This is a genomic window from Paenibacillus sp. HJGM_3 (assembly GCF_045062745.1).
GTDB lineage: Bacteria > Bacillota > Bacilli > Paenibacillales > NBRC-103111 > Paenibacillus_AA.
Genome location: NZ_JBJGED010000010.1, coordinates 115,344 through 215,218, shown reverse-complemented (window position 1 = coordinate 215,218; position 99,875 = coordinate 115,344). Strand labels below are relative to the sequence as shown.

The window sequence follows — 99,875 nt, the reverse complement described above, 5'->3', positions numbered from 1 at the left end:
ACCGCTCCCGCGGCGAGGTGCTCGCCGCGCACCGATTCGGCGGCGAGATGCTCCGCCGACACCGCTTCCGCGGCGAGGTGCTCGCCGCGCACCGATTCGGCGGCGAGATGTCCCGCCGACACCGCTCCCGCGGCGAGATGCACGCCGCGCACCGATTCGGCGGCGAGATGTCCCGCCGACACCGCTCCCGCGGCGAGGTGCTCGCCGCCCACCGATTCGGCGGCGAGATGCTCCGCCGACACCGCTCCCGCGGCGAGGTGCTCGCCGTGCACCGATTCGGCGGCGAGATGTCCCGCCGACACCGCTCCCGCGGCGAGGTGCTCCCGGCGTACCGCTTGGGGCGTGAGATGCGCAGCGGATACCGCTCCCGCGGCGAGGTGCTCCCGGCGCACCGCTTCGGGAGCGAGATGCTCCTCCGCCACTACTCCCTCCGCCAGGTGCTCGCTTCCCACCGCTCCCTTGACCAGGTGCCACGCCTCGACCGAGCCGGCCGCGAGCTTCGCGCCCGTCACCGCGCCGTCCGACAGATGCTCCGTACGAATAGCGGCGGCCTGCACCTTGCTCGCGCCCACACTATGATCGGCCAACCGGCTGGACGTCACGGCACCTTCCACCAGGTGGTTCTCTCCGATGATTCCCGTCGCCAGCTGCTCGGCCTGTACGGCACCCGGACCGATATGGCGGTTCAAGACGACGTCTTCGCCCAGCGCGTCGGATTGAACCGACTGTTCGCTCAGGTGTTCGGGGTGAATCGCACCGGCGGCCAATTGCGCCGAACCGATCGCACCGGGGACCAGCTTGCTGGAGCTGATCGAGCCTTCCGCCAGCTTGCTGCTCGTGACGGCGAGATCGGTCATCTTATCCGTCGAGATCGATTCCGGCGCGATCTTGGCCGTCGTCACCGCATGATCCATCAGGTGATGCGTGTAGACGCTGTTCTGTACCAAATGATTGCGGGTAACCGAGCCCAAGGCCAATTTGTTCCAAGAGACCGACTGGTCCTGCAAATGGTCGGTCGCAACCGCATTCTTCTGCAAATGCTCCGCACTGACAGCCTGCGGGGACAAATGCTTCGTGCCCACCGAGTTCTTCGCCAGCTTCGCCGACACGATCGCCCCGTCGGCGATGTGACCGGCTTCCACGGAGGTGCCCGCCAGCTTGTCGGAGGTGACGGCCCCGCTCGCGAGCTTCGGCGCCGTCACCGCGCCTTCGCCGATTTTGTCGGCGGTGACGCTGTCCTTCGCCAGCTTGCCGCGGGTTACCGCGCCGTTGTCCAGCTGCGCCGTCCCGACTAGTCCATCCGTCAAATGTTCGCGCAAAATAGACTGCGGCGCGAGCTTCGCCGACGTGATGGCCTGATTTTGCAAATTGCCCGACGAGATGGTGTTGTCGGTCAAGTGCTTGGCTAAGATCGACTGATCCGCGATTTTGTCCCACGTCACGCTTGCCTGAGCGAGATGAATATTTTTGATCGCTTCTTTCTGCATTTTCTGCGACGTAATGCTGTGGTCCCCCAGTTTTTCCGTAGTGACCGCCAGATTTTGAATCGAGTCGGTAATGACGGACTGGGGCGCCAGCTTTGCGGTCGTGATTGCATCGTCCTGCAAATGCCGGGTCGTGACGATGCCTTCGGCCAGATGGTTCGCCCGGATCGACTGGGGCTGCAAATGCTGGGGACCGATCGACTCCCCCGCCAGTTTGTCGGAGGTGACGCTCTGGGACTTGAGATGATGCGTCGAGATCGATTCCTCGGCAATGTGTTGATCCTGCACGCTCCACACCGAGAGATGGGTGCCGTCTACCGCATTAGGTGCAATATGATGGTTCACGATAGCCGAGGGCTGTATGTGAGTCGAAGTCACACTCTCCTCGCCCAGCTTGTCGCTCGTAATCGCCCCATCGCGGATTTTCTCGCTCAGGATCGCACCGTCAGCGATTTTGGCCGAGTTTACGGACCCGTTCGCGAGCGCATTCGGCCCGATGGCCCCGCTCTTGATCTTCTCGGAGACAATGGCTTGGTCTTGAATCAGCTCAGTCGTGATCGATTGGGGATGCAGATGCTTCGACTCGATGGAGCCTTCGGCAATCTTCATCGCGTCGATCGTCTTATCGGCCAGCTTCTCGGATGTGATGCTGTGATCCACCAGCTTGTCGCCGGTAATCGATTTGTTCTTCAGCTTGCGGCCGGAGATGGCGCCTTGCACGATATGCCGCTCCTCGATCGACGCCGGAGCGATCTTGGGCGCGGTGACGCTGTTGTCCGCCAGCTTCGTGTTATCGATCGCGTAGTCGGCGAACGCTTCCTTTCCCAGGCTGTTCGGCTTGATCTTCGTACCGTCGATGGACCGGTTGGCGATCTTCTCGTTCGTCACCGCCTCATCCACGATATCGTCCGTATAGACAACGGCCACGTTCTCGTGCTGGGCCCGTTCGAAGAGCAGCAGGACCGGAGAGATTTCATCGGAATCGACGAATACGGGAGGCTCCGTCTCTTGGTCGGAGGGTTCCGGTTCGGCCGGTTCGCGTTCGATTTCTTCCGTGAGCAGTTCATAGCTTTCGGCCGGCGGTTCCGGCATAGGCAATTCCTGTATGGGCTCCGCCACCGCGGGCAGGTGATTGATTGAAGCCGTCTCCGCTCTGGGCGGAGGAGCTTGTATCCCAATTTCCGCTTCCTTCTTTTCTACCTCCGCCGCTCGGTTTCTTCGAATAGTCCCATAATTTTCTTCATCCAGGAAACTCAGCTCGTTCAATCGCGGATTGAAGATCTGCGTTCCGGCATTTCGTTTACGCTTCGGTTCGCCGGGTTTCTTTTTCACTGCGGTACTCCTTTCCACATCTTTGGTGCTCCCCTGTTGCGGGGGTCAGGTACATAGGTAGTCATTTGTAACATATGCAAACACCCAGGCCTATGTCACAGCATTTAGCCGGCGGTACAACTCGGCCAGCCTCTCGGCGGTATGGGCCCATGTAAAATGCTCCAGCACCCGTTCCCGTCCCTGTTCGCCCATCTGCCGGGCGTAGGCCGGATCGTCCAGCAGCTCGCCGATGCGTTCGGGCAACTCTCTCCCGAGCCGGGTCAGCGGCACGAGCAGTCCGGTTCGGGTGTGCTCGATCACCTCGCGCATGCCGCCGGCTCCGGAGGCGATAACCGGGACGCCGGACGCCATCGCCTCGACGTTGACCAGTCCGAATGCTTCCCGCTCGGAGGAAGGCACGACAGCGATATCGGCCAGCCGAAACCATTCGGCGATTTGATCGTGCGCGACGTAAGGAACGAATCGTACCCGGTCCTTGAGCGGTTTGGCCAATCGCCTCAGCCGGGCGACATAAGGGGTCGTCGCGTTTTTGCCGTAATAGGCGCCTCCCACGAGCAGCAGGCGCGCTTCGGGGTGCCGCCTCAGTATGGCCGGCATCGCCTTCAGCAGATGATGCACGCCCTTGATCGGAATGAACCGGCCCACGAACAGGAGGACGCGGCAGTCCTTCCACCCGAGCGCCTCCAGATTCTGCTCCCGCTCCGCTTCATACCCTTCGGTCCACCGCGGAGAAAATCCGGTCGGGTCGACCCCGAGGTGATTCACGACAAGCTTGCCGGCCAACCGTCGGTCGATTCTTAACAACACATCCCGCAAATAATGGCTGTTCACCACAATTGCGTCCACCTCGCGCAGGCATCGGAGCAGCCGCTTCCGCGCGATGTGGTGTCTGGATAGGAAAGTCGTGGAGTGCAGCGAGAGGATAACGGGCAGCCCCCGCAGCTTCCGCTTCAGGAATTGTGCGTAGCCCGGCCGGTTCTCCACCTGGATAAGCGCCGGATTCATCGTTTTCAACCGATTGAGCACATGCCGTATATAGCCCTTACGGGGAATGCTGTTGTAGACAATCCCTTCCGTAACCGGCGGCGAAGTCCGCTCGGACAAGCGGGCTTGCATCTGGCCGAATAGCTGCATCTGCAGTCCGTGCGATTGCCACAGCTCCCGGCTCACATTCCGGGTCACCAGCTCCACCGAGCTGGACCGACCCGAATCGAGGGCGTAGGTCCCCGGCGTCACGATTGCGACCGGCCGTTGTACGGCAGCATCCGCATTAAAGGTTGCATCGGTTTCATGAGTATGGCTTAAGCTCGTCATGTGGCACCTCCATCTTTCTTCCCAAATGCATCATCCTCCCCGCGACTGCGGCCCGCGTCAAGGCCGGATCGTCACCCGGGTCCCGATCGGCACGAACCGCGACAGCTCGAGCACGTCCTCGTTGTACATGCGGATGCAGCCGTGAGAGACATAATGGCCGATCGAGGCCGGGTTGTTCGTCCCGTGTATGCCGTAATGCGGCTTGGACAGCCCCATCCAGAGCACTCCGAACGGTCCTCCCGGGTTGGGCGCTTTATTCACGATTGTGTAATCGCCGGTCGGCGTAGGCGTCACCATGCGCCCGATGCCGACGGGGAACGTACGGACGACCCGGTCTCCGTCCAAGAGATGAAGCTGGCGCTCCGACACATCGATGATAATGCGATAGGCAGGCATTTCGATTCTCCTTGTTTTCGTTTGCCATAGTTTATGTAGCGGCAACTCGAAAAGGGACACCATTTGGGAAGGTGCCCCTTGTATTTTGATCCTGCTGTCTGATTGTCCCGCTCATGGACAAAATGGATGCTTTCCCCCCAACACCCGTCCATGCCTTACGAAAGTCCCTTACATACAGTAGTGGTGGAGGTGAGCGAGCCTTTGGACAACCGCTATATTGGCATCCTTTTGAACGATTCCGTGTACTGGCGCATCCCGTCCGGCCGCACCCGGCACGAGTCCCTTCCGTGTTATGAACGGGCCGGGCGGCAGCACGGAGTGAGGCCCTGTTACATTCGCTTGCACGACATCGTACCTGGGCAAACGACCGTACTCGCTTTCGTGAAATCCGGACGAGAGTACGTCCGACGCAGGATTCCGGTACCCGCCGTCATTCACAATCGAGGCCTCTTCTTCAATTCCGATGCGAAACGCCGCATAGAACGACTCGTTCGGAGCGGCAAACAAATCTTCAACCACTGGAACCGTTACGGCAAAAAAACGATCCACGGGCTGCTGCAGCTGGATCCGACGATTCGCGAGCATTTGCCGGAGACGTTGGAAGCCACCACGGCGAATCTCATGGAGATGATGCAGCGCTACGATGCGTTGATCGTGAAGCCGAACAACAGCAGCATCGGTCTCGGCATTATGAAGCTGAAGCGCGTCCGTGACCGCTGGGAGCTCGATTACGCCCCTACGTTCAAGAGCCGCGTCCGCAAGAAGACTTCCTTCCGCTCCAAGCTCCCCTCCGTTCTGCTGAGACGCATTCGTAAGTCCGCTTATTTGGTGCAGCAATGCTGGCCGCTCGCCACATACCGGGGCCGGCCTTTCGATATGCGGGTGTCCGTACAGCGCGGCGAGACGGGCGATTGGCGCATCTCCGGCGTCGCGGTCAAGGTCGCGAGGTCCCAAGTGTTCCTGACGAACCTGGCCCAAGGCGGCCACGTTCATCCACTCGAGACCGTTCTGCGGGACTATCCCTACCTGGACCCCGTTCATACGCGCCAACGCGTGGAAGAGCTGTCGCTCCAGGTCGCGAACCACTTAAGCAGCCATTTGCCGCACCTGGCCGATATCGGTCTGGATGTAGGCATTGACGCTGCCGGCCGGCCCTTATTCATCGAATGCAACGGACGCGATTTGCGCATCAGTTTTCGTGAAGGCCGTCAGTTCGAGGAGTTCCAACGCACATACAGCAACCCGATCGGTTACGGCAAATTTTTGATGGACCATCCGCCGCAGCCGTTTCATGAACAAACGATCCTCCCGAGCCCATAGGCTTGTGAAGGATCGTTTTTTTTTGCTCTATTGTTGCTCTATAAAGGCTAATGGTTAAAGAAGGGCCGCCAGCCCAAAAAGGCCGATGCTGATTCCGAATACGATCCCTAACGCCTTCCACTTGCTAGTCTCCGTGGTCCGGAAATAGAAGGAGGCGTTCTCTCGGCACAAGTAGGCCAGCAGCAGCGCGTTCCATACCATACGGATCCCATACTTGACATAGTTCGTGCTCCGAAACTCGCCGGAAGCGCCGAATTGATCGGCGAGGCTGGAGATGGATAAAAACGCGTTTGCGTTCCGCGTCACCGCATAGGCGATGTAAAACAATGCCAGCCACCAGCCCCACTTGGCGCCGATCCACATGCCTACCGCCGCCGCAAGCGCAGATCCGGACAATAAGAGGAGCGCCCCTTGCATCAACACCGCGGAAACCCCCAGCACCTCGGACAAGTCTTCCAGCTTGCTGAAGGCGATCAGCTGCAGGACGATGCCGAGCCCCCCTCCGATCGCCAAAATGACGGCAAGAAAGCTTATCCCGGCCGGCCGGTCGTACGAGCTCTCCGCAATTTCCTCTTGAAGCGATTTTCTGAACAATTCCGACACATCGATCTCTCCTTCGCATGAATAGGGAAAGTATACCATTTAATCCTACTTGCAACCATATGAGTAAAATACTAGTTTATCCGATTCTCCAGAACCATTCCATTGCTAAAATGGTGCCGCCGTGGTTCTTTTATTGCGCCTTTTAGTATGCCATGATAGCAAAGGGGGGCGATAAACGATGTATCACGATTTCGAGCCGGTCAAGAACCGGCCGGTCTATATTCAAGTGATGGATTACGTCAAGCGGTTGATTACGGAGGGCGCGCTGCTCGCGCACCAGAAGCTCCCGTCCACACGCGAGCTGAGCACGCTCCTCCGGGTAAGCCGCAACTCTGTAATCGAGGCGTACACGCGTCTCGAGGAGGACGGCTTCCTCTATGTCGCGAACAACCAAGGCAGCTTCGTGGCCGCTTCCTCCGTGCCCGCGGAGCCTCCCGTTTGTCAGCTGGAGTGGAAGCCGCGTTTGAATGAACGAGCCTCTCTGGCGGAGGAGCTGGATCTGATGAAGCATGGGATCCGCGCGGGTAAGGGGACGATCTCCTTCACGAGCATCGCTCCCGACGAGAAGCTGTTCGATCTGGACCCCGTCAAGCGCGCTTTCCTGGACCGCATGGCCGTGGAAGGCAACGTGCTGCTGAACTACGGGTACGCCAAAGGCTACAAACCGCTAATCGATTATTTGCTGCAATATATGAGCCACAAGGGAGTCGATCTGCACGGCAAAGATTTGCTCGTCACAAGCGGCTTCACCGAAGGGCTCGACATCGTCCTGTCCGCCCTGAGCCGTTCGAACGGGGCCATCCTCTGTGAGAATCCGACTCACAATACGGCGATCAAAAACTTCAAGCTGCATGGCTTCGCTATTACCGGAATCGGTATGGAGCCGGACGGCGTCCATCTCGGGGAGCTGGAGCGGGCATTGCGCGAGCGGACGTACGATTGCGCCTACTTCGTGCCTTCGTACCACAATCCGACCGGGATCGTCATGTCCCCGGAGAAGCGTATGGCGCTCATGCGGCTGATGGCCCGCTACCAGGTGCCTGTCATCGAAGACGGCTTCAATGAAGAGCTGCGCTATTCCGGCTCGCATGTGGCTCCCCTGATCGCCACGGCCGGCCGGGGCAACGGCGTCATCTATGTCGGCAGCTTCTCCAAGGTGCTGTTCCCCGGGCTACGCGTAGGCTGGGTACTGGCGGACCGCGAGCTGATCGGCTATCTGGAGAGCCTGAAGCGGGCGCGTACCATCCATACGTCCACGATCGACCAGGCGATTTTGTACCAATATTTGTATAACGGCAATCTCGACAAATATGTGCGCAAAGCAAGAGCGGTCTACAAGCGGAAATACGAATGGACCTTGGAATGCTGCCGTACGTACCTCCCCTATGCGCAAGTGTCCGGCGACGGCGGGCTTCATCTGTTTCTCACGTTCGAGGAATCGTTTCGCACGAGAGAGTTATTGGCTGCTTGCTCGCGCAAGGGCGTCATATTCACCCCGGGGGACATCTTCTATACGGACGGCAAAGGCGGCAATACGCTGCGGCTCGGATTCTCCCGCGTGTCGGACGAAGATATCGCCAAGGGAATCCGGATCATCGGCGAACAGGCCGAACTATTACGAAGCTAGCGAGGTGCAACTATGAAAATCGGCGTCATTATGGGCGGTCTCTCCTCCGAGCACGAGGTGTCCTTACAGACGGGCCGCGTTATGCTGGCTCATCTGGACCCGGAGCAATACGTCGCCACCCCTATTGTAGTTACGAAGTGCGGAGAGCTGGCCGATCAGGTACGCGGGATCGATATGGCGTTATTGGCGCTGCATGGCGCCTATGGGGAGGATGGGACGGTGCAAGGGACATTGGAATCGATGGGCATTCCTTATACAGGGAGCGGCGTGCTCGCCAGCAGCATGTGCATGAATAAAGACATCACGAAGCGGATGCTTCGTTCCGTAGGTGTCGCTACTCCCGACTGGCTTCTCTGGAATGGCATGGAGGATTACTCCGCCGAAGCGGTGGAGCGATTGGGGTATCCCGTCGTCGTCAAGCCGAACTCGGGCGGGTCCAGCATCGGGATTCGAATGGTCGGCTCTACGGAAGAGCTGCTTGCGGCGGTTCAATCGGCTTTGGAATGGGATGATTCGGTCTTGATCGAACGTTGCGTCCGCGGAGAAGAAATGACGTGCTCGATCCTGGACGGCGAGCTGCTGCCGACGATCGGCATACGGCCCGTCCATTCCGATTGGTTCGATTACAAAGCCAAATATGAGGACGGCGAAGCCGAGGAACGTGTGATCGAGCTGCCGGCGGTAGTGGAAGCGAGGGTCCGGAATGCGGCCTTGACCAGCTATAGGGCCATGAAGTGCGAGGTATACGCACGCGTCGATATGATGCTCGTGGACGGCCATCCTTACGTGCTCGAAGTGAACACGCTGCCCGGCATGACGAACACGAGCTTGTTCCCCAAGAGCGCGCTCGCGGCGGGGATCGCGTTCCCCGAGCTGCTCGACCGCATTATTCAGAGCTCCTATCAGGCACGTACATCGATACCCGGGAGGATACCGCAATGATGGCTCAGGCTGAACTGAAACTGCAAGCGAAAGACTGGATCGCCCCTCACGTACTGGAGCTCCCTCCTTCCGGCATCCGCGCTTACTTTGATTTGGGGGCCATGAGCCCCGACACGATCTCGCTCGGGCTCGGGGAACCGGATTTCGTCACACCGGAGCGCGTGCGCGCCGCCTGTGTGCGCGCGCTGAACGAGGGGCAGACTTCCTACACGCCCAATGCGGGTTTGCTGGAGTTAAGGGAAGAGATTGCCGCGTACATGAGGAGCCGCTTCCAGCTTCCCTATGAGCCGAGCCGCGAGATTATGGTCACGGTGGGCAGCAGCGAAGCGGTCGACCTCGCGCTCCGTACGCTTCTCGCCCCGGGGGACGAAGTGCTCATGCCGGCGCCGGGCTATGTCGCCTATGCGCCGATCGCCGAGCTGTGCGGCGGCCAGGTGGTCGAGGTCGAGACGACTGCCGGGCATGGCTTCAAGCTGACGGCCGAAGCGCTGGAAGCGCGCATCACGCCGCGATCCAAAGTACTGCTCGTCAATTTCCCCAGCAATCCGACCGGGGCGGTGATGACGGCGGATGATTGGCGCCCGATCGCGGAGCTCGCCATCCGGCACAACCTCGTCGTCCTCTCGGATGAGATCTATGCCGAGTTGACATACGGCGGAACGCACGTCAGCCCCGCCTCTCTGCCGGGGATGAAGGAGCGCACGATTGTGATCAGCGGCTTTTCCAAAGCGTTCGCCATGACCGGCTGGCGCATCGGCTACGCCTGCGGCCACCCCGAGCTGATTGCGGCGATGCTCAAAATTCATCAGTACACGGCCATGTGCGCCCCGGTGCTCGGTCAGATCGCCGCGATCGAGTCGCTGCGGCACGGCATGGCCGACAAGGACCGGATGATCGGCTCCTACGACCGCCGCCGGCACCTGTTCGTGCAAGGGCTGCGGGAGATCGGACTGCCGTGCCATGAGCCGCAAGGCGCCTTCTATGCATTCCCCTCCATCACGGATTCCGGTCTTACCTCCGAGCAGTTCGCCATGAGGCTGCTGAAGGAAGCGCATGTGGCCGCCGTCCCCGGGCACGTGTTCGGCACCGGCGGGGAAGGCTTCCTCCGCTGCTCGTACGCCGTGTCGGAAACGAAGCTGGAGGAGGCGCTGACGCGGATCGATCAGTTCGTCCGCAAGCTCCGCAACGACTCGCCCGCCCTGTAGAATCCGACCGCGCTCAGCGCCACGACGGACATCGTCAGGAACAGCACCGTGCCGTTATAGTGGCTGAGCAGCACGCCCCCGATCCACGGACCGAGGAAGTGTCCGAGGCTGCTGAACGATTGCGCCCCGTAGTACGTTCCGCGCAGCCCTTCCGGCGCAATTCGGTCGGTGAGCAGGTTGGAGGCGGGGAAGATGAGCATTTCGCCGAACGTAAAGACGATCATAGAGGCGATGAAGTGGGGCCAACTGCCCGACAGCGCGAAGCCGGCATTGCCCAGCGCGTAACAGGCGGCTCCTAGCGTCAATATACTCATCGGCGTCATGCGGCTCGTCCAACGCGTGAACGGGAGCTGCATGGCGACGACCGTCACGGCGTTCACGGTCATCATGACAGCGAAGAGCGCCACCCCATCCGCCAGCTTGCCTTGCACGTACTGGGACAGCGTCACCGTCATCTGCGAATACCCGATCGCCGTGACGAGGCTGCCCAGCAAGTAGAAGCGAAACACCGCGTCTTGGCGGACGATCCGAAACGAGGCGATCAGCGTCGTCTCCGAGCGGGCTCCCGCTTCGATCTGGCGGATGCCGAATCGGTTCAGCAGGGCATAGAGCGCGATCGCATACAGCAGATAGAGTGCTCCCGTTATGAGGAACGGCAAGGTGCTGTCCAGCGCGGCGAAGGCGGCTCCGAGCAGCGGTCCGACCGAGACTCCGATGTTGATGGCCAGGTAGCGAAGCGACAGCACCTTGTACCGGTTCTCCTTCTCGGTCAAGTCCGTCATGAGTGCTTGGGAGACCGGCTCATAGAAGGAACGGCACAATCCGTTTAATAGACTTAAGAGGAAGTAGAAGAGCGTGCTCTTCACGAGGGCGAAGCCGAAGAACACGACCGCCCAGCCGAACAGCGCGCCGAGCAGAATGCGGCGGCGCCCGAACCGGTCGGACAGCGACCCGCCGATGAAGCCGCCGAGCGTTCCGGCGAGCGAGCCGGCGCCGATGACGAGGCCGATCAGCGTCGGGCTCATCTCGGTATGGCGGACGAGATAAATCGCCAGGAACGGCATGCTCATGGAGGAAGCTATCCTGGCCAGAATCGTTCCGAGCAACAGCGAGTTCACGATCGGATGATACGCCTGCGACCAGGCAAGGAGTTGGTTGTACAGCTTGATGGGTTTCATGATGTCCAGCTCCTTCTGAAATTTGCTGCCCCATTATACTTCACGAAATCGGTTTTGGGAAGAAATTTTATTTCACCGCTCGCACTCGAAGTAAAGAGCCAGGCTGTGATGAACGAGTAAGGTGACGGTATCCTCTTATTTCAACCCAAACAGCCCCCTAACTTCGGTTAGGGGGCTGCCTTCGTTATAATGGGTGGGGGAGTCGCACTTGTAAAAGAGTGGGAAAAAAAGTAGGACGGGCATAAACCGCGCCATACGCCCGAACCGTATAGCATGGCAGCGGTCCTCCGCGGTCACCCCAAATATGGTTGAGCGTGTACGGCGACTTCCCGGTCGGATGAACAACTCTGATTTATGATGCCGCGATTGGTGCGGATGGTAAAACAAGAGGAGGTAATCTGAGAACGATGAAGAAAGGTTCCGTGCTCATCGCAGTATTGGCCAGTACGTTCGGCATATCTACTTTGTCGGCGCCGCCGGCCTATGGGTATACCCTTCAGCAAGGCGTCAGCAGCGCGCAAGTCCTCGACCTGCAGCAGCGTCTTGGCTCGCTTGGCCTGTTCAAGGCCGGCTCCACAGGTTATTACGGCCCCGCTACTAAGAAAGCGGTCATGAGCTTCCAACGTCAAGCCGGTTTGCCCGCCAGCGGCAATGCTGACGAGAAGACCGTATCCGTCTTGAATCAAACCGTCGGCCCCGATCCGACGGTGCTCGAACAGATGGCGCGCATTATTCATTCCGAAGCCCGAGGCGAATCGTTCGAAGGAAAAGTGGCGATCGGTGCGGTTGTCCTGAATCGGGTGCAATCGGGCGCTTTCCCGGACTCGATTACGGAAGTGATCTTCCAGCCGGGACAGTTCAGCGCCATCAAGGACGGGCAATACAACCTGACGCCCGACAGCTCCGCCTACGAGGCGGCCAAGGCCGCGTTGAACGGCGCGGATCCGACTAACGGGGCGTTGTATTATTACAACCCCAAGCTGGCTACGTCCAGCTGGAGCAAGAAACGTCCGAAAATCATTCAGATCGACCAACATATATTTACGAGTTAATCGTTTCCCTCAGCTGCAGCCCTCCACCATAGTGCAATTCCAGCATGCTCAACCAACGGCTCTTGCGATCACCCCCAAGAGCCGTCTTCTATGACCGGGCCATCAAGTCCGTCTTCAAGCAGATCCCCCACCCGAAGATCGTCTCCAGACTCGCCACCTCAGCGCGGATCGTATTCGAGCCCGCATGCAGACGAACGGTCGCGGTCGCATGATTCGGCCGGATGCGGCCATCATCGGCAGGCGGATCCCACTTCCATAAACCTCGGTATACCTCTTCACCGTTCACCCATAACCGGATTTGATCACTGTACCCGAAGCTCAAGACCGACTCCCCCTGCACCGACGCGTGCACGGTACACAGAACCTGAACAGCCCTACCCGCTTCCGAGCTGTACAACCGGTTCAAGTTCAGCGTTCCGTTCTCCTCGACGAGTGCCCTCGACCAACAGTCCTCGTCCGGTAATACGGTCGATGCCGACTCCTGAATGGAATACGGCTCCGATACCCTCCATTCCGTAACGAACCCATCCTCGGCCAATCGGGATAGGTCGGGCACAGCCGGCTCGATCGGATAAGGCTCCGCGGCCTCGACGGTGAAGTTGCGAAAGTAGGCCGGCAGATGACTCCAGAGTCCGATCCGCCCGACCGGATGTCCCAACTGCAGCCGGCGGATCACGAGCTGCGGTGCAGGAGCGTCGCCGACCGTAATCGCCACTCCGTTCGGTTGCACGTCCAGCGTAAGCCTGGACCACCGGCCCGGCTCCAACGGCGCAGCCGCCTGATAGGCGGGACCGTGGTACACTTGCCAAGTGCTGGATCCATTCATGAAAGGATCGTACTGAATCTCGCCCGGCCGGCCCTTATGGTCCGGAGAGACATAGACCAGCTCGAAGGTCTCGTAATCGCGGGCGCCGAAGACAAGCCCTGCGAATCCGAGCGAACTCGGGCACGCAATATCGGCCTGCAGCCGGAAGCTGGAAAGATCGAACGTCTCTCGCAGAAACGCGGTGCAGTCGTTCAAATATAAGGCCGGTCGGCCATCCCATATGGACGGATTCGCATCCATCCCCTGTACCTCAAAAGCGCCCAGCTCGTCCCATACGCTCCACGCTCGCTTCGTCACCATAACGGCACCCCTCATCCAAAGATTGGGAAGATGACTCCATCGTATCGAACGTACGTTCCGGTGTCAAGCCCGGTCTGGGCGAGCTTGAAATTGCTCCACATCCGCTCTCCTCGGGAGCGAGGGCTGCGCTCCGAACTTCGTGACCGCGAGCGCCGCGGCCCGCACGGCGAAGCCGATCGCCTCCGTCAGGGCTGCGCCTTCTCCCCAGCGTACCGCGGTCGCGGCGTTGAAACAATCGCCGGCAGCAGTAGTGTCCACCACATCGACCTGGCAGGCCGCCTGGCGGCCGGTCCGGCCGTCCAAATCGTAATAGACGCCTTCGGCGCCGTGGGTGACGAGCACGTTCGGGGCGCCGGTCGCTTGCTTCAGCCGCTGCACCAGCTCCTCGATCGCAGTATCGGTCTGCGCGGCGCCGCTGATGAGGAGGGAGGCCTCCGATTCGTTCGGCGTCAGCACATCGACATGCCGCAGCAGCGACTCGGGCAGCGCGCCGGCCGGTGCCGGGGCGGGGTTCAGCACGACCCGCACCCCGTGCCGAGCAGCGAGCTCCGCCGCCCGCTCTACGGCCGGCAGCGGAATCTCCAGCTGCAGCAGCAGCACATCGGCCCGGCGGATGGCGTCCTCCGCCAAGTCGATCAAGGCCGGCGTCAGCCGGGCATTCGCGCCCGGGATGACGATGATGCTGTTGTCGCCCTCCCGCTGCACTTGAATGATGGCGACGCCGGTCGCCTCTCCTGCGGCGACGGAGACATGCGCCGTGTCGATGCCCTCCTGCTCGAGCTGCCGCTTCATCTGCGCGCCGAACGCATCGTCGCCCACGCAGCCGACCATCGCCACTCTCGCCCCCAGACGGGCGGCGGCGACCGCCTGGTTCGCCCCTTTCCCTCCCGGAATCATCGCGAACTGGCTCCCGAGAATCGTCTCCCCCGGGATGGGCGACCGGTCGAGCATCGCGACCAAATCCATATTGATACTCCCTACGACGACAATGCTCGCTTGCTTAACGGACATGGGAGGCACCAGCCTTTCGAATTTGCTATAAGATGTTGCTTCGCCTTCGTCCGCGTTCATTCCTGCCGGCGGCACTATTAAAAGCGAAGCCCCGCCGGATATCAATTCCGAGGGGCTTCGCTTTATTCAGAATAAATAGAAAGGATTAGAGCGTAATATTGCCGGCGCCGTGCTTGATCGAATCGGATTCCGCCGGAAGCGAGGTCCGGTTCACGCCCTCCTCGACCAGCGCGGTCATGAGCAAGTAGTTGTTCGCCCCGAAGCCTGCGTTCGACACGGAGTATTTCCCACCTATGAACCGCGACCCGATGGCCTTCAGCTTGTGCGCGCCGTTCTCCAGATGGAAGTGGGACGTGGCCGCATCCGCCGCCGTGCTCGTGACGTCGCCGAAGCTCCACGTGATCACGTTCGTAGCCGCCGTGCTCTTCAGGAACGCCTTCTCCACATTCGTGCCGCTGAAGGAAGCGCCGCCGCCGATCGTAACCGACTGGTTCGGCGTATTGGGCGCATTGTTCACATCGCCCAGCCGGTCCCAGGCTCCGGTGAACAGGAAGCAGCAGTTGACGAGCCCGCCGCCTTGCATGACGATCTCGCGCGTGCCGACCTTCACAACGCCGGTATCGCTCCCTTTGCCCTTGAACCATGTGTTGATGAGCGTAAGCTTGTTGATGCTGCCGAGTGTAACTTCCTCTACGTCGTAGAATTCGCTGTTCAGAATCGTCAGCTCGCCGTTGCTCGGCGTAAAGCCGACTTGGGTCGTGCCGGTCCGGATCGGACGAGCGAGCTCATAGCCCTTCATCATGCCGAAGGAGCAGCTGTCGATGATGTTTTTGCGTTTGCCGCGGGAAGAGCCCTTGCTGATCGTCACCATCTCCTGGGCGGTGCAGCCGCGCATCTGCAAGCCGTCCATGTTCACCCAGATGGAGCCCGAGTTCGCCATTTTGACACCCGGCTTCGTGTAGGTCACGACCGCGTGGCAATCTTCCAGCGTCAGGTCGGTAAGCCGCTTGTTCGCTACGATGCGGGAGGCGATATGCTTCTTCACCGTGATGCGCTTCGCGCTGTCGCCCCAAGTCGTGCCGCTGTTCGCGAACGACAGCAGCCCGGAGTTGCCGATGTACGTCAAATCGTGCTCATATTGGCCGTGGGTCACATAAGGACCGTATTCGTCCCCGTCGCCGTGGCAGTTCTCTACCATGCAATACGCGGCGTTCGTAAAATCGTTCAAGTGACGGGCGTTGCTCGTCTGGCAATCCTTCACGTGCCCGTACAGGACGTTGATCTGCTGCGTCAAGTACCCGGTGCCGCCCCAATCGCGCTCCTCCGGGTTCATCAGCTGGCAGCGCTCGGTCTTGTAAACCGTGTTGTAGCGGCGCATGACGACCGGCCAGAACACTTTGGTCGCATGGATGCCGATCGCGTCGCATTCCACGGCGTATTCGAACGCGACCGGGTTCGAGCCGATCTGATCCCAGTCCGGCGTAGGGCGCTGGCTCGTCCCGTTGACCGGGACCGGAATGCCGATGAAGTTCAAGTTTTGCACGCTGCAATGGACGACCGGATCGATCTTCTTGTACGTGATTTGGCGGCCTGCCGCCAAGGACCACCCAGACTTGTAGTTAAACCGGACATGGGTCGGATCGAATACTTCGGTCACCATCACGAGGTAATCGACCTCGCGCTGCGCGCTGCCGCCGCTGTTGTTCTTGATTTGCGCGTGCCACCAGCTGCCTACCTCGAACGGTACGGAGTCCGCCACCTCGAATATATCCGAGTATTCGGGAATTTCGGCCGTAAGCGTAGCCGCCTGCGAGTATCCGGTCGGAGTCCCCTGGAAGAACAGGACCGCCCCGAACGGATTGTCCAGCGTATTGAGCGCCATGCCTTCCGTCGTAATCGTGTGATGGTGGAAATCGACGACGATGTTGCTGCGATGGTACACGTGGCGCACCTTGAAGTTCAGATCCGTGTGAGCTTCGACCCGATGAATGGACGGATCGTTCACCATCGCGTCCAGGGTGGCATCCGCATTCCCCGTCGGGCCGAAGACGCCGAACCAGCGAAAATCCGCAACCCCGTTGTGCACAACCTCGAAGCGGCCGGCTGCGCCGCCCAGGCTATGTACCGTTCCGCCGTTGTCCGGCTTCGTGCTGGCTGCGTCCCAGCGCACGATCTTGCCGCCGCCGTCCCCATTCTGCGCGTAACCGCCTACGAGCACGAGCTGGCCGTTCGTCAGCTTCTGCGCCGATAAGCTCAGCAGCTCGGCGACCGACTTCACCTGCAGCACGGGATCGCCCTTGCCGTTCGCATTCCCGTCGGTCGACGCATCCGCGGCCAGCGCGATATTCGAGGCCAATGCGCTGCCCGCGAGCGCAATGCCGCCGAGACCGAGCGTCTGCAGCACCTTTCTCCGGCTAATCGCTTTGTCCTTCGGCCCGCGGCCGGCTGCTTCGTTTACGGGGGTGTTTTTCGTTTGATCCACTCCGTTCATCCTTTCTAATTTGAATTTGGTTTAATAATTGCCCGTTTTAAAGGCTGGATACATCTGTAAAACCTATTGTGATTTGATTCTGGTTTACTAAACTCATTATATTCCTGGGTTGGAAACGCTGTCAACGATTTTTGCGGCAATCTTGCCCGGCAAAATAGACACCAGGTTCAAACTAGAATAACAAAAGCCTCCGGAGTGAATCCCCGGAGGACTTGGGTGCGTCCCGTTTGGCCGTCGCAAGAACTTTGTGACATTCCCAACGGAAGTTCCGTTAGTTGAGAAAGTTCTGGCGGTAAATTGAAAGAGAGGCGCCGTCACTGTGGAGGGCACCTCGTCGGAATGCATGCTTTACGAACCAATCAAAACAACTTTTTCTGCTTCAGCCTGAAGGGGGTACGTCAACAGGAAAGGTCCGTCGGTAAATTCAACCTCCACCTGCATGCCTTCCTTCAAGTCATCCCGTGAAGCCGGGATGAGTTTCCCGTCTTGCTTCTTATAGATTTGGGCCTTATCGGAAACGCGTACGACCGCCTTATCGAGTGCGTCTTTCAGATCATTCTCCACCACAATTAGCGGGATTGTGCCCGAGCCGACAGGTTGCATATGGGGTCCATCGCTCGACACCGCGGTGTTGGGATCGACCGGTTGCTTCGTTGCGGGGGCCGGAACATAGGTCAACTTCGTAATTTTCCCTGCAATACCGAGGGTGGAGTCGCCCGGCTTGTCAATCGGACGGCCAGTAGGACCGCTCTGACCGTTCCCGTGAAACGGGGGGACCGTATGATTAGGGAGCGGCAAGGGAACGATTGCTTCACGCAAGTGGATCTGTGTGTAACTGGACGAAATATAGGTGAAAGTGGATGGCTGCGTGATCACTTCCGTATTGGGGGCATCCTTGGCAGGATCCTCCAAACGATAGCTGATGGACGCGTTCCCATCATCGGAGAATTCGATTTGTGTGATGTGAATTTTGTAGCCGCCATTCGGCTTCTCTTCACGGGTTAATGTGACCTTGTTTACGTCTTCGTTGACCTTCTCGATCTTCATCTGCACCTTTTCCCCGACCGGCACCGGTGCAGCGTAACTCGACGAAGGGGCAACCTTACCTTCTTTCGTCTGGTTGATTTGCCCTCGCCCATCCGTATTCTCGCTTGCAAAAACGGAAGAGGCAAGCAGTAAAAAGAGGGATACACCTGACATCCATCCTGCGGTTCTTATTTTCATCGACATAGAATCATCTCCTTGTGAAATCCATTTATTTTATGGTATGGCTTGAAGCGATTTGGCCACTTGAATAGCTGTTTCCGCGCTGATATTTCCCGCAACAGCGTAAGCCGTATCCTGGCTTTTCCACCGAAGCTCCACCCGGCCGGACGTATCTGTCAACTGTCCCTCCGTCCCGTGCAGCCCAATTTTTTTTGAGGTGGGGTCGACAGTCGCTTCGGCGGCGTCTTTCTTTTCGGTGATCGTGAAAGAATTGGCCTGGGACGCGTAGAGGAGAACGACTGCCTTTCCGTCCAGACCGCCTTCCGTTACACGCAGTTCCTTCAGGGTAAACCCGTCCGGCACTGCGGCCGGAATCCGCAAAGCGTTCCCCAGAGTTGCTTTGGCCCGCTCACAATCGTCCTTCAGCTGAGCGCACTGAACGGCCAGGCTGCTGACGGCCTCCGACGGGCCGGGGGCCTGCGGGGCGCCACCGATGGGCTGAGGCAGACCTGCGACTGGTGCCTGGCTGCCGGGCTGCAGAGTCTGGCCCACTACTGGAGCTTGGCTGCCAGGCGGCTGGGTCTGGCCCACTACTGGAGCTTGGCTGCCAGGCGGTTGAGTCTGGCCCGCTACCGGAGCTTGGCTGCCGGGCTGCAGAGTCTGGCCTACTACCGGAGCTTGGCTGCCGGGCTGCAGAGTCTGGCCGACTACTGGAGCTTGGCTGCCGGGTTGCGGCGCCGGACTCTCTCTCAGCGCCAGGCAACCGTTAGCCGTGAACGGTTCTGACGCCCCGTGTGGAGCGGTCATCTGTGTCGCATTCGTAGACCCGTTGTTTTGAACGTTTGGGCTCGTTGGCGGCGAATTTTCCTGCATCGTTATGATTCCCCCGCCATCCGATATCGTTGTGTATCCTGTGCCGGGATTCGTTCCATCCAACTGCCATAGCAGGAGCGCCACCACCACCGCCGCGAACGGCACGGCCGGCATCACCAAGGACAGCATCCGCAGACGCCTTTTTTTCCGAAGCCGGAGCATCGTCCGATTTTTTAGCTCGGAAGAAACCTTTACCCCGTTAAGTACGTCATCGGCAGCGGCTTTAAACCGGTTCAATTCATCCAAAGGATTCTACCTCCTCTGCCAAGTTGGATTTTAGAAGCTCCCTCGCCCGGCTTAGCCTGCTTCTTACCGTTCCTTCGGCAACCCCCAGCACTTTGGCCGCCTGCGACGTGTCCATCTCCTGATAATAGTAGAGGATAATGACTTCCCTATAGGCGGTAGGTAGCCTCATCACCTCTTCAAACAAGCGTCGATTTTGTTGGGTTTGAATAATATGATCTTCGATCACTTCGCCGAGGCCAGGCTCTTCCACTACTTTTCGGGTGATCACTCTTTTGAACCAGGCGCTGCGCAGCATGTCTTTGCAGACATTGATCGTGATTTTGATCAACCACGTCTTCTCATTGCTTTTTCCCTGAAACGAATCGAACTTTCGGAATACTTTGACAAAAACCTCCTGAAAGGCGTCCTCGGCCCGATGCTTATCTTTCAAATACAGAAAAGCGATGCGCAAAACATCGTTGCCGTAGGCTTCGATCATCCTCTCTATCTCTTGATGAATTTCAATGTTCGTGTCCTCGCTTGGTACCGAAGCAAAAAACACTGAATCACCGCCTTTCAATGGATTAGACGTAATCTCCGCCCCTTTCGCTCCCTCGATACGTGACTTTTTCGCAGATTTCTTTGCAATAAAATGACTGTCCAGGATAATTTCCGCTAGTATCGCAAATACCGTTCCTTCGCATAAAAAACTGCCCGGCATATTGTGCTGCCCGGGCAGTTTGGGTTTCATATAGAATTCTGCTGCCGTAGTATAGCATCAAACATAACGGTTTTTCTCTCGTACTCCCCGCTTTCCATTTGGATTGGATTTATGGCTCAACTGCACTCCCGCCACCTTCGCCGTAAGAATGCTCATATGGGCCGACGCTGCCAACGGGGATGTGCTTATGACCGAGGATGACACCTGGGAGCGTCTCGACCTCGAGATGGCTGAGCGTCCCAAGCTGCTTCTCCGCGAAATATCTAACTTTTTGCTGGGCGAAACGCAGATCCAGTTTCACGCTTTCTCGCACACCGGCAACAATACTCGCGATTTGTTCCGCTCTTAGTCGGAAGCTCTCGGGCGTCCACTTGTCAACTTGGCGGACGTCTCCCTTTTTCTTGTCAATGCATAGTTCCAGTACGTTACACGCTGCTATTCACGGTCCCCGAAACGTAGCCGGTGGCGACACCTCCTCGTAAGGGCGAAGGGGCAGGGGGCGACCCGCGAGAAAGGATACAATCAGCTCCCGGGCAAGCGTGGGCTGGTCCTGGTAAAGATTGTGCCCGGCTTCTTCCAAATAGACGAGCTGGGAATTTCGCAGCGCATTACGGTAATCCATAGCCGAGGACCATGACAAATAATCATCCGAGCCTTTGAGGATTAGCGCGGGAGCGTTCAGTCGCGCTAGTGCTTGCCGCGGATCCGGACTCTCCGGAGCGGTCCGGGATTGCGGAAATTGGTTCGCGTAGAAACCGAGACCGTGGATTCGCTGTCCAGACCGTTTGCCTTTCGCATGTAGAGCCGGCTCAGTTGCCGCGTACACGCGATCGAACCGCGCGTCCATCTCCTCGTCGCCCGCCAAACGATGTGCGGCTTCCGGGTTGACCTGCAGCAAGGCATATACGAGCAGCGCCCGCGGCTGCAACAAGTTTGCGTACAACTCGCGCAGCTGGGCCTCATCCAATTTCCCTGTCAAGCCTGCGTCGCTCGTATCCTTCGGGTTGATCGCGCCTGGTGACGAGAACACCGCTTTCTCCACTTGGTCAGGGTATCCGGCCATGTAGTCCGCGATAATTTCGCAACCGTAGGAATGTCCGATTAAAATCATCCGTTCCGCTCCGATTTGATGCCGGATCGCCTCCAGATCGGCAACGTCCCGAAGAATCCCGTAGTCTCTCGGATCGTTCAGCCGCGACGATCGCCCCGAGCCTACCTGATCGTAAATATAAACGTCGTATCCTTCGTCAGCGAGTCTACTGAAGAAGCGGACGTCCCCCGCCATATCCGGCGTCCCGGGTCCTCCGTGCAGGAAAACAATCGGAGAAGGCCGCTTGTCCCCTTTTGCTTCGACATGAACATAGGCAATCGATGAGCCCGTGGATAAACGCCAATATCGGACTCCGTCATCGGAAGTCGGGACCGAGGCCGGATCGTTCAGAGGCTTCAAAAACAGGAAGGATGCAGCGCCTAGAACAGCAATCCCCACCGTATACGCCGACCTGGTCCACCTCACGGAACGGCGGTGTTGCCAGCGGATCAAGAGGCCATAGAGCATGAAATAGAGAAGCGCCCCGGACAACAGAAAAACCGCCGGATCAGCGCTTACCGCGCTGACCCCAACAACAGTGACGATCCCGAAGATAAGCGCAACCGCGGAAAATGCTAAATACGTCAGCAGGTTTTTCCAGTATATCCGCCTTCCAATATTGAAAGCTTTCATTCGCAACGCTCCAAGCATATAGCCGTCAGGCCGGGCGAAAAAAGTCCACTGAGGCCATCAAGTCATGTATATTTATAAACGTTACTTCGTCCCGTTTGCCATTTCCGAGCGAACCGCCTCGATCCCCTCTTTTACCCAATCCCGATTTCCCCGAGTGACGCCTTCCGCAATGTATGCGAGATGGCCTGCCAATACGAAAAATGAAACTTTCTTCAACTTGCTTGCGATATCCACTTTTTCTCTTGATTCCATGACTTGGCGGGCAAAGTCCTCACCGCAATCTTCGAGGATATAGGTGTACTCATAATCCGGGTCGGTGATCTGAAGGTCGCCGAAATCGATGATCCCCGTCAACTTGCGATCAATTGGATCGATAAGATAATGATCCGGAGAAAGGTCTGCATGGATTAATGTCGGCGAGTAATGAAAATTACTCGGATGATTAAAATGATTTTCAAAACGGGAAACAATATACTTTTGCATCGCTAGATCAAGTTGGGGAAAAACGTTTAGTTTAATTTGCTTAAACAACTCTACGAATTCACTGCGAAGATCAACTTCCGGTACGCCCAGTTTTCTGGCTATGGCCACGGGAAATGAGCTTAACTCATCGATGAACGTTGCGATCTGCCCAGCGATCGTACTTCGCTCAGCAGCGGGGAGCGACGGGACGGAATCCTCTCCCAATATCTCACCCGGCAGTCTCCGGTAACCGACGAATGGCAGGCCATTGTATTGTTTGCCCACATAGTCAAACTTAGGAATGGCGAGCGTGATGCGTTCCGCCAGCATATGCATGATCTTGATTTCCTTCTCCAAGTCCTCCGCCCCTTCCTCATTTTTGGGAAAGCGGAATACCCACTGTTCATTAATCAGGATGGCAACACTCATCATCCCTTCTCCAAGCTTCCGGGCGCTTTGAATCGGAAATTCCGGAAAATTTACACGAATCGATTTCTCCAACCTTCTCAATTGATCCTTATCCATACCATCACCCCTGGGTCCCGTCTATTGCCTCCATGCGTTCTTCTAATCTATTCAAATATCCGGAAAGCCATCTCTTCAGAAGTTCAGATCGGTTGAACACTTTGACGGATCTGGTTGTGAATATCACCGGTACATAAACCACCGTGATAACAGATGGCTGCTTCTAATTCATATTCTAAACATTTTTCCAACGACCGCACGGCCGTCTGCATATCTGGTGTCGAATGTGAGTGAGGACCTTGAATCACCCCGTTAATACTGTAGGAAGAATCCCCCATAATTAATGTTTTATATCGTTTCAGATAGAGACTGATATGACCAGGTGTGTGACCCGGCGTATGAATCACTTGAATACCGCCGCAGAATGGCAGTTCCTGTCCATCTTTAAGAGCATGATCAACCCTTCCTCTAGGGGGATTATCCTGGAGATGGGATACAAGACTCAGCTGCTCTTCCTCGGGTAATCCGGCCAATTGCCAAGCCATGCTTTCAAGATTTAGCTTAAGAAGGGGAAGTTTCCCTTCGATATAGGGTTTATCCAGTTCGTGAGCGAACACTTCCAAATCCGCTCTTGCCTGCCGAATCATTTCATCAAGGCTGCCAATATGGTCAATATCCTGATGAGTTAGAATAATGAACTTTACCCTAGAAAAAGGTACCCCCGACTCCTCGATAGCACTGATAATCTGCTTCGACATTCCGGGGGTACCGGTGTCGATTAAGACTGCGGTCTTCTCATCCCATAGCAAAACAGGATGAATTTCATCTGAACCTCCAGGTACGTCTAGAGGCAAGCTTAACATCTTATAACCGTTTGAGCGCATGATCTCACCCCTTCTTATTGGTCCAAAACTGAGCGTTTTTGCTCAAGTCGAGTAAGTTCCAGATCGCTTCGACCACCTCGTCAGGACAATCCGTGTGGATCGTGGTATGTCCGGCATTTTGGAGTATTCGATGCTCCCCGCGCGGAACTGAATTTGCTAATTTTGTATAGACCGACTTTTTAATATTATTGAAGGGATCAATAGTCTCACGCAGGAATGATTCACTCATGATCGGAGTCATGAAGGGGTCGATCCCGAGCGCTGTAACCACCATCATCGGGATATCAGGTATGTCTCCTCCTTCACGGACTTCCTTATAGAGCTCGCTGTTCAAATTCTTCCTTTCCGTAAACGTTTTCATTAATGTTCTGAGATGATATTCAATCAGCGGTTCGCGTATAGAATCTGGCCATTCTGCAAACATCTGATCGAATAAACCACGAAAGATCCGCTTGTAAGTTAATAATGTCCGAATGAAGGCAATGCCTTGCTGAAGTAGGTAGCGTTTCTTTATTGTATGGCCAAGAAAGTCCTCGTGAGCTGGTTCTAACAGAAGCATGCCGGCCACCTCATCTGGAAAACGTTGGGCGTACCGACGTGAGTATACTCCACCCAACGAATGGCCGACGAACAGATAGGGAGCTGGTATTCCTGCGGCTTGCAACAGACTACGCAATTCATCCGTGACCTCGTGAGCACTTCGAGGCAGCTTAACCTGATCGCTCCAACCCGTTCCCGCTCGATCATAGATCACTGATGTTGTACGCTGACTAATTTTTTTGTGGATATTTAGGTAATCAAGTCCGACCATACCAGCTGCCGGTATAAATACTACTGCCGGACTTCCAGTCCCGGAACAGTCGAGTACCAAGTTTCGTCCTTCCACGTTGTAGAACCTTCCAATTGGACATCCACCGCCAAAGGACTTATCACCATGGCGTTTGTTTGTAGAAACTTTCATCCCTGTATCGAGACCTCCTATTTTTCCTCATGCTCCGGTATCGATGTTGTCCCTTTCTCATTGAATATGACGATCATACTTGCTATTTATAAAAGACTTTCTTGAGTTCATTAAGATAACCATCAAGTTCTGCAACAATATTGTCATAATCCAATTCAGTGATTTCCGAGTTTCTAATACGCTCCAGGATTTGATTTGTAAAACCAATATTCGCCCAAAAAATAAGCTGTTTGCATCTTTCAACGTCCAGCCCTTCTCTGAATTTAGATTCATCAACAATATCAAACATTGATGCATGGCATAATGATTGTTTCTCGTTTTCTCTTTTTTCCAACTCCTTATTGATTTCATCAGACTTAGTAATGGCCGTAATTTTAATAAACTCGAAAATCCAAGGATGTTTTTGCAGTAACTCAATCTGTAGAAGATAGGATTGCTGCAGTCTTAAAAAAATATCTTTTTCGTTAAAGTTCATTAAATCGAGATATTCTTTATCAATCATCTCTGTGCAGTAATCATAAAGGAATAGAAAAAGGTCCTTTTTGTTATTTACATAGTGGAACATTAACCCCTTTGAAATCCCGGACTCTTTTGCAATGACATTGGTCGAGGCATCGTCAAATCCCTTCGTGGCAAATTCCTTTAATGCTGCATTTAAAATAGCATCCCTTCTTTTGGGTTCCAGATTCGAGATTTTAGAAAGCATGATAACCACCTATTTATATTTATATTTACCTGTTAGGTCAGTATTTATTATAAGATCATTTACCTATAAGGTCAATACTTGAATACGAATTCATTATGAAAGCCCTCCGGATCCAATTACCTGGATTCAGAGGGCTTTCATAATGTCTGAAAAATCAAGAAACGTATGGGGCTGCTATAGCTCTTGTCCCGCAGCATCGACATAGCGGAATTGCGCTTGAATGCTTCCGTTGCGGGTCCACACATCCTCGGCGGCCTTCCGGAAAGCTCCGGCTCCACTTGCTTCCTCCCACTGACGAAGCTTGTCGCGAGTCGTGGTGACCGAGATTGGAAAGCCCCCGTTTTCCAAAGATTCGATGCCGGAAATGATATCGTAACGGACTTCGCTTCCCACCACGGAGATTTGAACCGTGACCATAGCGTTCAATACCCCACTTCAACCGAGGCAATCACGATATAGGCCAGATCGTTCCGGTCGGCCTTGTCGGCCAGCACGATCCCGCTCGACGTGAGCATGCCGCCGGCTACGACGTCGAACGTGACTTGGCCGTACGGCAGCTCCGCCCGAACCGCCTCGAGATCGAGCCGGTCCGCATCGGCCGGCACAGCCAGACGCACGTTCACCTTCATTCGGTTCAGATCGCCCTCAGGCAACACGGAACGGATCCCGGGCATCGAGTTATGGTGGATCGCATTCTGCACCGCACGAACGGACGCCTTCGTCACGTTCTGCCCGTGCAGGTCGATGCCCATGCCGATTTCTATAAACATTACCTTGTCCAACTTGATCGCTCCTTCTGCCTCATTCCGGTCTGGATAGAAGCATTGTATCACGAAGCGGCCTCCGGGCACTAGCGAAGGAGCCGAGCGCGGCTGCTAGCGCGAGCACGAGTGCGGCTGCGGCCAGCCACGGATTGTACCCGGCATCGGAGGAATACTCGATGAGCACTCCGCCGGCCCCTGCACCCAGTGCCAGCCCTACATGAGTGAACGACATATTCAAGCTTAGAACGAGGTTCGCCGATTCAGGAGCCTTTTGCACGAAATACGTATTCAGTGCGGGGGCGCTCGCGAACATCGAAGTCACCCACACCATGAGCAGCAGCAATCCGACCCAGAGCGAGCCCGCGGCTAACGGCAAGAGCGCGAAAGAAACGATACCGGCCGCCAGCGACCCGGTCAACATGTTGACGGTACCCCAACGGTCTACACCATACCCGCCGAATCGCGAGCCGAGCACCCCGAACAGGCCGAACCCGACCATGACGAGACTGATCTGGGAGGCATTCATTCGAAAAACGGCTTCCAAGTACGGATTGATGAACGTGAACTGCACGGAATTGCCGGTACTCCACAATAAAGACATCAGCAGCCCGAAAACGACAACCGGATTCGTCATCACTCGGAATTGCCCGGCCGCCGAGCTGGGCGCATCGCCTTCGATCGAAGGCAGGATCCGTGCGATGCCGATCAGGATGGCCAGGGCGACAAGAGCAAGCAGCAGGAAGATGACGTGCCAATCATAGCGGTTCGCGATGGAGATTCCGATCGGCACCCCGAGCACGAACGCCAGGCTGAAGCCTAGCGCCAGCAGACTCATCGCGCGTCCGATCGATTCGGCGGGCACGAGCTTGGTGACCGCGCTCATCGCAGCGACGAGGAAGACGCCGCCGCTCAGGCCGAGCAGGACCCGCGAGACCATCAACACGGAGATATTCGGGCTGAGAAAGGAAATCAAACTTCCCGCAATAAAGAAAGCGAGCGCCGCAATCAGCACCCTTTTCCGATCCATCCGGGAAGTCAGTGCGGTCAAAATCGGCGTCCCGATGGCGAACGCGAGCGAGTACGCGGTAATCAGCTGTCCGGCAAGCGCGACCGAAATATTCAGATCCGCCGCGACGGTATTCAGGATGCCGGCTACCACCAGTTCGGCTACGGCGGTTAAGAAGCCCCCTAGGGCAAGCATATAGATTTGAAATGGTTTGTACATGGTGCATCTCCCTTTCCAACGTCAACTCGCTCCGGAGAGCGTAGCCCGCATGGCTAGCACATGCGTCGGCCGTTGATTGACATTATAAGGGGGTTGCTTACATAATGTAAGGAGGCAATGTAAATGGACATAGTCACGATATTTGGATCAACTAATTATTAGTAAGTAATAGCAGGAGGGATTACGATGGAGAACGAGAACTTGCAGGAAGGGAATGCTGAAGCGAAGGTCGTAGTGAAGGCCGAAGGAAAGGCGTCGAACGATCATCATATTTGCCATGTCCTTACGATTCTGGGCGCGAAATGGGCGTTCCTGGTCATCGCTGAGCTGCAGGAAGGGCCGAAGCGGTTCAAGCAGCTGCAGCGCGACGCCGCCTTGATCAAGACGCAATCGCTGACCGACACGCTCCGGCATCTGGAGAAGAACGGCATCGTCAATCGCCGGGTTATTCCGACCGTGCCGGTCTCGGTGGAATATTCGCTAACGGAGAAGGGGCAAGACTTCAAGGCTGCCCTGATGGAGATGACCAAGTGGGCAGCCCGGTGGAACGACTTCCCGGAGCCTGAGGCGGCCTCCTTATAAAATGGGGTAGTCGATGACGACGACATTGTCCAGCAGCCCTTCCAGCAAGCTTACGAAATGCTGATGAACCGGATGCGGCCCGTAGGTGCGAAGCGATTCCCGGTCTTCGAACGTAACGCGCAGTCCTAACGTGTACCCGTGGATATTGTCCGTTTCTTCGGTTACGTTCACACCGGCCGTCACTTCCACGATTCCGGGAATACGGCCCTTGAACGACCTCAGCGTGTCCAGCAGCTCCTGCTCCTTCACAGCCGGCAGCGGGTCTTTGAACTTGAACGAGACTAGATGCTCGTATCTAGGCATAGGTGCACACTCCTATTATTTGGTTTGAGCGCCGCAAGGTTCATATACGTGCCATGAGGCTGCACACATAATCGTCTAGCCGCGCCCGCAGGAGCGAATCGGTCAAGCCGGTCACGCCGAACGGAGCCCAGCCCGGATACACCTGCGGCTCGCCGTACAGGATATTGACCAAGGCGTCGATATCCCAATAAGGGTCGTATTGGAACGACGGTCCCGCAAAGTGCTCGTAAGCTCGCAAGTAGGCGTCGGCCGTCTCGACGCCGAACAGCTCGACCAGGTTGACGCGGCAGTGGCCGACGTCGACTCCGGCCGGACCGATACATGCGCTGGGCCAATCGACGACGCCGCTGACACGGCCGTCTGTCCACAGCACATTGCCCGGGTGGTAATCCCGGTGCAGGAACCGCTCCGGAGGCTGGGGCCTCGTCCCGGCGGCATACCGCATTGCGGCGTCCCATACGTCCGGGCAGCGCGACCATGTTTGCCGGCCGATCGTGGCCGGATCTTGGTATGTATAGTAAGTCCACGGGAAGCCGTCCGTGGGCGTGCGGTGGATTCGGGCCGACATCTCCGCCAGACCGTGCACCCACGCCTCCATGTCCGCCGGCAGCAGCCATACGGAGCCGGGCTGCCGGGACATGAGCAGCGCCGGCATGCCGCACTCTGCTCCGGTCGGATCGAACGCGAGCAGCTGAGGTGCGGGCAACCCCGCTCGGTTCGCCCAGCGGAGGCTGTCGGCTTCATGATGAGGGACGTCAGGCTCCTCTTCCAGCCACTTCGCATTGTCGTATTGGCGGACCACCACTTCTTGCACGGTCCCGTTCAGCCGGAGCTTCACCGCATGGAGCGTCGACGAGGTACTGCCCTGCAGCCGCTCGGCGGAGTGGATCGCCGCATCCGGGCTCACGGACTGGCGAATCCAATTGTGAACCCGCTCCGGAAGCTCCGGCACTCGCTCCTCCTTCATCGCCCCCGTCATGCCGACTCCTCTCGACCGCCCGCCCAGCTCAGCAGCAAAGGCCGGTCTTCCTCGAAGCTGAGCGGCAGCTGCCGAAGCTCTTCCTGCGACTTCCACGCAATCTCGTAGATCAACCCGTCCGGATCTTGAATCGTCGGTCTCCCGCCCGTGATCTCGACGAGATAATACGTGACGCTGAACTCCGTATCGATACTGGCATAGCTCCCCCGCTTCTCATGCACCGGCCGCACAACCCGCACCTCGTAGCCCGTCTCCTCCAGCACTTCCCGCACGCAGCACATCTCCAGCGTCTCCCCGGGCTCCATCCCGCCGGACGGGACGGACCACCGCTTCTCCTCCTCCGGCTTGCCCTGCAGCACCATCAATAGAAGCCCGTCCTTGACACAAACGCCTGCCGCACCCTGCCATTTTGCCAATATGCTCCACTCCTCTATCGCTTCGATTCTCTCTCATTTTCCAGTTTAGTACAAAAGCAAGGAAAAAGCACCCGCTTCAGCGCGGATGCCCGGTTGTCCTCCTCTATGCTTTAAGCATGCTGCACGATGCGATAATCCGGCCTTGCCCGTTCGAAATACGGATTTTCCCCGCACACCATGAGCCCCATGCCCCAGTCAAAATGCACTTGCTCCGTCGGGAAGTCGTCCGCGCTGCGATACTGGAACAGCACATTGCGCCGAGTCCGTTCGCTGCGGTTCGCCGGTGAGCCATGAACGGTCAAATAGTTGAAGAACAGCACATCTCCCGCTTCGGCCGGACAAGCAATCCCTGAGGAAACCGGATATTGCTTCGCATCCAGATAATGCTTGCCGACATGCGGCATCGCCCCTTGCCGGTGCGACCCTGGGATGACGTGAAGACAGCCGTTGTCGACATCGGCATCGTCCAGATGGACGCTGGCCGCCAGCATCGTGTGCTTCTCGTGAGGGAAATACGGGTAATCCTGGTGCATCGGGAAGGCGGCTCCGTTTTCCGGCGGCTTGACCAGCATTTTGGAATGATGGAGCTGCACGTTCGGGCCGATCAATTGAGCCAACACGGAGGTCATGTTGGCATGCACGATGGCGCGCAAGAAAGACGCATCGTGGTAATGTACGTCGTGGAAGCCCTTCAGCACGAGCTTCTTCAGCTGCTCCGGAGGCAAATAATCGCCCTGCCAGGCGTGATTGTGGTCCTTGTTGGCGGCCGCCGCGCGAAGGATGATCCGCTCGACAGCTTCGCGCATCTCTTTGACCTCTTCGGAGTTGAAAACCCCCTTCACTAACAAATACCCTTGCTCCTTGTAGAAATCTGCATCTTGTGCTCTAATCATGTTAAGACCTCCCCTGCGAAGGAATGGATTGAATAGCTTCATTATGCGGTTAATCGGCTTGTCCGTCTTTGGCGGATCGTGCCATACTTTTGTCTTTTCGCGCCATATCGCCAAGAAAGGAGTGTTCCCGCGTATGTACCGCTGGAAAGAAAGTGAGCGTCGGCTGGGCCAGTTCGCCCTGCTGCCCCGGACTCCCGGCGCCTCATTCATCGTGCACTACTGGGGGGTGCAAGAGAACCACCGTTCTAACGCCCCGCATAAACATTCCTTCTTCGAGGCTTGCTACGTCCTGGAGGGCGAAGGGACGTACTCGGAAGGCGAGGCCCGATATGCGATCCGTACGGGTACGATGTTTATTTCCCGGCCGGGTATCGTACACCAGATCGTCAATGAGCCCGGCACACAGCTGCTCTACGTCGCATACGATCTGGACGAGGCGTTGAGCGGCGAAGGGGCCCGGGCCGCGATGCAGGCTCTGGCGGAATCGGGCGCCGTCTGCGTACCGGCGGCGGATCGGACGCCGGCCGCGCAGCTGTGGCGCTCGCTCATGCTGCCGGACGACGGCCCGGCGTTGTCCGAGTCCGCGCTGCCGGAGCTGGCCGGCGCGCTGCTCTTCGCCTTCGCCGGGCAGTTCGGCGAAGGCGCACCGGTTGCGGAGACGGGCACGGCGGCGCGTCGCCCGTCCGCCTACGCGCAGCTGCTGAAGCAAGCGAAGCTGTATGTGGCGGACAACGTCGACGACGACGAGCTGTCGCTCGCCAAGGTGGCCGCTTACCTGAACGTCTCGCCGCGGCACTTGTCTCGGCTGTTCGCCTCCGGCATCCGCGAGTCGTTCACCGGCTATGTCCGCGGGCAGCGGATCCGCCAGGCGGTCGAGCTGCTGACGCGCACCGACATGTCAATCAAGGCCATCGCCGAGGCGACCGGCTTCGGCTCCGTGCACTACTTTACCCGGACGTTCCGGGAGCTGATGAACGATTCCCCCGCACATTATCGGGACCGGTGCCGGAACGTATCGCTTCATTCAATAAAATGATTGAAACAATCATGATAATGATTTATTATTTCATTATTGGTTCTTTTCTCGAGGAGGTTATCTGGCATGAGCTTGACCTATAGTGAAATCAAACAGCAATATACGGCGCTTCGGCAAACCTACGACTACTTGCTGGAGCGGAAGGCATCGTTCCTCGCCTTCGTCCGCTCGCACTCGCTTAAGAGCATCACCGTAATCGGCTGCGGCTCCGGCTATTGCCTGAGCCGTTCCGCCGCATTCTCGCTCGGCCTCCGGTCCGGTGTCCCGGCCGTCTCGCTTGCCGGCGGCGACCTGATGCTGAACGGTGCACGCTATGCATCGCTGCTACAGGATACCCTGCTCGTCGCCCCGTCCCGTTCCGGCAGCACGAGCGAGATTGTCGAAGCCGTTAAGCGCGTTCAGGCGCAGCGCCGGGTACCGGTGCTGTCCATCGCCTGCGTCCCGGAATCGCCGCTGTCGAAGGTGGCGGACTACTCCCTGGAGCTGCCTTGGGCGTTCGACTCCAGCGTCTGCCAGACGCGCACCGTGTCGAACCTGTATGCCGCGAACTTGATCTTGTCGGCCTTCCTGAACGGCGACGACGCCCTGCTCGCCGATATCGATGCCGCGATCGCCCAAGGGGAAGCTTACATGGCGCGCGTGGAGAGCGACATCCGCCGTGTCTCGAGCTTCGCCTGGACCCAAGTCGTCGTGCTGGCGGACGGCGAGCTCCACGGCCTCGCTACGGAAGGCGCGATCGCCGTCACGGAGATCGCGAACGCTCAGGCTCACGCCCATCACTTGCTCGATGTACGTCACGGCCCAATGGTGACGATCAAGTCCGACACGCTCGTAGTGGCGGCCCTGACCAACACGGATGCGGACTATCAGCGCAAGCTGATGCAGGACATCAAGAAGCGCGGAGCGACGATCATCGCCTACACCGACCAGGACGAGAGCGGCTATGCGCAAGAAGTCGATCTGCTCGTGACGAGCGGCCGCAAGCTCGATACGGCGGTGCACGGCATTCCGTTTATATTCATCCCTCAGATCGTCGCCCTCGGGTGCGCGGAGCGGCTCGGCATCAACCCCGATTCGCCGGACGGCCTCGACGCTTGGGTTAAGCTGTAAGTAAAAGGACAGAAAAGGGCTGCATGTAGATTTTCGTCTACTTGCAGCCCCTTTTTAGTATGAAGACCCTCGGCTTCCCGCTCCAACTATTCCTCGATTTGCAGCTCCGGCATACCCGCGACCAGGTTCGACCGGAACGACTCCCAGACGGGCATGACCCGTTCCGCATCCGCTTTGCTTAGCTGAGAGAACGGTACGATTTGATAATGCCGGTAGTTCACGTACTTGTTATAAGTCGGCATAAAAGTCGGGCTAGTCATCTCAATCGTAACCGTCCCGCCCTTAATCGTCTTCACCACCTCGATCTGACCGATCCCCCCGATCAGCTCCGGCATCATATCCTGCGCCGACAAGAAGTTGCCAAGCGAGTACATGACGAACGTCCGCTTCCCGTCGGGCCGGGTCAGCCATGCGAACGGCTGGAGCACATGCGGGTGACTGCCGATGACGATATCGGCCCCCCACGCAGCCAGCTTCTCGGCCAGCGTGCGCTGGGTGTCGTTCGGGTTCGCCTGATCCTCGATCCCCCAATGCATAGAGACGACGACGACGTCCCCCAATTCGCGTGCGCGCTCGATGTCGGCCTGAATCCGCGGCTCATCGATGAGATTCACGAGATAGGGCTTATCCGCCGGTACCGGGATCCCGTTCGTTCCATACGTGTACGACAGGAAAGCGAACGAGATGTCGTGCGTCTTCAGCACCCGGATCCGATCGCGATCCTCCTTCGACGCGAACGCGCCGGTGTACGGCATGCCGAGCTGATTCCAGTAAGCGATCGCGCTCACAATGCCCTTCTCGCGCATATCCATCGCATGGTTGTTCGCCATCGTGACGAGATCGATCCCAGAATCGAGCAGGGCGTCGCCGATCTCGTGCGGGCTGTTGAATAGCGGATACGAGGAGAGGCCGAGCTCCGTCCCGCCGGTGATGCTTTCCTGATTGGCCACGACCAGGTCGGACTGCCTGAGTCGATCCCGGACGAGTGCGAACATCGGCTTGAAGTCGTAGCCGCCCTGCTCGGTCATGGCGTCCTGATACACCGTGTTGTGCAGCAGCACGTCCCCGATCGCAGCGAGTGTCGCCCTTGTGACGACGGGAGTCGGTGTTGGAGCAGGTGTCGGTGTCGGCGTAGGATGCGGTGTATCTGTAGGCGTCACGGTCGGCCCGCTCCCTGCTGACGGTAAGGGAGACGGCTGACCTGCAGGTCCTGCTGCAGGATTCCACTGACACCCCGTCAGCGCGAGCATCGCCACCATGAAGAGGAGAAGACGCCTCACGCATATGTTTCGAGTCATAAATCCAAACCTCGCAATCGATGCCATATCTGTCATTAGTTCTTTCTATTACTATGCCCGCTCAGCACTATTCGCGATGCTGTCCCGTGTTCCTGCTTTTTTCGACGAACTTTTTCATCCAACTCCCCCTGGTCTTGCAAAAGAACCCGCATCCTAGTATACTGATCCCAATTCGTTTGAAGGAGTCGAGCCGTCATGAGTGCCTTTACCGTCACGTTCGTACAACTTCATCATCACAAGAAGCGTTAGCACTTCCTGAACTCTTTTCAGGGCGGGCTAGCGCATTTCGCGTTCGGCCTCCCTGCGGCATAGGAAACGCGCAGGACTTAGGAGGTCCGGCGCGTTTCTTTTTTATTCTATGTCGAGTCGAAAGGATGAGGGATCATGTCAACCATAAGCAAGCTGCAAAATGTGAAAGGCACATTCGATTACTTCGGACAGGAGCAGGCGCTACGGCGCCGGGTGCAAAAGGAGCTGGAGACGCTCTTCGAGCTGTACGACTTCGACTCGATGGAGACGCCGATGCTGAACGAGCTTGAGCTGCTTGCGTCGAAGTACGCCGGAGGGGAAGAAATTCTAAAGGAAATGTATCAGCTGAGCGATCAGGGACAGCGCCGGCTGGGGCTGCGCTACGACTTGACCGTTCCGTTCGCGAAGGTAATGGCGCTCTACCCGGGACTGGAGCTGCCGTTCAAGCGCTATGAGATCGGCAAAGTGTTCCGCGACGGCCCCGTCAAGCGCGGACGGCTCCGGGAGTTCCTCCAATGCGACGCGGATGTCGTCGGCATCGCCGGCCCGGAGGCGGAAGCGGAGCTGATGCAGCTCGCGGTCGACGCTTTTCGGAAGCTGAATATTCCGATCGTGATCCGCTGGAACAACCGCCGGTTTATCGGCGAATTGCTGGGCCGGCTCGGCGTCCGGCAGGAAGCGGACATCGTGTCGGTGCTGCTGACGCTCGACAAGCTGGCCAAGATCGGCCTGGCCGGTGTCCGCGACGAGCTGCGTGAGAAAGGGCTCCAGGCGGACACCCTCGAGCGGCTGGAGCAGCTCGTTCTGCTGCAAGCGCCGTCTCTGGAGGAGCTCGCCGAACGCTACGGGCTGCAGGACAGTCCCGGAACCGCTGAAGCCAGAGCTCTGCAGGAGCTGCTGAACGCCGCTTCCCTTGCCGACGTCTGCCGGTTCGATCCGTTCCTCTCCCGGGGCCTCACGTTCTATACGGGCACGGTCTACGAGATTTTCGACGCAACCGGCGCCTTCGCGTCCAGCCTGGGCAGCGGCGGACGGTATGATGCCATCATCGGCCAGCTGATCGGCCGCGAGGACCTTCCGTTCCCCGCCGTAGGATTGTCCTTCGGCATGGAGTCGATCATGGCTCTGTTGAAAGAACGCCAGATGCCCGAGCCCGCGGTGCCCATCTTGATCGTTCCCATCGGAGACACGTTGCCGAAGGTCTTAGCAGCGGCCGCAGCGCTCCGGCGAAGCGGCTTGCGGGTCCGACTCGAGACACGGGGCCGCAAGCTGCGCAAGCTGCTGCCTTCGGCCGCGGCGCAAGGCATCCGTTATGTGATGCTGATCGGGGAGACGGAGACGGAGAGCAACCAAGTGCGGCTCAAGGATATGCGGCAAGCGACCGAAGACGTCCTCACATTGGAGAAGGCGGTCGAGAAGTTGACGGCGATGCGGTCAGACTGATTGCGTTGGTTGTTGAAAAGAGGACTTCCTTTCCTGACGTGGAATTCATTTAGGAAACAGGAATCCGCGAATTGGAAAGGTGGGGAACCGGATGAGCCGTATACGGGTAATGACCTATAATGTGCATGCCGGGGTGGGCTTGGACGACAAGTATGAGCTGGAGCGAATCGAGGAGGTCATACGCGATGCAGGGCCGGATGTCTTGGGCTTGCAGGAAGTGGACGTCCACTGGGGACCGCGCAGCAGCCATGAGAACATGATCGGCCGGCTCGCCGAGGCGCTTGGGATGCACGCCTTCTACGCGCCGATCTATGAGCTCCCCCCGGTGAAGACGGCTGCCCCTCCGCGACAATTCGGCGTTGCCTTGCTAAGCCGGCATCCGATCGTACAAGCCGACAATATGCCGATGACCCGCTTGTCTTCGCAGGACGCTTCGCCAACTCCAGCTCCGATGCCGGGCTTGGCCCGGGTTACGGTCGGAATCGCCGATACGCCGGTCACCGTCTACGTGGCGCACTTGGATTATCAGCTCGACCCCGCGGTACGAAGGACGCAAGTAGCGGAGCTGTTGAACGATTTCGAGTCCCGCGCGGACTCACCGACACTGCTCTTGGGCGACTTCAACGCCCGGCCCGATGCGCCTGAGCTCGCTCCCTTGTTCGCCGCGTTGGCGGATACGTGGCCGGTCCGAGGCGCCGAGCCCGGATTTACGTACCCGTCCGATTTCCCCGACCGCAAAATCGATTACATTCTGGCAAGCTCCCGCTTTCGCGTGCTAACCTCGACCACGATTCGGTCGTTCGCTTCGGATCACATGCCGCTCGTCGCCGAGTTGGAGCTCGTGTAGCGGCAATTAAACCATGATCACTCAGCCCCGGGCACCATGCATAAAGTTCATAATGGCTTCGAACCGGATGCGATCCGAGCAATCGTCGCAGACGATCGGAGCCTGTTTGTTTTCCTTCAACGCTTGGAACGACTCGCTCCCTGCATAGATGCGGTACGGCTGCTTGCAGCATTTGAAGACGGCATCATAGTAAAAAAAGTCGGCCACCTCCTAACCCCGCTGCACATGAAAAAGCGCACAAGCGCCTATTCCGGCAACTCGCGCGCTCCATCCGGTTTCCCGCCGAATCTGTTACTCTCTCTACTGCAATCCAAACAAGCGACCGGACGCGAGCAGCCACACACAAATCACGTTCACCGCGAACAACAGCGGAATGCCGACGGTGAACGAGGCGTGCAGCGTCTTGTGCCGCCAGACGCGCATGCCGAGCCATACCCCGGCCGCGCCTCCGATCAGCGCGAGCAGGAAGATGCGCTTCTCCGGAATACGGCGGTCTTTGCGTTTGGCATACTGCTTGTCCACGCCCATGACGCAGAAGGTAGCGAAGTTCATAAGAAGCATATAAGCGATCAAAAATTTCATAAGCTAAGCGCACTCCTCGGATGACTAGACCAAGCCATAAGGTTCTAGTCCATCCTCGCATAACGCTATCGGTCCGTCAACCCTTACTCGCGTGAGCTATCTCGGGCTCATAATCGCGAACTTCTCGCGCGAAATATGGCCGACGAGCGGCTCTCCGCGCAGCAGACGCAACAGATCGTCGATGACGTGCTCCCCAAGCCGGCAGCGCCAATAGCTGGACAGCGCGCCGATGTGCGGGGCGCAGATCGCATTCGGCAGCTGCAGGAGCGGGTGATCCATCGGCAGCGGCTCCGTGTCGTACACGTCTAGCGCGGCGAACAGCCGGCCCGTCCGCAGCTCCTCGACGAGCGCCGCCTCCTGCACGATCGGCCCGCGCGCGGTGTTGACGAGCAGCGCCCCGTCCCGCATGAGCCGCAGCTGCTCGCGGCCGATCATGCCGCGGGTCTGCTCGGTCAGCGTGTTGTGCAGCGACACGATGGCGCTGCGGCGGAGCAGGTCGTCGAGCCCGCACAGCTCGACCCCAAGCTCGGCGGCTTCGGCCTCGGGACAGTTGCGCGAGTACAGCAGCACGTGTACGTCGAACGGACGCAGCAGGCGGATCAGCTCCCGCGAGATCTCCCCGTAGCCGATCAGCCCCACCGTCTGGCCGTACAGGCCGAGCACCGACGACGTCGTGCTGTCGCGCCAAATTCCGTTCCGCAGCTCCTGGGTGTAGCCGCCCAAGTTCCAGGCGCCGGCCAGCATAAGCGTCAGCACGAGTTCCGCCGTTGACCGTCCCAGCGCATGGTTCGCATTGGCGACGACGATCTCCGGCTCCCGCTCGAAGACGGCCGGGTCGACGATCGGGACGATCGTGCCGGCCGCATGGCCGATGTAACGCAGCCGGTCCGCACGGGCGATCACCGCCGGCGTGAATTTGGGCGATCCCCACGTAGTCAGGCAGGCGTCGTAACCCGGGATCCATTCCGCCAGATCCGCCTCCGTGAACGGCTGGCCTTCCGGCACCCAGTCGACGGCCGACACGGCCTCCAGCTTCCGAATCGCCTCCGCCCGGAAGAGCCTCGTCTTGAAATCCGGGTTCGAAACCGCAATCAGCGTTCTCACCGGATCCCCTCCTCTTGCCGCAGGATGTCCTTGATGTAGGTTATAAACGCCGGCAAAGACACCTCAGGCTCCTCCAATTCAGGATGCCACTTTTTCTCATACTCAAGCGACAACCAGCCCGGAAAGCCGTTCTCCTTCAACAGACGAACGATGGCAGGGATCGGCACCAGGCCGTCTCCGATCAAGCAAAGCTTAAAGCCGCCGTCCGGTTCGATCCGATAGTCTTTGATATGCACATGATGAATATAAGGCGCCAGCTCGCGGAACGTCACTTCCGGCGATTCGCCCTTTTCCATCGGATTGACGATATCCCACAAGAGGCCTACGGCCGAGCTATGCGTCTCAGCCAAAACCGCCTCGATCAGCGGGTAAGTCACGAAGTCGCCGTGCAGCTCCAAAAGCACCTTGACGCCTCGGCTCTCCGCATAGCGGCCCAGCTCGGTCAAGCCGGCGGCCACACTCGCCACGGTTTGCCCCTGCCCGATCTCAGGCGGTATTTTGTCCCCGAATACGCGGATGTACGGCGTCCCCAGCTTGACCGCGAGGTCGATCGTGTCCTTGCCTTCCCGGATTGCCCCCTCATAACGTTCCGGCACATGGAAGAGGCATGACGTATCGAGGCAGACGATATGCAGGTTGCGGCGGGCTAGATCGGCGATCGTAGCGTCCAGCCGGTCCGGCTGGAACGGCTCCGCCTTCGGCAAATACATCTCCCCTTGAATACCCCTCAGCTCAATTCCGTCGTACCCCAACCGGTTCGCCTCGTCCAAGATGCGGGTCCAGCTCCAGTCCGGGCAAGCCAGCGTTTGAAAAGCAATGCGAAAGCTCATGCGTTCATCCTCCTCGGCCTTTTTCCGTTCTTCATGGTCAAGGGTACCAGCTCCGGAGGAAGAAATCGATCCACTATATTTGAAAAAACATAACGTTTCTTTGGAATCTGCCTATAGAAGGCGCAGGTGTTACTCAGACGGACTTGGGGAGGACCCGTTTTTGCTTTTGCGGTATTCCGCGGGCGTGACGCCGGCCGTTCTTTTGAACATGCGGTGAAAATGAGTGACGTTGTTATACCCGATGCTCCGGGCGATATCCTCGACGCTCCGGTCGGTCTCCTTCAGCAGCTTCATCGCCTCGCCGAGCCGCAGCTCGTTCAAGTACGTTACGAACGTCTTGCCCTTCAGCTGCTTGAACATCGTGCTGAAGTAAGCGGTCGACATCGTCGCTTTGGCTGCCGCTTCCGTCAAAGTAATCTCCTCGTGGTAACGGTTCTGGATGAACGCCACCGCCTCCTCGAAGTACGCCCGGTTCGCTTGCAGCCCCGCCGGTCCGCGCTTCTCTTCCATGAAGGCCAAGTACTCGCGCCCCGCCATGACGAGCAGCTTTTGGATGAGCGACTTGACGACTAGCGGATACCCGACCTGTTTGCGCTCCAGCTCCCCCCGGATCTCGGCGACCATCGCTTCCATCTGCTGCTGTCCCTCGTAGGACAAGTTCAGCTGCGGCAAGAGCCGGTCGTTAAGCTCGACGAACGGCTGGATGAAGGCGAAATGCACGAAGCTCTCGATGTCCTCGAAGCTGCGCAGGCTGTCGTCCAGCAGGACGGGCATGAAATCGAGCTGCGCGAGCAGCACGTCCTTGCCTGGAATGACGTCAAGCGCATGCTCGTAGAACGGCGGGATCGAGAACAGATCGCCCTTGACGAGCACCGCCTCCCGTCCGTTCACCCGGTGAATGCAGCTGCCTTTCATGACATAGCAGATTTGGAAAAATTGATGGTTGTGCTTGAAATTCCGCGCAATCCCCCGGGTCGTCTTCAACTCCACCTTGAACGGGAACGCGGGGTCCTTAAATTCCTGCTCGGTATACAGCATCGCACGTTCTCCCTTGTTGTTCGGACGCAACATTCACTCTCTCAATCATACCTCAAAAAAGCCGGACATGCATCGGAGCGAAGGGCTCTGGGAACTATAACTCCAAGTTAGGACATTCAGGCAAAAAAGCGAATCCAATTCTTGTTCAGGAGGTCCACCATGCACGTGATGAAATCCAAATGGATCGGGATCACCGTATCCATTCTACTCGCTTCGGCGACATTCGCAGGCTGTGCCAATAAACCGACGCCGGGAGCAGGCAATCAGGCCGGAGGCGCCAAACCGTTCCAAGGCAAAACGATCTCGCTCGTCACCGCCAACCACCCGTGGGGGGAAGCGATCAAGCCGCTGCTGCCGGAGTTCGAAGCGGCGACCGGGGCGTCGGTCAAGGTAGAGAGCTTCTTCGAGGACCAATTGACCCAAAAGCTGACCGTACAGTTCACATCGGGCTCTGCTACGCCGGACGTCTTTATGTACCGCCCGCTTCAAGAGGGCAAGCTGTTCTTCAAGAACGGCTGGGTGGCCCCGCTCGACGATTATGTGAATAAGGATGCGAGCTATGATTTCGCCGATTTCTCCAAGTCGGCTGTCGGGTCCACGACCGTGGACGGCAAGCTGGCCGGCATCCCGATTATTACCGAGCAGGAGATTTTGTACTACCGTAAAGATTTGCTGCAGCAGGCCAACATCGCCGTGCCCAAAACGCTCGACGAGCTCGTCGCCGCGGTCAAAAAGCTGCACGATCCGAAAAAAGAGCTGTATGGCTTCGTCGCCCGCGGCCAACGCTCGCCTCTCGTGACGCAGGTATCGTCGTTCCTGTATTCGGAAGGCGCCGACTTCACCTCCGGGGACAAGGCGACGATCAATACGCCGGAAGCGGTCAAGGCGTTCACCACATATGGCACACTGCTGCGCGACTACGGCCCACCCGGGGTGCTGAACATGTCGTGGCCGCAGGCGATCGGCATTTTTGCCCAAGGGAAAGTAGCGTTCTACACCGACGCGAACTCGATCTATGCGAACGCCACCGACCCCACCAAGTCGACGGTCGCGGACAAAGTAGGCTTCGCCGTATTCCCTGCGGGCAAGGCGGGGTCCAAGCCTTACAACATCACGTCCTGGGGCCTCTCTATGAATGCCAAGTCCGCTAACAAGGATGCCGTGTGGGAGTTCATCAAGTGGGCCACCAGCAAGGATATCGTCTTGAAGACTCAGGCCAAGGGCAACCCGGGCGCACGCGCTTCCGTGTGGGACAAGCCGGAGGGAAAGCAAGGCTTCCCGGCCGAGCTCGTGCCGGTTATCGTCGAAAGCTCCAAGGGCGGGGTCGACCACGACCGTCCGACCGTCATCAGCGTAGGCGAAGCCCGCGACGCGGTAGGGGAGATTGTGCAAAAGGTCATGTCCGGCGAGACGAACATCCAGGCTACGGCAGATAAGGCGAATGCCGCGCTGCAAGCGATTATGGACAAGGATAAAGGCAAGTAATCTTGCGTTTCGTTCCGCCCTAAGATCCTGATTATCCGGGTTGTCCGGCACATCCGGCACGTCCGGCGTGCGGTCCGGCTCTTGGGGCGGTCCTACTCTACTAGGAGGCAGGTGAGGCTTCTTGCAATTCAGTTGGTTTGACCGGAACCTGAAGTGGATCTATACGCTTCCTGCGGTCTTGTTCGTGCTCCTCATGATGGTGTTCCCGATCATTTATACCGTCCGCATCAGCTTCTTCGAATGGAGCATGTCGGCCACGACTCCGCCGGCTTGGGTGGGGCTCGCCAACTACAAAGCTTTGTTCCAGGACAGCCGGTTTTGGCATGCGACGGGGTCGACCTTTTACTTCACGTTCGTCGCACTGATCGTGGAAGTCGTGCTCGGCATCGCCATCGCCGTGCTGCTCTCCCGGGAATTTCGCGGCAAAAACCTCACGAAGACCGTCTTCCTCCTCCCCATGGTAGCGACGCCGGTCGCGATGGGGCTCGTGTGGATGCTGATCTACGAGCCGACGATCGGGGTGGCGAATCAGTTTCTGAAATCGCTTGGCTTCAAGCCTCTTCTCTGGCTCGCCTCCGAAAGTCAGGTGCTGCCCTCGCTCATCATCGTCGACGTGTGGGAGTGGACGCCTATGATCGCGTTGATCGTCATGGCCGGCATGGCTACATTGCCGAACGATCCGTATGAAGCCGCGGATGTCGACGGAGCTACGCCTTGGCGCAAGTTCGCTTCGATCACGCTCCCGCTCCTGCGTCCGACCATTCTCGTGGCGGCTATGCTTCGGCTCATCGACGTGCTGAAGACGTTCGACATCATCTACGCGACGACACAAGGCGGACCGAACTTCGCTTCGGAGACGCTAAATTTGTACGGGTACGTGCTCGGCTTCCAATATTTCAAGCTGGGGATGGCTTCGTCGCTGCTCGTGTTGTTCTTCTTACTCGTCATGGCGCTGACCCTGTTCATGATCTGGATGCGCAAACGACTGGAGGTGGGCTGACGTGGAAGGCATGAAAAGCATGAAAGCTCGGCAGCGCCGGAACACGGTAGTGCTGGCTGTAATCACCTTAATCGTGCTGCTTATTTTTGCGTTTCCGTTCCTTTGGATGCTGCTCGCCTCCTTCAAGACCCAGGCGCAGATCATGTCCACGGGACAGTTTTTCAATTTCATGCCGAATCTGGATAATTACACGAGCGTCTTCCGGGAATACGACTTCCTGAAATATATCTGGAACAGCTTCGTCGTGGCGTTCGGCTCGACGTTCTTCTCGCTCTTGCTCGGGCTGCCGGCCGCTTACGCGATCGCCCGGCATCATCTGCACAAGCTCGGCCTCGTCATTCTGGTGGCGCGGATCATTCCGGGGATTACGTTCCTCATTCCCTGGTTCATCCTGTTCTCGAAGGTCAATCTGGTCGATACGTACACGGCGCTCATCCTGAGCCATATGCTCGTCGGGCTGCCGTTTATCATCTGGATCATGATCTCGTTCTTCGAGGCGCTTCCGACCGAGATCGAGGAAGCCGGGCTGATCGACGGCTGTACGCACCATCAGGTGTTTCTGCGCATCATCCTCCCGATCTCGGGACCCGGGGTCATTACTTCGTCGCTGCTGTCGTTTATTTTCTCCTGGAACAACTTCATGTTCTCGATTATCCTCGCCGGAGAGAAGACGAAGACGCTTCCGATCGCGGTGTTCAACTTCATGTCGTACTCCGAGATCAATTGGGGTGCGCTTATGGCCGCGGCCTGCATTATTACGCTGCCCGTGCTTATCATCGCCCTGCTCGCCCAACGGTACGTCATAAGCGGATTGGCGGCGGGTGCGGTCAAAGGCTAATGGGATAGGCGCAGGGACGATTGGGGGATTTTTCCTCCCGGACAGGGTTGAATGCGTAAAAACTGTGCTATCATGGAAGAAGCCTTGTCCATTCGAAGGGAGAGTTGAGTCGTGAAAATCACGAAGCTCGAGCTGTTCAAAGTTCCGCCTCGCTGGCTGTTCCTGAAGGTCGAGACCGACGAAGGCCTCGTCGGCTGGGGGGAACCGGTCATCGAGGGCAAAGCCGACACCGTCCGTGCGGCGGTGGAGGAGATGAGCCCCTACATTCTTGGCGCCGATCCGATGCGCATCGAGGATCTGTTCCAGGTGCTGTACCGCGGCGGCTTCTACCGCGGGGGGCCGATCTTGTCCAGCGCCATCTCGGGGATCGAGCAGGCGCTGTGGGACATCAAGGGCAAGTTTTACGGCGCGCCCGTATACGATCTGCTCGGCGGCGCGTGCCGCGACCGGACGCGCGTGTATTGCTGGATCGGCGGGGACCGGCCGAGCGATGTGGGGGAAGCGGCGCGCCGGCAAGTCGCCGCCGGGTTCACCGCGGTCAAGATGAACGCGACCGAGGAATTGCACTACATCGACTCGCATAGCAAGGTCGATGCGGCCATCGCCCGCATCGCCGCCGTGCGCGAAGCGGTCGGCGCCGATGTGGGCATCGGGATTGACTTCCATGGCCGCGTACATAAGTCGATGGCGAAGATTCTGGCGAAGGAGCTCGAGCCGTACCGCCCGATGTTCATCGAGGAGCCCGTGCTCCCCGAGAACAACGAGGCGCTGCGCGAGATCGCCCGCCACACGTCATGCCCTATAGCGACCGGCGAACGGATGTATACGCGTTGGGGCTTCAAGGACTTGCTCGCCGGGGGCTACGTAGACATCATCCAGCCCGACTTGTCCCATGCCGGGGGCATTCTCGAGACGCGGAAGATTGCGGCGATGGCCGAAGCTTACGACGTCGCACTCGCCCCGCATTGTCCACTCGGGCCGATCGCCCTCGCCTCCTGCCTGCAGGTGGACATCTGCTCTCCTAATGCGTTTATTCAGGAGCAGAGCCTCGGCATCCATTACAATCAGGGCAGCGACCTGCTCGATTATTTGCAGGATCCTACCGTGTTCGCGTACAAGGACGGCTTCGTCGCCAACTTGAACGGGCCTGGCCTCGGCATCGAGGTCAACGAGGCCAAGGTGCGCGAGATGGCCAAGATCGGGCACGATTGGAAGAACCCGGTGTGGCGCCAGGAGGACGGTACAGTGGCGGAGTGGTAGTTCTTTCTTGAAGCTCCTCGATTAGGGCGGAGCCTTTCTCCGCCCTAATCATTTCGCCTATAAACCTTGCGTCCTGCCTGCGCCTCCCAAGTAGATTTTCTACTCTACAGCACCCACGACCGCCACTATCCGCGCTCCAAAGTAGATTTTTTACTCTACAGTACCCGAAACCGCCACTATCCGTGCTCCAAAGTAGATTTTTTACTCTACAGCTCCGAAACCGCCACTATCCGCGCTCCAAAGTAGTTTTTTTACTCTACAGCACCCGAAACCGCCACTATCCGCGCTCCAAAGTAGTTTTTTTACTCTACAGCACCCGAAACCGCCACTACTCACGCTCCAAAGTAGATTTTTTACTCTACAGCACCCGCGACCGCCACTATCCGCGCTCCAAAGTAAATTTTTTACTCTACAGCACCGCGACCGCCACTATGCATCCCCTCGAGATTCCGGCGGTTTTTGGAGCATCACAAAACCAACTCCAGCACAGAGAGGAACTTATCATTCTCCGCGGGTGTGCCGACGGAGACTCGGATGCAATGAGGGAGTCCCCAGCCTCGGCCGTAGCGGACAATGACGCCACCCTCCATCAGGCGCTTATAAAGGCGTTCCGCATCCGGGCCGAGCTCGAGGAGGATGAAGTTGCTCATGCTCTCCGTGTAGCGCACGCCGAGTCGATCGAATGCCGCATATAGCCGAAGCCGCTCCTGTACGACCAAATCTCGAGACCTCTGAACGTGCTCGTCATCCTCGAGGGCGGCAAGGGCGGCCGTCTGCGCCAAGGCGTTGACGTTGAACGGCTCCTTAACCTGCTGGATGTTGTTAATCAACTCCGCTTGCGCCACCCCATACCCGACGCGGATGCCGGCGAGACCGTAGATCTTAGAGAAGGTTTGCAGCATGAGCACCGGATAGCCGGCCTGTATGAACTCGAGCCCGTCGGAGTAGTCGTCTGCATCCACGAAGTGCGAGTAGGCCGAATCCATGATGACCAGCACATGCGGGGGAAGAGCGTCCAGCAGCTGCTGAAGCTCGGCCCGCCGCATGTAAGTACCCGTCGGGTTGTTCGGGCTGCACAAGTACACGAGCTTCGTCCGCTCGGTGACCGCCTCGGCGATGGCTCGCCAATAATAGCGGAACCGCTCCTCCATCGGCACCTTGACAATCACTGCGTCCATCAGATGCGCGCCGAAAATGTATTCGGAGAAGGAGGGGTCCGGCACGACCACTTCATCCCCCGGCTCCAGGTATGATTCCGACAGCAGCGTAATGAGCTCATCGCCGCCGTTCGTCACGATAATTTGGCCGGGATCGACCTGCAGCTTGGCGGCCAGAGCGCCCTTCAGGTCATGCGCCTGCGCATCGGGGTAGCGGTGCATCTCGGGCAATGCTGCGGCGACAGCCTCGATAGCCCGTGGAGAAGGCCCGAGTGCATTTTCGTTGGAGGCGAGCTTGATGACCTCGGTTAGCCCCAGCTCCCGCTGTACCTCCCAGATCGGCTTACCGGGCGAGTACGGCTCTAGCTTGCTTAACGCTCTGCGTGCGCGAACTCCGGTAGTTCGGTTGTTGGACATGGAATGCGTTCCTCCTAACATATAGACATTTTGACAAGGTTCCTTCATTGCAATAATACTATAAAGCATTAATGTAGTAAAGCGTTAATTCGTGACGTACATACATGATATTGGGACATCATTGCTGCGCTTGAAATCGAGCCTAAGGCAGGGTGAAGTTAAATCGCGTTACTGCGCGGAGTGGCGGGCATGAGGTCGAATTAAGCCGGAATAATCGCGTTACTGCGCGGAGTGGCGGGCATGAGGTCGAATTAAGCTGAAAAATCGCTTTACTGCGCGGAGTGGCGGGCATGAGGTCGAATTAAGCCGGAATAATCGTGTTACCGCGCGGAGTGGCGGGCATGTGGTCGAATTAAGCCGGAATAATCGTGTTACTGGGCGGAGCAGCGGGCATGAGGCGCGATTAAGCCGGAAAAATCGTGTTACTGCGCGGAGTGGCGGGCATGAGGTCGAATTAAGCCGGAATAATCGTCTTACTGCGCGGAGCAGCGGGCATGAGGCGCGATTAAGCCGGAATAATCGTGTTACTGCGCGGAGTGGTGGCACGAGGTGGAATTAAGCCGGAATAATCGTCTTACTGCGCGGAGTGGCGGCACGAGGTGGAATTAGGCCGAAAAAATCTTGTTACTGGGCGGAGCGTCGGACATGAGGAGCGTTTAACCGGAGTAAAAAAAGGGGGCCCATATGGCCCCCCGCAAACTACTTCCGCCCGATAATGACGTCGAGCTGATTCGACGTATCGTACGCGCACTGGTGCGGATCGCCCGCGTAGGGGCTCACTTCCGCGGTCAGCGTGTCCGCGTAGCCGATGTCCTGCAGCGCGGTCCGAACGGCGGCCCAGTTCACATCGCCCGCGAGCAGCGGGACGAAGCCGCCTCCGTTGCCGACGGCCGTCTTGAAATCCTTGACATGCACCTTCACGATGCGCTCGCCCAGAATTCGGATCCAGTGCTCCGGGAAGCCGAACAGCAGCACGTTGCCCACATCGAAATACGCGCGAACGTTCGGCGAGCCGATCTCGTCCAGGTAGCGGGCCATCTCCAGCGGCGACAGCAGGAACTTGTTCCACACGTTCTCGACGCCGATCCGAACGCCCCGTTTCTCTGCTTCCCCGGCCAAGGTCACCAGCTCCCGCTGGCTGCGCTCATAGCACTGGTCGTACGAAGTCTCCGCATTGACGACACCGGGGACGACCAGCACCGTGTCGATACCTAGCAACTGCGCCAGTTCCAGCTGCTTGAGAACGACGCGGCGACCCTGCTCCCGGACCGAGGCATCTGGAGAGGACAGCGGGTTGCGGCCCATCAGGCCCGTGGACAAGCTTCGCAGCTGCAGGCCATAGTTGCGTGCGAGCCGCCCGATCGCTTCCGCTTCCGCGGCAGTCGTATCCAGCGTGAACCCTACCCCGTCCGGGGCGTACAGGTTCAGCTCGATCGCCTCGAAGCCGGCACGGCTGCTCACCGACATCACTTCCTCGAGCGGCATACCCGCCGGGAAGCACCATTGATTGAGACTTTTCAACATCCGTTTCTCGCTCCTCTCGCTCTAGATCTGTACACGCGTGCCGGCAGCCGCCGATTCGTTCGCCGCGAGCGTAACCTCCAGCGTAGCCGCGGCCTCCGAGTAATCGCCCAGCACGAGCTCCCGGCGTCCCGTCCGGATCGCCTCGATAAACGCCTTGTCTTGCTCCAGGTAATACTCCGTGGCGGATTTCTCGGTCGTGTCCTGGTGATCGTCCTTGATCCGCAAGGTCGTCCCTTCGATCGACAGGAAGAAGTTGTGCCCGTAGAACTCAACCGCCCCACGGCCTACATACTTCGCCAGCGACGTACTGGTGATGTTGCCCACCGCGCCGGACTTCAAAACGAAGGACACGGTCCCGACATCATATGCGGTCGCCTCCGGATCGATCTCGAGTACATGCCGCTGGGCATGGATCGCCTGCACCTCCTGGAACTCGCCCGCCAGATAGCGGATCAGGTCCAGCTGGTGCGTCGATTGCTCGACGAGCTGGCCGCCCGACTGCTCGAGCATTCTCCACCAGCGCGGCGCCGGCATGCCGCCGAACCGGTACGCCATCACCATGGCGATGTCCTTGTCGGCCAGATACGCCTTCGCCTTGGCGACGATATCCATGTAGCGCAAGCAGTAGCCGGACGAATGGATGACGCCCGAATCCGCGAGCGCCCGCTCCGTTTCGCGCACTTGCTCCATATCCAGGCCTACCGGTTTCTCGGATAGCACGTGAATGCCTAGACGAGCCGCCTCGGCTTCGATCCCGGTCCGGGCGAACGGAGGCGTACAGACGAACAAGGCGTCGACTTGCCCGGACTGCAGCAGCTCCTCCGCGCCGGCATAGGAGACGGCGCCGAACTGTTTGGCGACTTCTGCCGCTCTTGCTTGATTAATGTCGTACACCGAGGTGATCTGTACGTGCTCCACCTTCTGAAGCGTTTTCATATGATGCTCGGCCATCCCGCCTACACCTATAAATCCGACTCTCACTGCCATACCTTCTACGCCTCCAATTGTCGAGATGCGACTCTTGTCTATTTCGAGCTACACTCCCAACAATAGTACGTTTCCGGCCCCTTGTATTTATTGAAATCGCCACTCTATATACACATAAAGAACCCCCTCTCACCGAAAATGCTGCTGCTGCTGCTTCCGCCACTCAGTAGGCGACACGCCCTCCAATTGCTTGAACCAAAGCGAGAACGAGTGCTGCCGCGAGAAGCCGATCGATTCCGCGATGTCGAGCATTCCTTTATCCGCGGAGCTCAGCTGCCATTTCGCCTCCGCCATCCGGCATTGCTGCTGATATTGCTTCGGGCTCATATGGTACACTTGCTCGAACAGCCGGCGGAACCCGGACTCCGTCATCCCGGCCAGCTCGGCGAGTTCGGACATCTGCACCTTGTGCTGCAGGTTCTCCCGGATCCAGTCGCCGGCCTTCGAGATCGACAACGCCTCCCGGTCCGTCTGCGAATGCTCGAGCAGGAACAGCACGAGCACCTCGATCCACGCCGTGTTATGCCACGCCCGCTTCTTGAGCGGAGCCGACATCGTCCGCAGCCACTCGCGGAACAGCCGGATGTATCGCTCCTTGTCGAGCGGGGATAAGAGGAACAATGTAGGCCGGTTCTCGCCGACGAGCTCGTTCAGCATGTCCTGCAGCCTCCGCGGCATATGCTGGAGATGGATCACCCCGTACCGGTTATAGCCGATCCCCTCGAACCAATGCGGCAGCCCAGCCGGAATGAGGACGACATGCCCCGGCTCAAGCGGCTCGCGTTTTTCCTCCCATTGGAAAATACCCCGGCCGTCCATAAGCAGGCTGATCTCCACGGTCTCATGCTGATGGTAGCCGGGGTCGGTCCAGTCCGAATCCCGGGTTCCGATGAAGCATTTTAGTTTAAATTCCGGCTGCATCCCCTGAATCCTCCGCTACGTTTCGAACCTTATTGGGAACCCGTACATAGGGTATCATAAAGAACCCCACAAAGTGAAGGCAGCCTACGAAGGATATTCCTAATACTTTGCGGGGACCCCGGGAAAACAATCTTTCTCGATTAAAAAATTTCCATCTTCCACCTCGTTTAGGTATAATGGTGAAGGATAACGATTGAACCACACGGAGGGTACATAATGAAATGGCTGCAAGTTCAACGTACGAGCCAATTGCAAGGAAGCGTTAAAATAAATGGTTCCAAGAACAGCTCGCTCGCCCTGCTCGCGGCGGCCTGCCTCGCCGACGAACCGGTGCGCCTGCTGGGCATCCCGAATATCGCCGACTTCCGGGTCGTGTGCCAGCTTGGAGCCGACATGGGCCTTCGCGTGGAACGCGACGCGCTCGGCACGGTACATATTGATCCTACCCGGATTACGCAAGCTTACCTGGATCCCAAGAAGTCGTCTCTCATCCGCACCGGCTACTATTTTATCGGCTCGCTGCTGGCCAAGTTCGGGAAAGTCACGCTAGGCTACCCCGGCGGAGACAATTTTGTCAGCCGTCCGATCGATCAGCATTTTAAGGCGCTGAAGGCGCTAGGAGCGACCATCACGTTCCATGAAGATTATTATGAAGTGGAAGCGGCCCAGTTGAAAGGCACCTCCATTTATTTCGACACAATTACATATGGCGCTACTATGAATACGATGATGGCCGCCGTTCGGGCGACCGGGACGACCGTGCTGTACAACGCGGCTCGCGACCCGGAACTGACGGACGTCGCCAACTTCCTGAATGCGATGGGAGCCAAGATTACCGGGGTCGGTACCGACACGATCCGGATCGAAGGCGTTGCTTCGCTCTCCACCTGCACGCACACCGTGATCCCGGACCGGCTGATCGCCGGAGCTTTCCTTATGGCACCGGGCGTAACCGGCGGAAGCGTGACCGTACAGGACGTAATCCCGGAGCATCTCAGCTCCTGCGTGGCCAAGCTTACCGAAATCGGGCTTCATATCGAAGCCGGCGACACCAGCATGACGTCGCATTCGACCGGCAAGCTCCGGGCGACCCGGATGCGGACGGCGATGTATCCCGGCTTCGCCACCGACTTGCAGCAGCCGCTGACCGCGCTGCTCACGCAAGCGCCCGGGAAGAGCATCGTCAGCGAGCGCATCTATCCGGAGCGCTTCGCGCATGTGCAGCAGCTGAGACGGATGGGCGCGGACATCGACGTGCGCTCCGGCGTCGCCTTCATCAAGGGCGGCGTACCGCTCAAGGGCGCGCTCGTCCACGCTTCGGACATTCGTGCCGGCATCTGCCTCATCATGGCCGGACTTGCGGCCGAGGGCACGACGACGATCATGGGCGTGCAGCATATCGAGCGCGGTTACGAGAACGTCGTCGACGCCTTCCGCTCGATCGGGGCCAACATCGCCCTGATGGATTCGAACGAAGCTAGCGAGACCGTTGATCTGAGCGATGCGCTATAGCAGCGAGACCAAGAAGGCACCCGTCGTAGGACGGGTGCCTTCTCATTAGGCCTTCACTCGCTGATCTGCTCACGAATTGATGCAACTATTTGAACCAGCCCTTCTCCTTGAAGCGGGTAATGGCTTCTACCCGATTGCGCACGCCGAGCTTCTCCAGAATCACGGAGATGTAATTGCGCACGGTTCCGTTCGTAAGAAACAGCTGGCTGGCGATGTCCTGGGTATTCTTGCCGTCGGCCATCAACAGCAGCACTTCCTTCTCGCGTTCGGTCAGCGGGTTCTCCTCGGCATAGGCGCTATCGACGAGCTCCGACGCATAGATGCGCCGACCGTCCATGACCATACGGATGGAAGCCGCCAGCTCCTCGCTCGGGCTATCCTTGAGCAAGTAACCGCAGGCCCCCGACTTGATCGCCCGCTCGAAATAGCCGGGCCGGGCGAACGTGGTGAGGATGACGACCTTGCATCCGCTGCCCTTCAGCTCCTCCGCGGTTTCGAGCCCGTTCTTCCGGGGCATCTCGATATCCATCAGGCAGACATCGGGCTTGAGCTCGCGTACGAGCTTTAAGGCTTCCTCGCCATTACACGCTTTGCCTACAACCTTCATGTCCTCTTCCAGCTCGATGAGCGATGAGAGTGCGCCTAGCAGCATACGCTGGTCCTCGGCGACGACGATCCGAATCATAGGGATCCCTCCTTGTCCATGCAGCGACGATCGATTGAATCGCTGCCTGCCGGATGTTTATCCATTCTGCCTGCTCACGATAGGCACTCGGAAGTTCACTAAGCTTCCGTTCCGCGTGACGATCTCCATGACCCCGTTGACGAATTCAAGGCGCTCCCGCATACCGCGCAACCCATTGCACTTGCCGCCGAGATCCGGTTGAGCCATGCCAGCATCGGTCATACCGACACCATTGTCCTTTACTTGGATCACCAGCTCGGATGGAGAAGCCTCGATCCGGATCGTGCAGGCAGTCGCGCCGCTGTGCTTCACAACGTTCGTCACGGCTTCTCTCAGGCACATACTGAGCACATTCTCAGCCATTAGGGAAAGGCCGTCGATCCTGCGGTCGCCCTCGAGAATCAGTTCGATATCAGCCGCCTTCAGAATCTGCGCCACCCGGTACAGCTCATCCTCCAACCGGGTACCGCGCAGCTCGGTGACCAATTCACGTACTTCTTTCAGAGCAATTCTAGCCGTCTGGCGAATGTCGTTCATCTCGGCTTGCGCTTGCGCCGGATTTTTGCCGATCAATTTGGCCGCCAGGTCGCTCTTCAGTCCGATTAGCGAAAGCTGTTGCCCTAGCGTATCGTGAAGATCGCGAGCGATGCGCTGCCGCTCCTCCAGCTTGATCAGCTCGGAGATTTTCTTATTCGCGTCCTCCAGCTGCCCCTGCAGCTTCTCTCTGCGGTTCCGCGTATACGTCGTGACCGGCAGCAGGATCACCCCGATCAGGCTGACCAGGACGAACGGAAGCTGGGACAACAGCATGGGGTTCTGCGTTACGAATCCGTAGTTGATGACGGCGATCGTGGTGAGCAGATGGATGGAATACAAGGTCACGAACCCGATAAAATGCTGCACGTTTCCAATGAAGAAGGCCAAAAACAAGGCGAAGTAAACGTAACCGAACTGCACCGTCATCGTGATCGAGATCAGAATCTGCAACCCGCTCCAGAAATAAACCCACCAACCTCTGGTGATGAAGGACATCACGTAGCATACGAAGAACACGAGGATCATCGCGATGCCGAACCCAATCTCCACCATGGATGAAGAACGGAGGATGAAGTAAAACGGGAGAATATAGAAGACGACCCATACATAAGGACTCAGTCCGGTGCTCTTGTGAAAAATATGATGCCACTTCTGCATGTCATCCACCTTTATGCTTCATCATACCCAGCCCGGGCGTCTTTAAGCAGACTCGTTCCGCGGTGTGCCTCCCGCATCCAGCCAACTTCTCGAAGGCGTCTTACCGGAAGGGGTTTTCCGCCGGGCCCGCTTCAGCTCCCTGAAGCCGATGAACTGCTTCGTGCGCTCATCCCACAGGTGGAAGCGAAGCGATTTCAGACTCTGAGGAATGTCGATGGTCGTTGCCTGCTGAAGCGGAACGGATGCCTCATGCGCCTGAGCCAGCCGGTAATTCGGTACCTTAGGGCTCAGATGATGCACATGGTGGAAGCCGATATTGCCGGTGATCCACTGCAGCCACGCCGGCAGCTTGTAGTAGGAGCTCCCTTCGACGGCTGCCGACACATAGCTCCACTCCTCTTTATGCTCGAAGTAGGAGTCCTCGAACTGATGCTGTACATAAAACAGCCAGATGCCCAAACTGCCGGACAACATAAAGATCGGACCTTGGATGAGCAGAAACGACTGCCAGCCGATCGCCCAGATCAACAGCGAGTACAGCCCCACCAACAGCACATTGGTCAAATAATTCCCGATTCGTTCCTTCCCTCGCGCCCCCTTGCGGTTGAACCGATACTGCACGAGGAACACGCCGATGGGACCGGCGCCGAACATGACGAGCGGGTTGCGGTATATCCGGTAAGCGATCCTCCGCCAGAAAGGGGAGGCGAGATATTCGTCGACGGTCAGGATCCAGAGATCGCCCGTCCCCCGCTTATCCAGGTTGCCGCTTGTGGAATGATGGATCGCGTGGGCATTTTTCCATTGCTGATAGGGTACCAGAGTCAACACGCCTAGGATGGTTCCCAGTATATCATTCGCCCGCCGGCTTTTGAAGAACGATTGGTGACAGCAGTCGTGGAACAGGATGAAGGTGCGGACCATAAAGCCGGAGGCCGCGATCAAAAACGGGATTGCGAGCCAATATGAGACCGCGAGCGATACATAAGCGGCGTACCAGAGGGCAAAGAGAGGCACCAAGGTGTTGACAAGCTGCCATAGGCTGGCTGGAGTGTCGATTTGCTCGAAGGGGGCTACTTGCTGTTTCAATTGGGCAATACTCGGTTGTTGTTTCATGCTGCGGGTTCCTCCCTCGAAATGACGGCGCAAGCCGCGATACGTTCCGCGGCCACATTCTACCTCAAGTATAGACAAGCGGTAGAATTCGCAGTAGTGATAAACATCAGTTCGAGGGATGACATTTGTCATGTAGGTTTCTTATTCGGGAATCGGACCGAACTTGCCGGACCGGTAGTCCTCGAATGCCTGCTGGATCTCGGCGTCCGTGTTCATGACGAACGGCCCGTACGCTACGACCGGTTCGCCGAGCGGCTCGCCGGCGATGAGCAGCACGCGCAGCGGAGTGTCCGCCCGGATCGTTAGCTCGCTCTGTTCGGCGCCGTCCGCCGACCCGAGCCATAGAACATGCCGCTCGGTTCCCGGCTTCTCATTGCCGCCGAACCGGCCGGAGCCTTCCAGCACATACACGAAGCCGTTATAGGAGCCGGGCAGTGTCTGCCGCAGCTCGGCTCCGGCTTCCATGACGATCTCCAAATACGTGACCGGGACGTGGTTCAGCGTCGCCGCCCGTACGTCCCCCGATGCCCCGGAGAACACCCGGACCATGACTCCAGGCTCTCTCCGTACTGCCGCATCGGCCGCCTTCATATCTTGATAGCGGGGCTCCGCCATCTTGGAGGCGCGAGGCAGGTTCACCCACAGCTGCAAGCTATGCACCGTCTCGCCGGGCAGCGGATCTTCCGAATGAATGATGCCCCGGCCCGCGGTCATCCACTGCACATCGCCCGGCTCCAGCACGCCATAACCGCCGTGATTGTCCTCGTGCTTCAACTTGCCCTCGAGCACGAAGGTGACGGTCTCGATCCCGCGATGCGGGTGAAAGTCGAATGTGCCGGACTGGAACCAATCTTCCATAAGCAGCAGGAACGGATCGTAATCTTTCCACAGGCCGGGCTTCAGCACCTGGCCTACTTTCAAGTGCGAGCCCTGCCCCGGCCGCGGCGACACTTCCCACACGCGACTGATCGCTCGCTCTACGGCTTCATTCCCGGTATTCATAATGGCATCCATGCTCCTTCCGAGTTCAGATTGTAGCAGATAGCAAAAGAACGGCCACCGGATCCCACCGGCTAACCGTTCCCCTATATGTTTACCGAATTGGGCTTTCCTTACTTACGCTTGTTGTACGGCCTCAATCTCGATGGAAATTTTGATTTCGTCGCCGATCAGGACGCCGCCCGTCTCAAGCACGGCATTGTAAGTCAGGCCGAAATCGCTCCGCTTGATGGAACCGGTGGCGCTGTAACCCACCTTCTCATTGCCCCAAGGGTCTTTGCCTGCGCCCTCGAACGTGACGGACAGCGTCTCCGGACGCGTCACGCCGCGAATCGTCAAGTCGCCCTTTACGTCATATTCGCCGTCGCCCGTCTTCACGATGGAAGTGGACTGGAACGTCATCTTCGGATGGTTCTCGCCGTCGAAGAAGTCGCCGGAGCGCAGGTGCGCGTCGCGGTCGCCATTGCGGGTATCGACGCTGCTGACGTCAACCGCCACTTGGATATTGGCGGAAGTCAGATCGTTAGGATCCGCCTCGATGTTCGCTTCGAACGCGTGGAACGTGCCTTTCACCTTCGCGATCATCATGTGTTTGACGGAGAAATCGATACTGCTGTGCGTAGGGTCTACAATCCATTTCGTTTTTGCCATTATAATTGCCTCCTCCATGTTATTTACTTACTATTAATAATTTACTTACAAATCAGAAACATATAATTATAATATACGTACTTCTGTTTCTTGTCAATTGGCTATTCGGGATTTTCATTCAATATTTTGGCTTTTCTCGGGGAATGCTACTGGCGGAGGTGTGACTCTATGGCTCAGCCAAACGGAGATTGCGATTTTTCCCCGATGTTAATTTCGCTCAAGCAGGATTTGAAGCAAGTGAGTCTGAAGCTCGATCATATCGTAAACGAATTCGATCAGGAGCATCGCTGCTTCCTAGGTGAATTCCAGCGGATCGCCATGATGATAACGGATGTACAGACGCGGGCGGCTACGTATTATTTGAGCTGCTACTTGTCCCCCTACACAAGCAAATATGCCGATCTCGCGACATCCGTGCGAAATTTGGCCGACCGCCATCACGGGGCGCTGCTCGTCGTTGAGCGTAACGATCCGCTCGATGCGCACCTGCAAGGCGGAACGTCCATCAAGGCGGAGATTAACCCCGCCCTGCTGGAATCGATCTTTTACCCCGGCAATCCGCTTCATGACGGCGCCGTGCTCATTCGTACCGACCGGATCATATCCGCCAAAAATATATTGCCGCTCTCCCGCAACCTCGAGCTTCCTGCTAAACGCGGCACCCGCCATCGGGCGGCCGTCGGCTTGTCGGAACTCAGCGACGCGATCGTCCTCGTCGTGTCGGAGGAGACCGGGGATGCATCCTTTGCCATCAAAGGAGAGTTGTATCCGCTCTACATCCACTAAAGTCCCGCAACCTTCTCCGGTCCTTTCTCGTTTAGAGATCAGGAATTTACTTCCACGGAAAGGACGGAACACTCTTATGAAGCGATTGCTTATGAGGCTAACCCCTGGCGTCCTGGCGGTACTCTTAGTAACCCTGACCGGCTGCAGCAGCACGGTGAATACCGGGAGCCCATCGCCTACTTCGTCCCCCACTTCCACCGCGACACCCACACCTGCACCCAGCTCCAGCGCGAGCCTGACCCCGGCGCCTTCGCAGAAGCCAGCCGTTACTCCTACCCAAGCCGCTCCATTGAACGGGAATGTCTCCCCGGCCCAAGCCAAGACGTGGATCGAGGGACGCGCCGCCGAGGTGCTGCAAGCCCTGAAGGCCCAGGATATGAAAAAGCTCGCGGGCTATGTGCACCCGGAGCTTGGCGTTCGTTTCTCTCCTTATACGAATGTGAATAAGAAGACGGATATGGTGATCAAGGCCGATCAATTGGAGAAAACCTTCACTGACTCCGCCAAGCGGACTTGGGGCGCCTATGACGGCTCCGGCGAGCCGATCTCGCTGAGCTTCGCCCAATATTATGCCAAGTTCGTGTACGATCACGATTATGTAAAGCCGGAGAAGACGAGCTACAACGAGCCGATCGGCAAAGGCAACACCGTGAACAATACGCGGGAAGCTTATCCGAAAGCGATCCTCGTCGAATGTTACTTCAGCGGCTTCGATCCGAAGCTGGAAGGGCACGACTGGGCCAGTCTGAAGCTCGTCTTCGAGCATACCGGCACGGGCTGGTATCTCGTCGGCCTCGTCCACGATCAATGGACGATCTGACGCTCACGGCGAAGCAGCCATAGGCCGGCCAGGGCCGCAAGCACCGCCGCCGAGCTCATGTACAGTGCCGTGACGGAGAAGCTGTAGGCGATCATCGGCCCGAACGCGGAGCCGAGGTCGACCATCATCGAGTAGACGGTGATGACCATCGCCTTGTCCGTCCGTGCGGAGGAGACGTCGGCGGCGATCGTGTCGCACAGCGTCGTGAGGACCGTCGCGGCCGCCTGGATGAACAGCAGCACAGCCAGCCACAGCATGAGCGGCGCGGGTACCGGGATCAGTGCGAACAGAGCGGCTGTCGCACATAAGGTCACGATGAGCAGCGGGATGCGCCGGCCCGACTCGTCGGACTTCCGCCCGATCCATGGTGCGAGCCACGGCTCCCACAGCCAGCGCGCCGCCTGGAACAGTCCGCCGAGCATCGCCGCGTTCAGCAGGAAGCTGCCGGCGATGCCGGCTCCCGTCAGCCGCAGGTCCAAGATGTGGCTCAGCGTCGAGCTGAACACGCCTTGGAACAAGTAGGCCGTCAATAGGCCGGTCAACAGCGCGAGCGCCACCGGCATCGCCAGCAGATCTCCGGCGACCCGCCGGAGGAACCCGGCGGCTGCGGCCGCCTGCGGATGGATGCCTGCGGCGGTCTCACCGGCCGCCGCATGCGGCTGCAGGTCGGCGCCCGCTTTCACCCTGACCGCCAGGAACACCGCCCCGAGCGTCAGCACCGCGAACGCCAGGAAGATCGGCCGCATGCCGATCACCCAGACGAGCCCGCCGCCGGCCAGCATGCCGAACAAGCTGCCCAGGCGGGACAAGCCGTTGTATTGTCCCATCAGGAACCCGCGATTGTGCTCCGACGACAAATTCAGGATCGCGTAAAACGCCCCGAGCCGCAGGAATGTCCAGACGAGCCCCCACGCACAGCGGAGCGCGAACCAGAACCAGAATCCGGACGCCTGCGCATACAGGAACGTCACGACTCCGGTCAGGATGACGGCGATCAGCATGCCCGTCGTCATGTTCATTCGCCGGTACAGCCAGGAGACGATCGGATTGAGCGGCAGGCGGATGAACCGATTCACCGACAACAGGATGCCGACTTCATAGAGCGACGTCAGTCCCGCCTCCCGCCAATAGAGCGGCAGCACCACATACAGCATCGAATCGGCCAAGAGGCAGATGGCGGTGATTAGTGCAATCAATCGGATGCTGCTCGCAGGATCGGACTTTATTTTATGTGTGGATGAGAGCGGGTCGAGAGGGTTGTTTGTTTGGTTTGGTTGCATAGGGTCCCTTTTTGTATGTGAGTCGTTGTTCCCGGGATTTCTCTTCCCATTCTATACGGAATTGTGAAATAGGCATAGCGGGAAACGGAATTTCGTGGCAGGTGCGGCTCGTTCGGAGGTATAATTAGGGATAGAAGCAGACAGCAATACGCGGGGGTTGGGCGGAAGCCTTTAGGAGACAACAGGGGGTACTTGCGTATGGACATCATCAAGCTGAAAGAAATCGTACAGAGCAGCGCTCCGATCGTGTTTTTCGGAGGGGCCGGCACATCGACCGAGAGCGGCATCCCGGATTTTCGCTCGGCGAACGGGCTGTTTCGCACCGGGCATGGGCGGGAGCACCCGCCGGAGGAAGTGCTGAGCCGAGACTTCTTCCACACGCAGACGGCGGAGTTCTACCGGTTCTATACGAGCCGGATGATTCACAAAGACGCCCAGCCGAACGCGGCCCATCGGGCACTGGCAACGCTTGAGGCGCAAGGCCGGTTGAAGGCGGTCATCACCCAGAACATCGACGGGCTGCACCAGGCGGCCGGCAGTCAGAACGTGCTAGAGCTGCACGGCTCCGTGCACCGCAACTACTGCATGGTGTGCGAAGCTTACTATCCGCTCGACCACATCCTGGCTTCGCCGGAACCGATTCCACGCTGCACGAAATGCGGAGGCATCGTGAAGCCGGACGTCGTCTTGTACCAGGAACAATTGGACACGCAGACGTTCGCCGACGCCGCGGATTGGATCTCGGCGGCCGAGATGCTGATCGTCGCGGGAACGTCCCTGTCCGTCTATCCGGCGGCGGGCCTGATCCAGCATTATAAGGGCGATCGATTGCTCCTGATCAACAAATCGCCCACCCCCTATGACGGTTATGCGAACTATATGATCAACGACTCGATCGGCAAGGTGCTGAGCGTCCTGGCGGAAGGCTAGCCGGACGCTCGCGCCTGCCGGCGCTTCCTTACGCCTGGCCGGATCGGCTCAGCTTCAGCACATCCATCAGCCGGATTCGCCGTCCGGTCCGGTCCTCATACAGCCACTGCTCCCGAACATGATCCACGTACAGCACCCCGTGCAGATGATCGATCTCATGCTGCATGCACCGGGCGAGATAGCCCTCCGCCTGCAGCTCGACCCACCGGCCTTGCCGCGTCTGCGTCTTCACCTTCACAGCGTTATGCCGCGTCACATTGCCGGAGTAGCCCGGGAACGACAAGCAAGCTTCCGGTCCGGTCTGTTGCCCGCTCGCCTCTACGATCTCCGGATTGATCAGCTCCACTAAGCCGTCCCCGCAATCCATCACGACCAGCTGCCGCAGGATCCCTACCTGAGGGGCGGCGAGCCCGGCCCGACCCGGCTCGGCATACAGCGTCTCCGCCATATCGTCCAGCAGCTTGAGCACTTTGGGCGTCAACGCTTCCACGGGCTTCGCCGGCTTCCGCAGGATCGGATCGCCGAACGGCAATATCAACTTCACGCCCATCGGCTACGCCCCCTTCGCCCGCTTCGGCGGGGTGTATACCCATAGGTCGCTTGGCGTGCAATCGAGCGCCGTGCACAGCGCATCGAGCGTGTCCGCCTTCATCTGCTTCGGCTGGCTGCGGAGCAGCGCGCTGATCGACGGCGCCGACAGCCGGTAAGCCGCCTTCTCCTGCAGCAGCTTCGCGAGCGCCACACCCGACCAAATCCCGCGATCGGCCATCACTTTCCTTAGCATCCATTCCAGCATGCGTCCATCTACCTCCACAGCATCGCGATTCTCGCTTCTTCCCGGTCATCGAAGTGAACCGTGCCCTCCGGCCCGATCTGGTACGTCTCGTGGCCTTTGCCCGCGATCAGCACGATGTCTCCGGGCGCCGCGAGCCGGATTGCTCTTCCGATCGCGTCGCGCCGATTCTCGATGAGCTCGTAGGCGGTATAGCCCGCGTTCCGGAACCCTTCTTCGATGTCCGCCAAGATTTGGTGAGGATCTTCTTTCCTAGGGTTATCCGATGTTGCCACGACGATGTCGCTGTACCTGGCCACGACCTCTCCCATGACCGGCCGCTTGGCCCGATCCCGCTGGCCGCCGCAGCCGAACACGGTGAGGACCTTCCCCCGGGCGAACTCCCGCAGCGTGGAGAGCGCCTTCTCGAGCCCATCCGGCGAATGTGCGTAGTCGGCCAAGACGAGATAAGGCTGGCCGGCATCTATGATCTCCATCCGCCCGGGGACGCCGGAGAAGCGTTCCATGCCTTCCCGGATCACGGGCAACGGAACGTCCTCCATGAGCGCCACCGTGATCGCGGCCAGCGCATTGGAGACGTTGAACCGGCCCACCATCGGCAGCACGATCGGAAAGCTGCCCTTCCATGACTGCAGCTCGAACCGGGTACCCTGCGCGGTCAGCTCCACTTCGGCCGCCCTCACGTCGGCCTCCTCGGCGAATCCGTAAGTTCGCACTTCCACATGGCCCGCGGTTTGCCGCCGGAGGTATACAGAGGCCGGATCATCCGCATTCAGTACCGCGTACGGCTTCGGCGACGATTCCGATGTCGGCCCCGGCTCCGAGCCCAGCTGGCGGAACAGGATCGCTTTGGCGTCCAAATAAGCTTCCATCGTCCCATGATAGTCGAGGTGGTCCTGCGTCAAGTTCGTGAACACCGCGGCACGGAACGAGCAGGCCTGCACCCGGCTCATGTGCAGGCCTTGCGACGAGGCTTCCATGACGGCGTATTCGACGGAGTCGTCCCGCATTCGACGCAAATTCGCCTGCAGCTGCGGCGGGTCCTGCGTGTTGATCTTCGTCTCCTGCGACTCTGAACCGATCTTCGTACCGAGATTGCCCATGAGGCCGGTCCGATGCCCCGCGTGCGCGAGAATCGCTTCGATCATGTGGCAGGTGGTCGTCTTCCCGTTCGTCCCGGTTACGCCGATGAGCTTCAGGCTGCGGCTGGGATGGCCGTTCAGATGGGCGGCCATCATCGCCATCGCTAGCCGGGCGCTCGGCACTCGTATGACGGGAACCTCCGCATCGACGTCCCGCTCCGCTACGATCGCGACCGCCCCGGCTCTGGCTGCAGCGCCGGCGTACGGATGGCGGTCCTCCTGCAAGCCCGGGATGCCGGGCACGCAGACGAAGAGGTCGCCGGGCCGCACATGCTGCGAATGCATACTGATTCCGGTGATTTCGACGTTCACGTCACCCTGGACCCGCGCATCGGGCATTTGTTTTACAAGCTCGAGTAGCTTCAACTCCATCATCTCCTGACAGGCGATTCATTTCTCCGTATCATAGCACGAACGCCGTACGCCCGTCTGCTCCTAGTGAAACGACTGCCAGAACGAGCCTTCCTTGTTGATAATGCCTTCAATCATCCGGAACGGGATGTTGAACGTCGGGAAGCCGGCCGCATAAGGGGCAATCTCATACGGGGCGAAATACAGGTGCAGCGCATCCTCCGTCACATAGAACGGCTGATCCGGCGAAATTCCCTTATAGGTGTCGGGGAACACATACGAATACTGCGGATCCGTCTTGATCATTTTCCCCACGATCTCGCTCAGCACTTGCACATAGGGGCTGCCCGGCTTGAACAAATCCTGCAGCTCATAGAACTCTCCGGTTTTCAAATTCAAATTGGCGTATATCATCGAAGGCATGCCGTGCGCGGCGCCGAAGGGGTAGTTGTAGCCGTTCAGCTGCAGGACAAGCAAGTTCTTTTTGAAAAATCCGATCTGAAAATCGCCCGTGTAGCTGTATTCGAGCTGCTGGTCGGCGGGAATCGGCTTGAGCTGGGACAGCGCCTTCAGCTTCTCGTTAACCTCCCGCTGCACCTTGGCGTCCTCCATGCCCTCCACCTGCGGGTAATACACGAGGTAATTCCGGTTCGGCTTGTACTTGCCCTCCTTCACCCGGAGCGTGCCTGTGAGCGGAATGACCGTACTCGGCCGCCATACAAGCCTCCCCCACCGGTCGTAATACGACTGCCTCTGATCCACATTGGCGCTGATCAGCGAGCCGACCCAACGCAGGGTGCCGCTGCCCTCGACCTTCGGAGTGTGCGGGGCCGGACGGCCGTTGCGGTCGATGAAATATACCCGCTGGCCGTCATCGGCGGAAGCCATGCCGTTTTTATAAGGCTCGATGCCGTAAAACATATAGTCCGTCAGCAGGTGACCCCGGTTCGATTCCGCGAGCGCATATTTGGAGCCGATGAACGGCTGTTCCGGATCGATCGCCTTCCCTACCGCGATGCGCTGATCGCCCAGCCACTGGATATCGTTGTATTCCGGCGGCAGGATGTACTTGCCGTTCCGGTCGATCAGCCCGTACTTATTGCTGACCCCGCTTGAAGTATTGACGATCGCGCGACCGCCTTCAAAAGGAAGCGCCATCGCGTAACGCGGGCTGATGACGACTTGGCCCTGCTCGTTCAAGTAGCCGTACGGGCCGTTCTGCGCCTGCTGGAACGCCAGCAGCCCTTCTCCGAGCGGGCCGACATAGGGGTAATGGTACGTGGTGAGCCGCCGTCCGTCCAGACCGATGAGGGCGTACTCGTTTTCGCGGATCTGGACAACCGCTTTGCCGTTCCGGAAATCGCCCGCAGACTGGAGCACCGGCGGAATAACGATGTGTCCTTGCAAATCCAAGTAGCCGTACTTGGACATCTCACCCATGGGTGTGAAGAGCGCCCGGCCGTCGTGAAACGTTCCGATATACGAGAAGGGGTGCGGCGTCAGCACATGCCCGGACTCGTCGATAACGCGATACCCTTGCCCGTCGCTCACGGCTGCCCGGCCTTCGGAGAACTCCGTGATCGAAGCGAAGACGGGTTTCACCAAGTACTCTCCCGATAAGCGGATAATTCCGCTTCGGCCTTGCACATCGACGATCGCCAACCCGTTTTTCTGAAAATCATGCGCATAATCGAACTGCGGCCGGATGAAGACGGCGCCCCGATCGTTGATATAGCCCCACCGGGTTCCGTGCGTCGTCATAACGGGAATCGGGTATAGCATCGCCGCTTGGAACGGTCGAGCGAACCTGGGATCGTCAGGCCAGGCGACGGGCGGATAGTACGGCGCCTGCGGGTACGGCTGCACCTGGAAATGGACCGGATGGCCGCTCCACCCGGCATAAGGATCAAACCACATCTTGTTCACACATCCCATCTCTGTCTTATGTCAACAGAGTATGGGCATTCGACCCAATCGGTGCCACACGGCCGCCGTCAACGTGAAAACCTCCCGCTATCGCCCCCGAACCGCCGGGTCTCGGCAGCGCGGGAACGATAACAGGAGGTTAGCGGATCGTGAATGGAGCCGGCTTCACCCGAATCAGCAAATGCACGTTTTTTTCTTCACGCCCCGCTTGCCGGCCGCCTCGACTTTGCGAATATACTCCGCGGCAAGCGGGACTTTGCACGCGGTATCCCCCATGTTGACACGCACCGCGCCGATCTGCTTGGCCGCATCCTCCGCTTCCTCATGCAGCGCCTCCACAAACGATCCCGTGCAAATGACGAACATGTTCATCGTATAGCGCACCCGGTTCGGCTGCTCGTGGATCGTCTCCCGCACGCGCTTCAGCAAGCCGCGAATCTCTGTCAAGTCCAGCTCCTCGTCCGGCGTCACGCTCAGGTAGTTCGCATATGTGCTCCAGCCGCATGTTGCGACGAACTCCTCCTCCGAATCGATCCATTCCCTCGCCAGCTCTACCCCATAGGCGCTCTCCGCCGCGAGATTCGCCACCGTATACTCGGCAAGCGTGTAGCAGTAGGCGCTTTTCACCCAGCTCTGCAGCATCGGCTTCGTCACTTGACCCGGATCCACGGTCAGCCCGGCCAAGTACATCGCGTCGTAATGACCCGTCTCATACAGCTTCGCCGCAAGCGCCTGGTCCTTCTTAACCGCCTTCACCAGCTTCTTCATATCGCCGATCTTCACGCCGGACACAGGCTCCATCGCCCCGTGGCGAATGAGCGTCCGCTTCGTCTGCTCCGTTCCGAGCGCTTCCAGCTCCTGCATTACGTTTTCCAGCTTCATCATCCGACCGGCCTCCTGGTATCCATATCGTCATATTGTACCATAGATCCGTGCGGTCAAGCAGACGGGGCGATTCGTATTGCTAATTAGGGACGATTTTGATACAGTTAATGTAGAGTCCTTTTGATAAAAGTAACTTTTTTCATAGCGCTAAACTAACCTAACCAAATGAAAGGCTGGTTCCCCATGACCGACAAATCTGCCAAGATGTACATTCCGACCGAAGAGGGCCAGCTTAGTCTGCTCCTGAACCGGGGCGGCCCCCGGTCCGGCGCCGGACGGAAGCGAATCGGCCAGACGAAGAAAGTGTCCGTCACGCTGCCTGAGGAACTGTGGGAGGCGTTCGAGCATAAAGTCGAGGCGGCCCGGTCCACCAAATCCGAAGTCATCCGCGCTATGATCGAACGTTATATGAAGCATGATTCGCATGAACCCATCGAAAGCTAGGTGAAGCCATGATCGCCCTACTGTCCCAGAACGAGCTGCTTAAGGCGCTGCAGCACGCGGCCAAAGCGATCGAGCCGTCCGGTCCGCTGCCGATTCTTGCGGGCGTTCTGCTGGAGCTGCATCCGGAACGGCTCAGCGTCACCGCCAGCAACACCAAAGTTATGATTCAGGTCGAGGTTCCGCTGCTGCCGCGCGACTCATCCGCCAGTGATTCACACGTTCACCGTGTCGTCGTGCCCGGGCTTTATTTGCTGGAGACGGTTCGCAAGCTTCCTGCCGGCGAAGTCCGGATCGAGCTGGACGACCGGCATCAGTTGACGGTCCGGGCCGACTCGACCGTCGTCCGGCTAAGCGGCGCTAGCGCCGAAGAATTCCCCCTCATGTCTGGCTTCGGCTCGCCGGACCGCACGGTCCGGATGACGAATCGCATGCTGAAGGCCGCGATCAGCCGCGTTTCCTTCGCCGTCTCGGCAACGGATACGAGGCCGCTCCTCACGGGGGTGCTCTGTACGTTCGATACGGACAAGGTGAGGCTGCTGGCCACGGACAGCATCCGGCTCGCCTCGCATACGCTGGAGCTTCCGGCCGACCGCCTGGACGCGGCCCCCATCGAAGTCGTGGTCCCTGGCGCAACGCTATCCGATTTATGTAAAATGTTAGTGAACGACGACGACATGACCGAAATCGAGATCGACCCTAACCGGATCCGGTTCCGCAACAACTCGTTCCGGCTTTCGTCCGTGCTGCTCGAGGGGACGTTCCCGCCGACCGACAAGCTCATTCCGCGTGCGAACGTGACCGAGCTGATCGTGAACGCCCCGCGCCTTGTACTGGCACTGGAGCGAGTCTGTCTGCTGGCCGGCGCAGAAGCTCTTGTCCGGCTGGAGGCCCGGCCGAATCAACCGCTGCGCATCAGCTCGATGAACAGTGACGCAGGAGATGCGGTGGCGGAGATTCCGCTTCACAGCCTGCACGGAGAGCCGAGCACCGTCTTCTTCAACGGCCGCTATATGGCCGAGCTGATGCGCGCCCTGGGCGACGCCGATGCCAGCATTCGCCTGACGGGCGGCATGAGCCCGCTCGTCATTCGGCCGGCCGAAGTCCCGACGCCTCTCTATCTGCTGACCCCGATCCGTACGCGGGAAACACAATCCGCGTGACCGGCCATCCCCTAACTACAAGGAGCTGAACCGCTATATGGCGCACAACCGCCGCTTATATACCGATCAAGATTTTCAAGAAGCGATGGAGAAACAAACTCCAATCCGGGTTTTTCAGAATGACCACATGATCGGCTCCGGAGCCGTGATCACAAGATTCGATGACGTCACTGTCGTGCTGCAGGCCGGGGTAAGCGAAGTCGCTTACCACTCGCGAACGGCTTGCGAGTTTTATGAGATGAAGCGCAGATAGCGTGATCCCTTTGAGCTGCGGGATGAGGTTCAATCCATCATGGCCAGCTGATTGTCGACGAGCGTCCTGGCCGCTTGGGCGAAGTAACCCGGGTTGAAGCTCTCCCGCGACATGTAGGCGACCATCATGGCTCCGCTCACCAGCATGCGCAGCTGTTGGGCGAGCTCTTCCGGATTGTGCGCGCCGGCATCCCGGGCGATCTCCTCGATGCGCCGCCACAGAAAGTTGCGGCCTTCGACCGCCGCCGCGTGACCCGGATGGCCGCATTCCGGGAACTCCACCGCCGTATTCATGAAGGCGCAGCCCCGATACCCGGGACTGCTCATGCGTTCGACCAGCCGATCGATGGCGTACATGAGCTGCTTCACGGGAGCATGCGGATACAGCCGCCGGCCCTCCTCCAGACTGGCCATGCTGGCGCTTTGCTTCTGTTCCAGATAAGCGACGATGAGATCGTCCTTGGTGGCGAAGTTGCGGTAGAAGCTGGCCTTGGCCACCCCCGATTCCTGAATGATTCGATCGATTCCCACCGCCCGAATGCCTTCCTGATAAAACAAGGCCGAAGCCACGCGCAGAATGCGTTCTTTAGCCGTCTCTCTCTTTACGGTTTCCATCGGAACACCTCATCCTTTTTCATGACAAAGGTAATTTATGGTTGACACGAGACAGACCGGTCTGTATGATTGGATCATGTTGTCAATGAGACAGATCTGTCTACCTCATTGTAAAAAACGATCCGCTCTGTGTCAACCGATCTTCCGTTAGACGCTTGTACTCAATCTTAAGTAAGAGAGGTGTTCATCCCCGTATGAATCCGACTTCCGATCCGAGAAGATGGTGGTCCCTGGCCGTGCTCTTGACGGCCGCCTTCATGGTCGCGCTCGACATGTTCATCGTCAACGTATCGCTGCCCTCCATCCAGCGCTCACTGGCGACCGACTTCGGCCAACTGCAGTTCATCGTAGCGGGTTATGTGCTGAGCTATGCGGTGCTGCTCATTACAGGCGGCAGGCTGGGCGACTTGTTCGGCCGCAAAAAAATGTTCCTCGTCGGCGTCGCCGGCTTCGTCCTGTCGTCGGCTTGGTGCGGCTTCTCCGGAAGCGCGTCCATGCTCATCGCCGCCCGGGTGCTCCAGGGGATCTCCGCGGCAGCGCTTATGCCGCAGGTGCTCTCGCTTATCCAAGTCATCTTCCCGGTTGAGGAACGCGGCAAGGCGCTTGGCCTCTTCGGCGCAGTGCTGGGCGTCGGGGGCATCAGCGGACAAATTATCGGCGGCCTGCTGCTGCAAGCGAACTGGTGGGGGATGGAGTGGCGCCTCGTCTTCTTGGTCAATCTTCCGGTCGGCATCCTCTCGCTCCTTTTCGCAGCCGGAATGTTGAAAGAATCGTACGCGCCCGAAAGGAAACGACTCGATACGGTGGGAGTCGGTTTCGTCTCCGTCGGACTCGCGCTGCTCGTCTATCCGCTCGTCGTGGGGCTCGAGAACGATTGGCCGCTCTGGGTCTACGCGAGTTGGGCCCTCTCCCTGATCGTGCTGACGCTGTTCGTCCGGTTCGAGAACCGGCTGCTCCGCCGAGGCATGGCTCCCCTGATGCCGACTACGCTGTTCGAGACCGCCTCGTTCCGGTACGGCATGCTCATCGCCCTAGTATTCTACAGCGGCAATGCGGCGCTCTACTTCATGTTCTCCGTGTTCCTGCAGGCGGGCATGGGGATCGAACCGCTGCATACCGCCTATATGTTCATCCCGCTCGGGGTCGGCTACTTCCTGGCGTCCCTTCTCACTCCCCGGCTGCAGAAGCGGTTCGGCCTTCGCGTGCTGCAATTCGGCACGGTAGGGATGGCGGTCGGCTATACCGCGCTCATCATGGTGGTGGAAAATGCCTCAATCGAATGGATGCACATGTTCGTGCCGCTCCTTTTGGCCGGGGCCGGGCAGGGAGCCGTCGCTTCTCCGCTCATTCACACCGTGCTCGCCGGAGTGCGGGGACCGCACGCGGGTGCGGCCTCGGGGGTGCTCAGCACGTTCACCCAAGTGGCGTCCGCCATGGGGGTCGCCGGCATCGGGACGCTGTTCCAGAGCTTGTTGACGCGTTATAACGCGACACAGTCTCCAAAATCGGCCTACGCGCACACGATGCAGTGGAGTCTGGCGCTCGTCATCGGGCTGACGGCGCTCACTTGGCTGCTGATCACCGCCTTGATGCGCGCCCGGAACCGGGCCGCGGCTCGGTCCGGTGAATCGTCGCCGGCAGCCTCGTCTGCTTTGACAGAAGGGCAGGTATTCCCGGCCATAGATTGACCTCCAGCTCGAACTGACCCCAAATTGCTCTCACACATGTATGGAAAACCAATAAAAGAAAAAATTGCCGTTATTCTCGGAAACATCGGTTTTTTCGGGTGATTAAAGGAAAAATTTTCAGCTATTGCATAAAAACGAGCAGAAATTCGGTTCTTTGGTAAAATTGAGGGAAAATTTTTCCTCTAAGGCCCGAGTTTGGAAGTTTTGATTTTCAGTTAGAGGAAAAAAATGCAGTTATTCAAGCCGCTCGAAAGTCCCAACGTACTCGGTTATCGTTGAGAAAACATAGGGACTGTTCCGCACAGGATGCGAAACAGTCCCTTTTATACGTTGCCATTGTGGCAACATCCAGTTGATCTTCTAGCATATAAAGTCCCGAGCTTCAACGCTTCCCCTTGCCGGAACCGCTGTCGTACTTCTCCCGCTTCTCCTTCAGCAGACGAAACATCTCCAAGCTGTCCTTCAGATGCCTCGCTTCCTCCGGAGTGAGCTCCTCCGTCATCCCGTCTATGTAAACCTTGGCCGCCGGGTACGGCTCATCCGATACCGACTTCGTCTCACCGAGCAGCAGCCAGTCGATCGTGACGTCATACAGTTGGGATAACTGCGTCAGCGTGTCGTTATCCGGCTGCGACTTGTCGTTCTCGTACTTGGAGATGGTTGTGAAATTCAAACCCAAAATTTTGGCCACTTCATGCTGCGTCAATCGTTTATTGTTGCGGGCTCGCTTCAATCGGGCTCCGAACGTCATGCTTGTTCACCTCTGACCCAAGTATAGAGCATTTGAAATATCTTCAAAATAATGTTGAAGATTATTCTATTGTTGGGTTATAATTTGAAATATATGCTAGGAGTATATGGGAAATATTGATAGCTTCCCTCAAAAAAGGAGAATTCGGATGTCCTTTATGATTTTGAGAGACCCTCTGTTCAAATGGTTTTTTCTCGCCGGAGTTGTCGTCTTCTTCCTCTGTTTCCTCATCGAATACCAAGTGCGCCGCAGAAGCAAACGCAAAGCCGAAGATAATGCTAATCGGAACCAATACCAGGATCACTTCAAATAAGGCTAAGGAGGGGCGCCGGTGCAGCCTGAGTTCATCGAACGAAGCCTAACGCCCGATCCGGAGAATCGGCGGGACACTGAGGTTTACACACAGGAGCTGGACGAGCTGGATGCGGCCATGCGCAGTGCGTTATGGAAGCGGAATGTACTGGAGATCGCCTTCGGGAATGGCCATTGGACCGCCCGGCTGAGGACAGCCGCCAATCCGATCCCCCGGCTGACCGTCGGAACCCCGTTACAGCTGACGAAGCCGCCGTATTCCGCATGGTACCCCGGGAATGCTCCCGGGACGTATGACTTTGCGAGCGTGGCGGGCGACTGCGACGCAGGCATGGCCAACTTTTGGCTGGCTCACGTCCACCCAGCACACCGCAGGTCGTTCCTGGATGCGTTTCACCGCAGAATCGGCTACGATGCCTCCGTCTTTATGGCCGACTATGTGAGTACCGATGGCATAGGAGGTGAGCGCACGTCGACGAGCTGCGCACCGTACTTTTTCGAGGATCATCTGCTCGGCCTGTTCGAGCCGTATACGCGAGAGCTTCATCTTCACATCGGCAGCACCTTCTGGTATGTTTATTACGATGCGGCCCCTTGCTCGGGGAAGCTCCATTCTTGAGACCTAACCGAGGTGACTACTCTGGAGACGAAGCCTATGTCGGAGGAAGAACGACTGGATATATATGACGAGGACGGCCAATATGCGGGGACGGCTCCGCGGAGCGTAGCGCACGCCGAAGGCTACTGGCACCGCACGTTCCATTGCGTGGTGCTGCAGCGGGACGCGGGTGTCGATTATGTGCTGTTTCAGAAGCGGCATACGCGCAAGGATACGAATCCCGGCAAGTTCGATACGACGTCGGCCGGGCATCTGCTCGCGGGCGAGACACTGGAGGACGGCATTCGCGAGCCTCAGGAGGAGCTGGGCATCGCGGTCACGATGGACGAGCTGATCCCGCTGGGCGTCGTCCGTCATACGTACTTGGAGCCGGGCATCATCGACCGGGAAATGTCCCACGTCTTCTTACTGATCAACACACTTCCGCTAATCGCCTATCGGCCGCAGCTCGACGAGGTGTCCGGGCTCGTGCGCATTCGGCTGGAGGATACGCTCGCCCTCTTCCGGGGCCGAGTCGACTATGCCCGGGCCACCGGACTGGAGTGGGCCGAAGACAGCGGCCATTGCCGCGAGGTGGAGTATTCACTGCGCACCGACGACTTCGTCGACCATGGCGGCGAGTACATCCGGATGCTGGAGCGAATCGTTCCTCATGCACGGGCACAGGCCGACAAAGAGCAGGGCGACCGACCATCTTAACCGGATGGCCGTCGCCCTTTTGTTTTGCGAGCGAGGTTGGTCAGAACGCCCACTTCTCGAGCCGGTACGCCATCTCCCAGAACGCATGCTCGTATTGGCTGCTGATCAGGAACTGGCGCTTCAGTCGCTCCCGTTCCCAATCGGGGACCCGGGCCGCGAGCTCGTCCAGGCGATCGATCTGTTCCTGCACCACCTCGCGGAACCGTTCGGAGCCGTACGTGCCGATCCATTCGCGATAGATCGGTTCCTCGGGAGCCGCGCCTTTCAATCGATCGCCGATCTCCAGATACAGCCAGTAGCACGGCAGCATGACCGCGACGATATCGCCGATATGCCCGGTGTACGCCGCCCGCAGTAGATGGGACGTATAAGCGTAAGCGGTCGGCGCCGGTTGGAATGCCGCCTTCTCCTCCGGCGTGATGTTCAGCAGCCGGGAGAACTTCTCGTGCAGCGCCAGCTCGGTGTTATAGGTGCCCTGGATATGCAGCGCCATGCGGCCGGACGTATGCAGGTCGTGCGCCTTTGCCGCGCCGAGCCCTTGGACTTGCGCGAAGACGGACAAGTAGTAGGAATCATTCAATACATAATAGCGGAAGCAATCGAGCGGCAGCGACCCGTCGGCGATGCCTTGGATGAACGGATGCCGGAAGCTCGCTTCCCAGCTCGCATCGGCCTCCTGGCGCAATAACTCGGTAAATTTCATCGTTCTCCCCTAACCCTTTCAAGTTCAAAGCCGTATTAATAGCCGTATCAACTATCCTTCATAGCGGACATCGGTGACGGATAATAACGGCGCGTCCCAGCCCAGCCGAATGACGGCCCAGCCCAACAGGAGCCAGTACAGGACGAAACCCAAATCCGCAGCCGAGAACCCCAGTTTATAATAGTACGTCCGCTGCTTGGCCGATGCGAAACGCTTCGCTTCCATCGCCACGGCGATGCGCTGCGCGCGGCGGATCGCCTGCGCGAGCATCGGCACCGCGTACGCCTTCAGAGTGGCGAACGGCGCCTTCCAGCTGCTGCGGGGCGGAACCCCGCGTACGATGAGCGCATGGCGGAGGGTCTGAGACTCCTCCACCATCATCGGCAGGAGCCGAAGCGCGGCCATGAAGCTGTACGCATACCGCGCCGGCAGCCTCAGCTGCTGCATGAGCGAGTAGAACAGCGACACCGGCCGGGTCGTCAGGCCGAAGAGCATCCCGATCAAGGCGAAGTGAAACGACTTGAGCCCGATGTGCAGCCCGCGGTAGAAGCTCTCCTCCGAGATGCGGATAAGGCCCCAGTGGAACCAGGTCGTATCGCCGAGCCCATAGAACATCATGGACGACATCGAGGAGACGACGAGAATAATCGTTGGCAGACTGAATAGCGTGAGCCGCCGCCAGGGTTGTCCGGTTCCGAACAAATACAGCGCGAGCGGCACGGCGGCGCCGTACAGCAATACGTTCACATTGTTCTGCATAAGGACGATGAGGAAGATCGCGACCGCCACGATCAGCTTCAGGCTCGGATTCACCCGGTGCAGCCAAGTCTCGCGTCCTCTCCAATTCAAGTCCACGCCAAGGCGCCCCCTTCCTGCCTTGCCGGATCTCCCGCCGGAGCTTGAACGCGCTCGTCTCGCACGAGCTGTCCGGCCTCTACCGTCCATACACGGGTGGAGAAATGCGACACGATATACGGGTCGTGCGTCACCATGACGATCGTCGTGCCCTGCCGCCGTTGGCGCTCCAGCCGTTCCAGGATCGCGAACGTATTGCGCGCATCCTGTCCGAACGTCGGCTCGTCCAACAGCAAGGCGCGGTGCCGCTTCACCGCAGCCGCAGCCACGCTGAGCCGCCGCTTCTGGCCCAGCGACAGCTGGTACGGATGATGGCCGCGGCGGTGGAGCAGCTCGAACTCCTCGAGCGTCCGCTCCACGCGCGGTCCGATCTCGGCCTCCGGCACACGGGCCGCTCGGAGCGTATAGGCCACCTCGGCTTCGGCCGAGTTGGTCACGAATTGGTATTCCGGATTCTGGAATACGAGGGCGAGCTCCCGGGCCGCGAGGCCCGACTTGCGCGTAACCGGCTGCCCGAGCAGCGTGTACGCGCCGTCCGTGCGGAGAAGCTGGAGCAGCCCGAGCAGCAGCGTGCTCTTGCCGGCGCCGTTTTCGCCGACGATGGAGATCCACTCGCCGGGGTGGACCGCCGCCTCGTCTACATGAAGCTTGACGGTCTTCCCGCGGTAGACCGTCCAGTCCTGCAGCGCGAGCAGCGGTTCGGACGAGCCGGCCGCGCTATTGGCGCGCTCCGCCATGATAGATCGATACCGCTCGCTCGCCACATAAGCTTCCCACGTCCCCGGCAGCCATATGCCGTCGGCGTCGAGCTCCCGCTTCATCCGCCCGAACACCGCCTCACGCGGGCCGTCGGCGACGACAGCGGCCTGGGCGTCGAACACGACGACCCGGTCGACATACTCAGCGACCTCTTCGATCTTGTGCTCGACGATGATAAGCGTCTTGCCGGCGGTCGCCGTCTTCAGCGTGTCCCACACTGTCTTCGTGCCCGCCTCGTCGAGCAGCGCCGTCGGTTCGTCCACGAACCAGACATCGGGGTCGAGCGCCAGCACGCACGCGATGGCAAGCCGCTGCTTCATGCCTTGCGACAGCGCCTGAATCGGCGTATGAACGGCATCGAGGCGCAAGCCCACTTGCGCAAGCAGCGCCTCGATCTTCTCCTGCATCCGCTCGCGCGGCACCTGCATATTTTCGAGTACGAACGCCAGCTCTTCGTCTACGTACGGCATGCAGAACTGCGTATCCGGATCCTGGAACACGAAGCCCCAGGAAGCCGGGATACGCTGGCTTACGGTCTTGACCGGCATCTCGATCGAATGGGGGATAAGCCCGGACAGCACCTGGAGCAGCGTGGACTTGCCGCAGCCGCTCGGCCCGAGCAGCAGCACCTTCTCCCCGCTTCGTACCGACAGCGACACGTCGCGGAACAGGAGCGACTCGCTACCCGGGTAAGCGAGACGCAGCCCTTCTACCGCTACCGCCTCGCTCATGGCCGGTTGAGCAGATCGTAATCTGCCCGGCTCGGCGGACGGACGAGGTTCGTCACCCCGGTCGCTTCGAGCGCGCGGACCAAGTAGTAGGCGAAGACGCCGCAGATGACGACCGACCCGATCATGCGGCAGACGAGCAGCAGTGTGACGTTCCAGACCGACAGATCATCGATGTAGTTGTAGTACAAGTCCATGAGCAGGGAGCCGACCGCCGAAGCGACGCCCGCCAGTGAAGCGGCTGTGACGGAATACCGGCGGTACCGGAACAGGGCGAACACCAGCTCGGCGAACAACCCTTGCAGCACTCCCGCCATAAAGACGGAGACGCCCCACTCGGAGCCTGTGATGAACTCGCCGGACGCCGCCGCGAGTTCGGCGAGCAGCGCGACCCCCGGCTTGCGGATAATGAGAAACGCAACCGTCGCCGCCATGAACCACATCGGGTAAATGAGCTGGTCCACTTGCAGCCCCCACGGCTTCACCGCGTAGTACAGCGGAGACCACAGCTTATAGACGATGCCGAAGACGACCGCGATGACGACCGTGACAAGAATGTCGGTCAATTTCAACGGTTTGAACATGGTTAACCTCTCCTCCAATATCGTATTGGCCCCACAATTGCCCGTAGGAAGCAAAAAATCCACCCTCGCGAGAGGGTGGATGAACGATTCGATCCAAAACCGAATATGCGCTCCACTTCCCTACGCTGGTACAAACCAGATCAGGTTCAAAGGGTCTAGGATGCGGGCATCCAGTCTCAGCCTTATTAGGCTCCCCCAGTGACACATTTATCTTAACACGCTTTTCCATTTTGTCAAATTAATAATTACAAGTGCTTCGCCAAATACTCCATCATCGCTTCCTCGTGGAAAGGCAGCCCTTCGTGGCCGTAGTCATGGTAAATCTTCGCTTCCTTCTCCTCGGTCAGCAAATGGTTGAACGCCGCAAAGCAGGTGGACGGCGGGCAGATCAAATCCATCAGCGTGATCGCCATCAGCGTCTTCGCCTTGATCCGGGTCGCCATGTTCATCCCGTCGAAGTAGCTGAGCGTGCGGTACACCTCGTCCTCGCGCTTGTGCTCCTGATCATATCGGCGGAACCAGTCGATGATTTCGCGGTACGGGCCGGCGGAATGCTGGGCGACCGAACGGCGGAAATCGCACAAATACGGGAACACCGGCATAGCTACCTTCGGCCGATCGTCGAGGCCGGCTACCGCCAGGGTCAGCCCGCCGCCTTGGCTGTTGCCGCACACCGCGATGCGAGCCGGATCGATCTCCTCGCGGGAACAAACGAAATCGATTGCGCGCACGCAGTCCAGATACACTTGCTTGTAGTAGTACTCGTCCGGGTCGAGGATGCCCTTCGTCATATGACCGGCAATCCCGCCCGCGCTGTAGGAGGCGTTGTCCGGCGTCTGCCCGGATTGGCCGCGTGTGTCGATCATGACCGTCGCGTAGCCCATCGACGTCCACTGCAGCAATTCATTGCGATTCCGGCTGCCGCCGTACCCGTGATACCGGACAACTACAGGCATTGGACGGGATGCAAGCGCTTCCTTCGGCACCATGTACCAGCCGTGCACCTTCGTCCCGTCCGCCCCGTCATACACGAGATCGTAGACGTCCACGGAAGCGACCGGGTAAGGGATCGGGGTCAGCGTAGCGTTGAGCGGGATCGCCTTCGACTGGGCCAGCGCTCGTCCCCAGAACACGTCAAAATCCGCTTCCTTCGTGAGCGTCGGCTTGTATTCCTTCAGCTGCGATAACGGCCAATCGACTAATGGCATTTTAGCAACTCCTTATGTCAATTAGTGACAAATTCTCTTTTCATATGGTACTATAAACCTATCGTTTCGTAAATAAATTGATAAAAGGCAAACCCGACCGAAAGGCGGGGACGCAAAACCACGGGTCTTCCGGGCAGAGGAAGTCGTACACATATGTCGTATGGCCGACGCTTGCTCCACGATAGCCGGGCTGCTCAATCGATCAGTCGCTGCCCCCGGTAGCGATTGTTGTTTTTGTGACGCCTGTTCGTAAGGGAGCCTCTACCGATGGATGATTTGAACCGGATGAAACGACTTATGTTGACGGTCACGCAGGAGCTCATTGGCGGCTGCCGTTTCTGTATCGAGATTTCCTCGGATCCTGAGGATCGTACCCCTATTCAATGCGTCAAATTCTCGGGCAATTCCACCCCGATCAGCGTGAACGCCGCTACGTGCATCACTTGCAAAGAATTCAAGAAAACGGAGCGGCTGCAGCAGGCGAAGCTGTCAGACTGACGCTCCCCGCGGAGGGTTATCTCCGTTCGCATGCAGCGGTCCGGTTCGGGCCGCTTTTATTTGGGGTCTTGCTTATTGATTTGGCGGCGCTTCTGTGTCAAGATAAGGCTTGAGCCAAAACCGACATTGAAGAAAAGGTGACCCCTTTGAATAAAGCCATTTTTCGATTGTTGACCGAGCTCTCCTCGCGCAAATGGATCTCGCGGATCACCGGGGCGTTCGCGCAGTCCTCGGCCAGCCGGCTGTTCATCCCCCGCTTCGCCAAGCTGTACGGCATTCGGCTGGAGGATGCGGAGAAGACGGTAAGCGAGTATAGGTCGCTGAACGAATTTTTCACTCGGCGACTCAAACCCGGCCTGCGGCCGATCCATGAGGCGGCCGACGCGCTCGTCAGCCCGGTCGACGCGCTGATCACCGGCATGGGTCGCATCGAAGCCGGCCAGCTGTTGAACGTGAAGGGCCAGGACTACACGATCGAGGAGCTGCTGAACCGGTCTCCGCGCACGGTGAATTACAAGCATGGCTACTACTTCGTGCTGTATTTGAGCCCGACGGATTACCATCGGATTCATTCCCCGGCGGCAGGCCGCGTGCTGGAGAAGGAGCATGTGCCGGGCAAGGTGTATCCGGTTAATGAGTTCGGCCTGACCCAGATGCGCCGCGTCCTGAGCCGGAACGAACGGCTGATTACTTACATCGAGCATGAGACGGGCGAAATCGCCGTCGTGAAGGTCGGCGCGATGAACGTGAGCAGCATCCGCTACGTCGAGCCGCTGCCCGAGCAGCTGGAGCGCGGCGGCGACCTCGCCTACTTCGCGTTCGGCTCCACCGTCGTGCTGCTGACGGAGACCGGCATCCTGACCCCCCGCGGCGACTTGGGCGTCGGCTCCAAGGTCAAGATGGGCGATTGGCTCGGGACGTTGCACGAGAAGTAGCTCTGCAGCTTCGTTAACCACGCCCTGCCTGGACTCAAGTTCAAAAGGTATCGGAGCTCCTCCCCTGAGAGGAGCTTTTTTTATTCAGCTGCGGCACCTGGACACTCACTACGACAGGCTGTCGGAACCAAGCCATCTCACGGCCGCGCGCTCCATCCGGTCCACCCCTTCGGCGATTTGCTCTTCCGACAAATGCGCGAAATAGAAATAGCCCGCCGGCGGCGCCTCGCCGATGTAGTTTTCCCGGGCGTCTCCCCACTGCACGCCCTCTTGCGCACAGAGCGCCCGATACCGCTCATACCCGGCTTCGTCTTCGCGCCAGCGGGCGAAAAGGTGCAGGCCGGCGTCCGAGGGCACGACCTCGAACAGGTGCCCGAGCCCCTCATCGAACCGTCGGCCGAACTGCTCGAACCGCCGGCTGTACACGCGCCCCATGCGGCGCATATGGCGCTCGTAGCCGCCGCCGGCCATGAACTGCGCCAGCGCCCGCTGCTCGAGCACCGAAGCGGGCACGGGCTCGTACAGCCGCAGCGCGCGCATGAACGGCTCGACGAGCCGGTCCGGCAGCACGGCGTAGCCGATGCGCAGCTGCGCCTGCATCGTCCGCGTGAAGGTGCCGACATAGACGACGCGCCCGGCGCGGTCGAGCACCTTCAGCGGTTCGATCGGCCGCCCGCGGTGCCGGAACTCGCTGTCGAAGTCGTCCTCGACGATGACCGCGCCGCGTTCGGCGGCCCACTGCAGCAGCGCCTGCCGCCTCGGCAGGCTCATGACCGTGCCCGTCGGGAATTGCCGACTGGGCGTCACGAACACGAGCCGGGCGTCCCACGGCTCGATCACGAGCCCCTGGCCGTCCAGCCGGCCAGGGACGGGCACGCCGCCGGCGGCGCGGACGGCCGAGACGATCCCGGAGTACCCGGGATTCTCGACCACCGCCGGGTCGCCGGCGTTCAGCAGCAGCTGCGCGAGCAGCGCGAGCGCTTGCATCGAGCCATTCACGATGACGATCGCGTCCGCCGTCACATCAATGCCCCGCGCCCGGCGGAGATGCCGGGCGATCGTTTCGCGCAGGGGCAAGTAGCCCTGCGCAGGAGGGGACGCGCCCGGCGCGTCCGTCTTGGCGCGGACTTCCGCGTATAGCAGACGGCGCCATTCGGGCGCGGGGAACGGCTCCGGCGCCGGGTGGCCGAAGTCGAACACAATCTCGCCCCCTCGCAATCCCTCGGTGGCCGGCTTCACCGAATCCGCAGGTTTCGCAGCCACACTCCCCGTTCTCGTCCCGGCCGGACTCCCGGCCTCCGGTCCCGCTCCCGCTCCCGCACCTTCTGAGTATTCGGTCACACTCTCCCGTTTCAGCATGCTTAGGCGGCGCCCCCACTCCGACAGCGGGATGTCCGTCATCGCCCCGCCCGCCCCGTGCGCCTCTTCGTGACGGTAGAGGACGAACATCCCGCTGCCGAGCACCGCCTCCACATAGCCTTCCGCCGCCAGGCGATCGTAGACTTGGTTCACAAGTCCACGGGACAGCACATACTGGCGCCCCAGCTCACGGCTGGAGGGCAGCCTCGTGCCGTTAGGGAGCCGGCCGCTCGTGATCGCGTCCCGGAGCGCATAGTACAAGGCCGTCTGCTTATAACGATAGGTTTCTAGATACACGGTCAACGGCAAATGAATGTCCACCGGCCCCCCTCCTTTCTTGTGTTTAAAGTGGTCCACTAATTTCAATCATAATTGGACCTTTTGATTTGTCAATTGAGTCTGTAAGATAAGACCAAATATGAGAGAGGGTGGACCGTATGAGAAGAGAAGAATTCGACATGACCACGCGTGAAGAAGTGGATGTATTCCTGCAGGAGATGAGCTTCGGGGTGCTGGGATTGCCGGACGAGGTGTATCCGTACCTGGTGCCGATTAATTTCGCCTACCGGGACGGCAATGTGTATATCCACGGCAGCCGGATCGGGCACAAAATGGAAGCGATCGGGGAAGGAGCGCGCGTCAGCTTCAGCGTAGCCAAAGAATTTGCCATCATTCCTTCCCACTTCACAGACCCGGTGTTTGCTTGTCCCGCAACGGCTTTCTTCAAATCCGTACTGATCCGGGGGACGGCTTCGGTCGTGCAGGACATGCAGGAGAAGGCGGAGGCGCTGACCGCCCTGATGGAGAAGCTGCAGCCGGAAGGCGGTTACGATCCGATCGATCCCGTCGTTCCCGCCTATGCCTCCCGTGTGCGCGGAGTAGCCGTCATCCGGATTACGCCAGAGCAGCTCTCGGCCAAGTTCAAATTCGGGCAGAACCAGCCCGAGGCGAAGCATGCCCACATCCGGGAATCCCTCCTCGAGCGTGACCGGCCCCTGGACCGCGAAACCGCCGAGCTGATGGCGCGTTATTGCCCCGCACATAAGCGGGAATCGCCGCTATAACGAAAAGCAGAGCAAGGACCAGCGGTCGACCTCCCGCTACCTGCTCTGCTTTGCTTAATGCTTTAAGTGTGCACATGTCAGGACTTGTAGCCCCGCCCCGTCACCAAGTGCGCGATCGGCGGCGTCTCGTGTTCCAGCACGGCGAAGATGCCCTCTGGGTACACCGGACGCTTCTTCAGCTGCGACATCGACCGCCAGACGAGCTTCACCGAGGAGTGCTCCTTGTGCCACAGCGGCTCCGGGATGTCGTTCGTCCCGCGCAGCTCGCAGCGATGGATGAGCGTCACCTGATGATGCTCCTTGCCGTAGTACTGAAAAAAATGCTCGTTCACGACCAGCAGCGGTCCGACGATGACCTCCAGGTCATATTCCTCCATGAACTCCCGGATGATGGCTTCCGACGCCGTCTCCCCGTATTCTACGGTGCCTCCGGCGAACCTGTAGAACGATTCGTCCTCGTCGCATTGCACGAGCACTTCCCGCTCGCCGGGCCGGTCATGGACCGAATGGCCTTGCCGGAGCATGATGCCGGCCGCTCTCAATTTCGGATTCATTCTAGCCTGCTCCTTTCGGGCAACAAGGACGTTTTCTCCCCAAGTCACAATTTGATTTTGCTTCTATTGTACATTACCCCGGGCCGGAAAGAAATTCCTGATTGCGCTTCTACTGTTTGTATCGGTTAAAATCACGCCTTCTATACCTCTATGCGGCAACTCGCGCGGGCACGCACACGCTCCCGGAGGTGACGCTCCCCTTCACAAATGCTATAATATACGACAGTGAAGCGAACCGACTAATGCGGAAGGATGACAGCATTTCATGAACCCACTGGTACAGCAGCTGAATGATACGATTGGGCGGGAGAACAAGCATGTTTTTGACATGTTATCCGGTCTTGGCAAGGCGATTTATTTTCCCAAGGAAGGCATCTTGAGCCAATCGGCCGAAGCGAAGACCAAGGCCAAGGCGTACAACGCCACCATAGGGATCGCCCTGGAGCAAGGGCAGCCGATGCATCTGCGAGCGATCCAGGAGACGCTCAGCGCCTACGCGCCCAAGGATCTTTACGAATACGCCCCGCCGGCGGGCAAGCCGGAGCTGCGCAAAGCCTGGCGCGCCAAAATGATCGCGGAGAATCCTTCGGTTGAAGGCAAAGGCTTCGGCAATCCGGTCGTCACCAACGCCTTGACCCATGGCCTTAGCATCGTGGCCGATTTGTTCGCCGATATTGGCGACCCGGTCATTTTCCCCGACAAAAATTGGGAGAATTACGAGCTAACTTTCGGAGTCCGCCGTGGCGCGGTGATCGTGAATTACCCGCTGTACAACGCCAATGACCGCTTCAACGCGGAAGGGCTGAAGGAAGCCATTCTCGCCCAGCACCGGGCAGGCAAGTCGAAGGCGATCGTCATTCTGAACTTCCCGAACAACCCGACCGGCTATACGCCGACCGCGGCTGAGGGCCGGGAGATTGTAGCCGCCCTGCTCGCCGGCGCCGAAGCCGGGATCAACGTCGTAGCGGTTACGGACGATGCGTACTTCAGCTTGTTCTTCGAGGACTCGGTGACGGAATCGCTCTTCGGCCAATTGGCGAATCTGCATCCGCGGATTTTGCCGGTGAAGGTGGACGGCGCGACGAAGGAAGAATACGTCTGGGGCTTTCGGGTCGGTTTCATCACGTACGCTTCGGAGAGCGAAGCGCTGCTGAACGCGCTCGAGCAGAAGACGACCGGCATCATCCGCGCCACGATCTCGAGCGGCCCGCATCCGTCGCAGACGTTCGTGCTGCGTGCGCTGCAATCGCCGGACTTCGAGGCGCAGAAGCAAGAGAAGTTCGATATCATGAAAGCCCGCGCGAACAAAGTGAAGGAACTGCTCGACAGCGGCAAGTTCGACGGCGCTTGGACGTACTATCCGTTCAATTCCGGCTACTTCATGTGCCTGAAGCTGTCCACCGTCGACGCCGAGGCGCTGCGCGTCCACCTCTTGAACGAGTACGGCATCGGCACGATCGCGCTCGGCGCCACCGATCTGCGCGTCGCCTTCTCGTGCATTGAGGTCGAGCATCTTGAGGAGCTGTTCAACCTGATCCACCAAGGCGTGCTTGACTTGCAAAACCGCGCGTAACTCAAATGTGCACTTGCTGATAAAACCCGGCCCACAGCCGGGTTTTTGTTTTGGGTGGGGGAAGTTTTACTCCAAGTTAACTTTTCTACTCTACAACGCCCGCAACCGACTTTTCCCTCACTCCAAAGTAATTTTTCTACTCTAGCATCCGAAACCCAATTTCCCCTCACTCCAACGTAACTTGTCTACTCGATAGCGTCCGCGATCGACTTTCCCACACTCCTAGGTAATTTTTCTACTCTATAACATCCGAAACCGTCTCTCTACCCACTCCAAAGTAATTTTTCTACTCTACAGCATCCGAAACCGTCTCTCTACCCACTCCAAGGTAACTTTTCTATTCTACAGTTCCTGCAACCGACTTTTCCCTCGCTCCAAAGTAATTTTTCTACTCTACAGCGTTCCGCGACCGACTTTCCCTCACTCCAAAGTAATTTATCTACTCTACAGCATCCGAAACCGTCTCTCTGCCCACTCCAAGGTAACTTTTCTACTCTACAGCTCCTGCAACCGACTTTCCCGACACTCCAAGGTAACTTTTCTACTCTACAACTCCGTGGACCGTCTCTCCCCTCACTCCAAGGTAATTTTTCTGCTCTACAACTCCCGCGACGGTCTCTCCCCTCACTGGAAAGTACTTTTGGACCTCCTTATGGCCACTATCCCCTTGACTCAGGGGCAGAAATATACTAAAAAGTCGGGCCTTTTCAATCCCAACTATGGACACACGAACAAATGTTTGGTATAATCAAAATACAAACATACGTTCTGATAGAAGGTGTGCGCTGATGATCCCGACTTCGATACTTGAAGAGTTTGATCGATCCTATCCTACGGAGCAGGCCTGCTTGGAACAGTTGTTTCAATCCAAGTGGCCCGATGGGTATGTCTGTCCTAGATGCGGTCATGGACATGCGTATTTGATGACTTCGCGCAGGCTGCCTCTATATGAGTGCCGTCAATGCTGCTATCAGGCTTCCTTGCTCTCGGATACCGTGATGGAAGGCAGTCGTACCGATCTCCGCAAGTGGTTCCTTGCCATTTGGTTGCTCTCACGTTCCGAGCGCGGCACCACTGCAGTTGCGTTGAGTGAGCTCATTGGAGTTACTTATAAAACGGCTTGGCTGATGTTGCATAAAATCCGTGATGCTATCAGCGCGTCTGAGAATGACCGCCTGTTGTCCGGTGTTGTTCGAGTTAATCCCGCCTGCTACGGGCGTCCCCATAATCCCTCTGTTTTTCGGCACCCTCAAGAGCATCCGTTTCTGATTGGCTCCTCGATGGATGATCAAGGCCAACCCGGAGCAATCAAGCTCATGTTGCTCAACGTCCGCGAACATATGAATCCATTTAAGAAGGTGCTTCGCTCCGGCATTCAATGTTTCAAAAATCGGCATATCGATCCTGAATCCCATGACATTATTTTTATCAAAAACCAATTCGCCCAAAACCGCATCCGAGTCCTCCTTGGAGTCGCGCGTGCTGCCCACCAATGGATTAACACCACTTTCCACAGTCTTGGACGCAAGCATCTTCAAGCCTACTTGAACGAATTCAGCTATCGTTTCAACCAATCTCAATCTCAATCTCAATCTCAATCTCAATCTCATTCTCATTCTCATTCTCATTCTCGATCTCGTCTCGACCAGCCTCCATTTCATGCGTTACTCACCCTCTGTGCTACTTCCAAAAAGATTTGCTATGCCGATTTAACTGCCGCGGCTGCTTAAATCATAGAAGTAGGAGTCAGTCCAGTAGTTAGTTGGCTTGCTTGCTTGTTTGTTTGTTTGTTTGTTTTATCTCTTGGCCGTTTACCGCTTGCTTTTCAATGTTCATGTCTCTTGTTATTCGAAACAAAAAAAACTTCGATCCCATTTCCTGAGCCGAAGGAATTGATTAGAGTTAGTTTTGTTTTCTGTTATCTGCAGGCCGTTTGCTCATTCGGTGGCCCATTGTGCATGTCTTGATTATTGTTATTCGAATCAAATCTCCCTCAATCCCATTCCTGAGTCGAAGGATTTTATTAGTTGTTTGCTGTTATCTGCGAGCCGTTTGCTCATTCGGTGTCCTATTGTGCGTGTCTTGATTATTGATTTTCGAATCTAATCTCCCTCGATCCCATTTTCTGAGCCGATGGATACCTTAGTCTGTTATCGTTACGCCGTTTGCCCGCAAGGTGTTCCATTGTGCATGTCTCTTGTTAATTCGAATCAAAAACGGCTTCGGTCCCTTTTCCTGAGCCGAGGGGATAGTGGCTATAAGGAGGCTGGAACCCCAGTCGACAGCCTCACGTTCTGGGAATAGTATATCGCTATGTGAATTTTATGACGATACGGGGACATTGCGTAAAAGAAGAAACACCTGTTAAGCCGTACGGGTTTCGCGTAAAACGATCCAACAACCTCTCTCCTATACCGCCCGATACACGGCCTGGCCGCGCACGTAGGTCGCCTGCAGCTCCAGCTCCTCCGGGGTGAGCAGCAGGAAGTCCGCGTCCTTGCCGACTGCGAGCGAGCCCTTCCGCTCGGCGAGCCGCACTTGCCGCGCGGGGACGGCGGTGAGGGAGGGCAGCAGCTGCTCCAGCGAATAGCCGGTGAATCGCATCGCGTTCTTCAGCGCCTGCAGCATCGTCAAAGCGCTGCCCGCCAGGCTCGATCCGTCGGCCAGCATAATCTCGCCGTCCCGCACTACGACACCGCCATAGCGGCCGTTCGGCAGCCCTGCCACGGAGATCGCGTCGGTGATCAGGCAGACGCCCTGCGGCCCCTTCACGTCGAACAGCAGCTTGACCGCCGCCGGGTGAACGTGTATACCGTCGCAGATCAGCTCCGTCGTGAGCGCCGGGAGCATCAGCCCGGCCCCCGCCAGACCGGGGTCACGGTGATGGAACGGACTCATCCCGTTGAAATGATGCGTCGTGTGGTTCACGCCATGGCGGATCGCCTCCTGCGCCTCGACGAACGTAGCGTTGGAGTGGCCCATGGACACGGTCACGCCCTGCTCCTGTGCGAGCCAGCGCGCCGCCGCGAAGCCGCCCTCCACCTCCGGCGCCATCGTGACAAGCCGGATGTGGCCTTCCGCTGCGGCCTGAAGCCGCTCCAGCTCGGCGATGTCCGGCAGCCGGATGTGCTCCTTGCTCTGCGCGCCCCGGCGCAGCTCGTGCAAGTACGGCCCCTCCAGATGGATGCCGGCCAGCTCCGCCCCGGTCGTCCGGCCGACGGCGGCCGCCGCGTTCCGCAAGGCCGCCTCGATCCGCTCCAGACTCGTCGTCGACGTCGTCGCGAGGAAGGCGGTCGTCCCTTGCCGCGCATGGAACCGGCTCATCCCGTCCAGCCCTTCGAACGTGGCGCTCAAGACGTCGAAGCCGCCGCCCCCATGAACATGCACATCGATAAAGCCGGGCAGCACGAGCTGTCCTCGGCAATCGACGACGTCGGTTCCGGCCGCTTCCGGCGGGTCACCGGTCCCGATCTCGGCGATTGTCCCCTGCTCGGAGACGCACATGTACCCGTCTGCCAACACCCCTTGCTCCGTGTAAAACGTACCGTTTTTTAACAAGATCCCTTTCATCTGAGGCCTCCCTTTCTTTCCTACTACATCCCGAAATGAGACTGTCGTTTTGTATTGGAATCCTGGAGCGGAGTGAAAAAGAGGACCACGGCGAGTTTTGGCTTGAATCTCCCCCCGCGGAATCCTTTATCCAACAAGGAGGTTCAAACAAGATGTTTGAAAACCATGGGCCTCCGCAAAGTACTCGGAATTACCTACAGAGCATTGCTTCACTTTGTGGGGAAAGCATGGGGTCCTTTTTCACTCACAGCGGCCGTCACTCCCCATAGAATCGACAGTTTCGAACCCCTATTTCCACTCGCCCTTAATCCCCTTCTCCTTGAACAGCCGGTTCACGTCCTCTAGGACTTCTTTACCGCCCCTGTCCATAAACTTCTGCATCATTTGATCCCAGTCCGCCACGCTGGATTGCCCGATGATCATTCTCGACTGCTCGTCGCGTACGAACTGCTCCAGCTCGGCCCAACGCTCCATATACTTCTCGGATTTGATCCGGTTGATCGGATTGATATAAGCCTTGTAATTGCTGTACAACGACTCCATCGCGCTGAATAGCGACCGCTGCAGAGGATCGACCGCTACCTTGGACACTTCGTTCGCTTCGTCGCTCGGCGCCCAGAATCGGGACTCCAGGTAGAAGCGCGGCTGCAGCCCGGCGCCGAAGTCTGTATTCTCCTGACTGCCGTTCACGATCTTGTAGCCGATCCCCTGCTTGCCGTTCAGCCAATCGTAATCCGGGTTGTTCGGAGTCCGCTGATCGAGCGGAATGAACTTGCGGAAGTACTCGTTCATCTCGAGGAATTTTGTCACCTTGGCCGGATCTCCCTGCAGCTTGGAGTTAAGCGTCAGAATCTGAAAATAGCCCGCCAACCCGTTGAACCCCTGCGACCCGTCCGGCGCCTTGAAGGGCGGGATTGGCACGAGCTCCGCCTGAGGGTTGATCGACTTCAGCGTGCGGAAATCGGTCGGCCATTTGTCGTAGGGCTGCTCGTAGAAAATCCCGAACTTGCCGGCATAGAACGCCTTCTTCACGTCGCTGATCTTCGTAACGGCCCAATCCTTCGGAATCGCTCCCGCTTTGTACAAATCCGCCAGCATCCCGATGCGCTCTTTGCTCGAGTCGGCGATGACGCCTGGAATGATTTGGCCGTTTTTGTTCGTGTGGTACCAGGCGGCCGGGTTCCAATACACCCCGAAGTCAAAATCGTACTGAATGCCCATCGCGAGCATCAGGCCGTACGTGTCATCCACTCCGTTGCCGTCCGGATCATTCCGGGTGAACGCGATCGCCACTTGCTTCAGCTCTTCGAAGTTCGTCGGCACCTTCAGCCCGAGCTTGTCGAGCCAGTCTTTTCGAATCATCGGACTTTTGCCGTACTTCACCGGGAAATACCGGGGAATGCCATAAATATGACCGTCCACCTTCATGGCGTCCCACACGTACTCGGGCACCATCTTCAGCGTCGGATATTTGTCGATATAAGCATCTAGCGGCAGAAACGCCCCTTGCTTCGCCCATTTGTAATAATTCGAATCTGCGCTCTCCATCCCGATCACGTCCGGGATATCCCCGCTCGCCATGCGGGCCGGCAGCTTTTGGAAATATTCCGCAATCGGCACGAATTCGGTTTTGAATGCCACATGAAACTTCTCGTTGATCATTTGCACGCCCGGACCGTTCGGCGGGGGTGCCGGACTCGCATATGTACCGTCCAGATAAGAAATCACCATATTGCCGTTCGGCGACTCGCCAGGTTTGTCGGACGAATCGCGATCCTTCGTGGTCGAGGGGTTGGACGAATCGGCCGTGCAGGCCGCCGTTCCGCATGTCAAAACCGCCGCCAGAAGCAGCCGAAGGACCTTAACTGAACGCATCACTTTCCACCCCAATCAAGTCGGTTAATAGCGGCCCGCCCTGTCCCTGCAGAGCCTGCCCCTATTGTCTCACAAGTGCGGTCCGCTGCCTAGAAGCGGCAACCTGGAAACGACGAACCCGTACCGAGGCGGGCCGCCCCAATACGGATTCGCAGATGATCCCAAATCTTACTTCCAAGGCTTCAGCTTTTTGTCGGCCGGCAGCACGGCGTTGATCTGATCGACGTACCCTTGGAAAATTTTGTTGCCGTTATATTTGGTCATGAGCTCCTCGCGGTACTTCGGCCAGTTCGCGCCGGTCTTATCCTCGAAGATTGCTTTGATTTCCAGGCGGGCCATCTCTTTGCGGAAGTCCCCGATGTTCGTACCTTCCGGAGGGGCGAGTGTAACCGGTTCGCCCTTGGACTTCGGAATCGCTTCGACGAACTTCATGATCGCGCGGTCGCGGTCGGACAGACGGGGGTCGATCACTTCGAGCTTCAGGACGGAAGGCTCGTCGAAAGCGGTGAAAAAGCGGTAGATGTTGAGCCAATCGCCGTTCTTCACAATATCCTTGTCGATGGCATCGGGATCGATCGTGATTTTGTTGCCTTCGCGCTTATAGTGCTTGCCTTCCAGACCATAGTGCGTCATGAGGTAGCCTTCTTCGCTCGTCAGCCAATCGAGGATCTCTATGGAACGCTTCACTTTCTCCGGATTTTTATCCGCCACCGACTTCGCAAAGACGAACGGATTTTGTCCGCCGGGCGTTCCGGCCTTCCATCCGTATGGTGAATCGAACGGGAAGATCGGCTGCCAGTCCGCTTTCGGATCCAGCTGCTTCGTCTTGGACTGCACGCTCGTCGGAACCGAATCGAAGGCGAAGCTCATGTCGCCCGACCACATGACGCCGATCTTGCCTTGCGCCGCCTTGTCGAGATGCATCGGGGACTTGTTCACGTACCAGTCCGGGTCGACGATGCCTTCCTTCATCATATCGACGATGCCTTGGATGACGTTCTGCAGCTTCGGATCGGTCTGATTGTCCATAAACGTGTCGCCGTCGATGCGGAAGTCCGCGATCAGTCCGTTCTGAATCCATTGCGGGAAGTCGAACGGAATCCGGTTGCCGCCGGAAGCGGCGCTGATGCCGTACGTATCTTTCTTGCCGTTGCCGTCCGGGTCCTTGTTCGTGAAGTCGCGCATCGCGTTCATGAGCTCGTCGTACGTCTTCGGCAGCTTAAGCCCCAGCTTGTCGAGCCAATCCTTCCGGATGTAGAAGGAAGCATACGTATTGCGCTGGAACGGCATCGGAGCCCGGCTGAACTTGATCCCCTTCAGCTGGTAGTTGTTGATCTCCTCCTGCGTCACCCACTTGTAGTAGTTCGGCATCGTCTGAGGCGAGACGTACGGAGTCAAATCGGCGAGCAGGCCGTCCACCGCATATTTCTGGCTGTCGGTACCCTGGGCGATGAACATATCCGGCACATCCCCGCCGGAGAGGATCAGGTTCATCTTGTTCGTGTAGTCCGACCCGAAGACCATGTAGTCTAGCGTTAAGCTGACATTGAACTTCTCTTCGATCGCCTTTTTGACGAAATCTTTGTCCGCCGACGGCAAGGTTGAGTTCGCGATGCCGTTCGAACCGATGAACCATTTCAGATTCAGCTTCTCCTTCGTCGGCTTCGCCGTGCTCGTACTTGTGCCGGAGCTGGCGGACGGCGTCGCGGATGGAGACGCTTCCTCCTTGCTCGAGCAGGCGACCGTCAGCAAGCTGACCGCCATTACCGTGCTCACCATTTTTAACGCTTTCATGGAATCCTCCCCTTGTTGATCTTCATGGATCATGTTTGATCGTTTCGGTTACAGTTCGATCATAGACGGGCCGGGAGCCGGCGGAAAGTGGCGGTTTTGCTGATTTTCTAAGCGTATTGCAGGTAATCCGTAATAGTGGGATAAATCCGTAAAAGAAGGAGACCCAGGCGGAACCCGGATCTCCATAAATATCAATTATTGTTCCTCAATCGCCCGCTCCAGTTCGATCGCGCTTTCCAGCTGTTGCCTGTCTGCGCTGCCGGCGGGGACCGCTTGGATCACGTGCTTCTCCAGCTTGAACGAGTCGACCATCAAGGTACTGATCACGGTCAACTGCCCGAGATCGTCGATCGGCACTGCCCCGGTCCGGAAGGCATACCCGGCGGCAAGCTGCTTCTTCACGCCGTCCGGCCCCGTGATCCACACATCGTACTTCTTCGCAGCCAGGTCGGCTTCGATCCGAATGCGGTACTTGGCGTCTTTCACGTAGGTGATCGCTTGATCCTTGGCGTACACCGCTCCGTCGCGGGCGTCGAACGTGCCGTCGCTGTTCAGGCGGACGAGCAGGTTGATCTTCCCGAAGCCGTCTACGACTGTCGATGTATCGGAATAACCTATGACTCCGTCGATGTTGTTCGCAAGCGGTGTGACTTCGAAGTCGGCGACCACTTGGTTCGCGTAGCCATCTCCGAGCCAATGATTCGACTCCAGGAACAGCGCCTTGGACGTCATGGCTCGCTCCGGTTTCTCGGAGGAGACCGCCTTCACCGTCACCTGCGTACCTGAGGCATCGTACAACCGAACGTCCCAGTTGTTGCCCGATGCATCAGTCTTCTTCCCGAGCGGAATGCGTTCGGACACGGCGCGATCGTTCTTATACAGCTGATAGCTGACCGCTCCGGCGTACTCCGGATCGAGCGTATCCCTCTGCTCCAGCACGACGGTCACGCCGTCCTGGCCGCGGATCGTATGGAGCCGGTCGGTTTTGCTGACGTAGCGAACGGTATATGTCTTCGTGTTCGCCTTCAGCTTGCCGGCGACTGCATCGATCGTAATCGTATTGTCGCCTTCCTCCAGCTGCACGGTGTAGGAGCCCGGCACGTCATCTTGCGAAGCCTGCACCTTGCCGTTCAGCTTCACGACCGGCTGGATGATGTTGCCGTCCGCGTCCGTGGCGGTCGCCGTGAAGGCGAGCTGCTCGGTTGTGACACTCTCCCGCGGCAAGAGCGTCGTGATCGCCCCGCTGACGGAGATGACCGGTACGCGGACGTCCGGTGCCTTCTCCAGCGCCTTCGCCAGCTTCAGGCGTGCCTCCTCGAAGGAGTCGCCCGTCTCCGTGAAGCCGAGTGCATTCGTCTTGTTCAGGATGCCCGGCACTACGTCGGCCAGCGCCTCCTTCACGACATCCTCCTGCCCGCGCTGCGTCAGCATCGTCATGTACAGATGGTCCTGCAGCCCGCGGCGCATATTGGCGAGACGAATCGAGGAGATCGGCCCCTCGATGCCGCGATCTTCGGCAGGGAAGCGAATGTTCTCGCCCGGGTACACTAGTACGCCGTCGCCGTTGCCTGTTGAAGGCTCGCGGTTGTAATACGTGATCGGCTCCAGCCAGACGTTCTGGTGGCGGTCCAAGCCGCGCCACATCTGCGAGTTGTGCCGCCAGTTGGCGGCCGACCAGTAGAAGTACGTGTCGATGTCCATCTTGTATGCGCCCCAGATCGTGGCGCGAGGATCGGTCGCCGGCGCTTCGTACACCGGCGCTCCGGAATACGGGCGGCTGCCGTTGTAGATCCACATGTCATCTCCGTGCGCCCGCTCGAGGAGCGCTTGCTTCGGATCGTAATGGCTCGGCGTCCCATCCCAGATATCGATCAGATTGCCTTGATCGAGCTCCGCATTATAGCCCGAGGTGACAAATACCGGCAATTCCTTGCCGATTCCGGAGGTCGCCTTGATATGGCCGGCGATGCTCCGGATATAGGAGAACGTCAGCGGATCGGACGGCTCATCCGGCATGTAGGCGAACGTCTTCTTGGCGTCCGCGCCGAACGTATCGCGCAGGAACATCATCCACTCGTTCGACGTCGCGGCGGCCGAAGCCGGCGTGTCGAACAAGGTGCCCGGCCCGTAGAACGTGCGCGGGACGACATGGTTGCCGACCCCGGCGCCGGGTCCGTCGTAGCCTTGGGCGGCCGTGAAGTCCGAGCCGTTCAGACGGCCGATCTCGGCCGTTGCCGCAGCCGGGTCGTACGCCTTCACGAACTCCACCCGATTGCGGTGAGCGAGGCGGTTGTACTGCGCATCCATGTTCTTGCCATGGAACACATCCGTCTGCACGCCTTCATAAAAGATCATGGCGTCCATGCTGTTCTCGTCCGGCAGCGTGAAGTCCATCAAGTCCAGTTCGATCGGAATGGTATGGACCGCACCGTCAACGGTTACGGCTACGGTGCCCTCATATTTCCCGATCGGGAGATCCTTGGCCGTATAGATGTCAATCCACAGCGCCTGGTTTTGCTGCGGAGCCACCTGGAGCGGGAAGCCCCCCTTGCCCGGCTTCGCATTCTCCGGCACGAGCTGTACCGGCAACCAGCCGAGTGCGCCCGGCAGAGAGCCCGGTCCGGAGGAAGGCACGATCCATCCCGCCTGCGTCGGTTCGGTTACGTTCATGTAGTTCTCGCTGAAAATTTGGATCGGCCGGTCGACATAGTCCGTCGGGTCGATCGTCGGAGCCTTGTAGGCGATCCGGCCGGACTTGGCGTTCCCCTGACCCGAGAGCTCCGGGAGCGACAGGGATAAGTTGTCGATGCCCTTCGTACCGGCTTCGACGATCACTTGGAACGCCAGCACTTCGTTGCGGCCGCCGAACAGCCGGATCTTCTTGCCGTCCCAGACGGAGTTGCCGTCGCGGTTCGGGTTGTTCAGATCGTCGCGCTTCACGGTCTCGCCGTCGTTCACCGCCCAGATCCGGCTGAGCGCGTTCCCGTCGGCTGCCGGGCGCTGTATGACCGGGATCTTCACCGTGCGCGTCTCCGTCGATGGGACGAGCTTGTTGCCGCCCGCGTCCTGCACGTACTGCGCACTCGGCCAGCTCACGCTAACAGCAAGCTGCCCAGGCTGGGCCGCATCGAGGATGAAGCTCAGCGTGTCGGGCTTCGAACGCTCGACGATATAGGTGTCCGCCGGGATGACGGCCCCGCTGCCGTCCTTCAGCACGAAGTCGGATTTGTCGAAGGCGATGATGCGCTCCGAGAATGTCACGTCCAGTGTGTTCGGTACTGCACTGCCATTCGCTTGCTGCGCAGCGGTGCTCGCTACGACCGGCGGGACGCGGTCGAAGTTCGTATTCAAGATGGCTCCTGCACTGAGCGAGAGCGGCTGATCCGCCGTTCCCTTGACGAGCGACGGGTTCAGAAGCACGAGCCGATAATTGTACGTATCGGTCGTGAGCGGCAGAGCCGTCGTCAGCTTCACCTTGGTCGGAGTGCCGCTTATCACTTCCGCGGCACGGATGGTCGTATAGTCGGCCCAGCTGCCGCCATACCTCTGCACCTTGAACGCCCCCGGAGAAACCGAGGCCACCGGTCCGTCGAAGCCCAGCACATAGGTGTTCGCCGATGTTGCGGACACATCCTCTACCTTGGACGTGCCCACCGTCGTCACTTGTGCCAGCTTGAGCGGCTCGGCCGGCGGTGTTGTCGTGAGCGGCGTAACCGTATGGTTTTCCACGTAGTAGACGTCGTCGCTGCCCAGTGATTTCAGGTACACTTTCCCGATGTTTGTGATCGGGTCAGAGTTCGTCCGGAAGACGCCGTTCGTGAGCAGCTTCGTTCTAGTACCGCCCTCCGGGGTTACCCACACGCTGTATGTTTTGGCCGGCAGATCGATCTCGAATTCAAAATGGTACTTCTTGTTCTTCACGATCGGCACGACATTCTCCGCGTTCGTGTTGTTCCCGTTCTTCGTCAGGAACCGCGGCGGAGTCGAGCCCGGATCGAAGTAGAGCGACAGCGGGATTTTCGGATAAGCCATCGTGGCGTCGTCGGCTGTGAACGATTGGTAACCGAGAATCGCATTGACCGTATTGTTGATGTCCGCCGTCATCGTCAGGTCGAACTCGGTCTTCACCTTGCCCGTATAAGCTTGCCCGAGGCTGTACGCCGAACGGCCGAAATCCATGTTCGACTTCCAGACGTCCTTCGTCACGGAATGGTTCTCGACGATGAACGAGCGGTCCTCGCCCAGACTCTTCAGGAACAGCTGGCCCAAGTCGTCGATCGGCGTCGCGCCGATCCGGAACGCCGCGTCGGCGAACAGCAGCTTCTCGGCTTCGCCCTGCGGCGTGACCCAGACGCTGTAGGTGCCGGCCGTGAAATCCACCTTCAGGCGGAAGTGATACTTCTTGTTCACAACGATCGGGATCGCCGCCGAATTCGACCAGGCATTTCCATTACGCACTTGGAAAATACTAGACTCGGGATTGAAATAGATCGAGATCGGAATTTTCGGATAGCCGTCGATGACCGCCGAGCTGTCGGCATAACCGATCAGCGAGTTCACCCCGTTCGGGTCGAGCGGCTTGAGCGGCGTCATGTCGAACTCGGCGACGACCTTGCCCGTGTTCCCTGTGCCGAGAGGGAACGGCTGGAACGCGATCGTCGACGGCCACGCCGCCGACCGCTCGAGCGTGACGGTCCAGTCCGCGGTCGAGCCGTCCTGGCCGCGCACCGTGTACACGACCGGCTGCGTGAAGTTGACGGCCGTGCCGGAGGCAGGCTGCACCGTCGCGCCGGGCGACACGGTTACGGTCGGCGTCAGCGCCGTCGCGTCCGAGCTCTCCGGCAGCGTGAACTTGACCGTGCGCTGCGCCGCGTCGATCACGGACGGGCCGAGCTGCCCCGGCACGGTGAAGCCGGTGATCGCCTTCGCCCCGCTAGGCGGATCCAGCACCGCCAGCACCGTATACGTCTGTTGCGACCCGTCCTGTGCCGTCACCGTATAGGTGACCGGCTGCGTGAAATTGCGCACCGTGCCGGAGGCCGGCGCCAAGGTCGCAAGCGGCGACACCGCGATGACCGGCGCGAGCGCCTGCACGTTCGTGCCGTACGGCAGGCGGAACGTCGCCGTACGCGCGGCTTCTTCGATGACCGTGCTGCCGACTTGGCCCGGCACGGTCAGCGACAAGATGGACTTCGCGGCACTCGGCGGATTGACCGTGCCGCTCACGGTCCACGTCGCCGTCTGGCCGGCGGCGCTCGTCACGGTGTAGGCCGCCGGAACGCCGAAGTCGCGCGGCGTACCCGATGGCGGGGCGATCGTCGCTCCCGCCGACACGCGGATGTCCGGCGTCAGGCCGGTCAGGCTGCCGCCGTACGGCACTTGGAACGACACCGACTTGTACGTCGTGTCGATGACGGATGCGCCAGCATGCCCGTTCACATGGAACGCGGTAATGTCGCTGCCGGGCTGCGGCGGCGTTCCGGCCGGCGCGATCGTGTACGTGCCGGCGCCGCCGGTGAAGCTGAGGACACCGCCCTCGGCGCTGACGCTGGCCGTCGTGCTGGCCGCGCCGGAGATCGTCCAGCCGCCTGCGGCGAGATCGGCGATCGCGAACTGCAAGCGCTCGCTGCCGCTGCCCGCGACGCTGAACGTCATCGCGCCGCTCCGCTTCTCGCCGCTCTTACTGAACAGCACGACGCGGTCGGCGATCTTCACGCCTTCGAGCTCCGCGGACTCGACCCGCTCCGTTGCGAGCGGCGTGACGCCGCGGTCGGACACCTGCATTACGTTCAGGAACGTGTCGGTCAGAGCCGGCTGGGAAGGCGACACTTCGATGCGCCACGCTCCGAGCTCGCTCGAGCTCGTCGCCTTGTCCGTCTCCGGCCAGTTCGTCCCTTGGTAATCTTGGAACTCGTGTCCCTGTCCTCCCACCGGCGTAATGACCGGCGCGGAAGGCAGCAGCGTCGTGTTGACCAGCTTGCCGTTGTAGCCGTCGGTCGTGCGCTCGATCGTAGTCGTGTTGCCGCTAACCACAGGCTGCTCCATGCTGTGCAGGAGCCATGTTTTCTTGAAGCTCGGGTCGGTCGACGTCACCTTGTCGTGGACGATAATCGCCGCCGGGTGAACGTCGTCCTTCAAGTTCAGGAACATGAACGACCGGTTGTAATCGCTTACTTTGGTCGCCTTGTAGTTATCCGTCAAGTAGCCTTTGATGTAGCTGAAGTCCGGTTCGATCGCATCCGGCCCGATCTGTTGGGCGACGACCTCGCTTCGCTTGTAGCCCTTAGCGGGATTCAGGATGTCGTTCAGGTCGTACGGCTCGTACGCCTGATTCGGCCAGAACTGGCCGCCGTCGTTGCCGAGCGGCTTCGTCGCTCCGCCATCGAACGGATCGGTGTACGTCCCCGGCGTCTTGTCATGCCACTCGAACTTCTCGTTCGGGTCGTAGACGAGCAGCGCATTGTGCGCGATCGTCCGCCGGCTGTAGTTCATATGGTGAGGCGTCTCGTAGAGGCCGTAGTTGCCCGAGTCGATGGCCAGCGCGCCCTTGTAATAAATCTGGAACGCACCTGCATCGAGATGCTCGTGGCCGGCGAAGTAGTATTCGTTCATGCGGATGTCCGCCACGACATCCTTGGACTGCAGATTCATCCCTTCGGTCCACCCTGTCCGTGCGATCATCGCCCCTTGAGGGGAGCCAAAATACTTCGTCAGCGGCAAATCGCTCACCGACTTCGGCTGCACGGTCGGATCCGCATAGACCAGCTCCAGCACGGGATCCAGCTTCCCGCCGTCGTTCGTGCCGGTGCCGTTCGCCCCGCTGTAGTTGCGCAGGAATTCTCCCTGCAGATAGCCGTCCTTGTACAACCCGGCCGCCGTCATCCAGGGCAGGGGCGCCCGCCAATATTGCCCGTACGGGTGCTGGTCATCCTCCGTGGAATCCCCGTCCCGCAGCAGGCTGCCGTCCGGTCTTCGCCCCCAGAGGTAATAGTCCATCATATTGCGCTGGCTCGCATCGTAGATGTCGATGCCGCTCATCTTCTTGAAAATCAGCGCCGAGACGAAGTCGCTCGTCATCGTATACGGTCCGTAGGAGTCGCCCCGCTGATGCTTGCCGGCGGCATAATACCAGTCGCGCGCCGGGATATAGCGGCTGAAGATCGTGCCCGCCACCGTGTTGTATACTTCCGGGTGCTCATTGTAGACGGCGACGGCCCAGCTCAGCTGGTCGCGCAGCACTTGATCCTCCGCGCCGTGCCCGCTGATGGCTCCCTGCAGGTCCGGCGGGTAGCCGATCTCCATCTTCTCCGCGTGCGTCCGGAACAAGGCGTTCCACTCCGTCTTGTTCGTCTCGCTCAGCAGCGGGTAGCACCAGTCGTAGACGATGGCGCCGGCCACGAGCATGTGCCCGATTTCCCGGGCTCCGGCATTATTGAAGCTCTTCACGTAGCTGTCGAACAGCTGGATCGCTTGCTGGCCGTAGGCCGCTCCGTCTCCGAACAAGTACCGGAGCGCCTTCGCCTTGATGACGTCGAGATTCGCCGCGCTGAGCGCGCTGCTCGACATCACCGCATTCCATGCCGGCTGCATGATCGCCGCCGTCGTCTTCGCCTTCAGCTCGGCGATGTCGGCCGCCGTGCGCACGAAGAGCCGCGGATGCGCAGCCGGCGGTACCGGCGGCGTGCCGGCGCCGAGCGTCTGCACCTGCTCCGGCGCGGCGGTCCCAGCCGCCCCTGCGGTCATGGGAGCCCCTCCGAAAGAGGAGAGGAACACCCAGAGGGACAGGAACACGAGCCAACCCCTTTTTCCGGACTTCCGAACCATAAATAGCCTCATCTCCTTCTACTTTTTAGCACTATGCTTTTCCAAAGCAATCCTATATTATAGGAATTACTTCCGGCTGTTTAGTGGCGAAACTACCGGTTTCTCTCCTATATCGGGGCCATTCGTAAATATGGGAGAGATTCGATGAACCGACACATGCCCGGACCGGGACCTGGATTCTCATTTCGGACAGAGGAGGGCTGAGGCTGCCCATGATGAACCGGCTTCTGCAGCTGAGGCTTCGCACCAAATCGATTTTTATCAAGCTGTTGCTTGGTTTTATGGCCGTCATCGTGCTCCTCGTCTCGTTCAACTTCTTCTCCTTCGCCTTCTTCCGGACGAACATCCGCAATGAGATCATCAAGTACAACGAATCGAACCTGAACACGACGACAAAGCATATGGAGCAGCATCTGCAGCTCATCCGCAACGTGGTCTCCGGATTCTTCATGAACGGGAAGCTGCAGGCGCTGGAGCAGGCTACGGAGATCGACTACATATTGGCCAAGCAAGTCATTAACGAGCTTCAGAATACGGTGTCCAATCCGCTCCTGTATCTGGACAACTTGTTCGTCTATACATCGAAGCGCGGCTTCGTCCTGGAGAAAACGATGGGGGCCGACGCCTCCCTTATGTTCTCGCAGTACTATCACAATACGCGCTATCCTTCTACGTTCTGGAAACAGCAGTTCGAGAGCGTGCAAGGGTTCCAGCTGTATCCGGCCTCGACGTTCACGGAGACGACGTATTCGATCTCCACGCCCAAGACGGGGCTAGTGCTGCCTTTTGTGGTCCAAAGCAATCTGTATCCGAACTTCGTCTTCCTCGGTTTTCTCGATACGGAGAAGTTTTTCAACGCGTACCACCAGTCGATTAACGACTCGCTGTTCATTCTGGATGCCCATGGGAACCCGCTGTTCACGCACGGCGACGACTTGGCGCAGATTCCGGCGCTTCCGGAGGACCGGAGTTACATTTTGCTGGACCACCGCTACTACTTCTACACCCGCAGCCCGGACAGCGGGCTTACGTACGTCAATGTCGTGCCGGACAAAAGCATTTCCTCGCAAATCGTACGCCTGAACTTCACGCTCTTGGGCTTGCTCGCCCTGGCGGTGTTGCTTAGTGTGGTCATCTCGGTGCTGTTCACGGTGCGGTTCAACAATCCGGTCAAAAAAATCGTTGATACGATCCGCCAAATGAACGCCAAAACGCCGATTACCGACAATGGCAACGAATTCGAGATGATCCGCGAGAATGTCGGGCGTATGCTGCAGTCGACCGAGGCGGCTCACCATGATTTGGAGCTGAAGAACAACCATCTGCTCTACTATGCGTTCATTAACAAGCTGAAGCGGATCCCGGGACCGTTCCAATCCTCGGAGGGGGAAAGGATGGATGCGGGCGGCGAGGACCGGACGTATTTGTTCGTGCTGTTCCAGCTGTCGTTCAAGCTGCGGTTCTACGAGGAATTGAAGGAAGAAGAGCACCGCTCGATCTACTTCATCCGCGAGTTCCTGCAGTACATGATGGGAAGCCGGCTGGAAGGGTCGCATACGTTCCAGATCGAGAACAACCAGATTCTTACTTTGGTGTATACGGATGGCGTCGACGCTCGATTGACGGAAGCGCTTGCGCAGGTAAAGAACGTGATGGACATCGACAAAAGCTACTTCTTCCTCACGATCGCCGTCAGTCCCGTCTATCAGAGCGACGCCGATTTCACGACGGCTTATGAAGAGACGCTTGCGCGCATTCGCCGCCGGCCGTTCAACGACGAGACGTACGTGATGCTTGAAGCGCCGGCGGACGAGGTGCGCATTGTCCTCCCATCCGGACTCGAGCAGGAGTTCGACGTGCAGGTGCAGGCCGGCAATGAGCCCGAAGCGGTGCACACGCTGAAGCGCATGCTCGCCTACTTGAGCCGCAAGAACGCGGATGCCGAGCGGTTCCGCCGGTTCGGCGAGGAGACGCTGCAGAAGCTGGAGAAGGTGGCGGCCGTGTTGAAGCTGCCCGGCGAGGAGCTGGGCGACGGGGGTCGGTCGGGGTCTGCGCGTTCGGCGGCGGTGCAGCTGCATACCGTCGACGAGCTGTCCGCCGCCCTGGGGGCGCGGCTCGCCACGGTGTGCGGGCTCATCCGCTCCAAGCGCGAGGAGCGCGATCCGATCATCCACTTCGCGCTCGAGTATATGGAGACCCACTATACGAAGGATGTCACGCTCGATATCGTGGCCGGCAAGCTGAACATCACGCCCGGGTACTTGTCGACCTACTACAAGGAGAAGACGGGCAACAACTTCATCGATACGCTGAATGAGATTCGGATCAAGAAGGCGGCGGAGATTCTCCGCCAGACGGACCTGCGCATCCAGGACATCGCCGAACAGGTCGGCTACTTGAACATGAACTCGTTCTACCGCATGTTCAAGAAGTTCATGGGCATCACCCCGACCGACTTCCGGAAGATGAAGCAGGAGGAGTTGTAGGTGTGTTTGGAGGGCTGGACAGCGAGCATATGCCGCGGACATGAAGATCGAGGGGGGAGGTCCCATGGAGAGGGATTTTCTCCCTCTTTTTTGCCCGGAAATGCCCGATTTCGCGTCATGAGAGGGAAAACCTCCCTCACTTTTGTCCGAAACTGCCCCATTCCGGAAGAAACCGCCCAAAAAAGAGGGAGCTTTTCCCTCTCCCATCGCCCTAGGCGAGCGATCGCGCTCAAAGAGGGGGAGGTTTTCCCTCTGCCTCGGTGTGGCTCAGAATAGCGCGCAGATTGGTCATCCGACACAT

The 99,875-nt window shown here is 58.5% G+C and carries 88 protein-coding genes, 1 pseudogene and 2 riboswitches; of the genes and pseudogenes, 31 read left to right on the top strand and 58 right to left on the bottom strand.

Features of this window, described 5'->3' with window-relative positions; all coding sequences use genetic code 11:
• The 3 genes and pseudogenes from ACI5FR_RS13830 to ACI5FR_RS13820 all read right to left on the bottom strand — a co-directional run.
• Positions 1 to 2,816 (bottom strand): annotated as a pseudogene (locus ACI5FR_RS13830) (hypothetical protein); the annotation flags it as partial.
• A 90-nt stretch (positions 2,817 to 2,906) separates the two neighbouring features.
• Positions 2,907 to 4,130: a glycosyltransferase family 4 protein gene (locus tag ACI5FR_RS13825; RefSeq protein WP_405455107.1), complete on the bottom strand. Its 1,224-nt coding sequence runs from the start codon at positions 4,128 to 4,130 to the stop codon at positions 2,907 to 2,909.
• A 57-nt stretch (positions 4,131 to 4,187) separates the two neighbouring features.
• A complete protein-coding gene (locus tag ACI5FR_RS13820) occupies positions 4,188 to 4,526 on the bottom strand; it encodes a L,D-transpeptidase (protein WP_405455106.1) in 339 nt (112 codons plus the stop codon).
• 201 nt (positions 4,527 to 4,727) lie between these two features.
• Between ACI5FR_RS13820 and ACI5FR_RS13815 the strand changes: the two genes are divergently transcribed.
• Positions 4,728 to 5,846 carry a YheC/YheD family endospore coat-associated protein gene (locus ACI5FR_RS13815; protein WP_405455105.1) on the top strand — a complete coding sequence of 373 codons (1,119 nt, stop codon included), beginning with the start codon at positions 4,728 to 4,730 and terminating at the stop codon, positions 5,844 to 5,846.
• A 54-nt stretch (positions 5,847 to 5,900) separates the two neighbouring features.
• Here the strand turns inward: ACI5FR_RS13815 and ACI5FR_RS13810 are convergent, their stop codons facing one another.
• The gene (locus ACI5FR_RS13810; protein WP_405455104.1) at positions 5,901 to 6,449 is read right to left on the bottom strand and encodes a hypothetical protein; all 549 of its coding nucleotides are present in this window, start codon (positions 6,447 to 6,449) and stop codon (positions 5,901 to 5,903) included.
• A gap of 178 nt (positions 6,450 to 6,627) precedes the next feature.
• Between ACI5FR_RS13810 and ACI5FR_RS13805 the strand changes: the two genes are divergently transcribed.
• Genes ACI5FR_RS13805 through ACI5FR_RS13795 form a run of 3 tightly spaced genes read left to right on the top strand, consistent with a single transcriptional unit; the run spans position 6,628 to position 10,223 of the window.
• Entirely contained in the window at positions 6,628 to 8,076 is a 1,449-nt protein-coding gene (locus ACI5FR_RS13805) for an aminotransferase-like domain-containing protein (RefSeq protein WP_405455103.1), read from the top strand.
• Positions 8,077 to 8,088: 12 nt separating this feature from the next.
• Complete coding sequence (locus ACI5FR_RS13800; RefSeq protein ID WP_405455102.1) at positions 8,089 to 9,018, top strand: D-alanine--D-alanine ligase; 930 nt, start codon at positions 8,089 to 8,091, stop codon at positions 9,016 to 9,018.
• A complete protein-coding gene (locus ACI5FR_RS13795) occupies positions 9,018 to 10,223 on the top strand; it encodes an aminotransferase class I/II-fold pyridoxal phosphate-dependent enzyme (RefSeq protein ID WP_405455114.1) in 1,206 nt (401 codons plus the stop codon). The genes ACI5FR_RS13800 and ACI5FR_RS13795 overlap by 1 nt, the downstream gene beginning before the upstream one ends.
• Here the strand turns inward: ACI5FR_RS13795 and ACI5FR_RS13790 are convergent.
• Entirely contained in the window at positions 10,181 to 11,401 is a 1,221-nt protein-coding gene (locus tag ACI5FR_RS13790; RefSeq protein ID WP_405455101.1) for an MDR family MFS transporter, read from the bottom strand. The two genes, ACI5FR_RS13795 and ACI5FR_RS13790, sit on opposite strands and share 43 nt — an antisense overlap.
• A 407-nt stretch (positions 11,402 to 11,808) precedes the next feature.
• Between ACI5FR_RS13790 and ACI5FR_RS13785 the strand changes: the two genes are divergently transcribed.
• The gene (locus tag ACI5FR_RS13785) at positions 11,809 to 12,453 is read left to right on the top strand and encodes a cell wall hydrolase (RefSeq protein ID WP_405455100.1); all 645 of its coding nucleotides are present in this window, start codon (positions 11,809 to 11,811) and stop codon (positions 12,451 to 12,453) included.
• An 88-nt stretch (positions 12,454 to 12,541) separates the two neighbouring features.
• Here the strand turns inward: ACI5FR_RS13785 and ACI5FR_RS13780 are convergent, their stop codons facing one another.
• The 15 genes from ACI5FR_RS13780 to ACI5FR_RS13710 all read right to left on the bottom strand — a co-directional run bounded on the left by ACI5FR_RS13780 (position 12,542) and on the right by ACI5FR_RS13710 (position 27,296).
• The gene (locus tag ACI5FR_RS13780) at positions 12,542 to 13,579 is read right to left on the bottom strand and encodes a LamG domain-containing protein (protein ID WP_405455099.1); all 1,038 of its coding nucleotides are present in this window, start codon (positions 13,577 to 13,579) and stop codon (positions 12,542 to 12,544) included.
• Positions 13,580 to 13,642: 63 nt separating this feature from the next.
• Positions 13,643 to 14,590, bottom strand: a complete 948-nt coding sequence (gene rbsK / locus ACI5FR_RS13775) for a ribokinase (protein ID WP_405455098.1) — start codon at positions 14,588 to 14,590, stop codon at positions 13,643 to 13,645.
• Between the two features lie 145 nt (positions 14,591 to 14,735).
• A complete protein-coding gene (locus ACI5FR_RS13770) occupies positions 14,736 to 17,072 on the bottom strand; it encodes a hypothetical protein (RefSeq protein ID WP_405455097.1) in 2,337 nt (778 codons plus the stop codon).
• Between the two features lie 357 nt (positions 17,073 to 17,429).
• On the bottom strand, positions 17,430 to 18,311 hold the full coding sequence (locus tag ACI5FR_RS13765; RefSeq protein ID WP_405455096.1) for a protease complex subunit PrcB family protein: 882 nt from the start codon (positions 18,309 to 18,311) through the stop codon (positions 17,430 to 17,432).
• 30 nt (positions 18,312 to 18,341) lie between these two features.
• Positions 18,342 to 19,406: a DUF4367 domain-containing protein gene (locus ACI5FR_RS13760; RefSeq protein ID WP_405455095.1), complete on the bottom strand. Its 1,065-nt coding sequence runs from the start codon at positions 19,404 to 19,406 to the stop codon at positions 18,342 to 18,344.
• Positions 19,399 to 20,136, bottom strand: coding sequence for a sigma-70 family RNA polymerase sigma factor (locus tag ACI5FR_RS13755; RefSeq protein ID WP_405455094.1), 738 nt, complete (start codon positions 20,134 to 20,136; stop codon positions 19,399 to 19,401). The genes ACI5FR_RS13760 and ACI5FR_RS13755 overlap by 8 nt, the downstream gene beginning before the upstream one ends.
• A 79-nt stretch (positions 20,137 to 20,215) precedes the next feature.
• Entirely contained in the window at positions 20,216 to 20,431 is a 216-nt protein-coding gene (locus tag ACI5FR_RS13750) for a hypothetical protein (RefSeq protein WP_405455113.1), read from the bottom strand.
• Between the two features lie 114 nt (positions 20,432 to 20,545).
• Complete coding sequence (locus tag ACI5FR_RS13745) at positions 20,546 to 21,829, bottom strand: alpha/beta fold hydrolase (RefSeq protein WP_405455093.1); 1,284 nt, start codon at positions 21,827 to 21,829, stop codon at positions 20,546 to 20,548.
• Between the two features lie 81 nt (positions 21,830 to 21,910).
• Positions 21,911 to 22,816 (bottom strand): phosphotransferase family protein, encoded by a 906-nt coding sequence (locus ACI5FR_RS13740; protein WP_405455092.1) that lies wholly within the window; start codon positions 22,814 to 22,816, stop codon positions 21,911 to 21,913.
• Between the two features lie 83 nt (positions 22,817 to 22,899).
• Positions 22,900 to 23,640, bottom strand: coding sequence for an MBL fold metallo-hydrolase (locus ACI5FR_RS13735; protein WP_405455091.1), 741 nt, complete (start codon positions 23,638 to 23,640; stop codon positions 22,900 to 22,902).
• A 4-nt stretch (positions 23,641 to 23,644) separates the two neighbouring features.
• Positions 23,645 to 24,601 carry an alpha/beta fold hydrolase gene (locus ACI5FR_RS13730; RefSeq protein ID WP_405455090.1) on the bottom strand — a complete coding sequence of 319 codons (957 nt, stop codon included), beginning with the start codon at positions 24,599 to 24,601 and terminating at the stop codon, positions 23,645 to 23,647.
• 82 nt (positions 24,602 to 24,683) lie between these two features.
• Positions 24,684 to 25,307 carry a TetR/AcrR family transcriptional regulator gene (locus ACI5FR_RS13725; RefSeq protein ID WP_405455089.1) on the bottom strand — a complete coding sequence of 208 codons (624 nt, stop codon included), beginning with the start codon at positions 25,305 to 25,307 and terminating at the stop codon, positions 24,684 to 24,686.
• Positions 25,308 to 25,481: 174 nt separating this feature from the next.
• Positions 25,482 to 25,724 (bottom strand): hypothetical protein, encoded by a 243-nt coding sequence (locus ACI5FR_RS13720; protein ID WP_405455088.1) that lies wholly within the window; start codon positions 25,722 to 25,724, stop codon positions 25,482 to 25,484.
• Positions 25,725 to 25,729: 5 nt separating this feature from the next.
• Complete coding sequence (locus ACI5FR_RS13715) at positions 25,730 to 26,089, bottom strand: Lin0512 family protein (protein WP_405455087.1); 360 nt, start codon at positions 26,087 to 26,089, stop codon at positions 25,730 to 25,732.
• Between the two features lie 19 nt (positions 26,090 to 26,108).
• Positions 26,109 to 27,296: an MFS transporter gene (locus tag ACI5FR_RS13710; protein WP_405455086.1), complete on the bottom strand. Its 1,188-nt coding sequence runs from the start codon at positions 27,294 to 27,296 to the stop codon at positions 26,109 to 26,111.
• Positions 27,297 to 27,482: 186 nt separating this feature from the next.
• Between ACI5FR_RS13710 and ACI5FR_RS13705 the strand changes: the two genes are divergently transcribed.
• The gene (locus tag ACI5FR_RS13705) at positions 27,483 to 27,878 is read left to right on the top strand and encodes a winged helix-turn-helix transcriptional regulator (protein ID WP_405455085.1); all 396 of its coding nucleotides are present in this window, start codon (positions 27,483 to 27,485) and stop codon (positions 27,876 to 27,878) included.
• On the opposite strand, the gene ACI5FR_RS13700 is transcribed toward ACI5FR_RS13705, so the two are convergent.
• The 4 genes from ACI5FR_RS13700 to ACI5FR_RS13685 all read right to left on the bottom strand — a co-directional run bounded on the left by ACI5FR_RS13700 (position 27,873) and on the right by ACI5FR_RS13685 (position 30,469).
• Positions 27,873 to 28,181, bottom strand: coding sequence for a Dabb family protein (locus tag ACI5FR_RS13700; RefSeq protein ID WP_405455084.1), 309 nt, complete (start codon positions 28,179 to 28,181; stop codon positions 27,873 to 27,875). The genes ACI5FR_RS13705 and ACI5FR_RS13700 overlap by 6 nt on opposite strands.
• 40 nt (positions 28,182 to 28,221) lie before the next feature.
• Positions 28,222 to 29,160 carry a phosphotransferase family protein gene (locus tag ACI5FR_RS13695; RefSeq protein ID WP_405455083.1) on the bottom strand — a complete coding sequence of 313 codons (939 nt, stop codon included), beginning with the start codon at positions 29,158 to 29,160 and terminating at the stop codon, positions 28,222 to 28,224.
• Complete coding sequence (locus ACI5FR_RS13690) at positions 29,157 to 29,576, bottom strand: NUDIX domain-containing protein (protein ID WP_405455082.1); 420 nt, start codon at positions 29,574 to 29,576, stop codon at positions 29,157 to 29,159. The genes ACI5FR_RS13695 and ACI5FR_RS13690 overlap by 4 nt, the downstream gene beginning before the upstream one ends.
• 110 nt (positions 29,577 to 29,686) lie before the next feature.
• A complete protein-coding gene (locus tag ACI5FR_RS13685) occupies positions 29,687 to 30,469 on the bottom strand; it encodes a phytanoyl-CoA dioxygenase family protein (RefSeq protein ID WP_405455081.1) in 783 nt (260 codons plus the stop codon).
• Positions 30,470 to 30,602: 133 nt separating this feature from the next.
• On the opposite strand from ACI5FR_RS13685, the gene ACI5FR_RS13680 reads away from it, so the two are divergent.
• Both ACI5FR_RS13680 and ACI5FR_RS13675 read left to right on the top strand, forming a co-directional pair.
• Positions 30,603 to 31,505, top strand: a complete 903-nt coding sequence (locus ACI5FR_RS13680) for an AraC family transcriptional regulator (RefSeq protein ID WP_405455080.1) — start codon at positions 30,603 to 30,605, stop codon at positions 31,503 to 31,505.
• A gap of 66 nt (positions 31,506 to 31,571) precedes the next feature.
• Positions 31,572 to 32,615, top strand: a complete 1,044-nt coding sequence (locus ACI5FR_RS13675; protein WP_405455079.1) for an SIS domain-containing protein — start codon at positions 31,572 to 31,574, stop codon at positions 32,613 to 32,615.
• 86 nt (positions 32,616 to 32,701) lie between these two features.
• Here the strand turns inward: ACI5FR_RS13675 and ACI5FR_RS13670 are convergent, their stop codons facing one another.
• Positions 32,702 to 33,913 (bottom strand): CapA family protein, encoded by a 1,212-nt coding sequence (locus tag ACI5FR_RS13670; RefSeq protein ID WP_405455078.1) that lies wholly within the window; start codon positions 33,911 to 33,913, stop codon positions 32,702 to 32,704.
• A gap of 384 nt (positions 33,914 to 34,297) precedes the next feature.
• Between ACI5FR_RS13670 and ACI5FR_RS13665 the strand changes: the two genes are divergently transcribed.
• Positions 34,298 to 35,605, top strand: a complete 1,308-nt coding sequence (locus ACI5FR_RS13665) for a histidine--tRNA ligase (RefSeq protein WP_405455077.1) — start codon at positions 34,298 to 34,300, stop codon at positions 35,603 to 35,605.
• Positions 35,606 to 35,696: 91 nt separating this feature from the next.
• Positions 35,697 to 36,452: an endonuclease/exonuclease/phosphatase family protein gene (locus tag ACI5FR_RS13660; protein ID WP_405455076.1), complete on the top strand. Its 756-nt coding sequence runs from the start codon at positions 35,697 to 35,699 to the stop codon at positions 36,450 to 36,452.
• Between the two features lie 21 nt (positions 36,453 to 36,473).
• On the opposite strand, the gene ACI5FR_RS13655 is transcribed toward ACI5FR_RS13660, so the two are convergent.
• From ACI5FR_RS13655 to ACI5FR_RS13635, 5 genes are all read right to left on the bottom strand, one after another.
• Positions 36,474 to 36,659, bottom strand: a complete 186-nt coding sequence (locus tag ACI5FR_RS13655; protein WP_405455075.1) for a DUF2197 domain-containing protein — start codon at positions 36,657 to 36,659, stop codon at positions 36,474 to 36,476.
• A 93-nt stretch (positions 36,660 to 36,752) separates the two neighbouring features.
• Complete coding sequence (locus tag ACI5FR_RS13650; protein ID WP_405455074.1) at positions 36,753 to 37,034, bottom strand: DUF1294 domain-containing protein; 282 nt, start codon at positions 37,032 to 37,034, stop codon at positions 36,753 to 36,755.
• Between the two features lie 96 nt (positions 37,035 to 37,130).
• Positions 37,131 to 38,138: a hydroxyacid dehydrogenase gene (locus tag ACI5FR_RS13645; RefSeq protein ID WP_405455073.1), complete on the bottom strand. Its 1,008-nt coding sequence runs from the start codon at positions 38,136 to 38,138 to the stop codon at positions 37,131 to 37,133.
• Positions 38,135 to 38,968 carry a sugar phosphate isomerase/epimerase family protein gene (locus ACI5FR_RS13640; RefSeq protein WP_405455072.1) on the bottom strand — a complete coding sequence of 278 codons (834 nt, stop codon included), beginning with the start codon at positions 38,966 to 38,968 and terminating at the stop codon, positions 38,135 to 38,137. Before ACI5FR_RS13640 ends, ACI5FR_RS13645 begins: the two co-directional genes overlap by 4 nt.
• Positions 38,969 to 39,097: 129 nt before the next feature.
• Complete coding sequence (locus ACI5FR_RS13635) at positions 39,098 to 40,006, bottom strand: AraC family transcriptional regulator (RefSeq protein WP_405455071.1); 909 nt, start codon at positions 40,004 to 40,006, stop codon at positions 39,098 to 39,100.
• A gap of 159 nt (positions 40,007 to 40,165) precedes the next feature.
• Here ACI5FR_RS13635 and ACI5FR_RS13630 point away from each other — a divergent pair, with 159 nt between their 5' ends.
• From ACI5FR_RS13630 to dgoD, 4 genes are all read left to right on the top strand, one after another.
• Positions 40,166 to 41,491 carry an ABC transporter substrate-binding protein gene (locus tag ACI5FR_RS13630; RefSeq protein ID WP_405455070.1) on the top strand — a complete coding sequence of 442 codons (1,326 nt, stop codon included), beginning with the start codon at positions 40,166 to 40,168 and terminating at the stop codon, positions 41,489 to 41,491.
• Positions 41,492 to 41,612: 121 nt separating this feature from the next.
• Complete coding sequence (locus ACI5FR_RS13625) at positions 41,613 to 42,491, top strand: carbohydrate ABC transporter permease (protein ID WP_405455069.1); 879 nt, start codon at positions 41,613 to 41,615, stop codon at positions 42,489 to 42,491.
• A gap of 19 nt (positions 42,492 to 42,510) precedes the next feature.
• The gene (locus ACI5FR_RS13620; RefSeq protein WP_405455112.1) at positions 42,511 to 43,329 is read left to right on the top strand and encodes a carbohydrate ABC transporter permease; all 819 of its coding nucleotides are present in this window, start codon (positions 42,511 to 42,513) and stop codon (positions 43,327 to 43,329) included.
• A gap of 111 nt (positions 43,330 to 43,440) precedes the next feature.
• Positions 43,441 to 44,589 (top strand): galactonate dehydratase, encoded by a 1,149-nt coding sequence (gene dgoD / locus ACI5FR_RS13615; protein ID WP_405455068.1) that lies wholly within the window; start codon positions 43,441 to 43,443, stop codon positions 44,587 to 44,589.
• 467 nt (positions 44,590 to 45,056) lie between these two features.
• Here the strand turns inward: dgoD and hisC are convergent, their stop codons facing one another.
• The 4 genes from hisC to ACI5FR_RS13595 all read right to left on the bottom strand — a co-directional run bounded on the left by hisC (position 45,057) and on the right by ACI5FR_RS13595 (position 49,595).
• Complete coding sequence (gene hisC, locus ACI5FR_RS13610) at positions 45,057 to 46,163, bottom strand: histidinol-phosphate transaminase (protein ID WP_405455067.1); 1,107 nt, start codon at positions 46,161 to 46,163, stop codon at positions 45,057 to 45,059.
• A 699-nt stretch (positions 46,164 to 46,862) separates the two neighbouring features.
• Positions 46,863 to 47,687 (bottom strand): sugar phosphate isomerase/epimerase family protein, encoded by an 825-nt coding sequence (locus ACI5FR_RS13605; protein ID WP_405455066.1) that lies wholly within the window; start codon positions 47,685 to 47,687, stop codon positions 46,863 to 46,865.
• 21 nt (positions 47,688 to 47,708) lie between these two features.
• A complete protein-coding gene (locus ACI5FR_RS13600) occupies positions 47,709 to 48,674 on the bottom strand; it encodes a Gfo/Idh/MocA family protein (protein ID WP_405455065.1) in 966 nt (321 codons plus the stop codon).
• Between the two features lie 129 nt (positions 48,675 to 48,803).
• Entirely contained in the window at positions 48,804 to 49,595 is a 792-nt protein-coding gene (locus ACI5FR_RS13595) for a helix-turn-helix domain-containing protein (RefSeq protein ID WP_405455064.1), read from the bottom strand.
• A gap of 216 nt (positions 49,596 to 49,811) precedes the next feature.
• Here ACI5FR_RS13595 and murA point away from each other — a divergent pair, with 216 nt between their 5' ends.
• Entirely contained in the window at positions 49,812 to 51,107 is a 1,296-nt protein-coding gene (murA, locus tag ACI5FR_RS13590; RefSeq protein WP_405455063.1) for a UDP-N-acetylglucosamine 1-carboxyvinyltransferase, read from the top strand.
• 85 nt (positions 51,108 to 51,192) lie between these two features.
• On the opposite strand, the gene ACI5FR_RS13585 is transcribed toward murA, so the two are convergent.
• From ACI5FR_RS13585 to ACI5FR_RS13565, 5 genes are all read right to left on the bottom strand, one after another.
• Positions 51,193 to 51,792, bottom strand: coding sequence for a response regulator (locus tag ACI5FR_RS13585; protein ID WP_405455062.1), 600 nt, complete (start codon positions 51,790 to 51,792; stop codon positions 51,193 to 51,195).
• A 57-nt stretch (positions 51,793 to 51,849) separates the two neighbouring features.
• Positions 51,850 to 52,986, bottom strand: a complete 1,137-nt coding sequence (locus ACI5FR_RS13580) for a sensor histidine kinase (RefSeq protein WP_405455061.1) — start codon at positions 52,984 to 52,986, stop codon at positions 51,850 to 51,852.
• Positions 52,987 to 53,028: 42 nt separating this feature from the next.
• Entirely contained in the window at positions 53,029 to 54,102 is a 1,074-nt protein-coding gene (gene desA, locus ACI5FR_RS13575) for a Delta(5) desaturase DesA (protein WP_405455060.1), read from the bottom strand.
• 141 nt (positions 54,103 to 54,243) lie between these two features.
• Positions 54,244 to 55,104 (bottom strand): pirin family protein, encoded by an 861-nt coding sequence (locus ACI5FR_RS13570; protein WP_405455059.1) that lies wholly within the window; start codon positions 55,102 to 55,104, stop codon positions 54,244 to 54,246.
• 114 nt (positions 55,105 to 55,218) lie between these two features.
• The gene (locus tag ACI5FR_RS13565; RefSeq protein WP_405455058.1) at positions 55,219 to 55,752 is read right to left on the bottom strand and encodes a YceI family protein; all 534 of its coding nucleotides are present in this window, start codon (positions 55,750 to 55,752) and stop codon (positions 55,219 to 55,221) included.
• Between the two features lie 168 nt (positions 55,753 to 55,920).
• Here ACI5FR_RS13565 and cdaS point away from each other — a divergent pair, with 168 nt between their 5' ends.
• Positions 55,921 to 56,538, top strand: a complete 618-nt coding sequence (gene cdaS, locus ACI5FR_RS13560; RefSeq protein WP_405455057.1) for a sporulation-specific diadenylate cyclase CdaS — start codon at positions 55,921 to 55,923, stop codon at positions 56,536 to 56,538.
• A 76-nt stretch (positions 56,539 to 56,614) separates the two neighbouring features.
• Complete coding sequence (locus ACI5FR_RS13555) at positions 56,615 to 57,358, top strand: hypothetical protein (protein ID WP_405455056.1); 744 nt, start codon at positions 56,615 to 56,617, stop codon at positions 57,356 to 57,358.
• Here ACI5FR_RS13555 and ACI5FR_RS13550 read toward each other — a convergent pair.
• Positions 57,343 to 58,554 (bottom strand): MFS transporter, encoded by a 1,212-nt coding sequence (locus tag ACI5FR_RS13550; protein ID WP_405455055.1) that lies wholly within the window; start codon positions 58,552 to 58,554, stop codon positions 57,343 to 57,345. The two genes, ACI5FR_RS13555 and ACI5FR_RS13550, sit on opposite strands and share 16 nt — an antisense overlap.
• A gap of 282 nt (positions 58,555 to 58,836) precedes the next feature.
• Here ACI5FR_RS13550 and ACI5FR_RS13545 point away from each other — a divergent pair, with 282 nt between their 5' ends.
• On the top strand, positions 58,837 to 59,568 hold the full coding sequence (locus ACI5FR_RS13545; RefSeq protein ID WP_405455054.1) for an NAD-dependent protein deacylase: 732 nt from the start codon (positions 58,837 to 58,839) through the stop codon (positions 59,566 to 59,568).
• A gap of 28 nt (positions 59,569 to 59,596) precedes the next feature.
• On the opposite strand, the gene def is transcribed toward ACI5FR_RS13545, so the two are convergent.
• The 5 genes from def to ACI5FR_RS13520 all read right to left on the bottom strand — a co-directional run bounded on the left by def (position 59,597) and on the right by ACI5FR_RS13520 (position 64,662).
• On the bottom strand, positions 59,597 to 60,118 hold the full coding sequence (gene def, locus ACI5FR_RS13540) for a peptide deformylase (RefSeq protein ID WP_405455053.1): 522 nt from the start codon (positions 60,116 to 60,118) through the stop codon (positions 59,597 to 59,599).
• Positions 60,119 to 60,121: 3 nt separating this feature from the next.
• Positions 60,122 to 60,364 carry a helix-turn-helix domain-containing protein gene (locus ACI5FR_RS13535; RefSeq protein ID WP_405455052.1) on the bottom strand — a complete coding sequence of 81 codons (243 nt, stop codon included), beginning with the start codon at positions 60,362 to 60,364 and terminating at the stop codon, positions 60,122 to 60,124.
• Between the two features lie 8 nt (positions 60,365 to 60,372).
• Positions 60,373 to 61,875, bottom strand: a complete 1,503-nt coding sequence (locus ACI5FR_RS13530) for a UDP-N-acetylmuramoyl-L-alanyl-D-glutamate--2,6-diaminopimelate ligase (RefSeq protein ID WP_405455051.1) — start codon at positions 61,873 to 61,875, stop codon at positions 60,373 to 60,375.
• Between the two features lie 63 nt (positions 61,876 to 61,938).
• Positions 61,939 to 63,771, bottom strand: a complete 1,833-nt coding sequence (locus tag ACI5FR_RS13525) for a WG repeat-containing protein (protein ID WP_405455111.1) — start codon at positions 63,769 to 63,771, stop codon at positions 61,939 to 61,941.
• Between the two features lie 183 nt (positions 63,772 to 63,954).
• Positions 63,955 to 64,662 carry a DNA alkylation repair protein gene (locus tag ACI5FR_RS13520; protein WP_405455110.1) on the bottom strand — a complete coding sequence of 236 codons (708 nt, stop codon included), beginning with the start codon at positions 64,660 to 64,662 and terminating at the stop codon, positions 63,955 to 63,957.
• Between the two features lie 186 nt (positions 64,663 to 64,848).
• Between ACI5FR_RS13520 and ACI5FR_RS13515 the strand changes: the two genes are divergently transcribed.
• Genes ACI5FR_RS13515 through ACI5FR_RS13505 form a run of 3 tightly spaced genes read left to right on the top strand, consistent with a single transcriptional unit; the run spans position 64,849 to position 66,522 of the window.
• On the top strand, positions 64,849 to 65,109 hold the full coding sequence (locus tag ACI5FR_RS13515) for a ribbon-helix-helix domain-containing protein (RefSeq protein WP_405455050.1): 261 nt from the start codon (positions 64,849 to 64,851) through the stop codon (positions 65,107 to 65,109).
• 8 nt (positions 65,110 to 65,117) lie between these two features.
• On the top strand, positions 65,118 to 66,269 hold the full coding sequence (gene dnaN / locus ACI5FR_RS13510; protein ID WP_405455049.1) for a DNA polymerase III subunit beta: 1,152 nt from the start codon (positions 65,118 to 65,120) through the stop codon (positions 66,267 to 66,269).
• Positions 66,270 to 66,306: 37 nt separating this feature from the next.
• Complete coding sequence (locus ACI5FR_RS13505; protein ID WP_405455048.1) at positions 66,307 to 66,522, top strand: hypothetical protein; 216 nt, start codon at positions 66,307 to 66,309, stop codon at positions 66,520 to 66,522.
• A gap of 29 nt (positions 66,523 to 66,551) precedes the next feature.
• Here the strand turns inward: ACI5FR_RS13505 and ACI5FR_RS13500 are convergent, their stop codons facing one another.
• Positions 66,552 to 67,136, bottom strand: a complete 585-nt coding sequence (locus ACI5FR_RS13500; protein ID WP_405455047.1) for a TetR/AcrR family transcriptional regulator — start codon at positions 67,134 to 67,136, stop codon at positions 66,552 to 66,554.
• Positions 67,137 to 67,330: 194 nt separating this feature from the next.
• Between ACI5FR_RS13500 and ACI5FR_RS13495 the strand changes: the two genes are divergently transcribed.
• Positions 67,331 to 68,824, top strand: coding sequence for an MFS transporter (locus ACI5FR_RS13495; protein WP_405455046.1), 1,494 nt, complete (start codon positions 67,331 to 67,333; stop codon positions 68,822 to 68,824).
• A 382-nt stretch (positions 68,825 to 69,206) separates the two neighbouring features.
• On the opposite strand, the gene ACI5FR_RS13490 is transcribed toward ACI5FR_RS13495, so the two are convergent.
• Complete coding sequence (locus tag ACI5FR_RS13490) at positions 69,207 to 69,575, bottom strand: helix-turn-helix domain-containing protein (RefSeq protein WP_405455045.1); 369 nt, start codon at positions 69,573 to 69,575, stop codon at positions 69,207 to 69,209.
• Positions 69,576 to 69,723: 148 nt separating this feature from the next.
• On the opposite strand from ACI5FR_RS13490, the gene ACI5FR_RS13485 reads away from it, so the two are divergent.
• Genes ACI5FR_RS13485 through ACI5FR_RS13475 form a run of 3 tightly spaced genes read left to right on the top strand, consistent with a single transcriptional unit; the run spans position 69,724 to position 71,205 of the window.
• Entirely contained in the window at positions 69,724 to 69,888 is a 165-nt protein-coding gene (locus ACI5FR_RS13485) for a hypothetical protein (RefSeq protein WP_405455044.1), read from the top strand.
• Between the two features lie 18 nt (positions 69,889 to 69,906).
• Positions 69,907 to 70,506 (top strand): hypothetical protein, encoded by a 600-nt coding sequence (locus ACI5FR_RS13480; protein ID WP_405455043.1) that lies wholly within the window; start codon positions 69,907 to 69,909, stop codon positions 70,504 to 70,506.
• A gap of 36 nt (positions 70,507 to 70,542) precedes the next feature.
• Positions 70,543 to 71,205 carry an NUDIX hydrolase gene (locus tag ACI5FR_RS13475; RefSeq protein ID WP_405455042.1) on the top strand — a complete coding sequence of 221 codons (663 nt, stop codon included), beginning with the start codon at positions 70,543 to 70,545 and terminating at the stop codon, positions 71,203 to 71,205.
• 40 nt (positions 71,206 to 71,245) lie between these two features.
• On the opposite strand, the gene tenA is transcribed toward ACI5FR_RS13475, so the two are convergent.
• The 5 genes from tenA to ACI5FR_RS13450 form a co-directional block, all read right to left on the bottom strand.
• Positions 71,246 to 71,908: a thiaminase II gene (gene tenA / locus ACI5FR_RS13470; RefSeq protein WP_405455041.1), complete on the bottom strand. Its 663-nt coding sequence runs from the start codon at positions 71,906 to 71,908 to the stop codon at positions 71,246 to 71,248.
• Positions 71,909 to 71,959: 51 nt separating this feature from the next.
• Complete coding sequence (locus tag ACI5FR_RS13465; protein WP_405455040.1) at positions 71,960 to 72,763, bottom strand: energy-coupling factor transporter transmembrane component T family protein; 804 nt, start codon at positions 72,761 to 72,763, stop codon at positions 71,960 to 71,962.
• Positions 72,754 to 74,253: an ABC transporter ATP-binding protein gene (locus tag ACI5FR_RS13460; RefSeq protein ID WP_405455039.1), complete on the bottom strand. Its 1,500-nt coding sequence runs from the start codon at positions 74,251 to 74,253 to the stop codon at positions 72,754 to 72,756. Before ACI5FR_RS13460 ends, ACI5FR_RS13465 begins: the two co-directional genes overlap by 10 nt.
• The gene (locus ACI5FR_RS13455) at positions 74,250 to 74,834 is read right to left on the bottom strand and encodes an ECF transporter S component (protein ID WP_405455038.1); all 585 of its coding nucleotides are present in this window, start codon (positions 74,832 to 74,834) and stop codon (positions 74,250 to 74,252) included. Before ACI5FR_RS13455 ends, ACI5FR_RS13460 begins: the two co-directional genes overlap by 4 nt.
• A gap of 100 nt (positions 74,835 to 74,934) precedes the next feature.
• A riboswitch (TPP riboswitch) is annotated at positions 74,935 to 75,041 on the bottom strand.
• Between the two features lie 38 nt (positions 75,042 to 75,079).
• Complete coding sequence (locus tag ACI5FR_RS13450) at positions 75,080 to 76,042, bottom strand: acetylxylan esterase (RefSeq protein WP_405455037.1); 963 nt, start codon at positions 76,040 to 76,042, stop codon at positions 75,080 to 75,082.
• A gap of 76 nt (positions 76,043 to 76,118) precedes the next feature.
• Positions 76,119 to 76,240, top strand: a riboswitch (cyclic di-GMP riboswitch).
• 69 nt (positions 76,241 to 76,309) lie between these two features.
• Between ACI5FR_RS13450 and ACI5FR_RS13445 the strand changes: the two genes are divergently transcribed.
• Together ACI5FR_RS13445 and asd are read left to right on the top strand one after the other, a co-directional pair.
• Positions 76,310 to 76,540 (top strand): hypothetical protein, encoded by a 231-nt coding sequence (locus ACI5FR_RS13445; protein ID WP_405455036.1) that lies wholly within the window; start codon positions 76,310 to 76,312, stop codon positions 76,538 to 76,540.
• Positions 76,541 to 76,686: 146 nt separating this feature from the next.
• Entirely contained in the window at positions 76,687 to 77,475 is a 789-nt protein-coding gene (gene asd, locus ACI5FR_RS13440) for an archaetidylserine decarboxylase (protein WP_405455035.1), read from the top strand.
• Between the two features lie 108 nt (positions 77,476 to 77,583).
• Here the strand turns inward: asd and pdxR are convergent, their stop codons facing one another.
• Entirely contained in the window at positions 77,584 to 79,155 is a 1,572-nt protein-coding gene (gene pdxR, locus ACI5FR_RS13435; RefSeq protein ID WP_405455034.1) for a MocR-like pyridoxine biosynthesis transcription factor PdxR, read from the bottom strand.
• 116 nt (positions 79,156 to 79,271) lie between these two features.
• Between pdxR and ACI5FR_RS13430 the strand changes: the two genes are divergently transcribed.
• Positions 79,272 to 79,898, top strand: coding sequence for a pyridoxamine 5'-phosphate oxidase family protein (locus ACI5FR_RS13430; RefSeq protein ID WP_405455033.1), 627 nt, complete (start codon positions 79,272 to 79,274; stop codon positions 79,896 to 79,898).
• A gap of 77 nt (positions 79,899 to 79,975) precedes the next feature.
• Here ACI5FR_RS13430 and ACI5FR_RS13425 read toward each other — a convergent pair whose 3' ends face one another.
• Positions 79,976 to 80,452, bottom strand: a complete 477-nt coding sequence (locus ACI5FR_RS13425; protein ID WP_405455032.1) for an NUDIX hydrolase — start codon at positions 80,450 to 80,452, stop codon at positions 79,976 to 79,978.
• 265 nt (positions 80,453 to 80,717) lie between these two features.
• Here ACI5FR_RS13425 and ACI5FR_RS13420 point away from each other — a divergent pair, with 265 nt between their 5' ends.
• Both ACI5FR_RS13420 and ACI5FR_RS13415 read left to right on the top strand, forming a co-directional pair.
• Positions 80,718 to 82,025 (top strand): aminotransferase class I/II-fold pyridoxal phosphate-dependent enzyme, encoded by a 1,308-nt coding sequence (locus tag ACI5FR_RS13420; RefSeq protein WP_405455031.1) that lies wholly within the window; start codon positions 80,718 to 80,720, stop codon positions 82,023 to 82,025.
• A 788-nt stretch (positions 82,026 to 82,813) separates the two neighbouring features.
• Positions 82,814 to 83,755 (top strand): transposase, encoded by a 942-nt coding sequence (locus ACI5FR_RS13415; RefSeq protein ID WP_405455030.1) that lies wholly within the window; start codon positions 82,814 to 82,816, stop codon positions 83,753 to 83,755.
• Between the two features lie 679 nt (positions 83,756 to 84,434).
• Here the strand turns inward: ACI5FR_RS13415 and nagA are convergent.
• The 4 genes from nagA to hepB form a co-directional block, all read right to left on the bottom strand.
• Positions 84,435 to 85,595 (bottom strand): N-acetylglucosamine-6-phosphate deacetylase, encoded by a 1,161-nt coding sequence (nagA, locus tag ACI5FR_RS13410; RefSeq protein ID WP_405455029.1) that lies wholly within the window; start codon positions 85,593 to 85,595, stop codon positions 84,435 to 84,437.
• A gap of 288 nt (positions 85,596 to 85,883) precedes the next feature.
• Positions 85,884 to 87,470 carry an extracellular solute-binding protein gene (locus ACI5FR_RS13405; protein WP_405455028.1) on the bottom strand — a complete coding sequence of 529 codons (1,587 nt, stop codon included), beginning with the start codon at positions 87,468 to 87,470 and terminating at the stop codon, positions 85,884 to 85,886.
• Positions 87,471 to 87,638: 168 nt separating this feature from the next.
• Positions 87,639 to 89,264, bottom strand: coding sequence for an extracellular solute-binding protein (locus ACI5FR_RS13400; protein ID WP_405455027.1), 1,626 nt, complete (start codon positions 89,262 to 89,264; stop codon positions 87,639 to 87,641).
• Between the two features lie 195 nt (positions 89,265 to 89,459).
• The gene (gene hepB / locus ACI5FR_RS13395; protein WP_405455026.1) at positions 89,460 to 97,007 is read right to left on the bottom strand and encodes a heparin/heparin-sulfate lyase HepB; all 7,548 of its coding nucleotides are present in this window, start codon (positions 97,005 to 97,007) and stop codon (positions 89,460 to 89,462) included.
• Positions 97,008 to 97,300: 293 nt separating this feature from the next.
• On the opposite strand from hepB, the gene ACI5FR_RS13390 reads away from it, so the two are divergent.
• Positions 97,301 to 99,574 carry a helix-turn-helix domain-containing protein gene (locus ACI5FR_RS13390; protein WP_405455025.1) on the top strand — a complete coding sequence of 758 codons (2,274 nt, stop codon included), beginning with the start codon at positions 97,301 to 97,303 and terminating at the stop codon, positions 99,572 to 99,574.
• Positions 99,575 to 99,875 lie beyond the last annotated feature (301 nt).

What these genes read in the sequence shown, in the direction of transcription:
- ACI5FR_RS13800 (WP_405455102.1), top strand. Translation starts at nt 8,089, where the DNA reads ATGAAAATCGGCGTCATTATGGGCGGTCTCTCCTCCGAGCACGAGGTG.
- ACI5FR_RS13595 (WP_405455064.1), bottom strand. Translation starts at nt 49,595, where the DNA reads ATGCAGCCGGAATTTAAACTAAAATGCTTCATCGGAACCCGGGATTCG.
- ACI5FR_RS13700 (WP_405455084.1), bottom strand. Translation starts at nt 28,181, where the DNA reads ATGCCTAGATACGAGCATCTAGTCTCGTTCAAGTTCAAAGACCCGCTG.
- ACI5FR_RS13825 (WP_405455107.1), bottom strand. Translation starts at nt 4,130, where the DNA reads ATGACGAGCTTAAGCCATACTCATGAAACCGATGCAACCTTTAATGCG.
- tenA (WP_405455041.1), bottom strand. Translation starts at nt 71,908, where the DNA reads ATGAAATTTACCGAGTTATTGCGCCAGGAGGCCGATGCGAGCTGGGAA.
- murA (WP_405455063.1), top strand. Translation starts at nt 49,812, where the DNA reads ATGAAATGGCTGCAAGTTCAACGTACGAGCCAATTGCAAGGAAGCGTT.
- nagA (WP_405455029.1), bottom strand. Translation starts at nt 85,595, where the DNA reads ATGAAAGGGATCTTGTTAAAAAACGGTACGTTTTACACGGAGCAAGGG.
- ACI5FR_RS13820 (WP_405455106.1), bottom strand. Translation starts at nt 4,526, where the DNA reads ATGCCTGCCTATCGCATTATCATCGATGTGTCGGAGCGCCAGCTTCAT.
- ACI5FR_RS13685 (WP_405455081.1), bottom strand. Translation starts at nt 30,469, where the DNA reads ATGATTAGAGCACAAGATGCAGATTTCTACAAGGAGCAAGGGTATTTG.
- cdaS (WP_405455057.1), top strand. Translation starts at nt 55,921, where the DNA reads ATGGCTCAGCCAAACGGAGATTGCGATTTTTCCCCGATGTTAATTTCG.
- ACI5FR_RS13675 (WP_405455079.1), top strand. Translation starts at nt 31,572, where the DNA reads ATGAGCTTGACCTATAGTGAAATCAAACAGCAATATACGGCGCTTCGG.
- rbsK (WP_405455098.1), bottom strand. Translation starts at nt 14,590, where the DNA reads ATGTCCGTTAAGCAAGCGAGCATTGTCGTCGTAGGGAGTATCAATATG.
- ACI5FR_RS13455 (WP_405455038.1), bottom strand. Translation starts at nt 74,834, where the DNA reads ATGTTCAAACCGTTGAAATTGACCGACATTCTTGTCACGGTCGTCATC.
- ACI5FR_RS13640 (WP_405455072.1), bottom strand. Translation starts at nt 38,968, where the DNA reads ATGAGCTTTCGCATTGCTTTTCAAACGCTGGCTTGCCCGGACTGGAGC.
- ACI5FR_RS13565 (WP_405455058.1), bottom strand. Translation starts at nt 55,752, where the DNA reads ATGGCAAAAACGAAATGGATTGTAGACCCTACGCACAGCAGTATCGAT.
- ACI5FR_RS13515 (WP_405455050.1), top strand. Translation starts at nt 64,849, where the DNA reads ATGACCGACAAATCTGCCAAGATGTACATTCCGACCGAAGAGGGCCAG.
- ACI5FR_RS13530 (WP_405455051.1), bottom strand. Translation starts at nt 61,875, where the DNA reads ATGGAGTTGAAGCTACTCGAGCTTGTAAAACAAATGCCCGATGCGCGG.
- ACI5FR_RS13670 (WP_405455078.1), bottom strand. Translation starts at nt 33,913, where the DNA reads ATGACTCGAAACATATGCGTGAGGCGTCTTCTCCTCTTCATGGTGGCG.
- ACI5FR_RS13620 (WP_405455112.1), top strand. Translation starts at nt 42,511, where the DNA reads ATGAAAGCTCGGCAGCGCCGGAACACGGTAGTGCTGGCTGTAATCACC.
- ACI5FR_RS13695 (WP_405455083.1), bottom strand. Translation starts at nt 29,160, where the DNA reads ATGACGGGGGCGATGAAGGAGGAGCGAGTGCCGGAGCTTCCGGAGCGG.
- ACI5FR_RS13665 (WP_405455077.1), top strand. Translation starts at nt 34,298, where the DNA reads ATGTCAACCATAAGCAAGCTGCAAAATGTGAAAGGCACATTCGATTAC.
- ACI5FR_RS13430 (WP_405455033.1), top strand. Translation starts at nt 79,272, where the DNA reads ATGAGAAGAGAAGAATTCGACATGACCACGCGTGAAGAAGTGGATGTA.
- ACI5FR_RS13570 (WP_405455059.1), bottom strand. Translation starts at nt 55,104, where the DNA reads ATGAATACCGGGAATGAAGCCGTAGAGCGAGCGATCAGTCGCGTGTGG.
- hepB (WP_405455026.1), bottom strand. Translation starts at nt 97,007, where the DNA reads ATGACCGCAGGGGCGGCTGGGACCGCCGCGCCGGAGCAGGTGCAGACG.
- hisC (WP_405455067.1), bottom strand. Translation starts at nt 46,163, where the DNA reads ATGTCCAACAACCGAACTACCGGAGTTCGCGCACGCAGAGCGTTAAGC.
- ACI5FR_RS13485 (WP_405455044.1), top strand. Translation starts at nt 69,724, where the DNA reads ATGTCCTTTATGATTTTGAGAGACCCTCTGTTCAAATGGTTTTTTCTC.
- ACI5FR_RS13705 (WP_405455085.1), top strand. Translation starts at nt 27,483, where the DNA reads ATGGAGAACGAGAACTTGCAGGAAGGGAATGCTGAAGCGAAGGTCGTA.
- ACI5FR_RS13740 (WP_405455092.1), bottom strand. Translation starts at nt 22,816, where the DNA reads ATGGATAAGGATCAATTGAGAAGGTTGGAGAAATCGATTCGTGTAAAT.
- ACI5FR_RS13460 (WP_405455039.1), bottom strand. Translation starts at nt 74,253, where the DNA reads ATGAGCGAGGCGGTAGCGGTAGAAGGGCTGCGTCTCGCTTACCCGGGT.
- ACI5FR_RS13790 (WP_405455101.1), bottom strand. Translation starts at nt 11,401, where the DNA reads ATGAAACCCATCAAGCTGTACAACCAACTCCTTGCCTGGTCGCAGGCG.
- ACI5FR_RS13755 (WP_405455094.1), bottom strand. Translation starts at nt 20,136, where the DNA reads ATGAAACCCAAACTGCCCGGGCAGCACAATATGCCGGGCAGTTTTTTA.
- ACI5FR_RS13405 (WP_405455028.1), bottom strand. Translation starts at nt 87,470, where the DNA reads ATGCGTTCAGTTAAGGTCCTTCGGCTGCTTCTGGCGGCGGTTTTGACA.
- ACI5FR_RS13500 (WP_405455047.1), bottom strand. Translation starts at nt 67,136, where the DNA reads ATGGAAACCGTAAAGAGAGAGACGGCTAAAGAACGCATTCTGCGCGTG.
- ACI5FR_RS13660 (WP_405455076.1), top strand. Translation starts at nt 35,697, where the DNA reads ATGAGCCGTATACGGGTAATGACCTATAATGTGCATGCCGGGGTGGGC.
- dnaN (WP_405455049.1), top strand. Translation starts at nt 65,118, where the DNA reads ATGATCGCCCTACTGTCCCAGAACGAGCTGCTTAAGGCGCTGCAGCAC.
- ACI5FR_RS13605 (WP_405455066.1), bottom strand. Translation starts at nt 47,687, where the DNA reads ATGTTGAAAAGTCTCAATCAATGGTGCTTCCCGGCGGGTATGCCGCTC.
- ACI5FR_RS13650 (WP_405455074.1), bottom strand. Translation starts at nt 37,034, where the DNA reads ATGAAATTTTTGATCGCTTATATGCTTCTTATGAACTTCGCTACCTTC.
- ACI5FR_RS13535 (WP_405455052.1), bottom strand. Translation starts at nt 60,364, where the DNA reads ATGCTGGAATGGATGCTAAGGAAAGTGATGGCCGATCGCGGGATTTGG.
- ACI5FR_RS13580 (WP_405455061.1), bottom strand. Translation starts at nt 52,986, where the DNA reads ATGCAGAAGTGGCATCATATTTTTCACAAGAGCACCGGACTGAGTCCT.
- ACI5FR_RS13420 (WP_405455031.1), top strand. Translation starts at nt 80,718, where the DNA reads ATGAACCCACTGGTACAGCAGCTGAATGATACGATTGGGCGGGAGAAC.
- ACI5FR_RS13630 (WP_405455070.1), top strand. Translation starts at nt 40,166, where the DNA reads ATGCACGTGATGAAATCCAAATGGATCGGGATCACCGTATCCATTCTA.
- desA (WP_405455060.1), bottom strand. Translation starts at nt 54,102, where the DNA reads ATGAAACAACAACCGAGTATTGCCCAATTGAAACAGCAAGTAGCCCCC.
- ACI5FR_RS13765 (WP_405455096.1), bottom strand. Translation starts at nt 18,311, where the DNA reads ATGTCGATGAAAATAAGAACCGCAGGATGGATGTCAGGTGTATCCCTC.
- ACI5FR_RS13495 (WP_405455046.1), top strand. Translation starts at nt 67,331, where the DNA reads ATGAATCCGACTTCCGATCCGAGAAGATGGTGGTCCCTGGCCGTGCTC.
- ACI5FR_RS13390 (WP_405455025.1), top strand. Translation starts at nt 97,301, where the DNA reads ATGATGAACCGGCTTCTGCAGCTGAGGCTTCGCACCAAATCGATTTTT.
- ACI5FR_RS13525 (WP_405455111.1), bottom strand. Translation starts at nt 63,771, where the DNA reads ATGTGGTTTGATCCTTATGCCGGGTGGAGCGGCCATCCGGTCCATTTC.
- ACI5FR_RS13490 (WP_405455045.1), bottom strand. Translation starts at nt 69,575, where the DNA reads ATGACGTTCGGAGCCCGATTGAAGCGAGCCCGCAACAATAAACGATTG.
- ACI5FR_RS13450 (WP_405455037.1), bottom strand. Translation starts at nt 76,042, where the DNA reads ATGCCATTAGTCGATTGGCCGTTATCGCAGCTGAAGGAATACAAGCCG.
- ACI5FR_RS13635 (WP_405455071.1), bottom strand. Translation starts at nt 40,006, where the DNA reads ATGCTGTATACCGAGCAGGAATTTAAGGACCCCGCGTTCCCGTTCAAG.
- ACI5FR_RS13445 (WP_405455036.1), top strand. Translation starts at nt 76,310, where the DNA reads ATGGATGATTTGAACCGGATGAAACGACTTATGTTGACGGTCACGCAG.
- ACI5FR_RS13785 (WP_405455100.1), top strand. Translation starts at nt 11,809, where the DNA reads ATGAAGAAAGGTTCCGTGCTCATCGCAGTATTGGCCAGTACGTTCGGC.
- ACI5FR_RS13805 (WP_405455103.1), top strand. Translation starts at nt 6,628, where the DNA reads ATGTATCACGATTTCGAGCCGGTCAAGAACCGGCCGGTCTATATTCAA.
- ACI5FR_RS13735 (WP_405455091.1), bottom strand. Translation starts at nt 23,640, where the DNA reads ATGCGCTCAAACGGTTATAAGATGTTAAGCTTGCCTCTAGACGTACCT.
- ACI5FR_RS13475 (WP_405455042.1), top strand. Translation starts at nt 70,543, where the DNA reads ATGTCGGAGGAAGAACGACTGGATATATATGACGAGGACGGCCAATAT.
- ACI5FR_RS13795 (WP_405455114.1), top strand. Translation starts at nt 9,018, where the DNA reads ATGGCTCAGGCTGAACTGAAACTGCAAGCGAAAGACTGGATCGCCCCT.
- ACI5FR_RS13780 (WP_405455099.1), bottom strand. Translation starts at nt 13,579, where the DNA reads ATGGTGACGAAGCGAGCGTGGAGCGTATGGGACGAGCTGGGCGCTTTT.
- ACI5FR_RS13585 (WP_405455062.1), bottom strand. Translation starts at nt 51,792, where the DNA reads ATGATTCGGATCGTCGTCGCCGAGGACCAGCGTATGCTGCTAGGCGCA.
- ACI5FR_RS13415 (WP_405455030.1), top strand. Translation starts at nt 82,814, where the DNA reads ATGATCCCGACTTCGATACTTGAAGAGTTTGATCGATCCTATCCTACG.
- ACI5FR_RS13600 (WP_405455065.1), bottom strand. Translation starts at nt 48,674, where the DNA reads ATGGCAGTGAGAGTCGGATTTATAGGTGTAGGCGGGATGGCCGAGCAT.
- ACI5FR_RS13520 (WP_405455110.1), bottom strand. Translation starts at nt 64,662, where the DNA reads ATGAAGCTGGAAAACGTAATGCAGGAGCTGGAAGCGCTCGGAACGGAG.
- ACI5FR_RS13425 (WP_405455032.1), bottom strand. Translation starts at nt 80,452, where the DNA reads ATGAATCCGAAATTGAGAGCGGCCGGCATCATGCTCCGGCAAGGCCAT.
- ACI5FR_RS13545 (WP_405455054.1), top strand. Translation starts at nt 58,837, where the DNA reads ATGGACATCATCAAGCTGAAAGAAATCGTACAGAGCAGCGCTCCGATC.
- ACI5FR_RS13725 (WP_405455089.1), bottom strand. Translation starts at nt 25,307, where the DNA reads ATGCTTTCTAAAATCTCGAATCTGGAACCCAAAAGAAGGGATGCTATT.
- ACI5FR_RS13730 (WP_405455090.1), bottom strand. Translation starts at nt 24,601, where the DNA reads ATGAAAGTTTCTACAAACAAACGCCATGGTGATAAGTCCTTTGGCGGT.
- ACI5FR_RS13505 (WP_405455048.1), top strand. Translation starts at nt 66,307, where the DNA reads ATGGCGCACAACCGCCGCTTATATACCGATCAAGATTTTCAAGAAGCG.
- ACI5FR_RS13680 (WP_405455080.1), top strand. Translation starts at nt 30,603, where the DNA reads ATGTACCGCTGGAAAGAAAGTGAGCGTCGGCTGGGCCAGTTCGCCCTG.
- ACI5FR_RS13400 (WP_405455027.1), bottom strand. Translation starts at nt 89,264, where the DNA reads ATGAAAGCGTTAAAAATGGTGAGCACGGTAATGGCGGTCAGCTTGCTG.
- ACI5FR_RS13745 (WP_405455093.1), bottom strand. Translation starts at nt 21,829, where the DNA reads ATGAAAGCTTTCAATATTGGAAGGCGGATATACTGGAAAAACCTGCTG.
- ACI5FR_RS13720 (WP_405455088.1), bottom strand. Translation starts at nt 25,724, where the DNA reads ATGGTCACGGTTCAAATCTCCGTGGTGGGAAGCGAAGTCCGTTACGAT.
- ACI5FR_RS13710 (WP_405455086.1), bottom strand. Translation starts at nt 27,296, where the DNA reads ATGTACAAACCATTTCAAATCTATATGCTTGCCCTAGGGGGCTTCTTA.
- ACI5FR_RS13555 (WP_405455056.1), top strand. Translation starts at nt 56,615, where the DNA reads ATGAAGCGATTGCTTATGAGGCTAACCCCTGGCGTCCTGGCGGTACTC.
- def (WP_405455053.1), bottom strand. Translation starts at nt 60,118, where the DNA reads ATGGGCGTGAAGTTGATATTGCCGTTCGGCGATCCGATCCTGCGGAAG.